Source organism: Sphingomonas sp. TREG-RG-20F-R18-01 (genome assembly GCF_022662475.1).
Classification (GTDB): Bacteria; Pseudomonadota; Alphaproteobacteria; order Sphingomonadales; family Sphingomonadaceae; genus Sphingomonas.
The window spans coordinates 727,870-839,420 of sequence record NZ_JAKNQQ010000002.1; the positions used below are offsets into that span (position 1 = coordinate 727,870).

The 111,551-nt window shown below is 67.9% G+C and carries 112 protein-coding genes (2 of these 112 only partly in view); 45 read left to right on the plus strand and 67 right to left on the minus strand.

Going from position 1 to position 111,551, the window contains the following annotated elements; translation table 11 throughout:
* The 8 genes from L8K25_RS09010 to L8K25_RS09045 all read right to left on the minus strand — a co-directional run.
* Positions 1-21, minus strand: partial view of a hypothetical protein gene (locus tag L8K25_RS09010; RefSeq protein ID WP_242138528.1) — the start only. It extends 357 nt beyond the left edge of the window; 21 of the gene's 378 nt are visible here — the first part of the coding sequence; the start codon lies at positions 19-21; its stop codon lies beyond the left edge, outside the window.
* Positions 18-425, minus strand: a complete 408-nt coding sequence (locus L8K25_RS09015) for a hypothetical protein (protein WP_242138529.1) — start codon at positions 423-425, stop codon at positions 18-20. Before L8K25_RS09015 ends, L8K25_RS09010 begins: the two co-directional genes overlap by 4 nt.
* 49 nt (positions 426-474) lie before the next feature.
* Positions 475-1,209 (minus strand): hydroxyacylglutathione hydrolase, encoded by a 735-nt coding sequence (gene gloB, locus L8K25_RS09020; protein WP_242138530.1) that lies wholly within the window; start codon positions 1,207-1,209, stop codon positions 475-477.
* The gene (locus L8K25_RS09025) at positions 1,209-1,625 is read right to left on the minus strand and encodes a VOC family protein (protein ID WP_242138531.1); all 417 of its coding nucleotides are present in this window, start codon (positions 1,623-1,625) and stop codon (positions 1,209-1,211) included. Before L8K25_RS09025 ends, gloB begins: the two co-directional genes overlap by 1 nt.
* Positions 1,626-1,851: 226 nt before the next feature.
* Positions 1,852-2,610, minus strand: a complete 759-nt coding sequence (locus tag L8K25_RS09030) for a tetratricopeptide repeat protein (RefSeq protein ID WP_242138532.1) — start codon at positions 2,608-2,610, stop codon at positions 1,852-1,854.
* Entirely contained in the window at positions 2,607-3,335 is a 729-nt protein-coding gene (locus L8K25_RS09035; RefSeq protein ID WP_242138533.1) for an alpha/beta hydrolase, read from the minus strand. The genes L8K25_RS09030 and L8K25_RS09035 overlap by 4 nt, the downstream gene beginning before the upstream one ends.
* Positions 3,336-3,481: 146 nt before the next feature.
* The gene (locus L8K25_RS09040; RefSeq protein WP_242138534.1) at positions 3,482-3,724 is read right to left on the minus strand and encodes a DUF6356 family protein; all 243 of its coding nucleotides are present in this window, start codon (positions 3,722-3,724) and stop codon (positions 3,482-3,484) included.
* A gap of 11 nt (positions 3,725-3,735) precedes the next feature.
* Entirely contained in the window at positions 3,736-5,142 is a 1,407-nt protein-coding gene (locus tag L8K25_RS09045) for a Mur ligase family protein (RefSeq protein WP_242138535.1), read from the minus strand.
* A gap of 46 nt (positions 5,143-5,188) precedes the next feature.
* Between L8K25_RS09045 and L8K25_RS09050 the strand changes: the two genes are divergently transcribed.
* The 4 genes from L8K25_RS09050 (at position 5,189) to infC (ending at position 10,314) form a co-directional block, all read left to right on the plus strand.
* The gene (locus L8K25_RS09050) at positions 5,189-6,004 is read left to right on the plus strand and encodes an LD-carboxypeptidase (protein WP_242138536.1); all 816 of its coding nucleotides are present in this window, start codon (positions 5,189-5,191) and stop codon (positions 6,002-6,004) included.
* 135 nt (positions 6,005-6,139) lie between these two features.
* A complete protein-coding gene (locus L8K25_RS09055; protein ID WP_242138757.1) occupies positions 6,140-7,387 on the plus strand; it encodes a methyl-accepting chemotaxis protein in 1,248 nt (415 codons plus the stop codon).
* A gap of 167 nt (positions 7,388-7,554) precedes the next feature.
* Positions 7,555-9,546 carry a threonine--tRNA ligase gene (gene thrS, locus L8K25_RS09060; protein WP_242138537.1) on the plus strand — a complete coding sequence of 664 codons (1,992 nt, stop codon included), beginning with the start codon at positions 7,555-7,557 and terminating at the stop codon, positions 9,544-9,546.
* Positions 9,547-9,810: 264 nt separating this feature from the next.
* Entirely contained in the window at positions 9,811-10,314 is a 504-nt protein-coding gene (infC, locus tag L8K25_RS09065) for a translation initiation factor IF-3 (protein WP_232283442.1), read from the plus strand.
* 126 nt (positions 10,315-10,440) lie between these two features.
* On the opposite strand, the gene L8K25_RS09070 is transcribed toward infC, so the two are convergent.
* Entirely contained in the window at positions 10,441-13,185 is a 2,745-nt protein-coding gene (locus L8K25_RS09070; protein ID WP_242138758.1) for a [protein-PII] uridylyltransferase, read from the minus strand.
* 76 nt (positions 13,186-13,261) lie between these two features.
* Here L8K25_RS09070 and L8K25_RS09075 point away from each other — a divergent pair, with 76 nt between their 5' ends.
* Positions 13,262-14,149, plus strand: coding sequence for an ion channel (locus tag L8K25_RS09075; RefSeq protein ID WP_242138538.1), 888 nt, complete (start codon positions 13,262-13,264; stop codon positions 14,147-14,149).
* 67 nt (positions 14,150-14,216) lie between these two features.
* Complete coding sequence (locus L8K25_RS09080; RefSeq protein WP_242138539.1) at positions 14,217-14,906, plus strand: GNAT family N-acetyltransferase; 690 nt, start codon at positions 14,217-14,219, stop codon at positions 14,904-14,906.
* A 73-nt stretch (positions 14,907-14,979) separates the two neighbouring features.
* Here L8K25_RS09080 and L8K25_RS09085 read toward each other — a convergent pair whose 3' ends face one another.
* The 3 genes from L8K25_RS09085 to L8K25_RS09095 form a co-directional block, all read right to left on the minus strand.
* Positions 14,980-15,924: an IS110 family transposase gene (locus tag L8K25_RS09085; protein WP_242138540.1), complete on the minus strand. Its 945-nt coding sequence runs from the start codon at positions 15,922-15,924 to the stop codon at positions 14,980-14,982.
* 266 nt (positions 15,925-16,190) lie between these two features.
* Positions 16,191-18,764, minus strand: coding sequence for a DNA mismatch repair protein MutS (gene mutS / locus L8K25_RS09090; protein WP_242138759.1), 2,574 nt, complete (start codon positions 18,762-18,764; stop codon positions 16,191-16,193).
* 257 nt (positions 18,765-19,021) lie between these two features.
* On the minus strand, positions 19,022-19,771 hold the full coding sequence (locus tag L8K25_RS09095; RefSeq protein ID WP_242138541.1) for an SDR family oxidoreductase: 750 nt from the start codon (positions 19,769-19,771) through the stop codon (positions 19,022-19,024).
* A gap of 101 nt (positions 19,772-19,872) precedes the next feature.
* Here L8K25_RS09095 and L8K25_RS09100 point away from each other — a divergent pair, with 101 nt between their 5' ends.
* From L8K25_RS09100 to L8K25_RS09120, 5 genes are all read left to right on the plus strand, one after another.
* Complete coding sequence (locus tag L8K25_RS09100) at positions 19,873-20,259, plus strand: helix-turn-helix domain-containing protein (protein ID WP_242138542.1); 387 nt, start codon at positions 19,873-19,875, stop codon at positions 20,257-20,259.
* A gap of 59 nt (positions 20,260-20,318) precedes the next feature.
* Positions 20,319-22,577: an NADP-dependent malic enzyme gene (locus L8K25_RS09105; protein ID WP_242138543.1), complete on the plus strand. Its 2,259-nt coding sequence runs from the start codon at positions 20,319-20,321 to the stop codon at positions 22,575-22,577.
* 242 nt (positions 22,578-22,819) lie between these two features.
* A complete protein-coding gene (locus tag L8K25_RS09110) occupies positions 22,820-24,010 on the plus strand; it encodes an NF038122 family metalloprotease (RefSeq protein ID WP_242138544.1) in 1,191 nt (396 codons plus the stop codon).
* Positions 24,011-24,228: 218 nt separating this feature from the next.
* Entirely contained in the window at positions 24,229-25,515 is a 1,287-nt protein-coding gene (locus L8K25_RS09115; RefSeq protein ID WP_242138545.1) for a glycoside hydrolase family 130 protein, read from the plus strand.
* A gap of 66 nt (positions 25,516-25,581) precedes the next feature.
* The gene (locus L8K25_RS09120; RefSeq protein WP_242138546.1) at positions 25,582-26,208 is read left to right on the plus strand and encodes a TIGR02281 family clan AA aspartic protease; all 627 of its coding nucleotides are present in this window, start codon (positions 25,582-25,584) and stop codon (positions 26,206-26,208) included.
* Between the two features lie 103 nt (positions 26,209-26,311).
* Here the strand turns inward: L8K25_RS09120 and L8K25_RS09125 are convergent, their stop codons facing one another.
* Positions 26,312-27,100 (minus strand): SDR family oxidoreductase, encoded by a 789-nt coding sequence (locus L8K25_RS09125; protein WP_242138547.1) that lies wholly within the window; start codon positions 27,098-27,100, stop codon positions 26,312-26,314.
* A 142-nt stretch (positions 27,101-27,242) separates the two neighbouring features.
* Positions 27,243-28,388 (minus strand): acyl-CoA dehydrogenase family protein, encoded by a 1,146-nt coding sequence (locus L8K25_RS09130; RefSeq protein WP_242138548.1) that lies wholly within the window; start codon positions 28,386-28,388, stop codon positions 27,243-27,245.
* Positions 28,389-28,544: 156 nt separating this feature from the next.
* Here L8K25_RS09130 and L8K25_RS09135 point away from each other — a divergent pair, with 156 nt between their 5' ends.
* The gene (locus L8K25_RS09135) at positions 28,545-29,378 is read left to right on the plus strand and encodes an SDR family NAD(P)-dependent oxidoreductase (protein ID WP_242138549.1); all 834 of its coding nucleotides are present in this window, start codon (positions 28,545-28,547) and stop codon (positions 29,376-29,378) included.
* The gene (locus L8K25_RS09140; protein WP_242138550.1) at positions 29,375-30,805 is read left to right on the plus strand and encodes an MFS transporter; all 1,431 of its coding nucleotides are present in this window, start codon (positions 29,375-29,377) and stop codon (positions 30,803-30,805) included. Before L8K25_RS09135 ends, L8K25_RS09140 begins: the two co-directional genes overlap by 4 nt.
* A gap of 162 nt (positions 30,806-30,967) precedes the next feature.
* Here the strand turns inward: L8K25_RS09140 and L8K25_RS09145 are convergent, their stop codons facing one another.
* Positions 30,968-31,420 carry a hypothetical protein gene (locus tag L8K25_RS09145; RefSeq protein WP_242138551.1) on the minus strand — a complete coding sequence of 151 codons (453 nt, stop codon included), beginning with the start codon at positions 31,418-31,420 and terminating at the stop codon, positions 30,968-30,970.
* 213 nt (positions 31,421-31,633) lie between these two features.
* On the opposite strand from L8K25_RS09145, the gene L8K25_RS09150 reads away from it, so the two are divergent.
* Positions 31,634-32,185: a CHAP domain-containing protein gene (locus L8K25_RS09150; RefSeq protein WP_242138552.1), complete on the plus strand. Its 552-nt coding sequence runs from the start codon at positions 31,634-31,636 to the stop codon at positions 32,183-32,185.
* A 135-nt stretch (positions 32,186-32,320) separates the two neighbouring features.
* Here L8K25_RS09150 and msrB read toward each other — a convergent pair whose 3' ends face one another.
* From msrB to L8K25_RS09170, 4 genes are all read right to left on the minus strand, one after another.
* Complete coding sequence (gene msrB, locus L8K25_RS09155) at positions 32,321-32,812, minus strand: peptide-methionine (R)-S-oxide reductase MsrB (RefSeq protein ID WP_242138553.1); 492 nt, start codon at positions 32,810-32,812, stop codon at positions 32,321-32,323.
* A gap of 100 nt (positions 32,813-32,912) precedes the next feature.
* Positions 32,913-34,160 carry a cytochrome P450 gene (locus L8K25_RS09160; RefSeq protein WP_242138554.1) on the minus strand — a complete coding sequence of 416 codons (1,248 nt, stop codon included), beginning with the start codon at positions 34,158-34,160 and terminating at the stop codon, positions 32,913-32,915.
* A gap of 29 nt (positions 34,161-34,189) precedes the next feature.
* Positions 34,190-35,449: an ABC transporter permease gene (locus L8K25_RS09165; RefSeq protein ID WP_242138555.1), complete on the minus strand. Its 1,260-nt coding sequence runs from the start codon at positions 35,447-35,449 to the stop codon at positions 34,190-34,192.
* Positions 35,446-36,384, minus strand: coding sequence for an ATP-binding cassette domain-containing protein (locus L8K25_RS09170; protein ID WP_242138760.1), 939 nt, complete (start codon positions 36,382-36,384; stop codon positions 35,446-35,448). The genes L8K25_RS09165 and L8K25_RS09170 overlap by 4 nt, the downstream gene beginning before the upstream one ends.
* A 36-nt stretch (positions 36,385-36,420) precedes the next feature.
* On the opposite strand from L8K25_RS09170, the gene queG reads away from it, so the two are divergent.
* The gene (queG, locus tag L8K25_RS09175) at positions 36,421-37,671 is read left to right on the plus strand and encodes a tRNA epoxyqueuosine(34) reductase QueG (RefSeq protein WP_242138556.1); all 1,251 of its coding nucleotides are present in this window, start codon (positions 36,421-36,423) and stop codon (positions 37,669-37,671) included.
* Positions 37,672-37,847: 176 nt separating this feature from the next.
* Here the strand turns inward: queG and L8K25_RS09180 are convergent, their stop codons facing one another.
* Both L8K25_RS09180 and L8K25_RS09185 read right to left on the minus strand, forming a co-directional pair.
* Positions 37,848-38,213, minus strand: a complete 366-nt coding sequence (locus tag L8K25_RS09180; RefSeq protein ID WP_242138557.1) for a hypothetical protein — start codon at positions 38,211-38,213, stop codon at positions 37,848-37,850.
* Positions 38,210-38,890 (minus strand): EI24 domain-containing protein, encoded by a 681-nt coding sequence (locus tag L8K25_RS09185; protein WP_242138558.1) that lies wholly within the window; start codon positions 38,888-38,890, stop codon positions 38,210-38,212. The genes L8K25_RS09180 and L8K25_RS09185 overlap by 4 nt, the downstream gene beginning before the upstream one ends.
* A 191-nt stretch (positions 38,891-39,081) precedes the next feature.
* Here L8K25_RS09185 and L8K25_RS09190 point away from each other — a divergent pair, with 191 nt between their 5' ends.
* Positions 39,082-40,080 (plus strand): adenosine kinase, encoded by a 999-nt coding sequence (locus L8K25_RS09190; RefSeq protein ID WP_242138559.1) that lies wholly within the window; start codon positions 39,082-39,084, stop codon positions 40,078-40,080.
* 118 nt (positions 40,081-40,198) lie between these two features.
* Here L8K25_RS09190 and L8K25_RS09195 read toward each other — a convergent pair whose 3' ends face one another.
* From L8K25_RS09195 to hisB, 10 genes are all read right to left on the minus strand, one after another.
* Positions 40,199-41,239, minus strand: coding sequence for a glycosyltransferase (locus tag L8K25_RS09195; RefSeq protein ID WP_242138560.1), 1,041 nt, complete (start codon positions 41,237-41,239; stop codon positions 40,199-40,201).
* A gap of 278 nt (positions 41,240-41,517) precedes the next feature.
* Complete coding sequence (locus L8K25_RS09200) at positions 41,518-43,071, minus strand: amino acid permease (protein ID WP_242138561.1); 1,554 nt, start codon at positions 43,069-43,071, stop codon at positions 41,518-41,520.
* A gap of 89 nt (positions 43,072-43,160) precedes the next feature.
* Positions 43,161-43,538, minus strand: coding sequence for an HIT domain-containing protein (locus L8K25_RS09205; protein ID WP_242138562.1), 378 nt, complete (start codon positions 43,536-43,538; stop codon positions 43,161-43,163).
* 10 nt (positions 43,539-43,548) lie between these two features.
* Positions 43,549-43,872, minus strand: a complete 324-nt coding sequence (locus tag L8K25_RS09210; RefSeq protein WP_242138563.1) for a phosphoribosyl-ATP diphosphatase — start codon at positions 43,870-43,872, stop codon at positions 43,549-43,551.
* 32 nt (positions 43,873-43,904) lie between these two features.
* Entirely contained in the window at positions 43,905-44,072 is a 168-nt protein-coding gene (locus tag L8K25_RS09215; RefSeq protein ID WP_242138564.1) for a hypothetical protein, read from the minus strand.
* Positions 44,073-44,230: 158 nt separating this feature from the next.
* Complete coding sequence (gene hisF, locus L8K25_RS09220) at positions 44,231-44,998, minus strand: imidazole glycerol phosphate synthase subunit HisF (RefSeq protein ID WP_242138565.1); 768 nt, start codon at positions 44,996-44,998, stop codon at positions 44,231-44,233.
* 127 nt (positions 44,999-45,125) lie between these two features.
* On the minus strand, positions 45,126-45,860 hold the full coding sequence (gene hisA, locus L8K25_RS09225; RefSeq protein ID WP_242138566.1) for a 1-(5-phosphoribosyl)-5-[(5-phosphoribosylamino)methylideneamino]imidazole-4-carboxamide isomerase: 735 nt from the start codon (positions 45,858-45,860) through the stop codon (positions 45,126-45,128).
* Positions 45,861-45,978: 118 nt separating this feature from the next.
* Positions 45,979-46,584 carry an imidazole glycerol phosphate synthase subunit HisH gene (gene hisH, locus L8K25_RS09230; protein WP_242138567.1) on the minus strand — a complete coding sequence of 202 codons (606 nt, stop codon included), beginning with the start codon at positions 46,582-46,584 and terminating at the stop codon, positions 45,979-45,981.
* On the minus strand, positions 46,581-46,895 hold the full coding sequence (locus L8K25_RS09235) for a YciI family protein (RefSeq protein ID WP_242138568.1): 315 nt from the start codon (positions 46,893-46,895) through the stop codon (positions 46,581-46,583). The genes hisH and L8K25_RS09235 overlap by 4 nt, the downstream gene beginning before the upstream one ends.
* A 1-nt stretch (position 46,896) precedes the next feature.
* Positions 46,897-47,484: an imidazoleglycerol-phosphate dehydratase HisB gene (hisB, locus tag L8K25_RS09240; RefSeq protein WP_242138569.1), complete on the minus strand. Its 588-nt coding sequence runs from the start codon at positions 47,482-47,484 to the stop codon at positions 46,897-46,899.
* A 71-nt stretch (positions 47,485-47,555) separates the two neighbouring features.
* Here hisB and L8K25_RS09245 point away from each other — a divergent pair, with 71 nt between their 5' ends.
* The 4 genes from L8K25_RS09245 (at position 47,556) to gmk (ending at position 50,619) form a co-directional block, all read left to right on the plus strand.
* Positions 47,556-48,038 (plus strand): ClpXP protease specificity-enhancing factor SspB, encoded by a 483-nt coding sequence (locus L8K25_RS09245; protein WP_242138570.1) that lies wholly within the window; start codon positions 47,556-47,558, stop codon positions 48,036-48,038.
* 46 nt (positions 48,039-48,084) lie between these two features.
* Positions 48,085-49,470 carry a class II fumarate hydratase gene (fumC, locus tag L8K25_RS09250; RefSeq protein ID WP_242138571.1) on the plus strand — a complete coding sequence of 462 codons (1,386 nt, stop codon included), beginning with the start codon at positions 48,085-48,087 and terminating at the stop codon, positions 49,468-49,470.
* 222 nt (positions 49,471-49,692) lie between these two features.
* Positions 49,693-49,914: a hypothetical protein gene (locus tag L8K25_RS09255; RefSeq protein WP_242138572.1), complete on the plus strand. Its 222-nt coding sequence runs from the start codon at positions 49,693-49,695 to the stop codon at positions 49,912-49,914.
* Between the two features lie 48 nt (positions 49,915-49,962).
* Positions 49,963-50,619, plus strand: coding sequence for a guanylate kinase (gene gmk / locus L8K25_RS09260; protein WP_242138573.1), 657 nt, complete (start codon positions 49,963-49,965; stop codon positions 50,617-50,619).
* A gap of 249 nt (positions 50,620-50,868) precedes the next feature.
* On the opposite strand, the gene L8K25_RS09265 is transcribed toward gmk, so the two are convergent.
* The 6 genes from L8K25_RS09265 to crcB all read right to left on the minus strand — a co-directional run bounded on the left by L8K25_RS09265 (position 50,869) and on the right by crcB (position 54,809).
* Positions 50,869-51,561 (minus strand): ATP12 family protein, encoded by a 693-nt coding sequence (locus L8K25_RS09265; RefSeq protein ID WP_242138574.1) that lies wholly within the window; start codon positions 51,559-51,561, stop codon positions 50,869-50,871.
* Positions 51,558-51,779, minus strand: a complete 222-nt coding sequence (locus tag L8K25_RS09270; protein ID WP_242138575.1) for a hypothetical protein — start codon at positions 51,777-51,779, stop codon at positions 51,558-51,560. The genes L8K25_RS09265 and L8K25_RS09270 overlap by 4 nt, the downstream gene beginning before the upstream one ends.
* Positions 51,776-52,453: an HAD-IA family hydrolase gene (locus L8K25_RS09275; protein WP_242138576.1), complete on the minus strand. Its 678-nt coding sequence runs from the start codon at positions 52,451-52,453 to the stop codon at positions 51,776-51,778. Before L8K25_RS09275 ends, L8K25_RS09270 begins: the two co-directional genes overlap by 4 nt.
* Before the next feature lie 142 nt (positions 52,454-52,595).
* Positions 52,596-53,195: an FMN-binding negative transcriptional regulator gene (locus L8K25_RS09280; RefSeq protein ID WP_242138577.1), complete on the minus strand. Its 600-nt coding sequence runs from the start codon at positions 53,193-53,195 to the stop codon at positions 52,596-52,598.
* Positions 53,196-53,316: 121 nt separating this feature from the next.
* On the minus strand, positions 53,317-54,438 hold the full coding sequence (locus L8K25_RS09285; RefSeq protein ID WP_242138578.1) for an RluA family pseudouridine synthase: 1,122 nt from the start codon (positions 54,436-54,438) through the stop codon (positions 53,317-53,319).
* On the minus strand, positions 54,435-54,809 hold the full coding sequence (gene crcB / locus L8K25_RS09290; protein ID WP_242138579.1) for a fluoride efflux transporter CrcB: 375 nt from the start codon (positions 54,807-54,809) through the stop codon (positions 54,435-54,437). Before crcB ends, L8K25_RS09285 begins: the two co-directional genes overlap by 4 nt.
* A 138-nt stretch (positions 54,810-54,947) precedes the next feature.
* On the opposite strand from crcB, the gene L8K25_RS09295 reads away from it, so the two are divergent.
* Positions 54,948-55,178: a hypothetical protein gene (locus L8K25_RS09295; protein ID WP_242138580.1), complete on the plus strand. Its 231-nt coding sequence runs from the start codon at positions 54,948-54,950 to the stop codon at positions 55,176-55,178.
* Positions 55,179-55,242: 64 nt separating this feature from the next.
* Here the strand turns inward: L8K25_RS09295 and L8K25_RS09300 are convergent, their stop codons facing one another.
* The 8 genes from L8K25_RS09300 to L8K25_RS09335 form a co-directional block, all read right to left on the minus strand.
* Positions 55,243-55,791, minus strand: coding sequence for a glycine zipper 2TM domain-containing protein (locus L8K25_RS09300; protein WP_242138581.1), 549 nt, complete (start codon positions 55,789-55,791; stop codon positions 55,243-55,245).
* Between the two features lie 116 nt (positions 55,792-55,907).
* Positions 55,908-56,336, minus strand: coding sequence for an OsmC family protein (locus L8K25_RS09305; protein ID WP_277923280.1), 429 nt, complete (start codon positions 56,334-56,336; stop codon positions 55,908-55,910).
* Between the two features lie 81 nt (positions 56,337-56,417).
* Entirely contained in the window at positions 56,418-56,741 is a 324-nt protein-coding gene (locus L8K25_RS09310; RefSeq protein WP_242138583.1) for a glycine zipper 2TM domain-containing protein, read from the minus strand.
* Positions 56,742-57,145: 404 nt separating this feature from the next.
* Positions 57,146-58,072 carry a bifunctional riboflavin kinase/FAD synthetase gene (locus L8K25_RS09315; RefSeq protein ID WP_242138584.1) on the minus strand — a complete coding sequence of 309 codons (927 nt, stop codon included), beginning with the start codon at positions 58,070-58,072 and terminating at the stop codon, positions 57,146-57,148.
* A 34-nt stretch (positions 58,073-58,106) separates the two neighbouring features.
* Positions 58,107-59,282 (minus strand): dipeptidase, encoded by a 1,176-nt coding sequence (locus L8K25_RS09320; protein ID WP_242138585.1) that lies wholly within the window; start codon positions 59,280-59,282, stop codon positions 58,107-58,109.
* A 102-nt stretch (positions 59,283-59,384) separates the two neighbouring features.
* Positions 59,385-59,855 carry a dihydrofolate reductase gene (locus tag L8K25_RS09325; RefSeq protein ID WP_242138586.1) on the minus strand — a complete coding sequence of 157 codons (471 nt, stop codon included), beginning with the start codon at positions 59,853-59,855 and terminating at the stop codon, positions 59,385-59,387.
* A gap of 79 nt (positions 59,856-59,934) precedes the next feature.
* Positions 59,935-60,738, minus strand: coding sequence for a DUF2189 domain-containing protein (locus tag L8K25_RS09330; RefSeq protein WP_242138587.1), 804 nt, complete (start codon positions 60,736-60,738; stop codon positions 59,935-59,937).
* Between the two features lie 93 nt (positions 60,739-60,831).
* The gene (locus L8K25_RS09335) at positions 60,832-61,299 is read right to left on the minus strand and encodes a TspO/MBR family protein (protein ID WP_242138588.1); all 468 of its coding nucleotides are present in this window, start codon (positions 61,297-61,299) and stop codon (positions 60,832-60,834) included.
* Positions 61,300-61,376: 77 nt separating this feature from the next.
* On the opposite strand from L8K25_RS09335, the gene L8K25_RS09340 reads away from it, so the two are divergent.
* Genes L8K25_RS09340 through L8K25_RS09355 form a run of 4 tightly spaced genes read left to right on the plus strand, consistent with a single transcriptional unit; the run spans position 61,377 to position 65,093 of the window.
* Positions 61,377-62,357 (plus strand): ATP-binding protein, encoded by a 981-nt coding sequence (locus L8K25_RS09340; protein ID WP_242138589.1) that lies wholly within the window; start codon positions 61,377-61,379, stop codon positions 62,355-62,357.
* Complete coding sequence (locus L8K25_RS09345) at positions 62,354-64,024, plus strand: magnesium chelatase subunit D (RefSeq protein ID WP_242138590.1); 1,671 nt, start codon at positions 62,354-62,356, stop codon at positions 64,022-64,024. Before L8K25_RS09340 ends, L8K25_RS09345 begins: the two co-directional genes overlap by 4 nt.
* A complete protein-coding gene (gene bchO / locus L8K25_RS09350) occupies positions 64,021-64,908 on the plus strand; it encodes an alpha/beta fold hydrolase BchO (RefSeq protein WP_242138591.1) in 888 nt (295 codons plus the stop codon). The genes L8K25_RS09345 and bchO overlap by 4 nt, the downstream gene beginning before the upstream one ends.
* Complete coding sequence (locus tag L8K25_RS09355; protein WP_242138592.1) at positions 64,905-65,093, plus strand: hypothetical protein; 189 nt, start codon at positions 64,905-64,907, stop codon at positions 65,091-65,093. Before bchO ends, L8K25_RS09355 begins: the two co-directional genes overlap by 4 nt.
* Here the strand turns inward: L8K25_RS09355 and L8K25_RS09360 are convergent.
* Positions 65,040-65,972 carry a hydratase gene (locus L8K25_RS09360; protein ID WP_347341143.1) on the minus strand — a complete coding sequence of 311 codons (933 nt, stop codon included), beginning with the start codon at positions 65,970-65,972 and terminating at the stop codon, positions 65,040-65,042. The two genes, L8K25_RS09355 and L8K25_RS09360, sit on opposite strands and share 54 nt — an antisense overlap.
* Positions 65,873-67,432, minus strand: a complete 1,560-nt coding sequence (crtD, locus tag L8K25_RS09365; RefSeq protein WP_242138762.1) for a 1-hydroxycarotenoid 3,4-desaturase CrtD — start codon at positions 67,430-67,432, stop codon at positions 65,873-65,875. Before crtD ends, L8K25_RS09360 begins: the two co-directional genes overlap by 100 nt.
* Before the next feature lie 56 nt (positions 67,433-67,488).
* On the opposite strand from crtD, the gene L8K25_RS09370 reads away from it, so the two are divergent.
* The 11 genes from L8K25_RS09370 (at position 67,489) to L8K25_RS09420 (ending at position 78,718) form a co-directional block, all read left to right on the plus strand.
* Complete coding sequence (locus tag L8K25_RS09370) at positions 67,489-68,652, plus strand: acetylserotonin O-methyltransferase (RefSeq protein ID WP_242138593.1); 1,164 nt, start codon at positions 67,489-67,491, stop codon at positions 68,650-68,652.
* Positions 68,653-68,723: 71 nt separating this feature from the next.
* Complete coding sequence (bchC, locus tag L8K25_RS09375; protein WP_242138594.1) at positions 68,724-69,650, plus strand: chlorophyll synthesis pathway protein BchC; 927 nt, start codon at positions 68,724-68,726, stop codon at positions 69,648-69,650.
* Positions 69,647-70,630 carry a chlorophyllide a reductase iron protein subunit X gene (locus L8K25_RS09380; protein ID WP_242138595.1) on the plus strand — a complete coding sequence of 328 codons (984 nt, stop codon included), beginning with the start codon at positions 69,647-69,649 and terminating at the stop codon, positions 70,628-70,630. The genes bchC and L8K25_RS09380 overlap by 4 nt, the downstream gene beginning before the upstream one ends.
* A gap of 250 nt (positions 70,631-70,880) precedes the next feature.
* Positions 70,881-72,281 carry a chlorophyllide a reductase subunit Y gene (bchY, locus tag L8K25_RS09385; protein WP_347341149.1) on the plus strand — a complete coding sequence of 467 codons (1,401 nt, stop codon included), beginning with the start codon at positions 70,881-70,883 and terminating at the stop codon, positions 72,279-72,281.
* A 133-nt stretch (positions 72,282-72,414) separates the two neighbouring features.
* Positions 72,415-73,860 carry a chlorophyllide a reductase subunit Z gene (gene bchZ / locus L8K25_RS09390; RefSeq protein WP_242138597.1) on the plus strand — a complete coding sequence of 482 codons (1,446 nt, stop codon included), beginning with the start codon at positions 72,415-72,417 and terminating at the stop codon, positions 73,858-73,860.
* Between the two features lie 124 nt (positions 73,861-73,984).
* Positions 73,985-74,146, plus strand: a complete 162-nt coding sequence (pufB, locus tag L8K25_RS09395; RefSeq protein WP_242138598.1) for a light-harvesting antenna LH1, beta subunit — start codon at positions 73,985-73,987, stop codon at positions 74,144-74,146.
* A 30-nt stretch (positions 74,147-74,176) separates the two neighbouring features.
* The gene (pufA, locus tag L8K25_RS09400; protein ID WP_242138599.1) at positions 74,177-74,359 is read left to right on the plus strand and encodes a light-harvesting antenna LH1, alpha subunit; all 183 of its coding nucleotides are present in this window, start codon (positions 74,177-74,179) and stop codon (positions 74,357-74,359) included.
* Positions 74,360-74,476: 117 nt separating this feature from the next.
* Positions 74,477-75,316 carry a photosynthetic reaction center subunit L gene (gene pufL, locus L8K25_RS09405; RefSeq protein WP_242138600.1) on the plus strand — a complete coding sequence of 280 codons (840 nt, stop codon included), beginning with the start codon at positions 74,477-74,479 and terminating at the stop codon, positions 75,314-75,316.
* A 13-nt stretch (positions 75,317-75,329) separates the two neighbouring features.
* Positions 75,330-76,304 carry a photosynthetic reaction center subunit M gene (gene pufM, locus L8K25_RS09410; RefSeq protein ID WP_242138601.1) on the plus strand — a complete coding sequence of 325 codons (975 nt, stop codon included), beginning with the start codon at positions 75,330-75,332 and terminating at the stop codon, positions 76,302-76,304.
* Positions 76,301-77,398: a photosynthetic reaction center cytochrome PufC gene (gene pufC, locus L8K25_RS09415; RefSeq protein WP_242138602.1), complete on the plus strand. Its 1,098-nt coding sequence runs from the start codon at positions 76,301-76,303 to the stop codon at positions 77,396-77,398. The genes pufM and pufC overlap by 4 nt, the downstream gene beginning before the upstream one ends.
* 60 nt (positions 77,399-77,458) lie before the next feature.
* Positions 77,459-78,718: a DUF3422 domain-containing protein gene (locus tag L8K25_RS09420; protein WP_242138603.1), complete on the plus strand. Its 1,260-nt coding sequence runs from the start codon at positions 77,459-77,461 to the stop codon at positions 78,716-78,718.
* A 192-nt stretch (positions 78,719-78,910) separates the two neighbouring features.
* Here the strand turns inward: L8K25_RS09420 and hemA are convergent, their stop codons facing one another.
* The 14 genes from hemA to bchF all read right to left on the minus strand — a co-directional run bounded on the left by hemA (position 78,911) and on the right by bchF (position 94,875).
* Positions 78,911-80,131, minus strand: coding sequence for a 5-aminolevulinate synthase (gene hemA, locus L8K25_RS09425; RefSeq protein WP_242138604.1), 1,221 nt, complete (start codon positions 80,129-80,131; stop codon positions 78,911-78,913).
* Complete coding sequence (gene puhE / locus L8K25_RS09430) at positions 80,128-80,928, minus strand: putative photosynthetic complex assembly protein PuhE (RefSeq protein ID WP_242138605.1); 801 nt, start codon at positions 80,926-80,928, stop codon at positions 80,128-80,130. Before puhE ends, hemA begins: the two co-directional genes overlap by 4 nt.
* The gene (acsF, locus tag L8K25_RS09435; RefSeq protein WP_242138606.1) at positions 80,925-81,986 is read right to left on the minus strand and encodes a magnesium-protoporphyrin IX monomethyl ester (oxidative) cyclase; all 1,062 of its coding nucleotides are present in this window, start codon (positions 81,984-81,986) and stop codon (positions 80,925-80,927) included. The genes puhE and acsF overlap by 4 nt, the downstream gene beginning before the upstream one ends.
* Complete coding sequence (locus tag L8K25_RS09440) at positions 81,983-82,279, minus strand: hypothetical protein (protein WP_242138607.1); 297 nt, start codon at positions 82,277-82,279, stop codon at positions 81,983-81,985. The genes acsF and L8K25_RS09440 overlap by 4 nt, the downstream gene beginning before the upstream one ends.
* Positions 82,276-82,770 (minus strand): photosynthetic complex assembly protein PuhC, encoded by a 495-nt coding sequence (puhC, locus tag L8K25_RS09445; protein WP_242138608.1) that lies wholly within the window; start codon positions 82,768-82,770, stop codon positions 82,276-82,278. The genes L8K25_RS09440 and puhC overlap by 4 nt, the downstream gene beginning before the upstream one ends.
* Positions 82,767-83,417, minus strand: a complete 651-nt coding sequence (gene puhB / locus L8K25_RS09450; RefSeq protein WP_242138609.1) for a photosynthetic complex putative assembly protein PuhB — start codon at positions 83,415-83,417, stop codon at positions 82,767-82,769. The genes puhC and puhB overlap by 4 nt, the downstream gene beginning before the upstream one ends.
* Entirely contained in the window at positions 83,414-84,199 is a 786-nt protein-coding gene (gene puhA / locus L8K25_RS09455; RefSeq protein ID WP_242138610.1) for a photosynthetic reaction center subunit H, read from the minus strand. Before puhA ends, puhB begins: the two co-directional genes overlap by 4 nt.
* 17 nt (positions 84,200-84,216) lie before the next feature.
* Entirely contained in the window at positions 84,217-85,716 is a 1,500-nt protein-coding gene (locus L8K25_RS09460) for a BCD family MFS transporter (protein WP_242138611.1), read from the minus strand.
* Positions 85,713-86,396: a magnesium protoporphyrin IX methyltransferase gene (gene bchM, locus L8K25_RS09465; RefSeq protein WP_242138612.1), complete on the minus strand. Its 684-nt coding sequence runs from the start codon at positions 86,394-86,396 to the stop codon at positions 85,713-85,715. The genes L8K25_RS09460 and bchM overlap by 4 nt, the downstream gene beginning before the upstream one ends.
* Positions 86,397-86,565: 169 nt before the next feature.
* The gene (gene bchL / locus L8K25_RS09470) at positions 86,566-87,456 is read right to left on the minus strand and encodes a ferredoxin:protochlorophyllide reductase (ATP-dependent) iron-sulfur ATP-binding protein (RefSeq protein ID WP_242138613.1); all 891 of its coding nucleotides are present in this window, start codon (positions 87,454-87,456) and stop codon (positions 86,566-86,568) included.
* 11 nt (positions 87,457-87,467) lie between these two features.
* Positions 87,468-91,172, minus strand: a complete 3,705-nt coding sequence (locus tag L8K25_RS09475; protein ID WP_242138614.1) for a magnesium chelatase subunit H — start codon at positions 91,170-91,172, stop codon at positions 87,468-87,470.
* Positions 91,162-92,916, minus strand: coding sequence for a ferredoxin:protochlorophyllide reductase (ATP-dependent) subunit B (gene bchB, locus L8K25_RS09480; protein ID WP_242138615.1), 1,755 nt, complete (start codon positions 92,914-92,916; stop codon positions 91,162-91,164). The genes L8K25_RS09475 and bchB overlap by 11 nt, the downstream gene beginning before the upstream one ends.
* Positions 92,917-93,031: 115 nt before the next feature.
* A complete protein-coding gene (locus tag L8K25_RS09485; RefSeq protein ID WP_242138616.1) occupies positions 93,032-94,330 on the minus strand; it encodes a ferredoxin:protochlorophyllide reductase (ATP-dependent) subunit N in 1,299 nt (432 codons plus the stop codon).
* Positions 94,327-94,875 carry a 2-vinyl bacteriochlorophyllide hydratase gene (bchF, locus tag L8K25_RS09490; protein WP_242138617.1) on the minus strand — a complete coding sequence of 183 codons (549 nt, stop codon included), beginning with the start codon at positions 94,873-94,875 and terminating at the stop codon, positions 94,327-94,329. Before bchF ends, L8K25_RS09485 begins: the two co-directional genes overlap by 4 nt.
* Before the next feature lie 329 nt (positions 94,876-95,204).
* Here bchF and L8K25_RS09495 point away from each other — a divergent pair, with 329 nt between their 5' ends.
* The 7 genes from L8K25_RS09495 to L8K25_RS09525 all read left to right on the plus strand — a co-directional run bounded on the left by L8K25_RS09495 (position 95,205) and on the right by L8K25_RS09525 (position 101,775).
* Positions 95,205-96,026, plus strand: coding sequence for a cobalamin-dependent protein (locus L8K25_RS09495; RefSeq protein ID WP_242138618.1), 822 nt, complete (start codon positions 95,205-95,207; stop codon positions 96,024-96,026).
* Between the two features lie 69 nt (positions 96,027-96,095).
* Positions 96,096-97,523 (plus strand): transcriptional regulator PpsR, encoded by a 1,428-nt coding sequence (gene ppsR, locus L8K25_RS09500; RefSeq protein WP_242138619.1) that lies wholly within the window; start codon positions 96,096-96,098, stop codon positions 97,521-97,523.
* Between the two features lie 89 nt (positions 97,524-97,612).
* On the plus strand, positions 97,613-98,524 hold the full coding sequence (gene chlG / locus L8K25_RS09505) for a chlorophyll synthase ChlG (protein WP_242138620.1): 912 nt from the start codon (positions 97,613-97,615) through the stop codon (positions 98,522-98,524).
* On the plus strand, positions 98,521-99,837 hold the full coding sequence (locus L8K25_RS09510) for a BCD family MFS transporter (protein ID WP_242138621.1): 1,317 nt from the start codon (positions 98,521-98,523) through the stop codon (positions 99,835-99,837). Before chlG ends, L8K25_RS09510 begins: the two co-directional genes overlap by 4 nt.
* Positions 99,834-101,018: a geranylgeranyl diphosphate reductase gene (locus L8K25_RS09515; protein WP_242138622.1), complete on the plus strand. Its 1,185-nt coding sequence runs from the start codon at positions 99,834-99,836 to the stop codon at positions 101,016-101,018. The genes L8K25_RS09510 and L8K25_RS09515 overlap by 4 nt, the downstream gene beginning before the upstream one ends.
* Entirely contained in the window at positions 101,015-101,518 is a 504-nt protein-coding gene (locus L8K25_RS09520) for a TspO/MBR family protein (protein ID WP_242138623.1), read from the plus strand. Before L8K25_RS09515 ends, L8K25_RS09520 begins: the two co-directional genes overlap by 4 nt.
* 59 nt (positions 101,519-101,577) lie before the next feature.
* The gene (locus tag L8K25_RS09525; RefSeq protein WP_242138624.1) at positions 101,578-101,775 is read left to right on the plus strand and encodes a hypothetical protein; all 198 of its coding nucleotides are present in this window, start codon (positions 101,578-101,580) and stop codon (positions 101,773-101,775) included.
* 54 nt (positions 101,776-101,829) lie between these two features.
* Here the strand turns inward: L8K25_RS09525 and L8K25_RS09530 are convergent, their stop codons facing one another.
* Together L8K25_RS09530 and L8K25_RS09535 are read right to left on the minus strand one after the other, a co-directional pair.
* The gene (locus L8K25_RS09530) at positions 101,830-102,378 is read right to left on the minus strand and encodes a cytochrome c family protein (RefSeq protein WP_242138625.1); all 549 of its coding nucleotides are present in this window, start codon (positions 102,376-102,378) and stop codon (positions 101,830-101,832) included.
* 116 nt (positions 102,379-102,494) lie between these two features.
* Positions 102,495-103,391: a thymidylate synthase gene (locus L8K25_RS09535; protein WP_242138626.1), complete on the minus strand. Its 897-nt coding sequence runs from the start codon at positions 103,389-103,391 to the stop codon at positions 102,495-102,497.
* Positions 103,392-103,574: 183 nt separating this feature from the next.
* Between L8K25_RS09535 and L8K25_RS09540 the strand changes: the two genes are divergently transcribed.
* Positions 103,575-104,030 carry a JAB domain-containing protein gene (locus L8K25_RS09540; RefSeq protein WP_242138627.1) on the plus strand — a complete coding sequence of 152 codons (456 nt, stop codon included), beginning with the start codon at positions 103,575-103,577 and terminating at the stop codon, positions 104,028-104,030.
* A 12-nt stretch (positions 104,031-104,042) separates the two neighbouring features.
* Here the strand turns inward: L8K25_RS09540 and L8K25_RS09545 are convergent, their stop codons facing one another.
* From L8K25_RS09545 to L8K25_RS09560, 4 genes are all read right to left on the minus strand, one after another.
* Positions 104,043-104,762 (minus strand): class I SAM-dependent methyltransferase, encoded by a 720-nt coding sequence (locus L8K25_RS09545; RefSeq protein WP_242138628.1) that lies wholly within the window; start codon positions 104,760-104,762, stop codon positions 104,043-104,045.
* 145 nt (positions 104,763-104,907) lie between these two features.
* The gene (gene prfB / locus L8K25_RS09550) at positions 104,908-106,035 is read right to left on the minus strand and encodes a peptide chain release factor 2 (protein WP_242138629.1); all 1,128 of its coding nucleotides are present in this window, start codon (positions 106,033-106,035) and stop codon (positions 104,908-104,910) included.
* Positions 106,036-106,158: 123 nt separating this feature from the next.
* Positions 106,159-108,690 carry a transglycosylase domain-containing protein gene (locus L8K25_RS09555; RefSeq protein WP_242138630.1) on the minus strand — a complete coding sequence of 844 codons (2,532 nt, stop codon included), beginning with the start codon at positions 108,688-108,690 and terminating at the stop codon, positions 106,159-106,161.
* Between the two features lie 96 nt (positions 108,691-108,786).
* On the minus strand, positions 108,787-109,695 hold the full coding sequence (locus L8K25_RS09560; RefSeq protein WP_242138631.1) for an N-acetylmuramoyl-L-alanine amidase: 909 nt from the start codon (positions 109,693-109,695) through the stop codon (positions 108,787-108,789).
* 593 nt (positions 109,696-110,288) lie between these two features.
* On the opposite strand from L8K25_RS09560, the gene L8K25_RS09565 reads away from it, so the two are divergent.
* Positions 110,289-111,551: the start of a ribonuclease E/G gene (locus tag L8K25_RS09565; protein ID WP_242138632.1), read on the plus strand. It continues 1,632 nt past the right edge of the window; only the first 1,263 of its 2,895 coding nucleotides appear in the window; its start codon is at positions 110,289-110,291; its stop codon lies beyond the right edge, outside the window.

Here is a 111,551-nt window from a genome sequence, read left to right on the forward strand (position 1 = left end):
CGCCAGCGCTAGGCGGATCACGGCTTGCGGTACCGGACGAACGGCCCGAACGTACAGCTGCCGCTCGGCACCCGCGAGACGAGGTCGACCGTCTGAATGATGTCGCCGCGACACAATTGCCCGGTGTAGCTCTTGGTGATGATCGCATCCCCCCGGCGCAACCCGAAGCATCCACCGTTGGTATCGGTACGATAAATGTCGTTGCGATTGAACTTGTACAGGATCGTGTCGCCGACTCGGGACGTGTCATTGTAGTTGCGCTGCTGGATACATTCCTGCGGCCTGCCGGGAACAAGTCCAGCCAGCTGCTTGGCGAGGTCGGCCTGGTCCTTTGCTGCCTGACGTTCCTGGAAACCCCGGCTGTCTGCCGACACGGCGGTTCCGCCGGCGACCAGCAGCGCGGCGGGCAAAAGCAAGCGTAGCATCGCGATCATCCTCTTCCTGATGTCGCCCCCGGCGGTGATCCTACTCCCATCAGCCGCGGAAAGCATCCTTCTCTGCGCGCCGTTCGGCGAGCTGTTGTGCAGATGACGCGCGAAGGAACGGGTTGGTTGCGCGCTCCAGCGCGATCGTCGTCGGAACGGTCGGCCTGCCAAGCGCGCGCTGTGCGTCGACGTCGCGCATCCGCGCGGTGATGCCGGCGTTGTCAGGCTCGGCGACGGCGGCGTAGCGGCCGTTCGACGCGGTATATTCGTGCGCGCAATAAACGACGGTCTCGTCGGGAAGCGCGGCGAGGCGCTGCATATTGCCGAACATCTGCGGCGCATTGCCTTCGAACAGGCGGCCGCAGCCCATGGCGAACAGCGTGTCGCCGCTGAACAGCAGCGCATCGTCCACCATGTGGAAGACGATGTGCCCGGCGGTATGACCCGGCGTCTCGATTACGCGCGCGACATGGTTGCCGATTCGCACGCTGTCGCCCTCGCGCAAACCGTAGTCGAGCGTCGGGATCCGTTCGGCTTCGGCAGATGGGCCGCTGACCTTGGCGCCGAGCGCCTTGATCGCGGCGTTGCCGCCGGTGTGATCGGGATGCCAGTGGGTGTTCCAGATCTGCGAGATCGTCCAGCCCCGCTCGCCGACCGCCGCTATGACGGGGTCGGCTTCGCTCGGGTCGACCACGACCGTCTCGTTCGAGACGGGATCGTGGATCAGCCAGACGTAATTATCGCTGAGCGCGGGGACGCAGACGATCTCGAGATCGGTCGCCATCACCAGACGCCGGTATTCGGCATCGAGGCCCACGGCTCGGCGGGTTCGAGCGCGCCGCCATCCTGGAGCAGCTCGATCGAAATGTCGTCGGGCGTGCGGACGAATGCCATGTAGCCGTCGCGCGGCGGGCGGTTGATCGTCACACCGGCGTCCATCAGCCGCTGGCAGGTCTCGTAGACATTGTCGACGCGGTACGCGAGATGCCCGAAATTGCGGCCGCCGTCATATTCTTCCGGATCCCAATTGTGGGTCAACTCGACCTGCGCGTCATGATCGCCGGGGGCCGCGAGGAAGATCAGCGAGAAGCGGCCCTTGTCGTTGTCGATCCGACGGACCTCCTCGAGCCCGAGCAGTTTGAAGAAATCCATCGTCGCGGTCGGATCGGTGACACGGATCATGGTGTGCAGATATTTCATCGTGCTGGGGCTCCCTTGGTTGCCTGGTCAGATAGGGGTGCCCTTTGCACTTCGCTAGGCTGGGGCGTGATCTGGCTGCAGAGAATGCGCCCCCGACGAAGGCGGGTGCCCAAGCGCGACACGTCGATTTGAGAAGGCGGCGCATTGTTCCATTGGCCACCTCCCTTTGCCCCGGCCTTCGCCAGGGAGGGCTCTTGTACGTTGACGGCAGGGACTTGCTGGCGGGCTATGGTGCCCCGCTGAACTGCCGCAGCGCAGCCGCCGCGGCCTTGCCCGAGGGACTATCGGGCCGCAGGTCGACCGCCTGTTGCCACGCGGCCTTGGCGTTGGTCGCATCGCCCGCCTTCGCTGCGATGTTTCCCGCCTCGAGCTGGACGTCGCTGTCGTCGCCGCCGAGCCGCAGCGCCTCGGCGATATCCTTCCTGGCCCGCGGCATGTCGCCGTCGCGCCGCGCGAGGGTCGCCGACAACAGCCAGGCCAGCGGATCCGCCGGCACTTCGCCGAGCGCCCGGTCGAGATCGTCGCGCGCGCCTTCGGTATCGTTCGCCGCAACCAGCGCGCGGGCGCGGTCGAGATGCGCTTCGCCGAGTGGGAGCCCGGTCAGCGTCCCGCTCGCGATGGCGGCATCCAGCGCCGTGCGGGCCTTGGAAGGATCGCCCGCGGCGAGCCAGGCATTGCCGGCCTGTGCCCAGTAGTTTGCACTGCGCGCATCCTTCGCCTTTTCGGCAGCGGTCGCCGCGGCTTCGAACGCGGCGGAGGCGGCGGGCCAGCGTTGCTCGCGGCTGTACGCCATGCCGAGGCACTGGCTCGCAAGGAACGCGCCGCCGCCGAGCTTCCATTGCCCGGCTTCCGCCTCGGCCCCGGCCGGATCGCTGTTCGCACGGTCGAGGCAATGCTCGTAGCGCGTCCGTTCGGTCGAGGCGGGGCCGACGGGCGCGGGCCCCATCGGTGTGGCGGCGGCTTGGGCGAGGAGCAGCAGGATCATAAGGCGGGCGTTACATCCTCGATCGCCTGGATCAGCTGCGCGATATCGGACTCGCGCGACAGGCGGTAGTCGCCGTCCTTGATCAACGACACCTGCACGTCGGCTGAACGGATCAGCTCGGCAAGCCGGACGGTGCGGTTGTAGGGCACTTCGGCATCCGCCATTCCCTGCAGCAGGCGCACCGGGCAATCGACCGCTATGACCCCCGCCATCAACCGGTTGGCTTCGCCCGACTGCCAGAAGGCGCGGGTGTAGACGGTCGGCGCGGGACCGTAGGGCGACGGGCGTTCGAGCCGGCCTTCGGACAGCAAGGCAAGCTTGTCCTCGGTCGTGAAGCCCCAGTCGGTAAAGTCGGGCGCGGGCGCGACGCCGACCAGCGCCGCGACCTTCGCGGGATGGTCACGCGCGACAAGCAGCATTAGCCACCCGCCCAGCGACGACCCGACCAGGATCGCGGGGCCCGTAACGAGCTGGTCGAGCGCGTTCAGTACGTCGTCGCGCCAGTCGGCGAGTGTCTGGTCCTCGAACGCGCCTTCGCTCCTGCCGCAGCCGCCATAATCGAACCGCACGAACCCGCGCCCGTTCGCGGCCGCCCAGGCTTCGAGCGCAAGCGCCTTGCTGCCGGTCATGTCCGACCCGTAGCCAGGCAGGAAGACGACCGTCGGGCCGGTGCCCTTGGTGCGGTGGAACGCGAGCCGGGGGCGTTCGACTTTGGTGATGGTCATTGCATTACTCGCGGATGGGGGAAGGCGTGGTCTCACTGACCGTCGTTCTCCCGCGCAGGCGGGAGTCCAGGGTTACGGGCGTAGGGTCTGGCAACCCTGGGCCCCGGCCTTCGCCGGGGAACTAAGACGTTGAATAGTAAGGCGCGTCAGATCACGTAATCGACGCTGCGCACCTGCGCGACCTCGCCACGCTTGACGACCATCTGGCGATGCAACTTGGCGACCGTGCTGCTGCCGCTGGTCTTGCACCAGGCCGGCACGAACGCATGGACCACGGCGCCCAGCCCGCCGACGATCATCGTCATCCCGAAGCGCGACGCGACGCCGAAATGCTCGGTGTAGCTTTCGCCGACGGTGGCGGGATGGTCGAGGAACAGGCGTCGGAACATGAGCTTCTCCTTCAGGCGGCAGGCGCGCCGGACTTGGTGGCGATCCGGGCCAGCAGGTCGGCGGCGAGCTGGCTGAGCGTATCGTCGCGGGCCCCCATTACCACGATCCGGTCGCCGGGGCACGCCTGCTCGACCAGCCAGGTCGCGGCATCGGCGCGGTCGGGGATGTGGCGTGCCTGGTCGCCGATCCCGGCGACGATATCGGCGCTCGTCACTTCGCGCGAAACGGTGCCTCCCTGATAGACCGGATCGGGCAGCACCAGTCGGTCGTCGTCGCGAAGATGATCGCGAAACATCGCGATCAGTTCATGGCGCATGACCTTGAGCGGGCCATAGCCATGCGGCTGGAACAGCACCAGCAACCGGCCGGGGAAGGCGTGAAGCGTCGCCAGCGTCGCGGCGATCTTGTCGGGATTGTGCCCGAAATCGTCGATCACGGTGACGCCGCCCGCAACGCCGACCAGTTCGAACCGTCGTTTGAGCCCGGTGAACCCCTCGATCGCCTTGACCGCCTCCTTGAGCGGCACCCCCGCTGCGCGGGCCGCACCGAGCGCTGCCAGCGCGTTGGAGACGTTGTGCGCACCGGGCACCGACAGGCGGACGCGCTGCGTCTCGCCCTTGGCCACCAAGTCGAAGGTGATCGCGGACGGGGCAGGGGCGAGGGCGGTCGCGCGCAGGTCCGCGCTCCGGTCGATCGCGAACGTCACCAGCCGCGCCGGATCGAACCCGCGCGCCAGTGCCGCCGCCTCGGGATCGCCGACGTTGAGGATCGTCGTCTCGGCCTTCGCCGCGAAAGCAGAGAATAGCGTACGCAATTCCTCGAGCGACTTGTGGTCGAGGCTCACGTTGTTGAGCACCGCGATCTTCGGCGCATAGAGCGCGATCGACCCGTCGCTCTCGTCGACTTCGCTGACGAACGCTTCGCCATCGCCCACCAGCGCGCTGGCGAAGGGGGCATCGTCGGCCACGAAATTCTTCATCACCGCGCCGTTCATCACGGTCGGGTCGCGCCCACAGGCGTGGAGAATCCAGCCGATCATCCCCGTCACGGTCGACTTGCCGCTCGTGCCGGCAACGCCGATCGGCAGCGTGCTCGCGTTGAAGAGCGAGGCGAGCAGCTCGGGACGGCTCAACCGCGCCGCGCCGACGCGCTCCGCCGCCACGATGTCCGCGACGCTCGGCTCGACCGCGGCCGAGGCGACGACGATCTGTTCGGCCGAGGTGACGCCCGAGCCATCCTGCGCGAACAGCGTGACGCCCTTGGCGGCAAGATCGTCGAACTTCGCGGGCAGGCGTCCGGCGTCGAGCGTCCGGTCCGAGCCCGCCACGGTGGCACCGCGCCCGGCCAGGATCATCGCGAGCGGCATCATCCCGCTGCCGCCAATGCCGACGAAGAAGTAGGGTTTGCCGTTGGTCATCCTGCGGCGCTATCGCGGGTCAACGGAAATCGCCACGGGAAATGTGATGAAGATCGGAGTGGTGGCCCCCGCGCGGGGCATCGACGCGGCGCTCGCGGCGCGCGCGCAGGGGCTTGCGGCGGTGGTCGCGCCCGAGGTCGATCTGGTCGTCCACCCGCAATGTTTCGTGTCGGACGGGCATTTCGCCGGGTCGGACGCGGTGCGGACGGCGGCCTTCGTCGAGCTAGCGAACGATCCGACGATCGATGCGATCTGGTTCGCGCGCGGCGGCTATGGCTCTAACCGGATCCTGCAGGCCGCGATCCCCGCGCTTGGCGCGGCGGCGCGGCGCAAGACCTATCTCGGTTTCTCGGACATGGGGTTCCTGCTCGGGGCGCTCTATGCCGCGCGGATCGGGCAGCCCGTCCATGGGCCGATGGTCTCCACGGCCGGCAGCGGAGACGGCGGGATCGGGTTCAGCCGCGCGCTGTTGTGGCTGACCAGGAAGGACCGATCGGTCCTGGAACCCGGGCTGGACGGGCGCCCCGCAGCGGCGTTCAACCTCGCGATCCTGACCGGGTTGATCGGGTCGCCGTGGCTGCCAGACCTGACGGACCACGTCCTGATCGTGGAAGAAGTATCCGAGCCGCTGTACCGGATCGACCGCATGTTGTTCACCATGGCGCATGCGACGCAGCTGAAGGGGATCGCCGGGGTACGGCTCGGGCAGATCACCGAGGTGCAGGCGAACGAACCGGTGTGGGGCGAGACGATCGAGACGATGATCACGCGCTGGTGCGGCGAAATGCGCGTGCCGTATTTGGGACGCGCCGAGATCGGTCATTATCGCGGCAATCGTGTGGTGCCGTTCGGCGTCGCCTAACGCAAAAAAGATTCCTCCGCGCCGCGTCCGGCGACCCCGCTTTCTATGATGGAGGCAGCGTGGCGTCGCACGCCATCAACAGCGTGAGGATTTCTTATGAACTGGTTCCGGGCTGATGCGCCTATCCGTATGAAAATGTTGGTGTCTTACGGAATTTTCGTGGCGTTGCTGGGCGTGACGACACTGGCGACCGCGCTTGCGTCGCCGTCGGTTGCATTGTGGGTCGCGCTCGGCGCGACTGGCGTGGGCGCCGTTCTCGCGCATCTGTTCCGGGAAGCGGTCTGCGTCCCCTATGTTTCGACGGTGGTGCGCATGGAGGGTCTTGCTGCGGGTGACCTCGATACCCCGATCGCCTTTACCGACTATAAGGATTGCGTCGGACGGATGACCAAGGCGATGCACACGTTCCGCGCGACCGCGCAGGAGCAGATCTCGCTCAATGCAGAATCGCAGCGCAATTCCGAGATCGTCCAGCGCATGTCCGAAAACTTCGCGCGGATGTCGAATTGCGACCTGACCGCCGATATCGTCGAGGACTATCCCTCAGTGTATCAGCCGCTCAAGACCGCGTTCAACGAGGCGCTTGCGAATTTGCGCACGCTGCTCGGCTCGGTGATGTCGAGCACCGGCAACATCCAAACCGGCTCGAGCGAAATCGCGCAGGCCGCGAGCGACCTTGCGCGCCGGACCGAAAGCAACGCGGCGAGCCTTGAGCAGACCGCCGCTGCGATCCAGCAGGTCGATGCGCGGCTGAAGGCGACAGCGCGCGCCGCGACGCAGTCGGTCGAGACGTCCGAGCAGGCGAAGACCGCAGTGCTCGAGGGTCGGTCGCGTACCGATGTCGCGGTCCAGGCGATGACTCGTGTGCTCGACAGCGCCAAGGGGATCGACGACGTGATCGAGGGGCTCGACAAGATCGCGTTCCAGACCCGCGTCCTCGCAATGAACGCAGCGGTGGAAGCGGGTCGGGCCGGTGATGCCGGACGCGGCTTCGCGGTGGTCGCGGATCTCGTCAGCGCGCTGGCGATGCGCGCGGAGGAAGAGGCCAAGCGCGCGCGGGACCAGTTGAGTGTGACCCGCCTCGACATCGGTGCGGCGGTGGATGCGGTGCAGGAAGTCGACAGCGCGTTCGGCGTCATCCTGACCTCGGGCGAGCAGGCGGCACGCCTTGCCGAGCAGATCGCCAACGACAATGCGGCGCAAGCGAGCGCGATCAGCGAAGTCAGCAGCGCCGTGCATGAAATGGATACTTCGACCCAGCAGAATGCGGCGATGGTCGAGCAGACCTCGGCGGCGGCGCGCAACCTGACCGATGAGGTCGTCCAGCTCGCGTCGCAGGCGGACCGGTTCCAGGTCGAGCCCGCGCGGCGTGCCTATGCCTGAACGGACAGGGCGTTGCCGATAGCGGGGAGGGGCGCGCCGGGCGTGCCCCTTTTCGCGTGCCGGGGGCACCGATTCCACGACAGGGTGACGGATCGCGCGCGCTTGCCTATATCGGCGCACCCGGCTTAAGCCGCGGCTTCCATCCATCACGGAAAGTCCTTGTCCTCATGTCCGCGCTGTTCCGCATCTCGCTACCCGACGGTTCCGTCCGCGAGGTAGCCCCGGGGACTACGCCTGCGGACATCGCTGCGGCGATCGGTCCGGGTCTCGCCAAGGCGGCGATCGCCGCGCGCGTCGATGGCGAGCTTCGCGACATCATGCGCCCGTTCGATGGCGACAGCGCGCTCGCGCTGGTCACCGCCCGCGACGAAGCGGATGCGCTCGAACTCGCGCGGCACGATCTCGCGCATGTCATGGCGGAAGCGGTGCAGCACCTGTTCCCCGGCACGCAGATCACCTTCGGCCCGGCGACCGACGACGGCTTCTATTACGACTTCGCGCCGAAGGACCGGCCCTTCACCGACGACGACCTGCCCGCGATCGAAGCGGAAATGCGCGCGATCATCGGCCGCAACGAGCCGTTCGTCCGCGAAGTGTGGAGCCGCGAGCAGCTGATCGAGACATGGAAGACGCAGGGCGAGACGTTCAAGGCGGAATGGGCCGCCGAGCTGCCCGATGGCGAGGAACTGACGATCTACCGTCAGGGCAAGTGGCTCGACATGTGCCGCGGCCCGCACATGGTCTCGACCGGCAAGCTCGACCCGAACGCGTTCAAGCTGACGCGCGTGTCGGGTGCCTATTGGCGCGGCGACCAGAAAAACGCGATGCTCAGCCGCATCTACGGCACCGGCTGGCTCAACAAGAAGCAGCTCGACGCGCATCTGACGATGCTCGAGGAAGCGGGCAAGCGTGACCATCGCAAGATCGGGCAGGAAATGGACCTGTTCCATCTCCAGTCCGAGGCGCAGGGCTCGGTCTTCTGGCACCCCAAGGGTTTCATCCTGTGGCGTCAGCTCGAGGCGTACATGCGCCGCCGGCTCGACGCGGCAGGCTATGCCGAGGTCAAGACCCCGCAGCTGATGGACGCGCGCCAGTGGGAGCAGTCGGGCCATTGGGGCAAATATCGCGAGAATATGTTCGTGGTGCCCGACGAGATTCCCAACACCGAGGATGACGCCGCGGTGTTCAGTGGCACCGCCGACCTGATGGCGCTGAAGCCGATGAACTGCCCCGCGCACGTGCTGATTTTCCGCCAGGGGATCAAATCGTATCGCGACCTGCCGATCCGCATGGCCGAATTCGGCTGCTGCCACCGCAACGAGCCGCACGGCGCGCTCCACGGCATCATGCGCGTCCGCCAGTTCACGCAGGACGACGCGCATATCTTCGTCCGCGAGGACCAGCTGGTTGAAGAGGTCCAGCAGTTCTGCGAGCTGCTCGACAGCGTGTACCGCGACCTCGGGTTCGAGGATTATGCGGTCAAGTTGGCGCTGCGCCCCGAGAAGCGGTTCGGCACCGAGGAAATGTGGGACCAGTCCGAGGACGAGCTACGCAAGGCGGTGCTCGGCTCCAACCTCAGCGACTCGATCAAGGCGAAGTTCGAGGAATTGCCGGGCGAGGGGGCCTTCTATGCGCCCAAGCTCGAATTCCACCTGACCGACGCGATCGGGCGGACGTGGCAGGTCGGCACGATCCAGTCAGACCGCGTGCTACCCGAGCGACTCGACGCTTCGTATGTCGGCGCCGACGGCGAACGCCATCGCCCGATCATGCTCCACCGCGCGATTCTGGGGACGTTCGAACGTTTCATCGGCATCCTGATCGAGCATCACGCCGGACGCTTCCCGCTGTGGCTGTCGCCGGTGCAGGCGGTGGTCGCGACGATCGTGTCGGATGCAGACGATTATGCGCGCCAGGTTGCCGAGAAGCTCAAGGCGGCGGGAATCCGGGTCGAGACCGACCTGCGCAACGAGAAGATCAACTACAAGGTGCGCGAGCATTCGCTGGCGAAGGTCCCGAACCTGCTCGTCGTCGGCAAGCGCGAAGCCGAGGAAGGCAAGGTCGCGCTGCGCCAGCTGGGCAGCGAGCGGCAGCAATTCCTGACGCTCGACGACGCGATCGCGATGCTGACCGAGGCCGCCAAGGCCCCGGACCTGTAACCGGCTCCTTCTTAGCCCCTCCCCTTTAGGGGAGGGGTTGGGGTGGGGCAGTATCAGGCGCCACGCTCGGTGAGACACTTCCCCACCCCCAGCCCCTCCCCTGAAGGGGAGGGGAGTCTTGCAGCGCGAAAACACCCCCTGCCCGGATCGTCACATCCTACACGACCGCATCTTTCGTTTTCCCCCGAAAACCCCTATATACACCTGTCAACAACCAGAGGAGCTACACCTATCCGACCCCCGATGAACCGCCAGGCGCCGCCGATGAATGGCCCTCGCTTCAATGAATTCATCCAGTCCGCCAAGGTCCGCGTGATCGACCAGGACGGCGAGAACCTTGGCGTGATGTACACGCGCGAGGCGATGGAGCAGGCGCGCGAGGTCGGTCTCGACCTGGTCGAGGTGTCGCCCAACGCCGATCCGCCCGTCGCCAAGTTCCTCGATGTCGGCAAGTTCAAGTACGAGGCGCAGAAAAAGGCGAACCTCGCGCGCAAGTCGCAGAAGACGCAGGAGATCAAGGAGATCAAGATGCGTCCGAACATCGATGACCACGATTACGACACCAAGATGAAGAAGGTGCTCGAGTTCATCGACGAAGGCGACAAGGTCAAGATCACGCTCCGCTTCCGCGGCCGCGAGCTCAGCCACGGCCAGCTCGGCATGGCGCTGCTCCAGCGCGTCCAGGCCGACGTGACCGAGACCGCCAAGGTCGAGGCCTATCCGCGCATGGAAGGCCGTCAGATGCTGATGGTCCTCGCGCCGAAGTAACGCCCGATGTGCTTCCCCGGCGACGGCCGGGGCCCAGCAGGACCGGTGGGTGTTGAAGGCGCAACGCCTTTTACCACGACCTGCGCAACTGGGCCCCGGCCGTCGCTGGGGAGGCCGCATCGTAAGCTACGCTGCCTCCACCAGCCGCTCCCCCGCCGCAGCACCTAGCAGGCGGCGCTCGATCGTGCGCAACCGACTTCCGGCACCGATCTTCTCGCCCGTTAGGTCGGTAAGATAGAACGTATCGACCGCGCGCTCGCCGTACGTTGCGACATGCGCCGAATGGATCGTCACCTTCGACTGGAACAGTGCGTGCGCGAGTTGGTGCAACAGCGCGGGCCGGTCGCGCGCGTTGACCTCAATGACGGTAAACCGGTTCGACGCCTTGTTGTCGATCAATACGTTGGGAGCGATCGGAAAGGCTTCCGCACGCGTCCGCACCAGCGGTTTCGCCAGCAGGCGCTCGACCAGCTTGACCCGGTTGGCGAGCGCGTCCTCGATCGCCTTCTTGAGCCGCACCAGCTGCCCCGCCTCGTCGAACGGACGGCCCATCGGATCCTGCACCAGGAAATTGTCGAGCGCCATGCCGTCGCGCGTCGTATGGATCCGCGCGTCGATGATGTTCCCCCCGGCAATGCTGATCGCACCTGCGATCCGATAGAACAACCCGGGATGATCCGCGGCATAGACCGTCACCAGCGTCGCGCCGCGCTCGGGATAGACCCGCGCCGCAATCGCCAGGGCGGTCTCACCGGCCTGCGCGATCAGCGCGGCATTGTCGGCGATCACGTCCTCGGGCTCGGCGACCCAATAGGGTTCGGGCAGTTTCGCGACGAGCGATCCGAACCTCGCATCGTCCCACCCCAACGTCTCGCGCAGCGCGCTCTGCTTCGCGGCGATCCGTTCGGTCCGGCCCTTCTGCTTGTGGCCAAGCCGCAGCACTTCCTCGCCCGATTCGTACAAATCGGCGAGCAACTGGCGTTTCCAGCCGTTCCACACCCCGGGTCCGACCGCGCGGATGTCGACCACGGTCAGCACCAGCAATAGCCGCAACCGCTCGGGACTTTGAACGACGGCAGTGAAATCGAGGATCGTCTTGAAATCGGACAGGTCGCGCTTGAAGGCGGTCGCGGACATCAGCAAATGCCAGCGGACGAGCCACGCGACCGTCTCGGTCTCCGCCGGGCTCAACCCCAGCCGCGGTGCAAGCCGTTCGGCGACCTCCGCGCCAAGGATCGAATGGTCGCCGCCGCGCCCCTTGGCGATATCGTGGCACAGCACCGCGACATACAGCGCGCGGCGCGAGACGATCTGCTTGAGCAGCGCGGCACACAGCGGGTGATCGGCATCGAGCTCACCGCGCTCGATCCGCGCGAGCAGCCCGATCGCGCGGATCGTATGCTCGTCGACGGTGTAGTGATGATACATGTCGAACTGCATCTGCGCGACGACGCGGCCGAAATCGGGAACGAAGCGCCCGAACACGCCTGTCTCGTTCATCCAGCGCAGCACCGTCTCAGGGTCGCGGCGGCTGGTCAGCACGTCGAGGAACAACGCGTTCGCGGTCGGGTCCTGCCGGATCTCGTCGGCAAGCTTCGCGTCGCGCGACGCCGCGCGCATCGCCAGCGGATGGATCTCGAGCCCATGCTTGTCCGCAAGCGCGAACAGCTCGATCAGCCGGACCGGCTTCTCTGCCAGGAAATCGTCCGAGGGCAGCGCGAGCCGCCCGCGCACCAGCGTGAACCCGTTGAGCTTACGCGGCGAGCGCCGCAGCACCGGGAAACCGAAACGCCGCCCGCGCGCCGCGAACTTTTCGTCAAGATGCGCGAGGAACACCCCCGTCAGGTCGCCCGCGGTGCGCGCCTGGAGGAAGTAATAATGCATGAACCGCTCGACCTTGGACTTGCCCGGGCGGTCGGCGAAGCGCATCCGCTCGGCAATCTCGCGCTGGAGGTCGAAAGTCAGGCGGTCCTCGGCGCGACCCGAAATCGCGTGGAGGTGGCAGCGCACCGCCCACAGGAAATTCTCGGCGCGGTGGAACTGGCGATATTCGTCGCGACTGAGCAGACCCGCCTCGACCAGTTCGCCCGGCTCGGTGACGTTATACGCGTATTTGCCGATCCAGAAGAGCGTGTGCAGGTCGCGCAGCCCGCCCTTGGCCTCCTTGACGTTGGGCTCGACGACATAGCGTGTGTCGCCCATCTTGTGGTGCCGCACGTCCCGCTCGGCGAGCTTGTCCGCGATGAACTGGCGCGCGGTATCGGCCTGGACCTCCGCCTTGAAGCGATGCGCGGCCTCGTCGTACAGCGGCTGGTCGCCCCACACGTAGCGCGCCTCCAGCAAGGCGGTGCGGATCGTCACGTCGCTCTTCGCCTGCCGCACCATTTCGTCGAGCGACCGGCTGCTGTGCCCGATTTTCAGCCCCAGGTCCCACAGTGCATAGAGCATCGTCTCGATCACCTGCTCGGCCCAGGGCGGCTGCTTGCCCGGGGTGAGAAACCCGACGTCGATGTCCGAATAGGGCGCCATCTCGCCGCGGCCATAGCCGCCGACCGCGATGATCGTGATCCGCTCAGCGGCGGTGGGGTTGCTGACCGGGTAGACTCGCTGGACCGTGAAATCATAGAGCAACCGGAGCAATTGATCGGTCAGGAACGCCTGGCCAGCCGCGGCCTCGAGCCCACGCGAGGGATGCTCGACCAGTCGCCGCCCGATCTCCGCGCGGCCAGCGTCGAGCGCCTGTTTGAGCAGCAGCGTCGCGGCGGCGCGGAGCGCGGTACGGTCGCCGTCCAGCGCGGCGAGGGCATCGGCGACGGTGCGGCGGTCGATGATCGAACGCCGTTGCGGCAGAGATTCGAAACGGGGGGGCATTCCCGCTAGATAGGATGTGCGCCGGGGAACGTCACGCGGCTTGACGGACTTGCGCGCTTCGCCAAGGCTGATCGACATGACCAGACATCCGCGTCGCCAGATCGTCCAGTTGGGCGGGTTTCCCGCGGTGAAGACCGGCGCGCCGTCGCCCTATGACGATCTCTATTACTGGGTGATGGAGATGAGCTGGCCGTGGTTCATCGCGCTCGTCTCGGCGAGCTTCGTCGCGATCAACCTGGTGTTCGGGACGATCTACGCGCTGCTCCCCGGTGCGATCGGGACGATGGCGCCGGGGTCGGTGGTCGACGGCTTCTTCTTCTCGGTCGATACGCTGGGGACGGTCGGCTATGGCGTGATGGCACCGGTGACCCGCCTGGGCCATGCGATCGCCGCGGTCGAGATCCTGATCGGGCTGTTCTTTTCCGCGACGATCACCGGGCTGATCTTCGCGCGCTTCGCCCGACCGCGCGAGAGCCTGATCTTCAGCGACGTCGCGGTGATCGGGCGCTATCAGGGCAAGCGTGCGTTGATGGCGCGGATCGCGTCGAAACGCTCGCGCCCGCTGGCGGATGCGACCGCGCAGATGAGCTGGCTCGAGCTGGTTCATGTCGGGGACGGCCGTACCTTCCGGCGGATGACGGAACTGCCCCTGGTACGGAACCAGAACCCGATGCTCGGGCTGGCGTGGACGCTGGTGCATATCCTGGACGACGACAGCCCGGTGCTGGACGCGCTCGCCAACGGTACCGAGCGATTCATCCTGACGCTGTCGGTGAGCGGGATCGACACGCTGCTGGCAAGCCAGTCGCTGGGGGGCAAACGCTATGGGCGCGAGACGATCCTGGTCGACCATGAGTTCGTCGACGTCATCAGCGACGACAATGGCACGACGCATCTCGACCTGCGGTTGCTGCACGATACCGTGCCGATCGGGGATGCGGTGCTGACGATCGGGTCGGCGTGACCGCGCGCGCATGTTTGGGAGCAAGGCGTGGGATGCGGCCGTGGACCCTGGGTGGTCAGGGAGTGGCATGACCGATACGCGCTCCGACGCCCCGCTCGACCGACCAATCTGGCATAGTCTGACCGGACGCCATGCCGCGCTCGCGCTTGGGGATTCGCGCGCGGTGCGGTTCAGGCCCGACGTCAACCTGTTCGGCGCCGCGGCGGATGAGTCGCCCGAGGCGTTGGACGCGCTTGCCGGGTTGATAGCGGAGGGCGGGACGCTCGGACTGCTTGGCGTCGGCGCGGCGGCGCCGCTTCCCGGGACAGTCGTGGTGTCGGAGCGGCGGCTGAACCAGATGGTTGCGACCCGGCTGAACCGCGCCGCCCGCGCGGTGGAGATCGTGCCGCTGGGGGATGCCGATGCGGGCGAAATGCTCGACCTTGCGACGCTCACCGCGCCGGGGCCGTTCTTCGCGAAGACGCATCTGCAGGGGGGCTATATCGGCGTGCGGCGCGGCGGGCGGCTGGTCGCGATGGCGGGCGAGCGGATGAAGGTGCCGGGGTTCAGCGAGATCAGCGCGGTGTGCACGCATCCGGATTATCGCGGGCAGGGCTTCGCGCGGGCGTTGATGGAAGCTGTGCTCGTACCGCTGCTGGAGCGCGGGGAGGGGGTGTTCCTGCACAGTTACGCCGACAACCCTGCGGTGGCGCTGTATCGCGCGCTGGGGTTCGAGGTGCGGCGCGAGATGACCTATACCGTGGTGGCGCGGGGGTGAATTGCCCCGGTGGGTAAGGCGGGCGGCTTCCATAAGGGCGCTTCCCCGGCGAAGGCCGGCAACTGTGTGACAGTCATGCTTTCGCGAAGGGGCTTTGTGCTCTGACGATGGCGTTGAGGGTGGTCAGCAGCTTTCGAGCGAGCGCGATCAGGGCAAGCTTAGGCGGCTTGCCGGCGTCTCGCAGGCGTTGGTGGAAATCGCCGAGGATGGTTTTGGAGCGCGCCGCGGTCAGCGCGGCCATGTAGAGCGCCTGCCGTACGCGGGTCCGTCCGCCGCGGACAGAACGCTTGCCGCGGAAGGCGCCGCTGTCGTTGTTGAACGGAGCGAGACCGGCGAGACCGGCGAGCGCGGCGATCGGCTTGGCAGAGATGCTACCCAGTTCAGGCAGTTGGGCAAGCAGGACGGTAGCGGCGACGGGCCCGATGCCGGGGACCGAGCGGAGCAGTGCTGCATCGTGTGCGAGTGGCGGCGTGGTGCGCACGAGCTCGGCGATCGCGTGGTCCAGCTGAGTGACCGCTTGATCGAGCCAGGCGAGATGCGCGTCGAGCGATTCGACGAGAAGCGGATCGTCCAGTTCGCCGCGCCGGGTGCGCTCTTGCTTGCGCATCGCGACGAGCTGGTCGCGCCGCCGGCTGAGCCCGGCAAGCGCGCTGCGGGCGGGATCATCGGGTGGGCAGGGGCGCGGCGCGAGGCGCTGACCGAGCTCGGCGAGCATGCGCGCGTCGATCGCATCGGTCTTGGCCCGCTTGCCCGTGGCGCGCGCAAAGTGGCGCGCCTGCTCGGGATTAACGCGGGCATGCACGACGTCCGCCTCGGCCAGCGCGCGGCGTAGCGTGCCGTCATAGTGGCCGGTCGCCTCGAGCACGACCAGACAGTCGCGCCCCGTCAGCGCCTGCGCCAGCGTGGTCACTTCCGGCGCGGTATTGGCGATCCGTCGCGTCGTCGCGTCGCGCGAATCATAAACGTCGAGATGATGCTTGGAGATATCGATTCCGAGCGTATACGGGTGTAGTGTCATGATGCCTGTCCCCGTGATGCGAGGTCTGGTGGTGCAGCCTCGTGCAACTGTTCAGGTACACGTCCAACGCGGGCGGGGAACCGAGCCAGACTACGGTATCGTGTGTACCAGGGGCCCAACGGTCTCCCGCCCGCACCCTTCATGCCACAGTTTCCACATACGGGGGCCCAGGAGCAGAACGCCGATTGTTCGCGCGTTGCGCCCCGTTGGCAAAACGCCCGCAACTGGGCCCCGGCCTTCGCCGAAGAAGTAACCGGGGAACCATGCTACCCCCGCGCCAACCCCTTCAACCGGTATAGTGTCTCCAGCGCCTCGCGCGGCGTCAGCGCATCCACATCCAGCGCCTCCACCTCGGCGCGGATCGCGTCGCATTCCTCTTCCTCCGCCTCGATCGCGGCGGCGAACAGCGGCAGGTCGTCGAGCCCCGCCGCCAGCCCGCCGGTTTTGGCACGCCCCGCCTCGAGCTTCGCCAGCACCGCCTTGGCGCGCGCGATCGTCACCGGCGGCAACCCCGCGAGCCGCGCCACCGCCAGCCCGTAGGAGCGGTCCGCCGGCCCCTCGGACACTTCGTGCAACAGCACCAGCTCGCCCTTCCATTCGCGCGCGCGGACGTGGTGGAGCGTCAGCGCCTCGCACCGCTCCGCCAGCCGGGTCAGCTCGTGATAATGCGTCGCGAACAGGCAGCGGCAGCGATTGTCGTCATGGATCGCCTCGACCACCGCCCAGGCGATCGCGAGACCGTCATAGGTGGACGTCCCGCGCCCCACCTCGTCGAGGATGACGAAGCTGCGCGGGGTCGCCTGCGCGAGGATCGCGGCGGTCTCGACCATCTCGACCATGAAGGTCGAGCGCCCGCGCGCGAGATTGTCCGATGCGCCGACCCGGCTGAACAGGCGATCGACCAGCCCCAAGGTCGCCGCTGTCGCGGGGACGAAGCTCCCCGCCTGCGCGAGCACCGCGATCGCGGCGTTCTGGCGCAGGAAGGTCGATTTGCCGCCCATGTTGGGCCCGGTGACGAGCCATAGCCGCGAATCCTCCGACAGGCGGCAGTCATTGGCGACGAACCGCTCGCCGCGTTTCGCCAGCGCATCCTCGACCACCGGGTGACGCCCGCCGGTGATGTCGAAACAGGCGTGGTCGACCAGCTCGGGCCGCGCCCAGCCGCCTTCGCAACCGCGCTCGGCGAGCGCCGCCGCGACATCGAGCCGCGCGAGCGCGTCGGCGGTCGCCGCGATCGCCTCGCGCCGGTCGAGCGCGGCGGCGACGAGATCCTCGAGATGCGCCGCCTCCGCCGCGAGCGCATGGGCACCCGCCTGCGTCACCTTGGCCGCGACCTCGTGGAGCTCGGGCGCGTTGAAGCGCACCGCGCCCGCCATCGTCTGGCGGTGGATGAACCCGCTGTCGGGCTTCATCAGGCCGTCTGCCGAGCGTGCGGGAACTTCGATATGATAGCCGAGCACGCCGTTGTGGCGGATCTTGAGCTGCGCCACCCCGGTCCGCGCGCGGAAATCCGCCTCGAGCGCGGCAATCGCGCGCCGCCCGCCCGCGCCCGCATCGCGCAGATCGTCAAGCGCGGCGTCATAGCCCGCCGCGATATAACCGCCGTCCGACGCATCGATCGGCGGCGCGGGGACCAGCGCGCGCGTCAGCAGGTCGATCAGCGCGCCATGCCCGCGCAGCCGCGGGGCAAGGTCGGTGAGCAATGCCGGGGGCGCAGCGATCCCGCCCAGCCGCTCGCCGAGCCGCCATGCGCCGTCGAGCCCGTCGCGCAACTGTCCGAGATCGCGCGGCGAACCGCGCCCCGCAGCGAGCCGCCCGAGCGCGCGGCCGATATCCGCCATGCTGCGGAGCGTCCCCCGAAGCGACTCGCGCAATCCCCCGTCATGGGTCAGCAACGCGACCAGATCGAGCCGCGCCTCGATCGGTCCGCGCGCCATCAGCGGTGCGCCGATGTCCGCGCCGAGCAGCCGCGCGCCCGCCGCAGTGACGGTCCGGTCGATCGAGTCGAGCAGGCTGCCCTTGCGTGTGCCGGTGGTGGTCTGGGTCAGTTCGAGGCTCTCGCGCGTCGCGGCGTCGATCGCCATGTGCTGCGCGCTCGCACCAAGCCGGGGCGGGCGGAGGAACGGCATCGCGCCCTTGGCGGTATGGTCGAGATAGGCGACGAGGCCCCCCGCCGCCGATAGCGCGGCGCGGTCGAACTGCCCGAACCCGTCGAGCGTCGCGACCGCGTAGAGCGCCTTGAGCCGCGCCTCGCCACGCGCGCTGTCGAACTCGGCGCGCGGGCGGAGCATCGTGGCGAGATCGGCAAAGTGGCTATCGTCGCACACGATCGTCTCGGCGGGGGCGAGGCGGGCGATCTCGGCGCCCAGCCCGGCGGCGTCGCAGGCGATCAGCTCGAACCGGCCGGTCGAGATATCGGCGGCGGCGATCGCGACTCCGCCGCCCGCCTCGCCGATCGCGACGCACCAATTGGCGGTGCGCGCGTCGAGCAAAGCTTCCTCGGTCAGCGTGCCCGCTGTCACCAGCCGGACAATTGCACGTGAAACCAATGTCTTACCGCTACGCTTCTTGGCCTCGGCGGGGCTTTCGGTCTGCTCGGCGATCGCGACGCGGTGCCCCGCCTTGATCAGTCGCGCGAGATAGCCGTCGGCGGCATGGACCGGCACGCCGCACATCGGGATCGGCACGCCGAGATGCTCGCCGCGCGCGGTCAGCGCGATGTCGAGGCAGGCGGCGGCGATCTTGGCGTCCTCGAAGAACAGTTCGAAGAAATCGCCCATCCGGTAGAACAACAGGCAATCCGCCGCCTCCGCCTTGAGCGCGAGATATTGCGCCATCATCGGCGTGGGGGCGGGGGAGGTCGGGGCAGGGGCGGGAGAAGCGGCGGGCATTGCCGCTGGGTAGCGAAGAAACCGCCGCGCGTCATGGTGTGGATGCACGAGGGATCCCAGAGCGGGGTCTTTCTCCTTCCGTCATGCTGAACTTGTTTCAGCATCCACCGCGCAACGGGCTCGGACCGCCTTTGCGGAACGGTGGACCCTGAAACGAGTTCAGGGTGACGCCGGTTGGGTGTGACCATCCGGCGCCCCTTCCACGCTCACCCGCCGTTGAGCATCCCGAACACCGCATCGTACCGCCCCTCGCGTTCGGCATCGCGCAGGAACTTGACGCGCTCTACGGTATTCTCCGGCCCCGCCGGGTTCGCCTCGAGCAGCGCCATCGTCTCGGCGATATACGCATCGAGCGGCATCGAATTGGGGTTGGTCGCCTGTCCCGGCATCAGGTCGGTCGCGACCGCTGGCGGCGCGATCTCGATCACGTCGATCCCGAGCCCCGCCACCTGCGACCGCAGCGACTGCGACCAGCTGTGGATCGCCGCCTTGGTCGCGGAATAGGTCGGCGTGACGACCAGCGGCACGAACGCCAGCCCCGACGACACCGTCAGGATCGCCGCATCCGCCTGTTTGCGCAGCTGTGGGAGCAGCGCGGCGGTCAGCCGGATCGGGCCGAGCAGGTTGGTCGCGATCATCGCCTCGGCGTCGGCGAGGTCATAGCGCTCGGCCGCCATGTTCTCGGGCCGCATGATCCCGGCATTGTGGACCACGACGTTGAGCGCCGGATGATCGGCGACGATCCGCGCCGCAAAGCGGGTGATGTCGGCTGCGTCCGCGACGTCGAGCAAGGCGGTCGCGATCCCCGGCAGGTCGCGCGCCAGCGCCTCCAGCGGTTCCGCCCTGCGCCCGGCGACGATGACGTGGTTGCCGCGTGCGTGAAACTGTTCGGCGAGCGCCCGGCCGATGCCCGACCCGCCGCCGGTGATGAGAATGGTGTTGTCGGTCATCTTCATGCTGCTTCTCCTGCCCCCGAGTGGCCAGCCGCAAATATGACGTGTACTCTCCAACGGAAAGTAGGCACCGCAATGTATGGTACTTACCGAGAGGAAACCGAGTGGCCGTCTCGCATGACTATCCGCAAGATCTCGACCCCCGGATCGAGGCGCTCGTCACCGAGGTGATCGGGCGCGTCGCGGACAAATGGACGATGATCACGCTGGAAGTGCTGACCGAGCACGGCGAACTGCGTTTCTCGCGGATCGCGCAGCTGGTCGAAGGGATCAGCCAGAAGATGCTCACCCAGACGCTCCGCCAGATGGAGCGGGACGGGCTGGTGATCCGGACGATTCATCCGGTGATCCCGCCCAAGGTCGAATACCGCCTGACCGATCTCGGACTCACGCTGGCCGAGGCCTTCTGCGGGGTGTGGGCGTGGGCGGCGCAGAATGTCGACCGGATCACCGCGGCGCGCGCCGCCTTCGACAGCCGTAGCGTCGACTAGAGGCGTTCCCATCCAGCCAAAGTCTGCTTAAGGCTGCCCCAATCAGGAGTGCGTCCCCCATGTCCGAAGAATCGAACGTCCAGTTTTCCGAGCGCGAAGCGCTGTTGTTCCACTCGGAGGGACGCCCCGGCAAGATCGAGATCATCGCCTCCAAGCCGATGGCGACGCAGCGCGACCTCGCGCTCGCCTATTCGCCCGGCGTCGCGGTTCCCGTTCTGGCGATCGCCGCCGATCCGAGCCTTGCGTACGACTATACCGCCAAGGGCAACCTCGTCGCGGTCATCTCCAATGGCACCGCGATCCTCGGGCTGGGCAATCTCGGCGCGCTCGCGTCCAAGCCGGTGATGGAGGGCAAGGCGGTCCTGTTCAAACGCTTCGCCGACGTCGACGCGATCGACATCGAACTCAAGACCGAGGACCCCGACCGGCTGATCGACGCGATCGAGCTGATGGAGCCGAGCTTCGGCGGCATCAACCTCGAGGACATCAAGTCGCCCGAATGCTTCATCATCGAGCAGACGCTGCGCGCCAGGATGAACATCCCGGTGTTCCATGACGACCAGCACGGCACCGCAATCATCTGCGCGGCGGGCCTGATCAACGCGCTGTTCCTTACCGGCCGCGACATCAAGACCACCAAGGTCGTGATGAACGGCGCGGGCGCGGCGGCGATCGCCTGCGCCGAGCTGATCAAGACGATGGGCCTGCCCAGCGACCATCTCACAATGATCGACCTGGGCGGGGTGATCTACCAGGGTCGCGCGGACATCAACCAGTGGCAGTCGGCGCACGCCGTCAACACGACCAAGCGGACCCGCGCCGAGGCGCTCGACGGCGCCGACGTGTTCATCGGCGTTTCGGCGGCGGGCGCGCTGCCCGCGCACGAGCTGATGAAGATGGCGCCCAAACCGATCATCTTCGCTATGGCCAATCCCGATCCCGAGATCACCCCGCCCGAAGCCAAGGCGGCGCGACCCGATGCCATCATCGCGACCGGGCGTTCGGACTTCCCCAATCAGGTCAACAACGTCCTGTGCTTCCCGTTCATCTTCCGCGGCGCGCTCGACGTGCGCGCGACGACGATCAACGACGAGATGAAGCTCGCCGCCGCCCGCGCGCTGGCGGCACTCGCGCGCCAGCAGGTGCCCGAGGAAGTCGCGGTCGCGTACGGCGTGCACCACACCTTCGGCCCCGAATATATCATCCCGACGCCGTTCGATCCGCGGCTGATGGAGATCATCCCCGTCGCGGTCGCCAAGGCGGCGATGGATTCGGGCGTGGCGACCAAGCCGATCCTCGACCTCGAAGCGTATCGCGACAAACTGCGGGCGCGGCTCAACCCGACCACCTCGGTGCTGACGCTTGCCTATGAGGGCGCCAAGGCGCACCCCAAGCGCGTGCTGTTCGCTGAAGGCGAAGAGGAAGTCGTGCTGCGCGCGGCGATCGCGTTCAAGGATGGCGGCTACGGCACGCCGGTGCTGGTCGGGCGCGACGACGTGCCGGACCGGCTGCGTTCGCTCGGCGTCGCCGATCCCGACAGCTACGAGCTTCACAACAGCCGCAATTCGCCGCTCGTGCCGCGGATGGTCGATTTCCTGTACAACCGGCTCCAGCGGCGCGGCTACCTGCGGCGCGATTGCGAGCGGATGATCAACCAGGATCGCAACATCTTCGGCGCGGTCCTGCTCCAGCTCGGCGAGGCGGATGCGATGATCACCGGCATCACCCGCACCTATGCGCACACGATGCGCGAAGTCCGCCGCGTGATCGATCCGGCCGAGGGGCAGATTCCGTTCGGCATCCATCTGATGGTCGGGCAGAGCCACACCGTCTTCATGGCGGACACGACGATCAACGAGCGTCCGTCGGCCGAGGAACTCGCGGACATTGCCGAGCAGACTGCGCTGGTCGCACGCCGCATGGGCCATGAGCCGCGCGTCGCGTTCCTCAGCTATTCGACCTTCGGCAATCCGGAGGGCAATTGGCTCGAGAATATCCGCGCCGCGGTCGGCGTGCTCGACTCGCGTCAGGTCGGGTTCGAATATGAGGGCGAAATGGCCCCCGACGTGGCGCTCAACCCCAAGCAGCTCGCGAACTACCCGTTCGCGCGGCTGTCGGGGCCAGCCAACGTGCTGATCATGCCGGGGCTGCAGTCGGCCAATATCTCGGCCAAGCTGCTGCGCGAGCTCGGCGGCGATGCGGTGATCGGTCCGATGCTGGTGGGCATGGAGAAATCGGTCCAGATCGCGCCGATGACCTCGACCGCGAGCGAGCTCGTGACGCTCGCGGTGCTGGCGGCCGGCGGGATCGCGCGCTGAGCGAGCAGGCCGGGTTTCCCGGCGTGGCTCGAAACGCGCCGCGACGACAGGCTGCCGGGCGCGTCCCGGCAGCGGTTGCGCCGGGCCGGGCAGGACTTGGCCATCCCGCGTGACAGCCTGGTCCGTCGCACACCCTGTTTGATGTATAGAACATACATCCTTTGCTTGACGAATTGTTAAGACATGCCACTCTCCCCAATACGGTAAGAATTTTCTACAAACATGGCCGGGGGGCGAAGTGTATGAAGAAGAAAATCGCGCTGTTCTGCGGAGTTGCGTTCTTTGCGACGGCGAACGGGAATGCATCCACGATCAAGCTCGTCGATCAGGGTGGGGTGACCGGGTCTCCGGCGGCGCTGGGATTTGCCGTTGCCGCGGACTATTGGTCGAAGATGTTCACCAATACTGCGGTGATCAATCTCGACGTACAGTTTGGCCCGCTGGGACCGGGGATCATCGGATCGACTAGCAGTCGGGCGGTGGACTATACGGTGCAGAACTGGGAAAACGGGGTGCTCGCGACCAAGAGCAATTCCGCGATCGACGGCAATATCGTCCTGCCGACGTTGAAGGGGGGCGCTGCGACCTTCATTACCAACGGGGTCGATGCCACCGGCACGCAGAATGTCGGGGATGCCTATCAATACGTCACCGCCGGCCAGGTCTCGAGCACGGATTTGTCCCTGAACTCGTCGGTGGTCAAGGCGATCGGCGGCACCGTGGACACGCCGGGCGAAGCCGACGGCAGCGTGACCTTCAGCAGCAGCTTCGGGTTCGATTTCGATCCACGCGATGGCATCTCCGCCAACACCATCGACTTCATCGGCGTTGCGATCCACGAGATCGGCCATGCGCTCGGCTTTGTCTCGGGTGTGGACTATCCTGACGTTTATGGCTCCCCCAAAGGTCCTGGAGCGGGGGTGGTACCGTTCGATATCAATGACACGGCGTTGTTCAGCGCGCTCGACATGTTCCGATACAGCCGCGACCCGAACGGGCTGGTGCCCGGCAACGATCCCGTGCTCGACCTGACCGTCGGGGGCACGCCCTATTTCTCGGTCGACGGCGGGGCAACCGCGTTGTTCGGCAACAGCTTTGCGACCGGCCTCTACAATGGAGACGGCGACCAGGCGTCGCACTGGAAGGACACCGCGGGCTGTGCGGTCGGCAACGGCATCATGGATCCGACCTTCTGCTATTCGCAGACCGGTGCGGTGACCGGCCTCGACCTGGCCGCGTTCGACGCCATCGGCTGGAACCTCAGCGTCGATGCGCTGACCTATTCGACCGAGACGACGGGGCAAATCTATCAGAGCTATCTCGACACATTGGCGGTGCCCGAGCCGGCGACGTGGACCATGATGGTGGTGGGCTTTGGCATGCTCGGCGGTGCCGCGCGCCGCAGAAGCGGCCAACGCGTCGCGAGCGTCTGACGCGCAAGGCGAAACGGATTGCGACCCGTGCTGCCGCTGGTGCGTGGTGTTTCTTCGGCCAAGCCTGTAGCACGCGCTACCGGGGGATCGGGCGGCGGGGCCGTTCGATCCGCCGGAAACGGTTTGACACGGGCAAGGTCGGATCGCGCACCGCGGCGGCGCGTTGAGCGGCGCGAGCGCGCGGCACTTCTTGCTCCGTGCTATCAGAGGGTTAGTCGATGCCAGCGCAAACACCCGTTCTTGACCATCACGATCTGATCCTCCGTCCCGACCCCGCGCGGACCGTGGTGCGGCCATTCGAACTGGAATATCCCGAGGCCTTTCGCGCGCCGGGCCATTCGCGCGTGCAGGTCATCGTCGATCGGGTGATGACGCTCGACGCTGCGGCGCTGGCGGAGGAGTTGCCGCGCATCACCGACTCGCTCGACGAGCGGCACCGCGATGTCGACACCATGCTGCTGCGTCGCTTCGACGCGATCGCGGCGAGCCTGCCGTCGATGCCCGAAACCAACGATTCGCAGCGTCGCCTGATCGGGGCCTATTTCAGCGAGGAATATTCCTACGAGGCCGCCGCGCTGTTCAACCCCAGCGCAGTGCTCGTCGAGGCGGCGTCGCCGGCACCCGAGCAAGGCCTGCGCTTCGTCATGTCGCTGCGCGGGATCGGCGAGGGGCACGTGTCGTCGGTGGCGTTCCGCGCCGGGCACTGGGTCCCCGGCAGCGCGCCGACGATCGAGACGCCCAGCCCGATCGCCGTTCCGCCGATCATCGAGAGCGAGAAGTCCGGCGTGGTGCACCTGCAGTGCGACGGCAGCCGTGAGGTGTCGGAGACGGTCCTGTTTCCGATCCTGCCGAGCCAGAAGCAGGGGATCGAGGACCTTCGGCTGGTGCGCTTCGTCGAGGATGACGGGACGGTGATGTACCATGGCACCTATACCGCCTTCAGCGGCGCGACGGCACGGCCCGAACTGCTGACCGGGATCGACTTCCGTAATTTCGAGATGCGCGTGCTGACCGGCGATGCGGCAGGGGCGAAGGGGATGGCGCTGTTCCCGCGGCGGATCGGCGGGAAGTTCGCGATGCTCGGGCGACAGGACAGCGAGAGCATCTGGCTCCACACGTCCGACGACATCCTGCATTGGGAGGGGGGCGGCAAGATCGTCTCGCCGCGCTATCCGTGGGAATTCGTGCAGATGGGCAATTGCGGATCACCGATCGAGGTGGACGAGGGGTGGCTGGTCTTCACCCACGGTGTCGGGACGGTGCGCAACTATTGCATGGGCGCGTGCCTGCTCGACAAGGACGACCCGTCGAAGCTGCTCGCCCGCACGCCCGAGCCGATCCTCAAGCCGAGCCCGACCGAGCGGGACGGCTATGTTCCCAATGTCGTCTACAGTTGCGGCGCGATCGCCTCCGGTCGCGACGTGATGATCCCCTACGGGGTCGCCGACAATTTCACCGCCTTTGCGACGACCACGGTCGACCGCCTGCTCGCGGTGATGGAATAGCGCTCGTCGGCCTGGCGCGCGCCGCCCGTCAGCCTTTCTAAAGGCGGGGCGGCGCATTATCTCGGGATGGTGAACGCAATCCCCAATCCTGGCGGCCATCTGCCACTGTACCTCCTGATCGCGGGCGTGGTCGCGGTCATGCTGCTGGCGCGGCGCGTACCGTTCATCGGGCGGTTGCTGTCGTTCGCGATGACCGCCGGATCGATCGTGCTGGTGCTGGTGATCCTGTCCGAGCGCGCGCAGTTCGACCCGATGTTCGCGCGCATGGCACAGCGCTTCCAACTGGGGCAGCAACAGGCGGTCGGGCGGGAAACGCATGTCCGGATGTCGCCCGACGGCCACTTCTGGGTGCGCGTCAAGATCGGCGACATGGAGAAGCGGATGCTGGTCGACAGCGGGGCGACCGTCACCGCGCTCAGCGCGGACACGGCCGCCGCCGCGGGGATCGAGGCCGGCGATGCGGTGATGCCCGTATTGATGCAGACTGCCAACGGCACGGTCAAGGCGAAGACCGCCACGGTGGCGGAGATGCGGATCGGCAACGTCGTCGCGCGCAACGTGCCGGTGGTCGTGTCACCCGCGTTCGGCGACATGAACGTGGTGGGGATGAACTTCCTGTCGCGCCTGAAATCCTGGCGGGTCGAGGATGGCGTGCTGATCCTCCAGCCGCATCATCCGCAAGGGGTGAGCTGACGAACGACCGTGCCGGTGCCCTCGTGAAAGCAAGGGCCCAGGGTTCCGCGGGGTCCGCCTGTAACCCTGGGTCCCGGCTTCCGCCCGGGATCGACAGGCCGACCTACGCGTCGATGCTCGTTCCGAGCGCGGCGTGGACCAGCCCGCCGTCGACCGTGATCGTGTCGCCGATCACATAATCCCCCGCGCGGCTCGCGAGGTAGATCGCGGCGCCCGCCATGTCCTCGTCGACGCCGATGCGCTTGGCGGGGATGCTCCTGGCGATCGCCTCGCCGTGGTCGCGCGCGGCCTTGTTCATCTCGCTCGCAAACGCGCCGGGCGCGATCGACGTTACGTTGATGTGATCGGTCACCAGCCGCGCCGCCATCCGCTTGGTGAGATAGATCAGCGCCGCCTTCGACGCCTGATAACTGTAGGTCTCCCACGGGTTGAGCCGCTGCCCGTCGATCGAGGTGATGTTGATCACCTTGGCCGGGCGGCCTGCGCTCGCGGCGGCCTTGAGCGGTTCGTGGAGCGCCTGCGTGAGGAAGAAGGGCGACTTGACGTTGAGGTCCATCACCTTGTCCCAGCCCTTCTCCGGGAACGCCTCGAACGGCTCGCCCCAGGCGGCCCCGGCATTGTTGACGAGGATGTCGAGCCGGTCGGTGTGCTCAGCGAGTTGCGCGGCGAGCGCCTTGCAGCCCGCCACGGTCGACACGTCCTGCGGCAGCGCGATGCAGTTCTCGCCCAGTTCGGCGGCGGTTTCGAAACAGACCTCGGCCTTGCGCGCCGAGATATAGACGGTTGCGCCCTGCGCGATGAAGCCCGCCGCGATCATCTTGCCGATCCCGCGCGAGCCGCCGGTGACGAGCGCGATGCGGCCGTCGAGCCGGAACAGGTTGGTCGTGTCCATTCTTCTTCCTTCTTCTCCCTCTCCCGCTTGCGGGAGAGGGGCGGGGAGAGGGGCCGTCCTGTGAACACGCCGCACTGCCCCTCTCCCGCGCGTCGCTTCCCTTGCTTGCCCTCTCCCCGCCAGCGGGGAGAGGGAGAAAAGATTATCCTCCGCGCTTGATCGTCTCGCGTGCGATGATGATCTGCTGGATCTGGCTGGTGCCCTCGTAGATGCGGAACAGCCGGACGTCGCGGTACAGCCGCTCGATCCCGTAATCCGCGATATAGCCAGCACCCCCGAAGATCTGCACCGCGCGGTCGGCGACGCGGCCGACCATCTCGCTCGCATAATATTTGGCGGCGGCGGATTCCATGACGACGTCCTTGCCCGCATCCTTGGCGGCGGCGGTTTCCAGCACCAGCGCGCGCGCGGCGAGCGCCTCGGTCTTCGAATCCGCGAGCATCCCCTGGATCAGCTGGTGGTCCGCGATCGCCTTGCCGAACTGCTTGCGGTCGGTTGCATAGGCGACGCAATCCGCGATCAGCCGCTCGGCCACGCCGACGCAAACCGCCGCAATGTGCAACCGCCCGCGATCGAGCACGCGCATCGCGATCTTGAAGCCTTCGCCCTCCGCGCCGAGCCGGTTCTCGGCGGGGACGACGACGTCGTCGAAATGGACGTCGGCGACCTTGGCGCCCTTCTGCCCCATCTTCTTCTCGGGCTCGCCGATGCTGACCCCGGCCAGATCGCGCGGCACGAGGAAGGCGGACACCCCGCGCGCGCCCGGATCCTCGCCGGTCCGCGCCATCACGGTGAACAGGTCGGCCTTGTCGGCATTGGTGATGTAGCGCTTGGTCCCCGACAGGCGATACGCCTGCCCGTCGAAGGTCGCGCGCGTCTTGACCGCGCCCGAATCGCTCCCGACCTCGGGCTCAGTCAGCGCGAAGCTGGTGATAATCTCGCCGCTCGCGATCCGCGGGAGCCATGCCGCCTTCTGCTCGGACGTTCCCGCCATCACGAGGCCCTGGCTGCCGATCCCGACGTTGGTGCCGAAGGTCGAGCGGAATGCGGGCGTGGTGCGCCCCAGTTCGATCGCGACGCGCGCTTCCTCAGCCATCGTCAGCGCGAGGCCGCCATATTCCTCGGCGATCGAAAGGCCGAACAGCCCCAGCGCGCGCATTTCCTGCACGACGTCGGCAGGGATCGCGTCATCCGCCTCGACTTGCGCCTCGAGCGGGCGAAGGCGTTCGGCGACGAACCGGCGGACGGTGTCGATCAGCGCATCGAAGGTTTCGGGGTCGAGTGCCATGGATCCTCTTGCATCGTCTGAGGGCGAAGCCGTGTCCCCGCCGCGATGCCCCAAACCGTCGCGCGCTGCAAACCCGAAATTCCAAAACCATTCGTCGACAGGCGCATTGACCGGCTTAACGCCCGTACTACTATGCCCAAAAGTGTGGAGAGTAAGATGCGTTTTGCAGGCAAGCGAGCTGTCGTCACCGGCGGAGCCTCCGGCATCGGGCGCGCCACCGCGCTCCGGCTGGTGCGTGAGGGGGCCGAAGTCTGGATCGGCGATATCGACGAGGCCGGCGGCGCCGAGGTCGCGCAAACGTCGAACGGCCGGATCCATTTCCAGCGGACCGACGTGCTTCAGGCAGCCGAGATCGAGGCGCTGATGCATGCCGCCGACGCGGCCGGCGGGCTCGACGTCGTGTTCAACAATGCCGGCGCGGGCGGATCGCGCGATTCGATCGACGCGATCTCGCCCGAGGATTGGGACCGGACGCAGGCGCTGCTGCTGCGCTCGGTCGCGCTCGGCATCCGCTACGCCGCGCCGCTGATGATCGCGCGGGGGCAGGGCGGGGCGATCGTCAACACGTCGTCGGTCGCAGCACTCCAGACGGGGGCGGCGCCGACGGCTTACTCGGTCGCCAAGGCCGGGGTGCTGCATCTCACGACGCTGGCCGCGGCGGACCTCGCGCAGTACAGGATCCGCGTGAACGCAGTGTGCCCGGGCTTCATCACGACCAACATCTTCACCTCCGCGCTCGGCATTTCAGGGGAGAAGCGCGATATGGCGAACGGTATGATCGGCCAGGCGGCGGCGCAGGCGCAGCCGTTGCAACGCGCCGGCACGTCCGACGATATCGCCGCGGCGGTCGCCTATCTCGCGAGCGAGGATGCGTCGTTCGTCACCGGCACGCGGATTGTCGTGGACGGCGGACTGACGATCGGCCCGCGGCACAGCTGGGACCCGAAGGCGCCGTCGATGTTCGCCGCGCTGGAGGCATTCGCCTCGTGACCGCGCCGCTCGTCGTGCCCGCGGCACGACGGCTTTCGCTGCGCAGCCGCCTGTCATTCGGCATCGGGTCGATCGCGTACGGCGTGAAGGACAATGGCTTCGCCACCTTCCTGCTGCTGTTCTACAACCAGGTGATCGGGTTGCCGGCAGGTCTGGTCGGGCTCGCGATCATGGGCGCGCTGGTGGTCGAGGCGTTCGTCGATCCGCTGGTCGGCTATCTGTCGGACCATACGCGCGGGCGCTGGGGTCGGCGGCATCCGTGGATGTATGCCTCCGCGCTGCCGGTCGCGATCGGCTGGTGGCTGTTGTGGAATCCGCCCGCGTGGTCGCAGGGCGCAATCCTGCTGTACGTGTTCGGCAGTGCGCTGCTGGTGCGGATCGCGCTGTCGATGTTCGAAATCCCGGGCGCGGCGCTGGGGCCGGAGCTGAGCTCGGACTATGACGAGCGGACGCGGCTCTTCTCCTACCGTTACCTGTTCGGCTGGGGCGGCGGGCTGGCGATGCTCGCGCTGGCCTATGCGGTCTTCCTCGTGCCCGATGCGACGCATCCGGTCGGGACGCTCAACCGCGACGGGTACGCACATATGGCGATCCTTGGGGCGCTGGTGATGGCGACGTCGATCCTCGTGTCGGCAGTCGGGTTGCATCCGGAGATCCCGCGCCTGCCGCAGGTGCCCCCGGGCGACGAGACACTCGGCGAGCATTTCCGCGATTTCGGGCAGACCGTGTGGAACCGCGGGTTCCTGTGGCTGATGGCGGCGGGGGTGTTCGCCTATACCGCCCAGGGCATTTCGTTCGCGCTCTCGCTCTACATGTACCAGTTCGTCTGGCTGTTCGCGCAGGGCGACTACAACTGGCTTTCGGTTGCGCTGATGGCGGGTGCATTGGGCGCGTTCTTCCTGGCGCCCGGGCTGACGCGCGGTGGCGACAAGGCGCGCAGCGCAATGGCGTTGTCGCTCGGGGCAGGGCTGCTGGTGAGTGCGCCCTATCTGTTGCGCATCCTCGGGCTTTTCCCGGCGCCGGGCTCGCCGCTGCTGTTGCCGGTGCTGCTGGTGATCTTCGCGGCCAATACCGCCTGCGGGGTCTCGGCGTTCATCCTGGGCGCGGCGATGCTGTCGGACGTGGTCGAGGATTCAGAGGTACGGACCGGCAAGCGCTCCGAAGGCGTGTTCTTTGCAGGCGGCTTCTTCGTGCAGAAGCTGGTCGGCGGTCTGGGGATCTTCGTCGCAGGCCGGATCCTGGCGTTTGCGGAATTCCCCGCCGGGGCGAAGCCCGGGCTGGTACCGGTGGGGACGATCGACCGGTTGACGGTGGTGTTCCTGGTGCTGGAACTGCTGTTCTATGCCCTCGCCGCCTTCTGCTACTCGCGGTTTCCGTTCGGGCGGGCCGAGCATGACGCGCGGTTGCGGTCGAGCGGGGTGGCCTAGGGCGGTTGCTGCGCACTTCCGTCGCCCCGGCGATACGGCACTTAGTCGCCGGCCGCGCCAGGGTAATGACGCGGCCCGGCCTTCGCCGGGGTGACGCAGACTAAGCGACCGTCGCAGGAAAACGGGACGGTCGACCCGTGCAGGGCAGCCGCACGCGCGGGATCAGCCCGCGATCGGCCGGATGAACCCGGTGAGTGCCCAGCCGGATTTGCACGGGCCGGTATAGGGGCGCGGCGCGGCGATCGGCGACCCCACGCCGCAGTCGGTTGCCGGCGCGTCGACTGGCGGCACGACGACCCCCTGCCACCGCTGGTCGAGCGAGCGCGTACAGCGGAACACCCGCGTTCCCGGGCCAAGCCTGGCGACTTCGTCCGCTTCGGCGAAGGGCGCGGCGCGGAGCGGGAGATAGGCTTCGCCGGCGGGGGACAGGTTGACGACTTCGCCGATACCCGCGCACGCCTGGAACGCCGAACCGCCTTCGCCGATTTGCACGGCCTGAATTCCCGGGGCGGGCGCGGTGGTGTTGGTGTCGTACAGCCCCGCATCGTTGCCAAAACCGCCGCCGCCCGAACAGGCGGCAAGGAGCAGGCATAACGCCGTCGCGGTTCGCTTCATGCGGCGATTCTTAGACCGGATGTCAGCGCTTGGCGAGCGCGAAGGTGCGCCTGGGCGCACGGGATACGCCCGAAACGGGCAGTCATCGCAAGCCCAACTCACTTCATCGGAAAAGGTTCCGTTCATCGGGGCGCAAGGGTTTTCAGGCGGGATCGGACCTGCTTTGAGAGGATCAACGACGATCCAGACCTGTTTCCGACCTTGGGGGGTCCCATGAATTTCAAGGCTTTGACAGCGCGCTTTGCGCTGATGGTCGCGTGCGGCCTGATGACGGCGACCCCTGCGATGGCGCAGTTCTGGCAGTGCGCCCCCTATGCGCGCCAGATTTCGGGGATCGACATTCGCGGCAATGCCAACACCTGGTGGTCGCAGGCGGCCGGTCATTATGCGCGCGGTCATGCTCCCAAGGTTGGCGCGGTCCTCGCTTTCTCGGCGACGAGCCGGATGCGCATGGGCCATGTCGCGATGGTCAGCGAAGTCGTCAGCGACCGCGAAGTCCTGCTGACGCACGCCAACTGGTCGCGTCGTGGCGGTGTCGAGCGCGACGTCCGCGCGATCGACGTCTCGCCGAACGGCGACTGGAGCATGGTCAAGGTCTGGTACGGCCCGCAGGGCGACCTCGGCACCTCGGCCTATCCCACCAAGGGCTTCATCTATTCCGACCATGCCCCGGCCAATGACGCCGCTGACGATGCCGTCGAGCAGGGCAGCAAGGCCCCGATGATCCTGGCATCGCTCGATACGGGCACGACGGTCAGCTTCTGAAGCGCGGTCGTCGGAGCGTCACCCCGGCGAAGGCCGGGGCCGCCATGCGGGGATCCGTGACCGATGTCATGCTCGGCAACTGTACGGCCCCGGCCTTCGCCGGGGGGACGCGGGGTTAGCCTTGCACCGCAGGCTTTACACCTTGCCCGGCGCGAACGTCATCCCGGCGCCGTTCATGCAGTAGCGCTTGCCGGTCGGCTTGGGGCCATCGTCGAACACATGGCCGAGATGCCCACCGCAGCGTCGGCAATGGACTTCGGTCCGCGCCATGCCGAGCGATCCGTCCGAACGGGTCCGTACCGCATTGGGCAAGGCTGCCCAGAAGCTCGGCCAGCCGGTGCCGCTGTCGAACTTGGTCTTCGATGAAAAAGCGGGCAGCGCACAGCCACCACAGGCAAACGTGCCCGCACGATGCTCGTTGTTGAGCGGGCTGGTGAACGGCGTCTCCGTGCCTTCGCGCCGCAGGATCTGATAGGCCGCGGGCGACAGCTTCTTCGTCCACGCCGCGTCGCTGATGTTGATCTCGAACGTTTCGGGCGGGCTGGCGGTCGCCCCCTTGCAGCCGAACAGCGCGAAGGCGGCAACGCCCGATCCGGCGAGCGTCAGGAAGTGGCGGCGATCATGCATGGGGGGTATCCTCAACGGGCAAAGGCTTACGCAGCCTCCATGTGGTAGCTACGCGGTGCTTCGCCAAGCGGATGCAGGCCGCTTTCCCCCAGGGGGCGCATCAATAACGGCTGATTTCGACCGGCAGCTTGCGATAGCCGTGGACGAAGCATGCCGCGACGCGCTCCGGCTCGCCCAGTACGTTGACGCGCATCCGGCGCTTGGCCATTTCCTCGAGCAGGATCGCCACCTGCAACTCGGCGAGCCGCGCGCCGACACAGCGATGGATGCCGTGCCCGAAGGCGAGATGCCGCCGCGCATTGGGGCGGTCGACCAGGATCCGGTCGGCATCCTCGAACACGCTCTCGTCGCGGTTGGCAGAGATGTACCACAGGATCAGCTTGTCGCCGGCAGCGATGTGCTGTCCCTCGAGCTCGCTGTCGACGGTCGCCGTCCGGCGCATGTGGGCGAGCGGGGTCTGCCACCGGATCACTTCCTGCACCGTATTGTGGATCAGCCCGGGGTCGGCCTCCAGCTTGGCGCGCGAGTCCGGGAAGCGGTCGAGGCCGTACGCCACCGCGCTCATCGTGTTGCGCGTCGTGTCGTTGCCACCGACGATCAGCAGGATCAGGTTGCCGAGGAATTCCATCTGGTCCATTTCCGCCATCGCGTCGGAATGGATCATCATCGAGATGAGGTCGGGAGTTGGTGCCTTGCCGACCTTCTGGTTCCACAGGTTCTGGAAATAGCCGCCGCATTCGTACATGTGCTGCAGCCGCTGCGCGCGGAGTTCGGCGGTTTTCACCAGCTCGATATCGCCTGCCCAGTCCGACCAGAAGGTCAGCTTGCGGCGGTCTTCCCATGGAAAGTCGAACAGGATCGCGAGCATCTGCGTGGTCAGTTCAACGGACACCCGGTCGACCCAGTCGAACGGCCGGTTCCAGTCGAGCCCGTCGAGGATCTCGGCGGTGCGCATCCGGATATTGTCGGTCATCCGCGCCATTTCGGAGGGGGTGAAGGCCGGTGCCACGGTACGGCGCTGGCCGGTGTGCTTGGGCCGGTCCATCGCGATGAACATCGGCATTTTCACGTCACCGCGATCCTCGATGAAGTCGGCGATGGTGATGCCGCCGGCCTGGCTGGAATACAGGTCGGGCAGCGATTCGACCGCAACGATCGGCTTGTACGTCGAGATCGACCAATAAGGCCCGAAGTCCGACTGCTCGACCCGGTGGACCGGGCTGGTCGCGCGGAGCGTGCGGAACGGTTCTTGCCACAGGTCGTCGCGGTAGAGTTCCGCCCTGCTGACATCGAGCGGGTCCACCGGCTCCACGAGGACGGGGTCCGACTCGATCGCTGCGGTCGCCATTGGCTCTCTCCTTCGGGGGGAGAGAACCTTTAACTGACACCCATGTCAACAGCGTTGTCGAGCGGGCGCGCGCGGCGTTTCCAGCGGAAACTGCCGCTCCCCGATTGCAGGACCCCCCGCCGGAACGCGCGCACGCCGACCGCGATGAAGATCGCGACCCACACGGCCTGCCACAGCAACGCCAGCGCATGCAGCCCGAGCCCGCCCGACTGCGCCGCGCGGCCCGCCATGTAATAGGGCGAGCTCAGCGGGAAGATCGCGGCGAAGGTGCTGATCCAGCTGTCGGGTTTGGATACCGCGACCGCGCCCAGCCCGAACATCGCGACCTGGATCAGCGTGATCGGCAGCGACAGCAACTGGATCTCGCGGACGCTTGCCGCCTGCGCGCCGACCCCGAGGAACACCGCGCCGAGCAGCATGTACGCCATGGTGAAATAGGCGAAGAACAACAGGGTGAAGAGCGGCAGGCCGATCGCCGGGGTCAGGGTGGCGATGCCCGCCGCGAAATTGGCGGGCATCAGCATGCTCGCCTGGCTGATCAGCGTCCCCCAGAAGACGAGGAACAGCACCGCGACCCCGAACGTGCCGAGCAGCTTGCCGAAAAAAACCGATTCGAGCGGGACCGCGGCGGCGAGCACTTCGATCACCTTGTTGCCGCGTTCCTCCGCGACACCGCTGACGACCTGTCCGGCGAGCAGCAGCGTCAGGAAGAACAAGGCGAACACTGCGAAGAAGCCGGACGCACTCGCGCCGCGCAGTGAGGGCGCATGGCGCGAGACCACCGTCTGGGTCGCGAGGCTGAGCGGGGCGACCCCGCTGCGGTCCGCCCGGAGCGCTTGTTCCGCAAGCGCGGCGAGATAGTCGCCCGCGCGCGCGCTGCGGTCGGTGTGGAGAATCTGCGGCGTGGCGAGCGGGCCGTAGAGTACCGCGACGACGTCCATGCGGGGGTCGTCGAACCGCGCGCGCGCCTGCCTCGCCGGGTCGGCGGCGGGTGTCTCGGTCTGGAGCACCGGCGGGGCTTCGTCCGAAACGCGATACAGCCGCCGCAGCCGCTGATCGAGCGCGGCCATGTCGGTCCCGCGCGCCGGGTCGACGATCGCGACGATTCGCGTCTTGGCGTCCGCGCCCTTGGACGCGGCGTTCGCGCCCAGCCCGCCGATTGCGCCGAACGACCCCATCACCACCGGGGCGAGCAGAAAGATCAGGAAGGTCGGCGTAAACACCGTGGCGACGAAATCGCGCCGCGCGATCGTCCAGATCTGGCGGAGCAGGATACGAAAGCGGGTCATGCCTGTTTCTCCTGCGCGGCGTCGTCCAACGCGGCCTTGCCGACGACCTTGACGAACACGTCGTGCAGCGACGGGCGTTCGATCGACAGGCCGGAAATACCGTGTCCCGCCGCGATCAGCGTGCCCAGCACCTGTTCGACGCCTCCGTCGGGAACGGTGAAGCGCCAACCGTCCCCGACATGCTCGGCATCGGCGGGGAGGTGCGCCGCCACCGCCAAGGCATCGCGTGTCGGCGTGTAGAGCGCGCGCATCGGCAGCATCGCGCGCGCATCCGCAACCGTGCCCTCGAACCGGCGCTTGCCGCCCGCGATGATCGCGAGCCGGTCGCACAGGCGTTCGGCGTGCGCCATGACATGGGTCGAGAACAGCACCGTCGCGCCGCGGTCGCGCTCGGCGAGGATCAGCGCCTCGAGCCGTTCCTGGTTGACCGGGTCGAGCCCCGAGAAGGGTTCGTCGAGCACGAGCAGGTCGGGCTGGTGGACGACCGAGCCGAGCAGCTGGACGAGTTGCGCCATCCCTTTCGACAATTTGCGGATCCGCGTGTCGGTGGCGTGGCCAAGCCCGGCCGCCTCGAGCAGCGTCACCGCGCGCTTGCGCCCGGTCTTGAGGTCGAGCCCGCGCAACGCGCCCATGAACGCGATCGCATCCTTGGCGCGCATCGCCGGGTACAGCCCGCGCTCCTCGGGGAGGTAGCCGACCCGGTCGCTGACGTCGCGGGGGCGGTCATGGCCGAGCAGGGTGCGATGGCCGGCGTCGGGTTCGATGATCCCGAGCAGCATGCGCAGGGTCGTGGTCTTGCCCGCGCCGTTGGGCCCGAGCACGCCGTAGATCGCGCCCTTGGGCACGCTGATGTCGACTCCGTCGACGACGCGTCGCCCGCCGAACAGCTTGACCAGCCCCGATGCGTCGACCGCGAGTTCCTGCCGCAACGCCAATTCCCCCGATAGCCGTGCCCGTGGTAGCGGGGTGCGATGCAGGAAGACAAGACACTGTTGCACCGGCTGCGCGCAAAGGCGGCGGAGCTCGGCTTCGTCGCCTGTGGCGTCGCGCGCGCCGATGCCGCGCCGCGGACCGCTGCGCGACTGCGCGAATGGCTCGATGCCGGGATGCACGGCGGCATGATCTGGATGGAGGAGCGCGCGCACCAGCGCCAGACGCCTTCTGCGCTGTGGCCGGAGGTGCGCAGCGTGATCGCGCTGGGCATGAGCTACGCGCCGGCGACCGACCCGCTTGCGCTCGCGGGGGAAAGCGGGGTCGGGCGGATCTCGGTCTATGCGCAGGGCGGCGATTATCACGATGTGGTCAAGCGCGCGCTGAAGGCGCTGGCGCGCTGGCTGGTCGCCGAAGTGCCGGGAACCGACCTGAAGGTGTTCGTCGATACCGCGCCGGTGATGGAGAAGCCGCTCTCGGCGGCGGCGGGGCTCGGGTGGCAGGGGAAACATACCAATCTGGTCAGCCGGGAACATGGCTCGTGGCTGTTCCTGGGGGCGATCTACACGACGCTGGAGGCGGGGGTGTTCGAGGATGTCGCGGCTGATGGTTCTGCCTCTGATCCTTCTTCTTCTAATTTTTCTCCCTTTAAGTCTTCCCCGGCGAAGGCCGGGGCCCAGTCGAGGGCCGCTGATGGCAAAGCACAGCGCCCGATTTCCACCGACGGCGCGACTGGGCCCCGGCCTTCGCCGGGGAAGCAGGAAAGGGGGGAAGATCAGCAAGAAACACGCAAGGAAGCCCGCGTCGTCGACCGCTGCGGCTCGTGCGACGCCTGCCAGCGCGCCTGCCCGACCGATGCCTTCCCGTCGCCCTATCGGCTCGATGCGCGGCGCTGCATCTCTTATCTGACGATCGAACACGCCGGGCCGATCCCGCATGAATTCCGCGCGCGCATCGGCAACCGCATCTACGGCTGCGACGACTGCCTCGCGGTCTGCCCGTGGAACAAGTTCGCCGAAAGCGCGGCGGCCAACCGTGCGTTCCTGCCCCGCGCGGAAATGGTCGCGCCGCGGTTGGCGGATTTGCTGGCGCTGGACGACGCAAGTTTCCGGCAGGTTTTCGCAGGCTCGCCGATCAAGCGGATCGGGCGCAACAAGATGATGCGCAACTGCCTGATCGCGGCGGGGAACAGCGGCGATGCGGGGTTGATCGACCGGGTGCAGGCGTTGCGCGAGGATCCCGACCCGGTCGTAGCGGAAGCCGCCGACTGGGCGCTGACCAGACTAACTTAAAGCCCCTCCCCTTCAGGGGAGGGGTTGGGGGTGGGGCAGTTCAGCAAAACAAACTTCTCTGCGAGGCACAGCCCCACCCCAACCCAGCGTCGGGTCGGTCATGCCCCCGGCATGACCTGAACAGCGCGGGGCGCTGTTCACCCGACGCTCCTGAAGGGGAGGGGCTTTTAGAAGACCTACTTCCGCCGCCCGATCTGCAACGCGCCCACGCAACTGGCCCGGTCGATCGGCGAGCCATCGGTCTGGCGCGTGTCGAGATAGGTCACGACCGGCTCGCCATTTCCCTTGGGGTACAGATACGTATCGAGCACGCAGGTCGCGTTGCTGAACTGGAGTTTGCGTGCGGTGCCTTCGCGCACGTCGGCGATCGGCGCGCCGAACATGTGCGTCAGGCTCGCCGCGCTCGCACCCACGACCTGGCCGAGCCCCGTGCCCGCCGGGATCGGGATCATCGGCGCACGGGCCATCGGCGTGGTCGCGGCGGTCGAGACGCACCCCCCGAGCAGCGCGAGCAGCAGCGCGGATCCGGCCAGCTTTTTCATACAGAACGCCCTTCATGGAACAGATGCGTCGCCATCGCCGCGCCGAGGATCGGTGCGAAGAGGTTGAGCACCGGAACCATGAACAACGCGGTCCCCGCAACCCCCAGCGCGAAGCGATCGACCGCCCCGGTCTTGCGCCAGTCTCGCATCATCGCAGACGGCACGTGGCGCGCCGCCACCATCGTGCCCAAGTCGAGCCCGAGCAGCCAGCCGTTGACGAGAAAGAACAACAGCCACGTCCCGACGCCGGTCACGAGCAAGGCGACATAGACCGGCGCCAGCACGAGGTTGACGAGGATCGCGCGCCCCGCCGACCGCAGCCCGAGCCCGATGCCGCGCCCCAGCGACACGTTGCGCGCGGTGGCGAGCGCCTGCGGGTAATGCCGCGCCTCGACCGCGATCACGACGTCGTCGGCGAAGACGCCCATCACCCCGATCGCGATCACGCGGAACAGCAGCCAGCTGACCCCGAACGCGGCGAGCAACGCGATCGCGCCGAGCAGCCCGCCGGCGGTCGAATCCCATCCCCAGGTGGCGGCCAGCCGGGTCGCGCCATACCATAGCGCTGCCCCGAGGCCGGCGACCAGCAGGACCGTCACCGCCAGCGATTTGAGGAACACCGCGACGATCTTGGGATCGCCCAGCTGGCGAAGCGAGAGAAGGAAGGCACGCACCATATGCGGCGTGCCTACAGGCTGGCTGCTTCCCCGTCACCCCGGCGAGGGCCAGTGCCGCCGGGGTGCCGCGCGGAACCTTCCGTCCTGCGCGCCGGCGCAAGCCCGCATCACCCGACCGGCGGACGGATGGTTGCGCCCGCCGCACCCCCCCGGTACGGCGCGGCAACGCTATTTGAAACCGGAGATCCCTTGTGACCGAGCCCACGTACGACGTCGTCGCGATCGGCAATGCCATCGTCGACGTGCTGTCGCAGTCCGACGACGCCTTCCTCGCCGAAGCCGCGATGACCAAGGGCTCGATGCAGCTGATGTTCTCGCCGGAGGAAGCCGACGCACTCTACGCCAAGATGGGCCCGGGGATCGAGGCGAGCGGCGGCTCGGCGGCGAACACCGTCGCCGGGATCGCGGCGATGGGCGGCAAGTGCGGCTTCATCGGCCAGGTCGCGAACGACGAACTCGGCGACATCTTCGCGCACGACATCCGTGCGGTCGGGATCGATTTCACCACCGCCGCCCGCGAAGGCGACCCAACGACCGCGCGGTGCCTGATCTTCGTGACGCCGGACGGCCAGCGCACGATGAACACCTTCCTCGGCGCATCGCAGTTCCTCCCCGAGGCGGCGCTCGACCGCGAGCTGATCGCGAGCGCGGCGATCCTGTATCTCGAGGGCTATCTGTGGGATCCCGAGGAACCGCGCCAGGCGATGCGCGCCGCGATCGACGTCGCGCGCGCGGCGGGGCGCAAGGTCGCGTTCACTTTGAGCGACGTGTTCTGCATCTCGCGCCACGGCGGTGATTTCCGCCAGCTGATGGCGGACGGCCTGATCGACATCATGTTCGCCAACGAAGCCGAGATCACCGCGCTGATGGAGACGGAGGATTTCGATGCGGCGGTGGCGGCCGCGGCGGCGGACGTGCCGATGCTGGTCGTCACGCGCAGCGAGCACGGGGCGATCGCGGTTTCCGGCGGTGAGACCGTCAGCGTCCCCGCCGAGCCGATCGACCGCGTCGTCGACACGACCGGCGCGGGCGACCTGTTCGCGGCGGGCTTCCTGCGTGGCCAGGCGCAGGGCAAGGACGTCGCGGCGTCGCTCAAGATGGGCGCGATCTGCGCGGCGGAGATCATCTCGCATTACGGCGCCCGCGCGCATGTCGATCTCAAGGCGCTGGTGGCGTCGAAGCTGGCGTAATCTCCACAGTGGCGCGGGTATGGCCGCCGGACGGGTTGCGAGACAGCCGTGGTCCGGCGGCCAGCCGGCGGCCAATCGCACCCTCGCCGCCGTCGACCGGGGAGTGCTCGCCGGGCGATCACGCGGTCCGGGGCATCATTGCGATCAGCAGGTCCCGCGCGATCGAACCGAAGCGCATCCGGTTGTCGTTTGCGCCGAGATAGGCCCCGCAACAGGTTGCAAAGGCGATCTGGGCCATCGCCACGACCGGGTGCATGCCGTAGGAGCGGCTGCGCGCTTCCTGTTGGCGCAGCGCGCGGCGGACGAAACGCCGCGCCGCTGCGCGATCGAACGCCGGGAAACGCGCCTCGCAGGCCGGATCCAGTTCGTCGATCACCTCGACCATGCGCCGTGTCGCTTCCAGATACGTCCTTCCCTTCGCGACGTACGTCGCGCGATCCTCGGCTTTCTCCCGCGGCTTTCCGGTGCCGTAAAGATTGTTCTGGTGTTGCCGATAATCGACCAGCGGCGCGTCGAGTTCGACGGTCTGGCCGAGGATCTGCGCCAGGAAGGTGACCCAGCGGTCGTGGGCGGTTGGCTGCGCTGGATCGAGATAGTTGCAAAACCGCGCGATATCGCGAGACACGGTCAGGATGTCACGGCGGTACACCATCGTGAACCCAGCGAAGGTGCCCCACACATCGTAGCTCAGCGGCCGCCTGGTGGCATTTTGCGTGATCCCCTGGTCGAACACGCCGATGGGGACCCCGGCGGGATCGATCAGGTTGGCGCGGTGGGTGACCAGGCTGACCGCGGGATCGGCGAACGCCGCCGCGCACATGTCGAGCTTGTCGGACCGCCAGACGTCGTCCTGGTCGCAAAAGGCGATGACGTCGCCCGTCGCGGTATGCGCGGCGGCAAGGAAGTTATCGGCAAACCCCAGACCCGGCACGTTGCGGATGATGGTGACCGCAACCCGGGACTGCTGCGCAAATGCCGCGACGATGGCCATCGTCTCGTCGCTGGAATTGTCGTCGGTGATGATGATCTCGTCGGGGAGACGGGTCTGCGCGAGCAGGCTGTCCAGTTGCTCCGGCAAGAAGCGTGCGCCGTTATGGGTGGCGAGGACCACCGATATCGTCAGCGAAGCAGCGGGTGTCGGTGCAGAAGACAGGGGCATCGCTTTTCCTCGACCGTGATGCGGGTAAATGACCTGGGCGGATCAACCTTTGAAATTACAGTCAAACCTGCGACTTCTCACGCAAACGGGGCCGGTCAGGGCCGTCTATTGCTGGAGGATACACGGCATCGCTCGCACGCGGCGCCGTTCGTCTTCTACCGGTGACGGAACGCCGGGACAATATGCCCGTGCCTGCCCGACGACAGGACGCCCGCACGGGCACAAAAAAAGGCCGGGGACTGGGCCCCGGCCTCTTCGATCGTTTCAATCGAGCTTGATCACCGCGGCGGCGGCATCCCCGCCAGCTCCGCTTCTTCCGGATCGTCGATCCCACGCCCCACATGGCTGCGCTGGCGGCTGTAGAGGAAGTAGATCAGCAACCCGATCACGCCCCAGCCCGGCAACACCAGCATCGCCACCAGCGGCAGGTTGAAGAACAGGAACAGGCAGCCGACGATCGTCAGCGGCGCGACCACCCAGGCGAACGGCGTGCGGAACGCGCGCTTGCGGTTTGGCTGGACCTTGCGCAGCACGAGCAGCGCGATCGCCACCATCATGAACGCATAGAGCGTCCCGGCATTGGCATAATCCGCAAGCTGGCCGACCGGCAGGAACGCCGCCGCCAGCGCGACCGCGCACCCCGTGATCATCGTCACGATATGCGGGGTCTTCCACTTCGGATGGACCTTGCTCCAGGCGGCCGGCAGCAGCCCGTCACGGCTCATCACGAAGAAGATGCGCGTCTGGCCGAACAGCAGCACGAGGATCACCGAGGGCAGGGCGATGAACGCGGCATAGCCGAGCATGTTGCCGATCGGGCCGAAGCCGATCTGGCGCAGGACGTGGGCGAGCGCCTCGTTCGAGCAGACCAGCTTGCCGGCATGCTCCGCCATCGCGCACTGCCGCGCGAGTTCTTCCGACCCGGTGGGGAAGGGGATGCCGTTCGGGCCCATGATCGGCTGGCCGCCGATCGTCCCGATCGCGCCCGCCGCGACGACGATGTAGAAGATCGTGCAGAACACGAGGCTGCCGATCAGCCCGATCGGCACGTTGCGCTGCGGGTTCTTGGTTTCCTCCGCCGCGGTCGAGACCGAGTCGAAACCGACATAGGCGAAGAAGATCGTCGCCGCCGCGCCGACCGCGCCGACTCCGGTGCCGAAGCCGCCAAACAGGCCGGCGGGAAGGAACGGATTGAACTGCGCGGGGTCGATCCGCGGCACCGTCAGGAACATGAAGACAAGCAGCGCGGCGATCTTGATCATCACCAGCACCGCGTTGACCTTGGCGCTCTCGCTCGTGCCGATCACCAGCAGCCAGGTGACCAGGAAGGAAATCACCACCGCGGGCAGGTTGATCAGCCCGCCGGGCGCGCCGCCGAGCGCGAGCGGCCCCGCCGAAAGATACGCCGGCAAATGGATGCCGAACGTATGTTGCAGGATCGTGCCGGAAAAATAGCCCGACCACCCGACCGCGACCGCGCTGGCGGCGACCGCATATTCGAGGATCAGCGCCCAACCGACCGTCCAGGCGAGGAATTCGCCCATGGAGGCATAGGTATAGGTGTAGGCGGACCCGGCCACCGGGATCATCGCGGCAATCTCGGCGTAGCAGAGCGCGGCAACGATGCAGATCGCGCCTGCGATCGCGAAGGCCAGCATCAGGCCAGGACCGGCCTTCTGCGCCCCGGCCGCGGTCAGCACGAAGATCCCCGTGCCGATGACGCACCCGATCCCGAACAAGGTCAGCTGAAACCAGCCGAGCGAACGGTGGAGCGATTTCTTCTCAGCAGTCGCAAGAATGGCGTCGAGAGACTTGATACGCCCAAATAACATGCGGTGAATTCTCCCGGGAGTTCAGCGGGCTTGTTGCCGCGCAATGATTGTGCGCGAGCCTAGCTGCAAATGGCCCCCGCGCAAGAGCCTTAGCGCGCGAGCATCGGCCCGAGCGCGTGCCCGGCGAAGATGTGGACGTGCAGATGCGGGACTTCCTGCAGCGAATCGGGTCCGGCGTTCGCCAGCAGGCGGTAGCCGCTCGTCACCAGCCCCGCCTCGCGCGCCACTGTGCCGACGGCGCGGACGAAGCCCGCGATCTCTGCGTCGGTGCCGCGCGCGCTGAAATCGTCCCACGAGACATAGGCGCCCTTGGGGATGACCAGGATGTGCGTCGGGGCCTGCGGGTTGATGTCGGGGAAGGCGATCGCGAACGCGTCTTCGTACAGGCGCTGCGCCGGGATCTCGCCGCGCAGGATCTTGGCGAACACGTTCTGGTCGTCATAGGGCAGGGTGGCGTCGACGGGCATGTTGCTCTCCTCAGGGATTGGCGCGCGCGGCCTTTTCGGCGATTCCCGAGACACCCTCGCGCTGCGCGATCTCGGCGCGGACGTCGTCGAGCGTCACGTCGCAGTCCGCCAGCAGCACGAGCAGGTGAAACAGCAGGTCGCTCGCCTCTCCGACCAGCGCAGCCTTGTCCTCGGTCAGCGCGGCGATGACGGTCTCGACCGCTTCCTCGCCGACCTTCTGCGCGATCTTCCTGCGGCCTTTGCCGAACAGGCTGGCGGTATAGGAAGTCGCGGGGTCGGCACCCTTGCGGGCAAGGATCGTCGCGGCGAGCGTATCGATGGGGTCTTCGGCCATGCGGTTCGGGCTGGCGCAGTTGCGCCTGCGCGTCAATCCTTGGGCGGGCGCTTGAGGAAGCGCTTGCGCAGCGCGCGACGCACGATGAACACGCCGGACGCCGCGAGCACGAACAGCGCGATGTCGGACAGCGCTGGGCCAGTGCGCGGGGTGGCGACACCGCTGTGCGGGAGGGCGGTGGCGTGCAGGCGCGATGGCATGGTCACGACCGCAGCTGAAAACGTTGCAAGTGCCGCACTACCGCGGCGGAGGCCGGGGCGGAATAGCGCAGGGTTCCGAAGGGCGGATCGCCACCTCCTTATCAGGCGCTTTGCCGTTGAGCCCCGGCCTGCGCCGGGGTGGTTCCGCGACGATGGCCTCACGCCACCGGCCGCCGCACCGCAATCCCCGCCGCCGCGAGCGCGGCATGCGCGTCCGCGATGCTCGCCTCGCCGAAGTGGAAAATCGACGCCGCGAGCACGGCGCTCGCATGCCCCTCGGTGATCCCGGCAACGAGATCGGCGAGCCCGCCGACGCCGCCGCTTGCCACCACCGGCACGCGAACCTTGTCGGCGATGGTGCGGATCAGCGCGAGATCATAGCCACCCCGCGTCCCGTCCCGGTCCATCGACGTGACGAGCAGCTCGCCCGCGCCCAGTTCCGCCAGCCGCAGCGCGTGCGCGACCGCGTCGATCCCGGTGGCGCGGCGACCGCCGTGGGTGAACACCTCCCACCCGTCGCCCACGCGCCGCGCATCGACCGAGGCGACGACGCACTGGCTGCCGAAGCGGTCCGCCATCTCGCCGACCAGCTCGGGCCGTGCGACCGCCGCGCTGTTGACCGCGACCTTGTCCGCGCCCGCGAGCAGCAACGCGCGCGCATCCTCGACCGAGCGGACGCCACCGCCGACGGTGAGCGGCATGAAGCACACCTCCGCGGTGCGGCGCACGACATCGAGGATCGTGCCGCGCGCCTCATGGCTCGCGGTGATGTCGAGGAAGCAGAGCTCGTCCGCGCCCGCTGCATCATAGGCGCGCGCTTGCTCGACCGGGTCGCCCGCATCGCGCAGTTCGACGAAGTTGACGCCCTTGACGACGCGGCCGTTCGCCACGTCGAGGCAGGGAATGACGCGTGCGCGGACAGTCATGCGAAAAAGCCCCTCCCCTTTAGGGGAGGGGTTGGGGTGGGGGAGTCCAGCAAAGCTACTCCTCGGTGAGACACAGCCCCACCCCTAGCCCCTCCCCTGAAGGGGAGGGGAAAGCGTAGTACCCCCCTCACGCCGCCTTCGCCACGGCCAGCGCCGCCGCCAGGTCGAGCCGGCCGTCATACAACGCCCGCCCCGTGATCACGCCCTCGACCCCATCCCGGTTGTGGAGCGCCAGCACATGGATCTCGGCAATCCCCTTGACGCCCCCGCTCGCAATAACCGGGATCCGCACGTTCCGCGCCAGATCGACCGTCGCCTCGACGTTGCAGCCCTTGAGCATCCCGTCCCGCCCGACGTCGGTGAACAGCAGCGCCGCGACGCCCGCATCCTCGAACCGCCGCGCCATGTCGATCACCTCGACGCTCGAGACATCCGCCCAGCCCTTGGTCGCGACGAACCCGTCGCGCGCATCGACCGCGACGACGATCCCGCCCGGGAAATCGCGCGCGGCCGCGCGCACGAGCTCAGGATTATCCAGCGCCGCCGTACCGATCACGACGCGCGACACGCCCAGGTCGAACCACCGTTCGATCCCCGCACGATCGCGAATCCCGCCGCCAAGCTGGACGTGCCCGGGGAAGCGCTCGACGATCGCGCGGACCGCATCGCCATTGACCGATTCGCCCGCGAACGCGCCGTCGAGGTCGACGACGTGGAGATGCTCCGCGCCCGCATCCGCGAACAGCATCGCCTGCGCGGCGGGGTCATCGCCGTAAACGGTCGCGCGATCCATATCGCCCTCGGCAAGGCGGACGACCTGGCCACGCTTGAGATCAATGGCGGGGAATACGATCAGGCTCATGCAATCCTCGTAACAATCTGCTTCGTCACCCCGGCGAAGGCCGGGGCCGCCAGGCTATCGGTCACCCCGGCTGCGCCGAACGCAACGGCCCCGGCCTTCGCCGGGGTGACGGGTGGCGTCACGGTTGCCACGCGAGGAACCGTTCGAGCAGCGCCAGCCCGTAGCGCTGGCTCTTTTCGGGATGGAACTGGACGCCCAGCATATTGTCCCGGCCGATCGCCGCGGTCACTGGCCCGGCATGGTCGGTGCCTGCGATCACGTTCGCGCCCTCGAACGCGTAGGAATGCAGGAAATACGCTTCCCCCGGCACGATCAGCGGATGCGCGACGCTCGGCACGACGTCGTTCCATCCCATGTGCGGCACCTTCGCGGTCGAATCGGCAGGCGCGAGATGGCGCACCGTACCCTGAATCCAGCCAAGCCCGGCGTGGGTGCCGTGCTCTTCGCCGGTCTCCGCCATCAGCTGCATGCCGACGCAGATCCCGAGGAACGGGACGCCATCGCGCCGCACGCGCTGTTCCAGCGCCTCGACCATTCCCGGCACCGCCCGCAGCGCCGCGGCGCAGGCACCGAACGCGCCGACGCCGGGAAGCACGATCCGGTCGGCGCGCGTCACCGCGTCGGCATCGGCGGTGATCAGAATGTCGGCGCACCCCGCCGCCTTCAGCGCATTGGCGACCGAATGGAGGTTGCCCGCGCCATAATCGATCAGCGCGAGCGTCATGCCAGCAACGCCGCGATCTCGGGCGCGGCAAAGCTCGCGTTGAACTGGATCACGCGCGCGGTCGCGACTCCGCTGGTGACGAACGGATCGGTCGCGGCGAGCGCTTCCGCCTCGGCCTTGCGCCCGCGCGCGACGATCACCCCGCCGGTGCGCGGGTCCTGCCGCCCGGCAACGAGGAACACGCCCTCCGCAAAGCCTTTCTCAAGCCACGCGACATGCGCCTTCAACTGCGCATCCACCGCCTCCAGCGACTCGCCATACTCAAGCAGGATCAGGCACAACGGACCGTCGGCGCGAAACCCGCCCGCCATGTCAGAGCGTTCCCTTGGTGCTCGGGATCGCATCCGCCTTGCGCGGGTCGATCTCGACCGCCTCGCGCAGCGCGCGCGCGACGCCCTTGAACGCGGCCTCGGCGATATGGTGGTTGTTGCTGCCGTACAGCGTCTCGATGTGCAGCGTGACGCCCGCGGTCTGCGCGAACGAATGGAAGAAATGTTCGAACATCTCGGTGTCCATCTCGCCGAGGCGCTTCTGCGAGAATTCGGTCTTCCACACGAGATACGGCCGCCCCGAGATATCGATCGCGACGCGGGTCAGCGTCTCGTCCATCGGCGACAGCGCGTCGGCGTAGCGGCGGATCCCGCGCTTCTCGCCCAAGGCTTTCAGCACCGCCTCGCCGATCGCGAGCCCGGTATCCTCGACCGTATGATGCTGGTCGATATGGAGATCGCCGACCGTCTTGACGTCCATGTCGATCAGCGAATGGCGCGCGAGTTGTTCGAGCATGTGATCGAAAAAACCGACTCCGGTGGAAACGGTGTAACGGCCGGTGCCGTCGAGGTTGACAGTGACGTCAATCGAGGTTTCGCTGGTCCGGCGGGAGATGGTGGCGGTGCGCATGCCCTTCCCATAACGCTTCTTTGCACCCGTGCAATCTTGACCCGAAAGCAAAGGGCGCTACCCAAGGGCGCATGAGCGATGGTCTTCCCGATAGCCTGATTCCCTATGACGATATCGTCCAGGAGGCGCTGCGTGCCGTGGTGGGCCGCGTGCTCGGTTCGGTCGCCGAAAGCGGCGGTCTGCCGGGCGAGCACCATTTCTACATCACCTTCAAGACCCAGGCCCCCGGCGTCGACATTCCGACCCGGCTGATGGAGCGCTTCCCCGACGAGATGACGATCGTCATGCAGAACCGCTATTGGGATCTGCTGGTCGACGAGACCAAGTTCTCGGTCGGCCTGAGCTTCAACCAGGTGCCGTCGAAGCTGGTGATCCCCTATTCGGCGATCACCGGGTTCAGCGACCCCGCGGTCAATTTCGAGCTGCGCTTCCAGGCGGCGGAAGGCCCCGAGGGCCCCGACCCGCATGACGAAGCCGAGAATGACGGCCCGACCGCAACCCCAATCGAGGACGGATCGAACGTCGTCGCGGTGGATTTCAAGCGCAAGAAATAAGCCCTCCGGTCCCCGCTGATGGGAGCGGGGGCATTGGAGACTGGCGATGACCGACACCCGTACCGAAACCGATTCGCTCGGCCCCGTCGAGGTTCCGGCGAGCGCCTATTGGGGCGCGCAGACGCAGCGCTCGATCGAGAATTTCCCCTTCCCCGCGACTGAGCGGATGCCGCTCGCGATCGTTCACGCGCTTGCGATCGTCAAACAGGCCGCGGCGCGGGTGAACCGCGCGCACGGGCTTCCCGAGGACATCGCCGGACAGATCGAGTCGGCCGCCGCCGAAGTCGCGGCGGGTGCGCTCGACGACCAGTTCCCGCTGGTCATCTGGCAGACCGGGTCGGGCACGCAGACCAACATGAACGTCAACGAGGTGATCGCCGGGCGCGCCAACGAGCAGTTGACGGGCACGCGCGGCGGCAAGACGCCGGTCCACCCGAACGACCACGTCAACAAGAGCCAGTCGTCGAACGACAGTTTCCCGACCGCGCTCCACATCGCCGCATCGATCGGCGTGACGCAGCGGCTGTTTCCCGCGCTCGACCGGCTGCATGCAGCACTCGACGCCAAGGCGCGTGCGTGGAGCGGGATCGTCAAGATCGGGCGGACGCATCTGCAGGATGCCACGCCGGTCACGCTCGGGCAGGAATTCTCGGGCTACGCCAACCAATTGTACCGCTGCCGGCGGCGGATCGACCCGGCGGTCACGCATGGCACCAACCGGCTCGCGCAGGGCGGGACCGCGGTCGGCACCGGGCTCAACGCGCCGGAAGGGTTCGCGCGCGATATCTGTCTGGTCATCTCCGAGATCACCGGACTGCCGTTCCACCCGGCGCAGAACCCGTTCGAGGCGCTCGCGTCGAACGATCCGATCGTCCAGCTGTCGGGGACGCTCAATACCCTCGCAGTCGCGCTGACCAAGATTGCCAACGATATCCGCCTTTTAGGCTCGGGCCCACGTTCGGGGCTGGGCGAACTGCATTTACCCGAGACCGAGCCGGGCAGCTCGATCATGCCGGGCAAGGTCAACCCGACTCAGTGCGAGATGCTGACGATGGTCGCAGCCCAGGTGATCGGCAATCATCAGGCGATCACGATCGGCGGCTTGCAGGGGCATCTCGAGCTCAACGTGTTCAAGCCGATGCTCGGCGCGGCATTGCTCCGCTCGATCGATCTGCTCGCGGTCGCGATGGAGAGCTTTGCGGAGCGCTGCGTCGAGGGGATCGAACCCGACGAGACGCGAATCGCCGAGCTTGTCGATCGCTCGCTGATGCTCGTCACCGCGCTCGCGCCCGAGATCGGCTATGACAATGCCGCGAAGATCGCCAAGCATGCGCATCACGAGGGGCTGACGCTGCGCGCGGCGGGGATCGCGCTCGGACTGGTGGACGAGGCGACGTTCGACCGGCTGGTGCGGCCCGAAACGATGGTCTGATCTCCGGTTTCCCTCCCGTCACCCCGGCGAAGGCCGGGGCCGTCTGGTTGTCCGGGCGCAGCGGGACGTCCGGGCGCGCGACATCGCCGGTTTTGCCCCCGAACATGGCGGCCCCGGCCTTCGCTGGGGTGACGGGCGTGGGGCCGGCTGCCGCCGGCGCAGGAGCCCGCGTGGAACCAACTTCCCGCCCGAACGCTACCTGCCGCACCACAGGAGACAATCATGAGCGTAACGACCCTTATCGGCGCAGCCATCGGCGCCGCCATCGATGGTTCCAGCGGCGACGACAGCAGCGTCGACGGCGCGATCGAGGGCGCGATCGCGGCCAAGGTCATCACCGCCGTCATTCCGCTCGCGCTGACGTTTGCGACCGGCTGGCTCGTCCTGCGCGGCATCGGCAAGCTCAAGGCCGAGGTGTTCGGCGCGGAACCCGCGCAGCGCTAAAACGCCGGACGGGTTGACGCACACCCTATGGCCGCGCCACTAGCGGCCATGCCCGACCATCGTTCTTCGCAGCCCAAGAGCTTCAAACGCCGCGGACTGATGTTCGTCCTGTCCTCGCCTTCGGGCGCGGGCAAGTCGACGATCGCCAATCGCCTGCTCAGGGAAGAGCATAACAAGCTTAAGATGTCGGTGTCCTACACGACCCGTCCGATGCGAAAGGGCGAGGTCGAAGGGCGCGATTATCATTTCGTCGACAAGGAAACCTTCCGTCACATGGCGGAAGACGACCAGTTCCTCGAATGGGCGCGCGTGTTCGACGAACGCTACGGCACCCCGCGCGACACCGTGTTCAAGGATCTCGAGCACGGGCAGGATATCCTGTTCGACATCGACTGGCAGGGCGCGCAGCAATTGTTCCAGCTTGCGGGCGGCGATGTGGTGCGCGTGTTCATCCTGCCACCGGGGCTGAAGACGCTGCGCGACCGGCTCGAGAAGCGCGCGACCGATTCGCAGGAGGTGATCGACCGCCGGATGGACCGTGCGCTCGCCGAGGTGAGCCACTGGGACGGGTACGATTACGTTCTGGTCAACGACGATCTCGATGACTGTTACGAGTGCGTCCAGACGATCCTGACCGCGGAACGCCTGAAGCGCTCGCGGCAGCGCGGGATGATCGGGTTTATTCGGCGCTTGCCGGAGAAGTAAGGATTGTTTGGGGGTTTGGCGTCTCCTTTCCCCCTGCCGTCATTCCCGCGAAGGCGAGACCTCGGCTAAAGTTGGGTTACGGACCGTCATTTTCTGTTTTCCCGCGAAGGCGGGAACCCAGAGCCAGCCAGAACAACGGCTTGCAGTTCTCGCGACTCCTGGACTCCCGCTTTCGCGGGAGAACACCGAAGGTTTCGCAGAGGTCATGCTTCCGCGGGGATGACGGATACGGGGCGGGATTCCCGGTAATCAGCCCGCCAGCAACTCCAGCATCCGAACGCCGCCACCGAAGTCGCGCCGCCGTGCTGCGATTCCCGCCGCGGCGAGCGGGTCGCGGCCCCAGCGTTCCGCCTGATACTCCTCGTCGAGCGTCACTGCGTCCCACACCTGTTCCGCGCTCGCCGCGCGCTCGGACAAGGCGAGCGCCGCGATCAGCGAGCCGCCGATCGTCACGACCGGCGACAGCGCCGCCAGCGTGAACGCATCGCGCGCTGCGATCGCGTCCGCCAGCCGCGTCAGCGTCAGCGGAGGCGGCGCGCGGTGCAATATCCCGGTCGCTACCTCGATATGCACGTCGTACCGCGCGCGCGCCCAGTCGAGTAGCGGGTCCCACGCCGCCGCCTGCCGCGCGACCAGATCCTCGGGTGAATCCGCCCGATAACAGAGCAGGTCGCTCTCGCCATAATGGGCGAGGCCTTGTGCGAACAGGATCGGGTCAGGCCCGACCCGATCGATTGAGGCATTGCCCAGCCCGGTCAGCGGCATCGCGCGCGGGTCGATCTCCGCCCCCTCTTCGACCGAACGCCATTCTTCGGCAACCGCCTCCGCCAGCGCCTCGGTCGGCAGCACGAGCGGCACGCGCCCGGGCGTCCGCAGCGGGCGGTCGTCGAGCCGGATCCCGCGCTCGGCATCGACCGCGACCTCTTTCCAGAACCGCTTCATGGTTGCTCCGGACTCCGCCAGCGTCGCGCGAGCGCGCGCGGGACGATCGCGATCAGCAACAGCGCGGAGATCACCAGCGCCGTGCCGATCACCTTGGGTACAGGCGATTGCGCGCGGACGATCAGAACCAGCCCGAGCAACGCGCCGGCCACGCCCAGCAGGCGCGTGCCGAGCATCGCGAAATAGCGGTTGCGCGCAAGCGTATCGGGGTCGGTCATCGCTGTTCCATCAATCCGGGGAGCGCGGCGACCGTCTCCGCGACCGCATGCGCGCCCGCTTCGGTCAGTTCCTCGGCGGGGTGATAGCCCCACGCCACCCCCAAAGCACGTGTCCCCGCCGCGCGTGCCATCAGCATGTCGTAGCTGGTGTCGCCGATCATCACCGTCGTCTCCGGCACCGCGCCCGCATCCGCCATCGCGGTCTCGATCATCGAGGGATGCGGCTTGGAGGGGTGGCGGTCGGCAGTCTGCAGCGTGATGAAATGCGCGGCGATTCCGTGATGCGCGAGGATATGCGCAAGGCCCCGGTCGGACTTGCCGGTCGCGACGCCGAGCTTCCAGCCTTCGCCCGCGAGCTGGTCGAGCACGTCGAGAATGCCGTCGTACAGCGGCTCGGCGCTCATCGCGCCCGAGGTGCGCATCTTGAAGAACGCCGCCTTGTAATCGTCCGCCAGGCTGCGGTGCAGCGCGGGGTCGCCGTCGGGCAGCAGCATCTGCATTGCTTCGACCAGGCTCAGGCCAACGATCCGGCGGATCGCGCTGCGGTCGGGTGCCACGAGGTTCGCCTGCGTGAACGCGGCTTCGACCGAGCGGCAGATATTGTCCTGGCTGTCGACCAGCGTGCCATCGCAATCGAACAGCGCAAGGCGGGCGGGGGAGGGGAGGGCTGTCATCAGTTTCTTCCTTCCCCGGCGAAGGCCGGGGCCCAGTCGTGCTGGCGGATGGGGCGCATGCTGCGTTCGATGCCGATGGACGGCGCGACTGGGCCCCGGCCTTCGCCGGGGAAGGGCGCGAGGGGGAAGGATCGGCTGCCCATCATACGTTCCGCATCCAGTGCGCGATCCCGCGCCGACCCGCCGCTTCGACGGCATCCGCCGCCGCAAGCCGCGCGGCGTCCGGCTTGTTCTGCCCGAGCTTCAACGTTCCGCGCCACGCCTGCACGGTCAGCGTGAACCCGAGGATCCCGCGCGTCATCCGCTCGAACAGCGCCGCGTCCATCTTGTCGCGAGTCCACGGCGTCTTGGGCGCGAGTCGCTCTTCCTGCACCGCCGAGACGCGATCGACTTGCTCGACCAGCCCGTCGTGATCGAGCCGCGCGATCCGGCCTTCCAGCTCGACCGCGACGTAATTCCACGTCGGCACCTGATCGGGGCCAAGCCCGTACCAGTCCGGGCTGACATAACCGTCCGGCCCCTGCACCACGAACACACCCGTAGCACCGTCCAGATGCCGCGCGATCCCGTTGCCGCGCGAGACATGGAAAGCGAGCGTCGCGTCGTCGTTCCATACCACCGGGACATGCGCCACGCGCGGGCCATCGGGCGTCGCGACGAACAAAGCGCCGAAGCCGAGTTCGCGCACCAGCGCGCGCATCGCATCGCGGTCTTCCCAGCGAAAGGCCGGATCGGGATGCATCAGGTCCGCAGCGCTTCCATACCTTCGTGCTCCCGCGCAGGCAGGAGCCCAGCGTCACGGACGCGGCGCCTGCAACTCTGGGCTCCTGCCTGCGCAGGAGCACAAGCGCTTCCCCCCCGAATCACGTCGCCGAACCGCGCCGCCGCCGTTCGCCCTTGCGATCCTTGCGGTAGGTCTTGGCGTGCTGGCGCGCTTGCTGCTTTTTCACTTCGCGGCTCGGCGGCGGGGGCGATTCGAGCGGCATCATGTTGCCGAGCATCTCGTCGAACCCGAGCTGCTTGAGGCTCTCGGAGAAATGCGTCGGCAGTTCGGCCTGGACGTCGATCGCGCCGCCATCGGGGTGGTCGATCCGGATCCGGCGCGAGTGGAGATGCATCTTGCGCGAGATGTTGCCGGTCAGGAACGCGGCCTGCCCGCCGTACTTGCCGTCGCCGACGATCGGATGCCCGATCGCCGCGAGATGGACGCGCAGCTGGTGCGTACGCCCGGTGTGCGGGATCAGCTCGAGCCACGCGGTCGTCGTCCCCGCCATCTCGATCACGCGGTAGCGCGTGCGCGCGGGGCTGCCTTCCTTCTCGTCGACGTGCATCTTCTCGCCGCCGGTGCCGGGTTGCTTGGCGATCGGCAGCTCGATCATCCCGTCCTCGATCGACGGCACGCCGACGACCAGCGCCCAATAGGTCTTCCGCGCGGTGCGCGAGGAGAAGGACTTGGAGAAATACGCCGCCGCCCGTGCAGTCCGCGCGATAAGCAGCGCGCCGCTCGTATCCTTGTCGAGCCGGTGGACCAGCTTGGGGCGGCCCTCCATGTCGTCCTGCAACGCATCGAGCAGGCCGTCGACATGCTCGATTGTCTTGGTCCCGCCCTGCGTCGCGAGACCGGGCGGCTTGTTGAGGACGATCGCCTGCGCATCGCGGTGGATCACCATTTCCTGCGCGAAGGTGATCTCGTCTTCGCTGAGCGGCGGACGCTCGCGCTTTTGCGGCGCGTCGATGCGGACCGGCTCGGCCGGGGGAACGCGTATCGCCTGGCCGGCGACGACATGGTCGCCCGGCTTGGTGCGCGCGCCATCGACGCGGAGCTGCCCGGTGCGCGCCCATTTGGCGACCGTGGTATAGCTCGTGTCGGGCAGATGCCGCTTGAACCAGCGGTCGAGCCGGATCCCGTCATCGTCGGGACCCACGCTGAACTGGCGTACGTCGCTGGTCGCCTTGCTGGGCTTGTCGGGAGTCTTGGTGGTCATGCTGCGATCCGGGTAAGCCAGAGGCCGGCGAACAGCGCCAGCACCGCGCCGAGGACCGACGCAAGGACATAGCCGAGCGCGGTCATCCACGCATCGCGCTCGACCATCGTCACGACCTCGAGCGAGAAGGAAGAAAAGGTTGTAAAGCCGCCGAGAACCCCGACGCCGAGTAACAGCCGCGTATTCTCATTGCCGCCGACACGCGCGAGCATGCCCATCAGCACGCCCATCGCGAACCCGCCGATCAGGTTGACCGCAAGCGTGCCGTAGGGAAAGATCGGGCCGAACGCGGCGACCGCGCCACGCCCGACGAGATAGCGCGCCGCGGTGCCCAGGGCACCACCCGCCATGACGAGAAAAAGCTGAACCATTGCGGCTGCGTTAGCGCGGAATGACGCATTCGTCACCCCGGCCCCGTGGAAACGTCGTTCGGCGCTGTATGTCGGCCGTCGCGCAGCGGCTTGCCAGCAAACCTTGCATAACCCCAACCTCGCCGTCATGGTCACGGCATGGGTATGATCGTCAACATCATTTCGGTTCTGGTCGGTCTCGCCGCCTTGCCGGTGGCGCTCGTCGGGCTGGTGCCGTTCTTCGGACTCGCCAATTATCTCGCGATCCCGATCGCCGTGGTGGGCGCGGCGCTTGGCATGCTTTCCGGGCACAAGACCGGGCGGAATTTCAACATCTTCGTGCTGATCGTCGCGGTGATCCGGCTGATGCTGGGCGGCGGTTTGCTTTGACGCCAGACGGCAGAAGGGCCCGGCGTTCGCACGCCGGGCCCTTCCGTCTAACCGTCGACCGGCGTTAGCGGCAGACGACGTTGCCGCGATCGACCGACTGGCCGAGCAGCGCACCCGCGCCGCCGCCGATCAGCGTCCCGAGCAGACGCGAACCGCCGCCCGCGATCGTATTGCCGAGCGCGCCACCGGCGAGACCGCCGACGATCAGCCCGGTCGTGCCGTCGCCACGCCGGCAGTAATAGCGGTTGTCGCGACCGCGATAGATCCGGTCGTTGCGCGTCAGGCGGCGCGGCTGGTAATATTGGCCGTCGCGATAGTAATTCTCGGCGTAATAGGCGCGCTGGCCGTTCTCGTACCGGTTGTAGTCGTAGTTGCGATACTGGCGCCAGTCGCGGTTGCGGTCGCGCTGGGCATCGCGCACGTCCCGGCGATAATCCTGGCGCGCATCGCGGACATCGTCGCGCGAGTCGGCGTTGCGGATGTCATGGCGATAGTCCTGGCGTGCATCGCGGACGTCCTGGCGATATTCGCGATTGGGGTTGTCCTGGGCGACTGCCGGAATCGCGGTCAGCGCGGACGCTGCGATGGCCGCCGCCAGAATGAACGTACGCATTGGGATGAGCTCCTTAAACCAAATCCATATCGTGGATCAGGATAGAGAACTCATCCCCGGCACCGAAAGTTGCGTGAACGGAAAACTACCTAGCGTTCACGCAAGAGTCAGCAAAATCAGGCGTTAAGCGAATGGGTTAATGTAATTTCAGCATTAAGCACCTTCGAGATCGGGCAGTTCGCCTTGGCGCCTGCCGCGATCTCTTCGAACTTTGCCGGATCGATCCCGTCGATCGTCGCCTTGAGGTCGAGGGCCGACTTGGTGATGGTGAAGCCGTCGCCATCCTTGTCGAGCGTGACCTTGGCGGTCGTCTCGAGCTTGCCCTCGGTAAAACCGGCGCCTGCGAGCGCGAAGCTGAGCGCCATCGTGAAGCAGCTCGCATGCGCGGCGGCGATCAGTTCCTCGGGGTTGGTGCCGGCACCATCCTCGAAGCGGCTGTTGAAGCCATATTGCGTATCCGAAAGAACGCCCGACTGGGTCGAGACATGGCCCTTGCCGGCTTTGCCGAGGCCGTCATAGGTGGCCGATCCGCTGCGTGTGGTCATCGTCATTCTCCTCGAGGGCACAAAAAAAAGCGCGGGCCCGTCAAGGCCCGCGCTGGATATAGGGTGCTGAACGGACAGCTGTTAGTTGCAGCGACGATCCGCCGTGCTGGCGCGATCGATCGCGCGGCCACCGAACGCGCCGGCGACACCACCGAGTACCGTGCCGAGCGTCTTGTCACCATGGCCGGCGATCGAGTTGCCCAGCAGCGCGCCCCCGACGCCACCGACCAGCAGACCGGTCGTCCCGTCCGAGTGGCGGCAATACCGGCGGCCATCGCGGCCCTGATAGACGCGCGGCGAATAGTGACGGTAATGCTCGCGCGCGCCGGCTTCGGCGGTCGGGAAGGCCATGGTGGCGGGAATGACGAGCGAAGCGGCGCTGAGCGCCATCAGGAAAGTGCGCATTGAATTACTCCCAGTTACAGTCTTGCCTTGGATTACTTCCGAAGCAGTAACAGTCCGTAATTACGCGCAGTTGCATGAACGTGAAACAACATCGCGTTCAGCTTGGTGCAGGGTTGCGCAGGGCTAGGCGAGACCTTGCGCTGGCCTTGCGACGCTGGTCTCGAAACCCCCCGTCGCCCCGGCGCAGGCATGGCATCCGCGAACCCACAGCTGTTCTCCCGCGAAAGCGGGAGCCCAGGAGACGCGAGAATTGTAAGCCGTTGTCGTGCTCGGCCCTGGATTCCCGCCTTCGCGGGAAAACAGCAAACGAAGGGTCGTAAACCGCCGTTCGCAGAGGGTTCGCGCAGGCCGGGGCCGGCACGGTTACCGCGCGCATCGCTCTCGGGTTGACAGCTTGGGGTACCCTAGCGCGCGAGCAAGTCCCGCGCGCGCGCGCAGTCCGCGTCCATTTGCGCGGTCAGCGCCTCGAGCGAGTCGAACTTCGCCTCGGGTCGCAGATAGTCGATCAACGCCACCTCCAGCGGCTGCCCGTACAGGTCGCCCGAAAAATCGAAGAAGAACGGTTCGAGCAGTTCCTTCGGCGGATCGAAGCTCGGGCGGATCCCGAGGTTCGCCGCGCCGTCGAGCACGCGCCCGTCGGCCAGCGTCCCGCGCACCGCGTAGATCCCGTAGGCCGGGCGCACATACCCGCCCATGTCGAGATTGGCGGTCGGATAGCCGATCGTGCGCCCCAGCTTGTCGCCATGCTGGACCAGCCCCGCGATCGCGAACGGGCGCGTCAGCAGCCGCGCCGCGCCGCGCGGGTCGCCCTCCTGCAGCAGTTCGCGCACCCGGCTCGACGACACGGTCGCGCCGTCGAGCGCCACCGGGGCTACGGTATCGACCGAGAAACCGCGCGCCGCGCCGAACGCCGCGAGCATCGCGACCGACCCGCTGCGCGCCTTGCCGAAGGTGAAGTCCTCGCCGGTCACCACACCGGCGATGCTGAGCGCCGCGATCAGCCGCTGTTCGACGAACGCCTCCGCCCCGAGCGCGGCGAGCGCGGTATCGAAGCGGAACACGACCATCGCATCCGCACCCGCCTCGGCAAACAGCCGCTGGCGCTGGTCGAGCGTGGTCAGGCGGAACGGCGCGCTGTCGGGGACGAAATGGCGGATCGGGTGCGGATCGAACGTGCCCACGAGCGCCGGGCGGCCCTCCGCGCGCGCGCGCGCCACGGCACGGCCGACCACGGCCTGATGCCCCAGGTGAAATCCATCGAAATTGCCGAGCGCGATGATCCCGCCGCGCAAGCGCTCCGGAACCGCCGAGCTGCCGTCGAGCCGCTCCATGCGACCGGCCTATACGGGCGCGGACGCGGCTGCGCTAGGCGGCTTTGTCGGGGATGATCCCGGCACGAAGGACGCGCAGGACATTCCCGCCCATCACCTTGGCGATGTCGGCGTCGCTGAAGCCGCGATCGATCAACGCCTGGGTGATCGCGACGACCTGGCCGGAATCGAACCCGGTCGTCACCGCGCCATCGAAATCGGAGCCGAGCCCGACATGGTCCACCCCGACCAGGTCGCGGACATGGGCAATCGCCGCTGCGGCTGCGTCCGGGCGGGTCGAGCAGATCGCGGCATCCCAATAGCCGATCCCCACCAGGCCGCCGGTCCGGGCGACCCCCCTGATTTCGGCGTCGGTCAGGTTGCGGTTGACCTTGCACGTCGCCTGCACGCCACCGTGGCTCGCCACCACCGGGCGGCGTGCCATGGCCAGCACCTCGGCGATCGTGGCATGGCTCGCATGCGCGATGTCGACGACCATGCCGAGGTGCTCCATCCGCCGCACCACCTGCCGGCCGAGCAGCGTCAGCCCGCCCTTCGCTTCCCCATGCATCGAGCCCGCCACGTCATTGTCGAAGAAATGGGCGAGCCCCGCCATGCGGAACCCCGCGCGGTACAACAGGTCGAGACTCGCCAGCTTGCCCTCGAGATCCTGCAGCCCTTCGATCGAGAGCATCGCGCCCACGACCTTCGCGCCTTCCGCGCGATCCGCGAGCAGGCGGTCGAGTTGCGCCGCCGACTGGATCACCCGCAACCGGCCGTCGGAAGCGGCCGCGTAGCGGTCGAGCTTCTGCGCATGCCATAGCGAGCGTTGCAGCAGCGACCCCCAGGTGCGGGGCGGTTGCAGATCGGCGATGGCCAGCGCGGTGATGTTGTCGGTGTCGGATCGATTGGAATCGTAATTCTGGTTCGCCGGAGTCTTGGTCACCGACGAAAACACCTGCAGCGCGTAATTTCCCTTGAGCAACCGCGGTAGGTCCACCTGTCCCCGAGACGCCGGCGCGAGCAGGCTGCGCTGCCACAGCAGCGTGTCGGCATGCATGTCAGCGACCTGCAGGCGCGCATGCAAGGCCTGGGCGCGGGGCGTGATCCGCAGCGCGACCGGCTCGACCACGTTCATGCCGCGCTCGACCATGCCGGGTGCCAGGACGAAGAACAGCAACGCGCCAAGCATGGCGACGGCCAGCACCGCCCACAGGATCTTGCGCATCATCGCCACTCTCCGCCCTGCCGGACGTGCTCTGGCATCGACGTGCCGGTCCGGTCAGGCCGCCGGTATGCGGGGCGGGGCGTGGCGCGGCAAGCCCGGGGGCGATCAGTCCCTGGTCAGCGTGACGAAGCTGTGGGCGGGGCGGGGCTTGGCTGCGGCATGGTCTTCCCGGGCGATCTCGCGCCAGCCGGTAAAGGGCGGGACGACTGCATCGCCCGCCGGTACCGCATGTACCTCGGTCAGCTCGATCCGGCGGGCATGCGGCGCGAACAGCGCGAACACCTCCGCCCCGCCGATCACCATGATTTCGCCGTCACCCGCCTGGGCCAATGCGGCATCCACCCCGTGCACCGCCTCCGCGCCGGTGGCGCTCCACGCCGGGTCGCGGGTCAGCACGATGTGGCGACGACCGGGCAAGGGAGCCGGGAAACTGTCGAAGGTCTTGCGGCCCATGATCATCGGCTTGCCCATGGTCAGCGCCTTGAATCGCTTGAGGTCGGCGGGAAGATGCCAGGGCAGCGCGCCCGCGTTGCCGATGACGCCGTTGTCGGCCCGCGCGAGGATGAGCGTGATCATCGCTCCGCCATAGCCGCTGACGCGGCGTGCGGTCGATCCCTTCTCGCGGAGGTGCGTCCTGCCGTCCGGTAACGAACGCTCAGCGCACCACCAGTCGCGTGTACAGGTGCCAGGTGGCATAGCCCAACCAGGGCAGCACGACCGCCAGCCCGATCGCCGCCGGGATCATCCCCAGCAGCATCAGGCCCGCGACTCGCATGCCCCAGCCAAGCATCTCCCGCGGATTCTCGCGTGCCGCCCGGATCGACGTGCGCAGCGCGGTCGCGGCGTCGACCGGCTGGTCGACCACCATCGGGAAAGACACCGCCGCGAGCACCAGCGTGGCCACCGCGAACCCCGCCCCGGCGAGGTTGCCGAGCACGATCAGTTCCCATCCCTCGGTCGTGGTGAAGAGCCGTCCGAAGACGTCGCCGACCTGCATCGGCTGCGTCGCGCCGAGGGTCGCCTGATACAGCGCATAAGCGACCACCAGCCAACCGATGAACAGGATCGCGATCCCGGCCGTCAGCATCGCCAGCGGGGTCCGGCTGCGTCCGTTGAGCGGATCGAGGAAATGCCACCAGCTCGAGTCGCGCCCTTCCTCGCGGCGGCGGGCGAGCTCGTAGAAGCCCGACGCCACGGCCGGCCCGGCGATCGACAGTCCGGCAACGAGCGGGAACAGCAGCGGCAGCAGCGGCGCATTGGACGCCAGCAGCACGGCCAGGAAACACACGATCGGATACAACAGGCCGAGAAAGATCAGATCGCCGCGCTTTTCGGTGAAATCGCGCCAGCCTTCGGCCAGGGCCCAGTTGAGGTCATGCGTGCTGATCCGCCGGATCTCCGGCAGGTCGGGGGCTGCGGCGGACGGATGTGCGGGGGTGGCGTTCCACGTCGTGGGCATGGCAGGATCCTCTCGTGTGTAGCGGCTTTCCTTCTTTTATGTTGGAGCATTGTACGCCTGTTCAGGCGCGCAAACAAATCGGAGAATGGGTGGTCAGGCGAAGGGGCCGTTCAGTCGCACGATCGCCCGGTTGAGCAGGGCGGCGAAGCTGACCCACAGGAAGTAGGGGACGATCAGCAGGGCGGCGAAAGGGGAGATCGGCGCCAGGCCGACCAGCAGGGCAAGGAGCGAACCCCACAGGAAAACCACCTCGACCAGCGCCCAGTCGGGACGCCTGAGCGCGAAGAACAACGGGCTCCACAGGAAATGGAACAGCGCGTTGACCGCAAACAGGATAACGACGTGCGTCCGCGCGGTGGCGTCCGGCGCCGCGGTCCAGGCAATCGCGGCGGACCAGGCGGCCAGGCCCAGCAGGATCGTCCAGGCCGGCCCGAACAGCCAGTTCGGTGGCTGCCACGACGGCTTGCGGAGCGCGCGATACCAGGAGCCGATCGGCGTTGCCAGACCGCCACCGATCAACAAGACGACGGCGCCGGCGCCAGAGACGTAAAGCGGGTTCATGCGGTACATCTGGTGCCATCGCGCGAGAATTGCCAGTGTCCACTTGTTCGGTGTCAAGCGCGTGGTACACTGACACCATGCGAAGGCCGTTCCCTTTTTCGGCGATCGTCGGCCAGGACGATATGAAGCTGGCGTTGCTGCTCGCGGCGGTTGATCCGCGAATCGGCGGGGTGATGGTGTTCGGCGATCGCGGCACGGGCAAATCGACCGCGGTGCGGGCGCTGGCGGCGTTGCTGCCGCCGATGCCGGCCGCGCTGGCGGGCTTCCATGCCGAGGGCGCACCGGCACCGGAACCCAGGGCGCGCGTGCCGGTGCCCTTCATCGACCTGCCGCTCGGCGCCACCGAAGACCGCGTGGTCGGCGCGCTCGACCTGGAGCGGGCGCTGGGGGCCGGGGTCAAGGCGTTCGAGCCGGGGCTGCTCGCGCGGGCGAATGGCGGCTTCCTGTATATCGACGAAGTCAATCTGCTCGAGGATCATATCGTCGATCTGTTGCTCGACGTCGCGGCGTCGGGAGAGAATGTCGTCGAACGCGAAGGCCTGTCGGTGCGGCATCCGGCGCGGTTCGTGCTGGTCGGCAGCGGAAACCCCGAGGAAGGCGAGCTTCGCCCGCAATTGCTCGATCGCTTCGGCCTGTCCGTCGACGTTCGCACGCCGCAGGACCTCGCCAGCCGGGTCGAGATCCTCAAGCGCTGCGATGCGTTCGAGCGGAACCCCGAGGCCTTTGCCGAGGCGTGGCAGGCGGCCGAGAAAAAGACGCTCAAGCGCATCGCGCGGGGCCGGGCGGGCGTGGCCGCGGTGGCGGTGCCCGAGCCGATGCTGGCGCGCGCGGCGACGCTGTGCATGGCGGTCGGCGCGGACGGATTGCGGGGCGAACTGACGCTGATGCGCGCGGCGCGCGCGCTCGCGGCGCTGGACGGCGTTGCGATGGTGACGGCGGACCATATCGCGCGGATCGCCCCGCTCGCGCTGCGGCACCGGTTGCGCCGCGGGGTGCTCGACGAAACCGGCTCGACCGTGCGGATCGAACGCGCGCTGGACGCCTTGGCGGCGGCGTGATCGGCATCCCGACGCCGCCGGAGGACGCGCTGCTGGCGGCACGCTTATGCGCCTGGGATCCGGTCGGACTGGGCGGCATGGTGCTGCACGGCGGCGGAGGCGAGGTGCGCGACGCCGTCGTTGCGACCCTGCACGCTGCGCTGGCGGAAGGGGCGCCGCTGCGACGGCTGCCGGTGCACGGGGACGACGCGGCGTTGCTCGGCGGGCTCGATCTCACCGCGACGCTCGCCCTCGGGCGGCCGGTGCGACAGCACGGCGTGCTGGTCGGGGCGAGCGGGGGATTGGTCGTCGTGCCGATGGCCGAGCGGATGGCGGAGGCGACTGCGGCGCGGATCGCGTCGGTGCTGGACGCCCGCGCGGTGGACGGCATGCCGGTGCGCCTGGCGGTGGTCGCGTTGGACGACGGCGTCGACGAGGAGGCGACGCCCCGCGCACTGGCGGAGCGACTGGCCTTCTGGACCGATCTTTCGGCGAACGACGCGACCCCTGCGGTTTCCGCGGCGGGGGAGGGGGAGGGAAAGGCTCAAGGGGCGGAGGAACCCGCCGACCCGCTGACGATCCTTGTCGAGATCGCCATGGCGCTGGGTGTCGATTCCGCGCGCGCGACCTTGTTTGCGTTGCGTGCGGCGCGAGCCTCGGCGGCGCTGGCCGGGCGCGCGGCCATCCACGATAGCGACCTGGTCTTGGCGGTGCGCCTGGTCCTGCTTCCGCGCGCGACACGCCTTCCGGCATCGCCTGCACCCGAAACGACAGGCGACGCACCGCCACCCGACGCGGGCGACGAAGACAAGGGCAGGGCGGATCCGCCCGAAGACGTGGTGCTGGCCGCGGCGCTCGCCACGCTTCCGCGCGACGTGCTCGACGGGCTCGCGACCCACGGGGGGCGGCGGAGCCCGAGTCGCACCCGTGGCGCAGGCGAGCGGCGGATGTCGGCGCAGCGCGGGCGCCCGCTCGGGTCGCGCGCCGGGGTGCCGCGCGGTGGCCTGCGCCTGAGCTTGATCGATACGATCCGCGCCGCCGCGCCGTGGCAGGCCCTGCGCGCGCGCGGGGACGGGCCGATCCGGATCCGGCGTGCCGATCTGCGCATCCGGCGGTTCGAAACGCGCGCGGAGACGCTGACGATCTTCGCGGTCGACGCCTCCGGCTCCGCCGCTGCGGCACGGCTGGCGGAGGCGAAGGGCGCGGTCGAGCTCTTGCTGGCGCAGGCCTATGTAAAGCGCGCGCAGGTCGCGCTCGTCGCGTTTCGCGGGACGGGGGCAACAGTCCTGCTGCCGCCCACGCGATCGCTGACGCGCGCGCGGCGTGCGTTGGCGGACCTGCCGGGGGGCGGGGGAACGCCGCTTGCCGCCGGGCTCGACGCCGCGCGCGACCTCGCCGAGGCGGCGCGGGCGCGGGGTCGGACGCCGTTCCTCGTCGTCCTGACCGACGGTCGCGGCAATATCGCCGTCGACGGCACCGCCGTCCGTGAGCGGGCGGCGCGCGATGCCGAACAGGCGGCGCGGGCGATCGGCCAGGCGGGCATCGCCGCCGTGCTGGTCGACACCGCCCCGCGCCCGCGCCCCGAGGGGGCGCGGCTCGCCTTGGCGATGGGCGCGCGCTATCTGCCGCTGCCGCGCGCGGATGCCGCGGCGATGCACCGCGCGGTCGCCGCCGCACAGGCCGCATGAGCCGTGCGCGCTGGAGCGAGGAAGGCCGGGACTGGCCCAATCGCGCGTCCAGCCGCTTCGTCGACGCCGGGCGGGTCCGCTGGCACGTGCAGGTCATGGGGGCGGGGCCGGTCGTGCTGCTGGTCCACGGCACCGGCGCGGCGACGCATAGCTGGCGGGATCTCGCACCCGTGCTGGCACAGCGTTTCACGGTCGTCGCGCCCGATCTGCCGGGCCATGGCTTTACCACGGGGCGGCCGGCGGGGGGGCTGGCGATGCCCGCGCTGGCGCGCGCGCTGGGTGATCTGCTCGACACGCTCGACGTCGCGCCGGATCTGGTCGTCGGCCATTCCGCGGGCGCGGCGATCGCGCTGCGGATGGTGCTCGACCGGCGGATCCGTCCGGCCGGGGTGGTGGGCCTGAGCCCGGCGCTGATGCCGTTCCCGGGCCTTGCCGCGAAAGTCTTTCCGACTTTGGCCCGGATGCTGTTCGTCAATCCGTTCGCGCCGCATCTGGTGGCGGCGATGGCGCGGGGACCGGGCGATGCCGAACGGTTCCTCCGCCAGGCGACGGGATCGCGGATCGCAACCGACGGGGTCGCGCTGTACCGGGCGCTGTTTGCGACCTCGGATCAGGTCGCGGGCGCGATCACGATGATGGCGTCATGGGATCTCGAGGCATTCGCCCGGGACCTCCCGAAGGTCGGCGTTCCGACCCTGCTGATCCACGGGGCAGCCGATACGGCGATCCCGTCCGCATCGGTCCGGCAGGCGGCGGCACTGCTGCCGGACAGCCGGGTCGAGCTGCTGCCCGGGCTCGGGCATCTCGCGCATGAGGAGCGGCCGGCGGACATCGCCGGGCTGATCGGCCGGTTTGCGGAACATCTGGTGACGGGGTCGGAATGACCGCGCACCCCGGCCTGTTCGCGCTGCTCGACATGGCGAGTGTCGGCGTCCCCACGATCGGCCTGGTCGTCTGGCAGCTCGTCTCGATCAACCGCGAGATCGCGCGGGACAAGACCGACCGACCGGAGCCGTCACCAGAACGCCCGGGGCATGCGATAGGGGAGCATCGTCTGGACGACCGGTGAGCGGAATCGTCCGAGCGACAGGCTCTCGTGCACCGCGCGCACCGGTTCCCCGAACAGCTGCATGTCGAGCGCCGAGCGCGCATAGAAAGGCGCATCGATCCAGGTGCGCGCGACCCTTGGCGTGCTGCCCGCATCCGCGCGGGTCGCGCGCGGGACGAGCCACCGCGTCCGGGGCAGCGCGACGCGCGGCGGCGGCGCGACGTCATGCCAGCGCCCCTGCCGATCGACCCGCAGCGCCAGGTCGAACGGCGCACCGTTGCGCCGGCGGCCCTCGTACAGCACCGCGACGTCGTGCTTGAGATGCGCACGCGCCCAATGCCAGTCGTCGAACCCCGTTTCGAGCGGCTCGTCCCCGAAGTTCGAATCGAAATAGCCATCGCCGGTCCAGCGCATGTCGGGATGCACCATCTCCACCTCGACCCGCGCGCGCGGCGCGACCGGGTGCCAGCGATGACGCTGGTCGGGGTCGAGCGCAAAGGCGGTGGTGCCGATCATCTCGGGCCGCACCCGCACCGTCCCGCGCACCGGATAGGGCAAGGGCGCGGAGATTTCGGCGATGTCGATCACCAGCGTATCGCCGTCCCAGCTCAGGGCGCTGGGGCCCACCGCAAAATGGTCGGCATCCCGACGCACCCGTCCGGCGCCGCGTTCGGTCATCGCCCACGCACTGCCGCGCGGACCGCAGAGCGATACGTTGATCGCGCAGTGATTGTCCGGCCGCGCCCGCCCCGACAGCTTGTAATAGGGGGAGAAGACGCTGCCAATGAAGGTGATGATGGTCAGGCCGAAGCGGCCGTCCGCGCTGAAGGCGTCGACATACCACCAGGCATAGCCACCGGGTGCGACCGCGCCATCGAAGCGCGGTCCCTGAGCAGGCAATCGACGGCTAGCCGGGCGGACAAGGCCGCCATCGGCACGCCCGCGCCCGGATGGGTACTCCCGCCCGCGCAATAGAGCCCAGGGATCCGCGTCCGGCTGCCGGGGCGCCGGAAGGAGGCCGCCCACCCGTGCGAGGCCGGTCCATAAAGGGCTCCACCCGTCCGTGGGAACAGCGTGGCGAAGTCCGATGGCGTCGTCAGAACCGTGGCCTGCTCCGGCAGATCGAGCATCAGGCCGGCGCGGCGCAGCGTTGCGTGCATCGACTGGGTACATGGGTCCGTCTCCGCTTGGGTGAAGGGGGTATCGCCGGTCGGCGGCGCGTTCACGATGATCTGCAGGCGCTCGGGCGCGGTGCAGCCGGCGCCGTCGGCGGCGTCGCGATCCAGCGCGCAGACGTAGACACTGGGATCGCTCGCGAGTCGGCCGGCGGCGAGCGCGGCGAATTCCGCCGCGGGATCGCGCGAAAAGACCACATTGTGGCGGACGAGCGGAAAGCCCTGCGCGGTCCCGCGTGCACACCACACCATCGCCGAAAGCGACCGTCGTCCGGGCGGGACCGGCGGAACGGCGCGGCGCGCACGGTCGCCAAAGGCCCCGGCCGCGAGGGCTGCGGGATCGGCGTTGCACACCACGGCGGTCGCGGCGATCCGTTCGCCCGTCGCCAGCGCGACCCCGGCGGCGCGTCCGCGCTCGACCAGGATCTCGGACACGGGGGTACCATAGCGGAACGTCGCCCCGTGGCGCGTGGCCAAGGCGGCGATGGCGCGTGCCAGCTGGTGCATGCCGCCGTCGACCAGCCACACGCCCGATGCCTCGACATGCGCGATCAGCATCAGCGTCGCCGGGCAGCGGAACGGCGACGACCCGCAATAGGTCGCATAGCGTCCGAACAGCTGCCGCAGCCGCGGGTCCTGAAAATGCTCGCCAAGCGCGTGCCACAGCGTTTCATAGGGCCGGATCCGGCTGAGATCGGCGAAGCCGCGCCAGCCGAGCCGCCACGTCAGCCCGAGCGGGCTGGTCTGCGGTGCACGCAGGAAGGGACGATCGAGCGTCGTGAAGATGCGCTGCGCCTCGGTCCGGAACGCGCGATAGCCGGCCGCCGCACCGGCCCCGGCAAAGTCGCCGATCGCGGCTTCGCTCGCCGCCGGGTCGGCGAATAGATCGAGCCGGTCGTCCCCCCAGGCATGCCGCGCGAGGATCGTTGCGGGGGTCAGCGCGACATGCGCGTCGAGCGACGCGCCACACGCTTCGAACAGGGCGTCGAACACCGCGCGCATCGTGAACACGCTCGGGCCGGCGTCGATCGGAGTGCCATCCGCCATGACCTCGCGCATCTTTCCGCCCGGGGTCTGCGCCGCCTCGACCACCGTGACGTGCATTCCGCGCGCGGCGAGCAACGCGGCCGTGGCCAGCCCGCCGATGCCGGCGCCGATCACCACGACTTGCTCCTGCGTTGCCATCGCGCGCCTTTCGGGGACGTTGACCTTTACGGCCATATGTCCACATAAATGGACATATGGTTTCGTCCACATCGAACGACATGTCAAAGGGCTATATCGAACGGTTGCGTTTGTGCTGGACCGGGTGGCGGAACCGCGTCCTGGCCGCGCCGCGCTTTCAGCAGTTTGCGACGGATTTCTGGCTCACCCGGCCGATTGCGCGCGCGCGGGCGCGCAGGACGTTCGATCTGGTGGCAGGGTTCGTCTATTCCCAGACCCTGACGGCCTGTCTCGAGACCGGACTGTTCGATGTGTTGGCCGACGGGCCGACGTCGATCGACCGCGTCGCGATGGCGTGTCGGCTAAGCCCGGACGGTGCGCTTCGCCTGTTGCGTGCCGGGGCGGCGCTGGGTCTGGTCGAGCGGATCGGGGATGTCTGGATGCTGGGCAGCACCGGCGCCGCGCTCCGGGGCAATCCGGGCATTGCCGAAATGGTTGCGCATCACCGCCTGTTGTATGCCGATCTGGTGGACCCTGTCGCGCTGCTGCGGCGCGACGGCGGGGGCGGCGCACTGGCGCATTATTGGGCCTATGCCGAACATCCCGGGCAGGGCACTCCGGCCGACGTATCGGCCTATTCCCGGCTGATGGCCGAGTCGCAGCCGCTGGTGGCGCGTCAGATCCTGCGATCCTACCGGTTCTCGCGTCATCGCCGGATGCTCGACGTCGGGGGTGGCGAGGGGCGCTTCCTCGAGTTGGTCGGCGCGCGCGTGCCCGGGCTCGATCTCGCGCTGTTCGACCTGCCTGCGGTGGGCGCGCAGGCGCTGACCCGGCTCGCGGCGGCCGGTCTCGCCGGGCGGACGGCGATTCATGGCGGGGACTTTCTGGTCGATCCGCTACCGCGCGGCTATGACCTGATCACGCTGGTCCGCGTGCTGCATGACCATGACGATATCGCCGCGTCGGCGCTGTTGCGCGCGATCCACGCGGCCCTGCCGCCCGGAGGGCGCCTGCTGATCGCGGAACCGATGGCCGGAACGCGCGGGGCGGTACCTGCGGGCGACGCGTACTTCGGCCTCTATCTGCTTGCGATGGGGTCTGGACGTCCCCGTACGGCGCGGGAAATCCACGACATGCTCCACGTCGCCGGGTTCGAGGCGGTCCGCACCCTGGGATCGGCGCTGCCCCTGACGTGCCGAGTCATCGTGGCGCGCCGCTCGACCGCCGACATAAAAGATTGACAACATAAAGTGTCCAACTAGACTTACACTCAGAGCAGACCCGGATCGGGCTGTCGTACGGGAGAAACGCGGTGGAAACACTGGCAGTGGTATTGGAGGCGCCCCAGCGGCTGGTCCTTCGGCCGCTCGCGCTCAACGCCCCGGGGGCTGCCGATGTGCTGGTCGACATCGTGTGGAGCGGGATCAGTTCGGGAACCGAACGGCTGTTATGGTCGGGTACCATGCCGGTGTTCCCGGGCATGGGGTATCCGCTGGTGCCGGGCTACGAATCGGTCGGTCGGATCGTCGATGCGGGAGTCGAGGCGCGGGGGCGGATCGGCGAGTGGGTCTTCGTACCGGGAGCCAATTGTTACCGGGATGCGCGCGGCCTGTTTGGCGGCACGGCGCAGCGGGTGGTGCTGCCTTCGGCACGCGCGCTGCCGGTCGAAGAATCGCTCGGCGCGGACGGCATCCTGACAGCCTTGGCTGCGACCGCTTTCCATGCCGTGGCGGGGGGCGCGGCACCGGATCTGGTGATCGGTCACGGTGTCCTCGGTCGGCTGATCGCACGGATTGCGATCGCGTCGGGCGCGCCTGCGCCGATGGTATGGGAAACCAACCCGGACCGCCGTGACGGGGACGGCTATACCGTGATCGATCCGGCGGAGGATGACCGTCGCGACTATGCGACGATCTGTGACGCGAGCGGTGCCGCCGATATTCTGGACACCGCGATCGCGCGGCTCGGCAAGCGGGGCGAGATCGTCCTCGCGGGCTTCTACGACCGGCTGAGCTTCGGCTTCCCCCCGGCCTTCCAGCGCGAGGCGCGGGTCCGCATCGCGGCGGAATTTACGCCGGCCGATGTCGCGGCGACGCTCGGCCTGGTGGGCTCGGGCGCGTTGCGGCTCGACCGGCTGATCAGCCATGTGCGGCCCGCCGCAGCGGCGACCGACGCATATCCCGCGGCCTTCGTCGATCCGGCGTGCCGCAAGATGGTGCTCGACTGGAGGGCTGCATGACGATGCTCGATCCTGGCCCGCTGCGCGACGAGGCCGCGTACGAACCCGATCCGGTCCCGACCGGTCCCATCACCAAGGAAACGCAGATCATCGCGATCTACGGCAAGGGCGGCAGCGGCAAGTCGTTCGCTCTGGCGAACCTCAGCTACATGATGGCGCAGCAGGGCAAGCGCGTGCTGCTGATCGGCTGCGACCCAAAGAGCGATACGACCTCGCTGCTGTTCGGCGGCAAATCGACCCCGACGATCATCGAGACCAGCTCGCGCAAGAAGCTCGCGGGTGAGGAGATCGGGATCGAGGACGTCTGCTTCCAGCGCGACGGGGTGTTCGCGATGGAACTCGGCGGGCCCGAGGTCGGGCGCGGGTGTGGCGGGCGCGGGATCATCCACGGGTTCGAGACGCTCGAGAAACTCGGGTTCCATGAGTGGGGCTTCGACTATGTCCTGCTCGATTTCCTGGGTGACGTGGTGTGCGGCGGCTTCGGCCTGCCGATCGCGCGGGACATGTGCCAGAAGGTGATCGTGGTCGCGTCGAACGACCTGCAATCGCTCTATGTCGCCAATAACGTGTGCAAGGCGGTAGACTATTTCCGCAAGATGGGCGGGAATGTCGGCGTCGCGGGGATGATCCTCAACAAGGACGACGGCACCGGCGAGGCGCAGGCGTTCGCCGCGGCAGTCGGCATCCCGGTGCTGACCGCGATCCCCGCGAACGAGGACATTCGCAAGAAAAGCGCGAATTACCAGATCATCGGCAAGCCCGGCGGGCAATGGGCGAGCCTGTTCGAGGAGCTCGCGGTCAACGTCGCGGAAGCCCCGCCGCTCAGGCCGTCGCCGCTCGATCAGGACGGGTTGCTCGGGCTGTTCTCGGCGGATGTGACGGGCGCGGATTACGCGCTGAAACCTGCGAGCCAGGCGGACATGCGGGGCGTTGCGTATGTGACGAAGCCGACGCTCGAGGTGGTGTACGATGCCGTCTGAGGCTGGCCTTTCTTCTTCTTCTTCTAAGCCCCTCCCCTTCAGGGGAGGGGTTGGGGGTGGGGCCGTGCCTGCTTCCAGCGGTGCGTCTGCTGGACTGCCCCACCCCAACCCAGTGGCGGGTCGATCAGGCTCCCAGCCTGATCTGAACCGCGCGGGGCGCGGTTCACCCGCCACTCCTGAAGGGGAGGGGCTTGCGTGTGCAAACGGCACCACGCTCCGAGAAGCCGCAGAACGCGCCGGAAAATCCGAAATCCTAGCCCGCTACGACGCCGACTACCCCAAAGGCCCCCACGACCAGCCCCAATCCATGTGTCCAGCCTTCGGCTCCCTCCGCGTCGGCCTGCGGATGCGCCGCACCGCCACCGTCCTCTCGGGCTCCGCCTGCTGCGTCTACGGCCTCACCTTCACGTCGCATTTCTACGGCGCGAAACGCAGCGTCGGCTACGTCCCCTTCTCGTCCGAGACGCTGGTGACGGGCAAATTGTTCGAGGACATTCGCGACGCGGTTCATCAACTCGCCGACCCCGCGCTGTACGACACGATCATCGTCACCAACCTCTGCGTCCCGACCGCGAGCGGCGTGCCGCTGCAATTGCTCCCCGACCAGATCAACGGGGTGCGGATCATCGGGATCGACGTCCCCGGCTTCGGCGTGCCGACGCATGCCGAGGCGAAGGACGTCCTTGCGGGTGCGATGCTCGCTTATGCGCGCAAGGAGGCCGAACAGGGCCCCGTCGCCGCGCCAAAGCAACGGCCGGACCGGCCGAGCGTGACTCTCCTCGGCGAGATGTTCCCGGCTGACCCGCCAGGAATCGGGCTGTTGCTCGAACCGCTGGGCTTGGCGGCCGGCCCGGTCGTGCCAACACGTGAATGGCGCGAACTGTATGCGGCGCTCGATTGCGCCGTGGTCGCCGCGATCCACCCCTTCTACACCGCGAGCGTCCGCGAATTCGAGGCGGCCGGGCGCACGGTCGTCGGGTCTGCCCCGGTCGGTGCCGAGGGGACGGCGGCGTGGCTCGACGCGATCGGCGCGGCCTGCGGGATCGCGCAGGACAAGGTCGATGCCGCGAAGAACCGCTTCCTCCCCGCGATCCGGGGCGCACTCGCGGCGCGGCCGATCGCCGGGCGGATCACCGTGTCGGGCTATGAAGGCTCCGAACTGCTCGTCGCGCGGCTGCTGATCGAGAGCGGCGCGGACGTACCCTATGTCGGCACCGCCTGCCCGCGCACGCCCTGGTCCGAACCCGACCGCGACTGGCTGGTCAGCCGCGGCGTCCGCGTCCAGTATCGCGCCAGCCTCGAGCAGGACATCGCCGCGGTCGACGCATTCGGCCCCGATCTCGCGATCGGCACCACGCCCGTGGTGCAGCACGCCAAGCAGAAGTCGATCCCGGCGCTCTATTTCACCAACCTCATCTCGGCGCGCCCGCTGATGGGGCCGGCGGGGGCGGGGAGCCTCGCGCTGGTGGTGAATGCGGCCCTCGCCAACCAGGCGCGCTTCGACAGGATGACCGCGTTCTTCGAGGGGGTGGGCACCGGCGCGACCGCTGGCGTGTGGGAAGACACGCCGGTCGAGCGGCCCGAATTCAAGGCGAAATACGCCGCAAAACGCATCGCCGCTGCGAAGGCCGAAGAAAGCGTGGGGTCATGAGCGGCCTTTCCCTCAGCCGTCACCCTGAACTCGTTTCAGGGTCCACCGCGCAACACCGGCAGACTGCCATCGTTGCGCGGTGGATGCTGAAACGAGTTCAGCATGACGGAGCATTTGGGGGGGAGGTCACGCCATGACCCTCATCCTCGATCACGACCGCGCCGGCGGTTACTGGGGCGCGGTCTACGCTTTCACTGCGATCAAGGGCCTGCAGGTCATCATCGACGGCCCGGTCGGCTGCGAGAACCTCCCCGTCACGTCGGTGCTGCACTATACCGACGCGCTCCCGCCGCACGAACTCCCGATCGTCGTGACCGGGCTCGGCGAGCAGGAACTCGGCCGCGACGGGACCGAAGGCGCGATGAAGCGCGCCTGGGCGACGCTCGACCCGGATCTCCCCGCGGTCGTGGTGACGGGCTCGATCGCCGAGATGATAGGCGGCGGCGTCACGCCCGAGGGCACCGATATCCAGCGCTTCCTGCCGCGCACGATCGACGAGGACCAGTGGCAGTCGGGCGACCGCGCGCTGACGTGGCTGTGGACTCAGTTCGGCCCGAAGAAAGTTTCCGCGATCAAGCCGCCAAAACCCGGCGAGCGCCCGCGCGTCAACATCATCGGCCCGATGTACGGCAGCTTCAACATGCCCTCCGATCTCGCCGAGATCCGCCGCCTGATCGAGGGGATCGGGGCCGAGGTCGGGATGGTTTTCCCGCTCGGCAGCCACCTCGCTGACGTCCGCAAGCTCGCCGACGCACAGGCCAATGTCTGCCTCTACCGCGAATTCGGGCGCGGGCTGTGCGAGATGCTCGAGCGTCCGTATCTCCAGGCGCCGATCGGGCTGGAAAGCACCACGCTCTTCCTCCGCAAGCTTGGCGAGCTGCTCGGGCTCGACCCCGAGCCGTTCATCGAACGCGAGAAGCACACGACGATCAAGCCTTTGTGGGACCTGTGGCGCTCGGTCACGCAGGATTTCTTCGGCACCGCGAGCTTCGGCATCGTCGCGACCGAAACCTATGCGCGCGGCATCCGCAATTTCCTCGAGACCGACATGGGGCTCCCCTGCCACTTCGCGTTCGCACGCACGGCCGGGGTCAAGCCCGACAATCAGGCGGTGCTCGATGCGATCCGCGGCAATCCGCCGCTGATCGTGTTCGGCAGTTTTAACGAGCGCATGTACATGGCCGAGACCGGCGCGCGCGGCGTCTATATCCCCGCGAGCTTCCCCGGCGCGGTGATCCGGCGGCATACCGGCACGCCGTTCATGGGCTATGCCGGCGCGACCTACCTGATCCAGGAAGTGTGCAACGCGCTGTTCGACGCGCTTTTCCACATCCTCCCGCTGGCAGGACAGCTCGACCAGGTCGAGGCGACCCCCGCGCGGATCGAGCGCGACGTCGCGTGGGACGACGACGCCAAGTCCGCGCTCGACGCGGTGGTCGAGCGGGAGCCCGTGCTGGTCCGCATCTCGGCCGCCAAGCGGATCCGCGACGCGGCCGAACGCGGCGCGCGCCGCGCGGGCGAGGCCTCTGTCAGCGCACGTCGGCTCGCCGATGCAATCAGCGAAAGCCGCGGCGGGTGACCCCGCGCGCGCCCGATCTTTCCGCACCCGCGCGGACACCCGATCCTCACGGCGCGACGCCGCGCGGATGTAGCCGGGGAGCGCATCCCACGCTCCTGTTGGTCGTCACGATGGAGACCGAGCAATGAGCGACAAGAGAGACGAAAGATTTGGGCCAGGAACCTATCTGACCCCCGAGGAGGCCAAGGAGTTCCACAAGATCTTCATGACCAGCTTCGCCCTGTTCACCGCGATCGCGATCGTCGCGCACATCCTGGTGTGGATGTGGAAGCCGTGGATTCATTGATCGCCCGACCTTGAAGAGGAGACCCACGTCATGTGGAGAATTTGGCTGATATTCGATCCGCGACGCACGCTCGTCGCGCTGTTCGCGTTCCTGTTCGTGCTGGCCTTGTTGATTCACTTCATCCTGCTCAGCACGGATCGGTACAATTGGCTCGACGGCCCGCGCCATGCGCCCGTCGCGGCCAGCGCGGCGGCGGCACCGCCCGCCCAGTGACAGGCGTATCCTTGGTGCGACGGGGACGCGACAGCCGTTCCCCGTCGCCCTCAAGGCAGGAGATCGTGCACCCGCGATAAGGCCGCATGCGACCTTCGTCGGGAGGAGGGAGTCGTCATGGCGTTGCTGAGTTTCGAACGGAAATACCGCGTGCGCGGTGGCACGCTGCTTGGCGGGGATCTTTTCGATTTCTGGGTCGGTCCGTTTTACGTCGGCTTTTTCGGAGTCACGACCGCCCTGTTCTCGGCGCTCGGCACCGGCCTGATCGTCTATGCCGCGTCGCTCGGACCGACCTGGAACATCTGGCTGATCAGCATCGCGCCGCCCGACCTGTCCTATGGCCTGTCGCTTGCGCCGCTGCGCGAAGGTGGGTTCTGGCAGATCATCACCATCTGCGCGGTCGGGGCGTTCGTGTCCTGGGCGCTGCGCGAGGTCGAGATCTGCCGCAAGCTCGGGATCGGCTATCACGTGCCCGTAGCATTCGGGGTGGCGATCTTCGCCTATGTCTCGCTGGTGGTGATCCGCCCGTGGCTGCTCGGCGCGTGGGGCTTCGGCTTTCCGTACGGGATTTTCAGCCATCTCGATTGGGTGTCGAACACCGGCTACCAATATCTCCATTTCCATTACAATCCCGCGCACATGCTCGCGGTGAGCTTCTTCTTCACCACGACGCTCGCGCTTGCCTTGCACGGCGGGCTGGTGCTCTCGGCGGTCAATCCCGCGAAGAACCCGGACGGGACGCAGGGCGAGGTCAAGTCGCCCGAATATGAGGACGCCTTCTTCCGCGACACGATCGGCTATTCGATCGGAACGCTCGGCATCCACCGGCTCGGGCTGTTCCTCGCGCTGAGTGCGGGGTTCTGGAGCGCGATCTGCATCATCATTTCAGGCCCGCTGTGGACACGCGGCTGGCCCGAATGGTGGAGCTGGTGGCTCAACCTGCCGATCTGGTCGTGAAGGGGGAAAGACGATGGCACGCTATCAGAACATCTTCACCCAGGTGCAGCTGCGCGCCGCACCCGAGATGGGGCCGCTGCTCGGGCCGTATGAATTCCCGCGGCTCGGCCAGCCCGGCTTCTCCTACTGGATGGGCAAGATCGGCAATGCGCAGATCGGGCCGATCTACCTTGGCGGGCTCGGCATCCTGTCGCTGATGTTCGGTTTTCTCGCGTTCGAGGTGGTCGGGCTCAACATGTGGGCGTCGGTCGGCTGGGATCCGATCCAGTTTGCGCGGCAATTGCCGTGGCTCGCGCTCGAACCGCCGGGGCCGGAATATGGCTTCCAGCTGTTCGTGCCGCTGGCGCATGGCGGCTGGTGGCAGATCGCGGGGTTCAGCATGACGACGTCGGTGCTGCTGTGGTGGGCGCGGACCTATCGGCGCGCGCGCGCGCTGGGGATGGGGACGCATGTCTCCTGGGCGTTTCTCAGCGCGATCTGGCTGATGGTGGTGCTGGGCTTCCTTCGCCCGATGCTGATGGGCAGCTGGGCCGAGGCGGTGCCGTTCGGGATCTTCCCGCACCTCGACTGGACCGCGGCGTTCTCGATCCGCTACGGCAATTTGTTCTACAATCCGTTCCACTGCCTTTCGATCGTGTTCCTCTACGGATCGACCCTGCTGTTCGCGATGCACGGCGCGACGATCCTCGCGGTCGGGCGCTACGGCGGCGAACGCGAGATCGAGCATATCACCGATCGCGGCACGGCGGCCGAGCGCGCCGCCTTGTTCTGGCGCTGGACCATGGGGTTCAACGCGACGTACGAATCGATCCATCGCTGGGCCTGGTGGTTCGCGGTGCTGACCACGCTGACTGGCGGGATCGGGATCCTGCTGACCGGGACCGTCGTCGACAACTGGTATCTCTGGGCGATCCAGCACGGCTATGCGCCGGCCTATCCCGGCTCGGGCGTCGTCGATCCCGCCACGCTACGGGGAGCAGCACAATGAGCGGCTTCGACAGGATCATCGGCACGGCCGGGCTGATCGCGGCGGTCGTCGTGCTCGGCGGGTGCGAACTGGGGCATAAGGACACGCAACAAACCGGGTTTCGCGGCGCGGGGATGGCGCAGATCGTCGATCCCGATCACGTCGCCAAACTCTCGGCGATCCCGCCGCCACCCTATCCGCTTCCCGACGACAGCGGGCCGCGCGCGCGGGAAACCTATCAGAATGTGCGCGTGCTGGGCAATGTCTCGACCGAGCGGTTCAACCATCTGATGGCGGCGATGAGCCAATGGGTCGCGCCGCCCGCGCAGGGGTGCAATTACTGCCACAACCCCAACAACATGGCCTCGGACGAGAAATACACCAAGGTCGTTGCGCGGCGGATGTTGCAGATGACGCGGACGATCAACGGCACATGGTCCAGCCACGTCAAGGCGACCGGCGTCACCTGCTACACCTGCCATCGCGGCAATGCGGTGCCGACGTACAAATGGGCGATCGCCGAGGGCGTCGCCGATCCCGATACGATCGTGCGCAACAAGCATGGGCAGAACAGCCCCAACGCCGCGGTCGGCTATGCCTCGCTGCCCTATGACCCGTTCCAGACCTATCTCAACGGCACCGCGCAGATCCGGGTCGCGGCGAGCAGCGAATATCCGTCGCCCGACCACGTGGTTTCGGTCAAGCAGGCGGAACAGACCTATGGCCTGATGATGCACATGAGCACCGCGCTCGGCGTGAATTGCACCTATTGCCACAACAGCCAGTCGTTCCGCTCGTGGAGCCTCAGCCGGCCGCAGCGTGCGACCGCCTATTACGGCATTCGCATGGTGCGCGACGCCAATGCACACTACATCACGTCGCTGACCGCGGTGTTCCCCGCCTATCGCAAGGGGCCGCACGGCGATCCGTACAAGATCAACTGCCAGACGTGTCATCAGGGCCAGTCGAAGCCGCTCGGCGGCTATTCGATGCTGGCGCTCAACCCGACGCTGAAGGGGCCACCGGTGCCGACCGCGCCGCCCGAGGGCGGCGCGGCGGGGGCGGCGGTCCCGGCGGTCCTTGCCAACCCGCAGGCGATGACGCGGCGGCAATGACCGATTGAGGCTATCTGATGCGCTTTGGCGCGCGCATAGGCGCCAGGAAGGAGGCAGCGCATGGATCGTCTGAGTCTGCGCAGCCATCCGCTGCGTGCGTCATTGTCGGAAGAGATGCACGTTCGGCGGCTGCCACGCTTTGCCGCGCCGTGCCGGTTGATGCAGATCGTGACGGTGCTGGGCGAAGAGGGTGCCGCCAGCGCAGGGGTGCATTTCGATGCGATCGGCGCGCGCGTGGGCGTCGGTCTGGCGCCGTCCGCCAAATATGCCGTGGTCGACCTCGACGGCATGAAACTGGTGCTTGAGCGGCACACCGAATTCGCGAGTTACACCTTCATCCGCGAAGGGGCGTTCGACCAGCCCTTCTCCCCCGACGTGTTCGATCCCGTCGCGGCGGACATTCTCGAGGGGATGCCGGGGGACGTGATCCGCGCGACGCAGATCGCGGTCTATCCGCCCGGCACCGATCCGCCGGCGGAAGATACGCTCGACACGCTGTTCGTGCCCGAGGCGCTGATCCTGTGCGACGTCAGCGACGGCAAGGCGCGGGTGATGTCCGATTTCCGGCTCAACCCCGATGGCTTCGGACGCCTTCTGCTGTTCGACCAGGGGCTGCTCCGCGACGAACCCGCGCAACTCGTCCTGCGGCTGCAGGAACTCGGCAATTATCGCAACATGGCGTTGCTCGGCCTGCCGCTCGCGCAACGGCTGACCCCGGACGTGTCGCGGCTCGAGGCGCGGCTGGCGACACTCACCGCGGCGGTGTCCGAACGCGTCTCGCAGGACGACAGCCTGCTCGACGAGCTGACCTATCTCTCGGCCGAACTCGCGCGGTTGCTCGCCGAAACGCGCTACCGGATGAGCGCGACGCGCGCTTATGCACAGCTCAGTCTCGACCGGCTCGAGACGCTCGGGATCGGGCGGATCCCGGGGTATCAGACGCTCGCCGATTTCACCGAACGGCGGCTGACCCCGGCGGTACGGACCTGCGACAGTTTCTCCGCGCGGCTCGCCGATCTGTCGCAGCGGGCAGCCTGGACCAGCGAGCTGCTCCGCACGCGGATCGACATTGCGCTCGCGAAGCAGAATCGCGACCTGCTGGCGTCGATGAACACGCGCACGCACCTGCAATTGCGGTTGCAGCAGACGGTCGAGGGGCTGTCCGTCGTGGCGATCAGTTATTATGCGGTCGCGCTGATCGGATACCTCGCCGCGCCGGCCCATGCGTGGAAGGAATGGGTGATGGTCGCCGCGGTGCCGCTGGTGTTCGGGGGCGCATGGCTGTTCGCACGGCGGTTGCGGCGCGGCCTGGAGGAATAGGAGGCATCCCCGTCACCCCGGCGAAGGCCGGGGCCGCCATGTTTCCGCGCGAGACCGGCGATACAGCACTCCCTCGAGCCGCCGCCCCCGATCGTTTCGAGCACAGTCGAGAAACCCGGCACACGTCCGGTGACAGGGTTCTCGACTAGGCTCGAACCGAAGGGGGGTGGCAACCCTAACCGGCAGCCAGCATCACGCGGCCAGCGCGCGCCGCGCGAGCGCGCATTGCGACCAGATTTCCGACAGCGCGCTGACCAGCCGGTCGACGTCGCCATCCGAATGGACCGGCGAGGGCGTCAGCCGCAACCGCTCGGTCCCGACCGGGACCGTTGGATAGTTGATCGGCTGGACATAGATGCCGTGATGCTCGAGCAGCCAGTCGCTGATCATCTTGCACTTGTGCGCATCGCCGACCATCACCGGGATGATGTGGCTCGGGTTGTCGATCGTCGGGATGCCGATCGCATCGAGCCGCCGCCGCACCTGCGCCACCCGTGCCTGGTGCTGCGCCCGCTCCATACCGCTGTGCTTGAGATGCCGGATGCTCGCGGTGGCGCCGGCGGCGAGTGCCGGCGGCAAGGCGGTGGTGAAGATGAACCCGCTGGCAAAGCTGCGGATGAAATCGCACAGGGCGGCGGAGGCGGCGATATAGCCCCCCATCACCCCGAACGCCTTGCCCAGCGTCCCCTCGATCACGGTGATGCGGTCCATCAGCCCGCGTTCCTCAGCGACCCCGCCGCCACGCGGGCCATACAGCCCGACGCCGTGGACCTCGTCGAGATAGGACATGGCGCCGTGCCGTTCGCACACGTCGAGGATCTCGGCGATCGGCGCGATGTCGCCGTCCATCGAATAGACGCTTTCGAACGCGACCAGCTTGGGACGATCCGCCGGGATCTCGGATAGCCGCCGGTCCAGGTCGGCCGGGTCGTTATGCGCGAAGCGGATGCACTGGGCGCGGCTGTGGCGGATCCCCTCGATCATCGAGGCATGGTTGAGCTCGTCGGACAGCACCACGCAGTTCGGCAAGCGCGCGGCGAGCGTGCCCAGCGCCGCCCAGTTCGAGACATAGCCCGAGGTGAACAGCAGCGCCGCCGCCTTTCCGTGGAGATCGGCGAGTTCGGCCTCGAGCAGCACATGCGCATGCGTCGTCCCCGAGATGTTGCGCGTCCCGCCGGCGCCCGCCCCGCAGGCGTCGAGCGTCGCATGCATCGCGGCGAGCACCTTCGGGTGCTGCCCCATGCCGAGATAATCGTTCGAGCACCAGACGGTGACCTCGTCGACCTTGCCCTCGGTATGATGCCTGGCGCGCGGGAACTGGCCGGCCTTGCGTTCGAGTTCGGCAAAGGTGCGATAGCGCCCGTCTTCCTTCAGTGTATCGAGCTGAACCTGAAAGAATGCCTCGTAATTCATCGCATACCCTCCCGCGCCTGGTCGTTGCCTGCGGCTTCTGCCGCTTTGGTGTTGGCTGACGCCCAATGCCACATCTTGGCATCGCGCAGCGGCAGCACAAGAAAAAGATGCTCGACCATGCCAAGGGCGGAGAGACCGGCCAGCAAGGTCGCGGTGACCGCGCGCCCGCTTTGCGCGGGCACGGCTTCCGCGATGCTCCACGCCCAGCACGCAAGCGCCGCCGACCCCAGGATCGACGCGGGGAGCAGCGGGTTGCCCGCGCGCACGCGGAAGTAGCTCTTGAGATAGGCCAGATGCGCCGGAAACACTTCGTCGCTGAGGTTGGGCACGCCGAGATACAGGTTGAACTTGGCGCTCAGCCGCAGCGCGAACAGCAGCAGGAAGGTCAGCGGCGCGGCCTGGTTGGGTTGCCCCCAGGTCAGCGCGACCAGCAACAGCGCGGTCGCCGCGATCGCCAGTTCGTGGTGGATCACCGTCGCGGTCGCGAGGCGGAGCCGCGTCCAGCCGGTCGCGCCGGGCGGGCAGGGCAGGCGGTTCGGCCCCGCGACGAACCCCATCAGGAACCCCATTTCGTGCCAGCCCCAGATCACGATCGCCGCCGCAAAGCCGATATAGGCGCCGCTCCACCCGCGCTCGCCCGAACTCCACCAGACCGCGCCCGTCGCAAGGATCGCGCTGACCCCCGCCAGGGTGAAGCTCGTGCGGAACGTCGCGCGCGGGCGGCTGTCGAGCCACACCACCGCCGCCGTCCCGATGAACCACATGACCAGCGCGAACAGGAGCGGCGGGACGGTCACCAGGCCGGGACCAGCCGGGCCGAGGCGGGGAGCGCGTTGCGCTCGACCGGCGTTAGGTACAGCCGCGCGAACGCCACCCCCGCCGCGCCGATCAGGGCGATCCGCTTGATCCCGCCGATCACGCCGCCCCGCGCCTTGGCCGCATCGATCCCGGCCGCGATCCGGCGCATCCGCTCGAGCCCGGCGCGGAACCGCGGAGAATCGGTGTCCAGCACGATCGGGAAAACCTGCCGCGTGATCTGCGAACAGACGCGGAAGACGCGCTGGTCATAATCGTCGGGCTCGATCCCGAGCGCGGCGTGGAACGCGGGGCGGTTATGGTCGCGCACGTACATCGTCGCATAGACCGCGACGAGGAAGAAGCGGATCCACCAGACGTTGTGGCCGCGCAGGAGCTTCGGATCGGTCCGCATCAGCATGGCGAACGCCTCGCCGTGGCGGAACTCGTCGCTGCACCATTCCTCGAACCAGTTGAAGATCGGGTGGAAGCGCCACTGCGGATGCTGCGCCAGATGGCGGAAGATCGTGATGTAGCGGGCATAGCCGATCTTCTCCGACAGATAGGTCGCGTAGAAGATGAACTTCGGCCGGAAATAGGTGTAGCGCTTGGTCCGCGTGAGGAAGGCGAGGTTCACGCCGATCCCGGCGTCCTTGAGCGTATCGTTGATGAAGCCCGCATGCCGGCTCTCGTCGCGACTCATCAGCTTGAACAGCGCCTTGATGTCGGGGTTCTGCGCGCGCTTCTGGATCTCGGCGTAGAGGATGCAGCCGGAGAATTCGGCGGTGAGCGAACTCACCAGAAAATCGATGAATTCCTCGCGCAACCCTTCCGGCAGGCTTTCGATCACCCCGTCGAACGCATCGGTGCGGCGGAAGTGGCGGCGGTTGGGGTCGGCGGTCATCTCCGCGATCAGCTGGTCCCATTCGGCGCGCACCGGCGAGACGTCGATCCGGTCCAGCGCCGCAAAGTCGGTGGTGTAGAAGCGCGGCGACAACACGGTGTCCTGTCGTGCGATCCGCAGCGTGTCGGCGGGCACGATCGGGGTGACGGCATTCATGACAGTCTCCGATCCGAAAAGCTGACTTCGTAGAGTTCGGTCATCTCGAAATGACCGCAGAGCCTGGTCCACAGCCGCTCGATCGGGCCGGCGCGCTCGACCGTGGCGGTGCGCTCGAACACGCGCGAGTCGCCGAACGCGACCTCGATCGGATCGCCATGGACGCGCACCCGGTCGCCGGGGTTGATCGCGATGCCGCCGGCCAGTTCGACATGCGCGCGCAGGAAGGCGTCGCTATGCTCGATGTCGATCCGGCACGGCGTGTCGAAGCGGGTGCGGCGGAACAGCGTCATCGTGCGGCCTCCGGGTTGTCGAGCAGCGCTGCGAAGGCTGCGCGGTTGGTGGTGCCGAAGGCGTTGAGCTCGATCGACCGCCCGGTCGCGGTGTCGGTCAGCGTCAGATCGCCGTCGCGCCATTCGGTCAGCGTGAAGGGTGGTCCCCCACCGATCCCGTGCAACCGCCGTTCGCGCGCCAGCCCGCGCATCACCCCGCGAATGAAACCGGTCTTCTGCCCCGGCACGATCTCCGACGCGGTGCGGCCCGTGCCGATATCCTCGATCCGCACCCCGCGGTCGGCTTCGTCGACGAAACGCAAGGTGCGCGACCGGATCGGCGCGATGTGGTCGGCGCTGCGCAGCAACACGGGCGATGCGGCGGGCGGGACATGCGCGATCCGCATTCCTGCGGTGAGCGTGAAGGCGAAGCCTACCAGAACGCCGGCGAGGATCAGCGCGCCGCGCGGCAGCTGTTCGGCCTGCGGCTGTAGGGCGTGGTTCGGAATCATGCTGCCACCGCCTGCCCGAACGCGGGTTCGGGCGTTGCGACGACCGCGGGTTGCGTCACCGTGCCCTGCGGATGCACCGCCAGGCAGGCGCGCCCGATCAGCGTTGCGACGCGCTCGGCGTCGGGTACCGCGCGGAGCATCGGCTCGGGGGTCGCGAGCCGCCAGGGGCGGGCGTGCGGCCAGAGTGCGATATACCCGAGCTTGCGCACACTGGTGAGCGCCAGCGGCAGGTCGCCCGATCCGTCGGGATGCAGCGCCAGCCCGACGCTGCCGATCAGCGGCAGCGGCAGGTTGATGCATTTCGAGAAAGCGATGCCGACGCGAAACACGATCCGCCGGTTGGTCAGCGTATAGAGCGTCGTCCGCGCCGCCCCCCAGGCGAGCGCATGCAGCAGCCCGACCGCGAGCAGCCCGAACGCCGCGGTCAGCGCGACGCCCGCAAGATCGCCGATCGCACGGATCCCGTGCGCAAGCGCCGCGCCGAGCGCCCAGCCGGCGAGCAGCACGAAATAGCCCGTCACGATCCGCGTGTGGAACGCGGTCCGCGCCAGCACCCGCCAGCCGGGCGCGCCCTGCCACAGGATCCGCTCGCCCTCGGGCAGCAGCCCGGGCAAACCCGGGATCGGTTCATGATCATGCTCGGTCACAGATAGGGCTCCTGCCGATCGGGCGTGGCGTAGAGGTAGCCGCCGCCGAAATAGCCGAGCACGCGATCTTCCTCGTACAGCGTGATCCGGTCGGTCGCCCCGATCCGCGGCGCATCGGCGAATTGCGCGGCGGTGATCGCGTCGCACACCACGACGCCGCGCCGGCGATCGATACGCGTCATCATCATCGGCACGAGCACCGCGCCGCCCCCCGCTGCGCCACCCGTTTCCAGATCGACCGCGAGGTAGCGGATCAGCCGGTCCGCACGGTCGATCCACAGCTCGGATACCACCCCGGAGACACCACCGTCGCAGCCCAGCATCGGCATCCCGCGCGGATCGGGGTCGCGCCGCTCGATCTGGAAATCGAGCGCCACACCCATCGGGACGATCCGCGGATGCCCCTCCATGTCGATATCGGGGTGGTGCGCACGCTGCGCGTAAGCCGCCGGGCCGATCCCGTCGACGAGCGGGTTGCCGGTCGGCGCATAGGGCGCGCCGGCGAAGCGGTCGGTGAAGCGCGCCGCGATCTCGACCGGCTCGCGGCCCTTCGTCGGGGTCGTCACGGTGCCGCGATCGAACGACAGCCGGAAGGTCTTGGGGAGGGCGGTCAGGAAGAAGCCGCCTTCGGATTCGAGCCGTCCGGTGACCTCATGCTCGAGCGGATAGCCCTCGCGCCGGTCTTCGCGGCGCAGGTAGATCACCAGGCAGAGGAAGAACAAGACGAAGGCGTAGAATACCACCATCGCCACATCGATGCCGGGGGTGAGGGTCGGATGCATGGTCGGTCTCCTCCTGATCAGGCCGGAAAGTCTGCAAGGCCGAAGCGATCCTGGCCGAAGCGAATGCGGGTCGGGTCGGTAGCGGGGCGCACGAGCGGGCCGAGCACGACCAGCACGGCAAACAGCAGCACGATCTCCAGCGCGTAGACGAAGCCGTAGCCCGTCGCCGGATCAGCGAGCGTCGGGCCCAGCGCTTGCGCGCGCGCCGCCGCCGAAACCCCGTCGCGGAGGATCGCGCCGATCGCGATCGCCAGCCCCGCCGACGTCGCCTGCACCGCGCCCCATGCGCCGAGCGCGAGGCCGGTACGCCCGTCGAGATCCTCGCCGTCCGAAATCGCCATCGCCGCGGTCAGCGTGCCGACCGAGAACAGCCCGCCGCCAAACCCGATGACCGTCGCGCCGATCGCGAGCAGCGCGGTCGCGTGCAAGGGGGCCGCGAAGATCACGCACAGGAACGCGGCGATCCCCGCCACCCCGCCGAACCCGGCAAGCCGGTGCGGCTCCGCCCCGGTACCGAGCGCGCGCGCGGCCAGCGCGAATCCCGACAGCATCCCGATCGCCCAGAGCGCGGTCAGCGACGTCGTCGCGCCGACCGACAGCCCCAGGATCTGCCCGCCATAGGGTTCGAGCAGCACGTCCTGCATCGAGAAGGCGGCAGCACCGAGTCCCGTCGCGACCAGCAGCCGCAGCGTTCGTGGCCGTGCGATGAAGATCGCCCAGATCTCACGGAAGGCCGCGGGTGTTTGCGTGCCCTGCGTCCCCGCGCGCCGGCGCGGCTCCTGTTTCCACATGGCCGTGACGTTGAGCACCACCGTCAACACTGCCGCGCCCTGCACGATCTGGACGAGATGCGTCGGTGTGAAGTGATCGAGCAGCCGCCCGATCACGATCGCGCTGACCATCATGCCGAGCAGCAACATGACGTAGAGCAGCGCGACCACCCGCGGGCGGCTGTCGGGCGGCGCGAGGTCGGTCGCGAGCGCGAGGCCGGCGGTCTGCGTCGTGTGCATGCCCGCACCGACCATCAGGAAGGCGAGCCCCGCGCCGATCTCGCCAACGATCGCCGGTCCATGGCCGAGCCCGGTCATCACCAGCAGCGCGAACGGCAGCAGCGCGAATCCGCCGAACTGCAGGAGCGTTCCGAACCAGATGTACGGCACTCTCTTCCACCCGAGCAGCGACTGGTGATGATCCGACTTGAACCCGATCAGCGCGCGCAGCGGCGCGAAGACCAGCGGCAGGGACACCATCGCCGCGACCGCCCAGCTCGCCATGCCGAGCTCGACGATCATCACGCGGTTGAGCGTTCCCGTCAGCAGCACTGCCGCCATCCCGACCGAGACCTGGAACAGCGACAGCCGCAATAACCGTCCGAGCGGAAGCTCGGCGGTCGCCGCATCCGCGAACGGCAGGAAGCGCGTGCCGAGCCGGTTCCAGAATGCCCCGCTGCTGAGCGTGCCGACCCGTACCGGGCGCCGCCGCAGCGTGGCCTTGAGCGCGGTCAGGTCGCGCCTCATGGCAGCACCTCGAGCGCGTGGCTGGTATAGAAGCTCGCCGAGACGCGCCGGTCGCGTCCGATCCGTGCGTCGGGAAGCGCGGTCCTTATCAGCGTGCGGAGCCGCGCGTCGCGCACCGGCAGGATCGCGGGCGAGCGATCGCTGCGTGGGAACAGCCGCCCCATGCCGAGCATCGCCAGCAACAGCGGCGTCTGCGGCGCGAAGGTGAGGAGGATCGATCCGTGTGTGCGCGCCGCCAGGCGTTGCACCACGGTGACGATGTCGCGGGCGGGATAATGGATCAGCGAGTCCATCGCGACGACATGATCGAACGGTCCCAGCGCAGGGTCGAGCAGGTCGCCGACGCGCCAGTCGATCGCGAGCGTGGAGGGTGCGCGGTCGCGCGCGATCTGCACGAGGCTCCCCGCGACGTCGATCGCGACGACCTCCGCGCCGCGTTCCGCCGCCGCGACCGCGAGTGCGCCGGTGCCGCAGCCCGCGTCGAGCAGTCGGAGACCGGTCATGTCGTGCGGGAGCCAGGACAGCAACGTGTCGCGCATTTCGGTCCGCCCCGCGCGGACGGTCGCGCGAATGCCGCTGACGGGCGCGTCCGAGGTGAGCTGCTCCCACGCCTTCGCCGCGGTGCGGTCGAAATAGGTCTCTAGCGTGCCGCGGAAGCGATCGTAGGTCGCGGTTGTCATCGCGCGCGCCTCCTCAGACCGTCATTCCCAGCTCCGTACATTCCAAGTCCGTCATTCCCGCGAAGGCGGGAATCCATGAGGCGGGCGGCCCGCGGCGGTTTCCGCGGTTCGCGACTATGGATCCCCGCCTGCGCGGGGATGACGAAGGAGGGGTGGGCGCACCGCAGCATCATTCGAACCCCAGGAATTCGAAGATCTCGCGATCCTTCATCGGCTGCGCGTCGAGCGGTTCGCACCCCGCCCACATTTGCGCGGCGAGCCGTTTGTATTCGAGGCAGGCGGCATCGACCTCGGGCGTCGAGTCCATCTCGAACAGCGTGCACTTCTTGAGCCGCGAGCGCCGGATCGCGTCGAGATCGGGGAAATGCGCGAGTCGCTTGAGCCCCGTGGCCGCGTTGAACCGGTCGATCTCATCGGTCGCCGCCGAGCGGTTGGCGATCACGCCCGCCATCCGCACGTCGTAATTCTTCGCCTTCGCCTTGATGGCCGCGACGATCCGATTCATCGCGAAAATGCTGTCGAAGTCGTTCGCCGCGACCACCACCGCGCGCTCGGCATGTTGCAGCGGAGCCGCAAACCCGCCGCACACCACGTCGCCCAGCACGTCGAACAGTACGACATCGGTTTCCTCGAGCAGATGGTGCTGCTTGAGCAATTTGACCGTCTGCCCGACGACATAGCCGCCGCAGCCCGTGCCCGCGGGCGGCCCCCCCGCCTCGACGCACATGACGCCGTTGAAGCCCTCGAACATATAATCCTCGGGCCGCAGTTCCTCGGCATGGAATTCGACCGTCTCGAGCACGTCGATCACGGTCGGCATCAGTTTCTTGGTCAGCGTGAAGGTGCTGTCGTGCTTGGGGTCGCAGCCGATCTGCAACACGCGCTTGCCGAGCAGCGAGAAGGCGGCGGAGAGGTTGGAAGAGGTGGTCGACTTGCCGATTCCGCCCTTGCCGTAGACCGCGAACACCTTCGCGCTCCCGATCCGGTCGTTCGGGTCGAGCCCGACCTGCAGCGAGCCTTCGCCGTCGAGGCCGCGGATTGGTGGGTCGAGCAGGGCCATGCAAAATTCCTTCAAGCCGCCACCGCGACGATGCCCTCGAGGCGATCCTCGAGTTCATCGCTGGCGGCATGGAGTGCGGCGAGCGTCGCCGCGTCGGGGGACCAGTAATGCCGCTCGCTCGCCTCGATCAGGCGGTTGGCGACTCGCGCGGACGCCTTTGGATTGAGCGCGGCGATCCGTTCGCGCATCGCGGCGTCGAGCACATAGGTTTCGCTGATCCGCTGATAGACCCACGGATCGACTTCGCCGGTCGTCGCCGACCAGCCCATCGTCGTGGTGACGCTGCCCTCGATCTGGCGGACGCCCTCATAACCGTGGCGCAGCAGCCCCTCGGTCCACACCGGGTTGAGCACCCGCGTCCGCGTCTCGAGCGCGACCTGTTCCTGCAAGCTGCGGACCTTGCCGGTGCCTTGCGTCTGGTCGCCGATATAGACCGGGGCGGTTTGCCCGCCCTTGGCGCGCGTCACCGCGCGGCTGATCCCGCCGAGCGTATCGACATATTGGTCGATGCTGGTGATGCCGAGCTCGACGCTCTCGAGGTTCTGATAGGCGCAATCGACGGTCTGGAGCGCGGCCTTCAGGACCTCCGCCTGCCGCACCGGCGCACCCTTCACGCCGTACGCAAACCCCTTCTGCCGCTCGAAACTGTCCGCGAGTTCGTCGGGGTCGGTCCATGCGCCGGTGTCGATCATCAAATTGACGTTCGCGCCGTACGCGCCCTCGGCGTTCGAGAAGACGCGGAGCGCCGCGGTCTCGAGGTCGCAGCCGTGCGCGGCGGCGTGCGCACGCGCGTGCTTGCGGACGAAATTCCGCGCATCCGGCTCGTCCGCTTCCGCCGCAAGCAAGGCTGCCTGCGCCAGCATCCGCGTCTGGAGCGGCAACAGATCGCGGAATACCCCCGACAGCGTGACGACGACGTCGATCCGCGGCCGACCCAGGTCTTCGAGCGGGACAAGCTCCGCCCCCGCAAGCCGGTTATAGCTGTCGAACCGCGGCCGCGCGCCAAGCAGCGCGAGCGCCTGCGCGATCTGCGCGCCCTCGCTCTTGAGATTGTCGGTCCCCCACAAGACCATCGCGACCGTCTCGGGGAGGTGCCCCGAATCCGCGAGGCTGCGGTCGATCAGCCGCTGCGCCTGCGCCGCGCCGTCGCGCACCGCATAGGCCGAGGGGATGCGGAACGGGTCGAACCCGTGGATATTGCGCCCCGTCGGCAGAATCTCGGGGCTGCGCAGCAGATCCCCGCCGGTGACCGGGTGGATATACCGCCCGCCAAGCGCGGCGACGATCCCGTCGATCTCGCCATTGCTCGACAAGGCGCGGTCGAGCGCGGCCATGTCCTTCAACAGCGGCGTGTCGGGCGTGAGCGCGCCGTCGACCAGCGCAACGATCACGTCCTGCGCCAGCGTCTCCCCGCGCGCCTCGGAGGACGCCGCGATCATCGCGATCCGCTCCTCACGAGTCGCCGCCTCGCCTGCGACGTGGAGCCCCTGCGGAATGAGCTCGCGCTCGATTTCGTAAAGTCTGGCGGCGAGGTCCGCGATCCACGCATCCCCCTGCGCGGGAGCACCGCCAAGATCGAGCGCGTCCGCCTGATCGCGGATCAGCTCCGCCAGATCGCGCGCCTCGTCGCTCCCCGGTGCCGCCACGCGCCACCGCTCGACCGATGCCTTGAGCGCCGCAAGCCCCTTGTACACCCCCGCATTGGTCAGCGCGGGCGTCAGATACGACACCAGGGTCGCCCCCGACCGCCGCTTCGCGAGCACGCCTTCCGAGGGATTGTTCGCCGCATAGAGATAGATGTTGGGGAGATCGCCAATCAGCCGGTCGGGCCAGCACGAGGCGCTCAGCCCGCTCTGCTTGCCCGGCATGAACTCGAGGCTCCCGTGCGTCCCGAAATGCAGCACCGCATGCGCGCGGAAATCCTCGCGCAGCCAGCGGTAGAAGGCGGCGAACGCGTGAGTCGGCGCGAAGCGTCCCGCGAACAGCAGCCGCATCGGATCGCCCTCATACCCCAGCGCAGGTTGCAGCCCGACGAAGACATTGCCGAACTGCCGCCCGAGGATCTGCACCGACGTGCCGTCCGATTGCAGCTTGCCCGGCGCCGGACCCCAGCTCGCCTCGATCTCCGCGAGCCACGTCTCGCGCGCGACGATCGTATCCGCGCTCACCCGCGCATGGACGTTCGCCTCGGTCCCGAACCGCGCGGCATTGCCGCCGAGAATCGCCTCGCGCAGCGAATCGACATCGGCGGGGACGTCGACGCGATAGCCTTCGCGCGCCAGCCGCTGGAGCGTCGCGTGGAGCGAAGCGAACACGCTGAGGAATTGCGCGGTCCCGGCAGCACCCGCGTTGGGCGGGAAGTTGAACAGCACGATCCCGACGCGCTTCTCGGCATTCTCCGCGCGGCGCAGCGCGATCAGGCCCGCGATTCGCGCCGCGAGCATTTCCGCACGCTCGCTGCACGTCTGCATCGCGCGGACCTCGCTCGCGGGCGGGAAGACGCACCCCCGCGCGCAGCCCGTGCACGGCATGTCGGACCCGTCCGACCGCCCGCCGAACACCATCGGCACGGTCCCCCCGTCCAGCTCGGGGATCGCAATCATCATCGTCGATTCGAGCGGGAGCAGCCCCTGCCGGTTCGCGCCCCACGCCTGCAACGTCTGGAATTCGACCGGATGCGCGGCGATATACGGCCGGTCGAGCGTCGCGAGGATCGTCTCGGCGGCAGCCGCATCGTTATACGCCGGCCCGCCGACCAGGCTGAACCCGGTGAGGTTGACCACGGCATCCACCGTCGCGACCCCGTCGCGCATAAACAGCGCCTCGATCGCGGGGCGCCCGTCGAGCCCGCCCGCAAACGCCGGGATCACGTCGAACCCGCGCGCCTCGATCGCCGCGATCACCCCGTCATAATGGCCCGCGTCGTTCGCGAGCACATAGGAGCGCAGCATCAGCAGCCCGACCGTCCCCTTCGCTCCGCGACGGCGCGGAAGCTCGGTTGCGGTGGTGGCGATCCGGTCGCGCAGCGCGGGGTGATAGATCCCGACCTCGGGGTAGGCGCGCGGCGCATGCGGCTTCATCGTGCCGCGCAGGCCGAGGCGCGGCCCGGCGGCATAGCGATCGATCAACGCGCGGACCATGTCGACGACATTGTCGTCCGACGCGGCGAGCCAATATTGCATGGTGAGGAAATAGGCGCGGACGTCCTGCGCGGTGCCCGGCACGAACCGGAGCAATTTGGGCAGCCGTCGCAGCATCGCCATCTGCTTGGCGCCGCCGCTCGCGCCGGGCTTGGGCGATCCGCGCAGTTTCTTGAGCAGCGCGAGCATCCCGCCGCTCGGCTTGTCCATGCGATAGTCGCCCATCCGCGTGAGCCTGACCACCTCGCCCGCGGACATCAGCCCGACGATCGCGTCGCAGTCGTCGCGCCGCGCCTGGAGCTGCGGGAGGACCGCGCGGATATGATCCTCTAGGAACAGCATCGTCACGAGGATGACGTCGCCGCGCGCGATGTCTTCGCGCGCTGCGGCGAGGCTGGCGGGGTTCTCCTCCCAGTCGGCGGCGGCGTGGAAGCCGATCGTGACGCCCGGGTTTTCGCGCGCGAGTCGTACCTGCGCGCGCTGCACCGCGCCCGACAGATGGTTGTCGAGCGTGACGATCACGACGCGGACGGCAGAGGTGCCGCGCGGGGCGGGCAGGGGTGCGCTAGCGGGCATAATGCGCCTTTGCGTCATAGAGCGTGTCGAGCGTGATCGCGGCGATGCCGTGCTCCGTGGCATAGCGTTCGGTGTTGCGCCGCGCCTTGCCGCGCACGAAAAACGGGATCTTCAGCAGCTCGCGCTCGGCTTCGGGCGACCATCCCTCCTGTTCCTCCCCCGCGTCAGCGGGGGAGGGGGACCGCTCGGCTTCTTCAGCCGAGTGGTGGAGGGGGCGGGCGCTCGGCGAAACAACCGCGGTTGCTCCCCCTCCACCGTTCGCTGAATGCTCACGGTCCCCCTCCCCCGGTTCCCGGGGGAGGATCGGGGAGGCGCCATGCCCCAGGTGGCTCGCCCCGGCATGGTCCGAAAACTCGAAATCGTCGCGGAACATCGTCAGCAGATGTTCCTCCAGCCCCATCACCAGTGGATGCACCCAGGTGTCGAACAGCACGTTCGCGCCCTCGAACCCCATTTGCGGGCTGTAGCGCGCGGGGAAATCCTGGACATGGACCGGCGCCGAGATCACCGCGCACGGGATCCGCAGCCGCTTGGCGATGTGCCGCTCCATCTGCGTGCCGAGCACCAGCTCGGGCTGGAGCCGCGCGATCGCATCCTCGACCGCGAGATAATCGTCGGTAATCAGCGGCTCGAGCCCGTACACCAAAGCGGCAGTGCGGATCTCGCGGGCGAATTCGCGATTGTAGCAGCCGAGCCCGACCACCTCGAACCCGAACTCGTCGCGCGCCACCCGCGCAGCGGCGACCGCGTGCGTGGCATCACCGAAGATGAAGACGCGCTTGCCGGTCAAATAGGTCGAGTCGACCGACTGGCTCCACCACGGCAGCCGCGACGTATCGAGCGCGGCGGCGGGGTCGACCCCGGCGAGTGCCGCGACCTCGGCGATGAAGTCGCGCGTCGCGCCGTGCCCGATCGGGACGGTGCGGACGGTCTTCTGCCCATAGGTCCGCTCGAGCCAGCGGCACGCGGTGTCGGCGATCTCGGGATAGAGGCTGATGTTGAAATCGGCGTCGGGCAGCCGCGCCAGATCAGCGGGGGTCGCGCCCAAGGGGGCGACGACGTTGATCCCGATCCCGAGCGTTTCGAGCAGTCGGGTGATCTCGACGACATCGTCGCGGTGGCGGAAGCCCAGCGCGGTCGGGCCGAGGATGTTGGCCTTTTTGCGCACGGGACGGCTCCCCCCCGGCGAAGGCCGGGGCCCATTGGCGAAGGTCGATGTTGGCGCGGACAGGACTTCGTTACCACCGTCCCGCGATTGGGCCCCGGCCTTCGCCGGGGGGGTGGCAACGGTACCGGCGGGAGCGCCCGAACACATCGCCCGCACCAATTGATAGAAGGTCTCCGCCGCGCCCCAATTCTCCTTGCGCTGATAGCTCGGCAGCTCGAGCGCGATCACCGGGATCGGCAGCCGCAACGCCGACGCCAGCCCCGCCGGATCGTCCTGGATCAGTTCCGCGGTGCACGACGCCCCCACCAGCAGCGCCTGCGGTGCGAACCGGTCGACCGCGTCGCGCACCGCGGTCTGGAACAAGGCGGCGGTATCCTTGCCGAGATCGCGCGCCTGGAAGGTCGTGTAGGTCACCGGCGGGCGCTTGCCGCGGCGTTCGATCATCGTGAACAACAGGTCGGCGTAGGTATCGCCCTGCGGCGCATGGAGCACGTAATGCACCCCCTCCATCGCGGTCGCGATCCGCATCGCGCCGACATGCGGCGGCCCTTCATAGGTCCAGACGGTCAGCTGCATGACGCCCCCGCTCCTGTCACCCCGGCGAAGGCCGGGAGCGCCACGCCGCCGCGCGCAACGCGGGTCGTCCGAAGCAACAGGGCGGCCGCGGCCTCCGCCGGGGTGACGGGGGCGCTCATACCCGCAGCACGTCGCGCCGTCGCAGCGGTCGCGCGAACAGGTCGGCAAGGTCGCCTGCCTGGTCGAAGCCATGGATCGGCGAGAACACCAGCTCGATCGCCCATTTGGTCGTCAGCCCCTCGGCTTCGAGCGGGTTGGCGAGCCCCAGTCCGCAAACGGTGAGATCGGGCCGCGCCGCGCGGACGCGGTCGAGCTGGCGGTCGACGTCCTGACCCTCGCTGATCACGGTGTCTGCTGGGAGCAGCGCGAGCTCCTGCGCCAGATGCGCCCGGTGGAGATAGGGCGTCCCGACTTCGAGCGGCACCATCCCCAGTTCCTGCGCGAGGAAGCGCGCGAGTGGCACCTCTAGCTGCGAATCGGGCAGGAAGAAGATGCGTTTTCCAGTCAGCCTGTCGCGCGCATGCGCGATTGCCCGCTTGGCGCGCTCGCGGCCGGGCGCGATCACCGATCGGAAATGCATTTCGTCGATGCCGAACGCGACCGCAGCGGCGTGCAGCCAGTTGCTGGTGCCTTCCGCCCCGAATGGAAACAATGCGTCGAGGCGGATCGCGCCGCGATCTTCGAGCGCCCGCGCGGTGTCGCCCAGGAACGGCTGTGCCAGCAAGAAGCGCGTGTTGGGACCAACGGGCGGCATCGCGGCCGCACGCCGGGCCGGAAAGCTGCGGACCTGGGCGATGCCGAGCTGCGCGAACAGCCGGAGGAACTGGTCCTCGACCACGTCCGGCAGCGCACCCACGATCAGCAATTCGGGGGCGGCATCCGGCGACGTCGCGGCAAGCTCGGGCACCAGCGTGGCCAGGCAGGCATCCTCGCCCTCGGTGAACGTCGTCTCGATCCCGCTGCCGGAATAGTTGAGCACCCGAGTCGACGCGCCGTGTTTCGCCGACAACCGCTGCGCCGCGCGCGACAGGTCGAGCTTGATCACCTCGGACGGGCAGGAGCCGACCAGGAACAGCAGCTTGATGTCGGGGCGGCGTGCGAGCAGCCGGTCGACCACGCGGTCCAGCTCCGCCGTGCAATCCGCCATGCCGGCCAGATCGCGTTCCTCGATGATCGCCGTCGCGAACCGGGGTTCGGCGAACACCATGACCCCCGCCGCGGATTGCAGCAGATGCGCGCAGGTCCGCGAGCCCACCACGAGAAAGAACGCGTCCTGCACCTTGCGGTGCAGCCAGATGATTCCGGTGAGCCCGCAGAACACCTCGCGCTGGCCGCGCTCGCGCAGGATCAGCGCGCGCGCCGGCGGGGCGCAGTCCGATGCGACCTCGCGCGGCAGGGGGATTGCGGGGCTCATGCCGTGGCCGCCCGGTATCCGGCCGCACCGGCGGCGTCCTGCAGTCGGGCCGCGCGCAGCTTGAGCAGGAACTGCGTGGCGTTGACCGCATAGGTCGCATAGGCGGCGAGCGCGAGGAGCATGCGGCCACGCTCCGTCCCCAGCCCGCCGATCAGCAGGGCGAGATACAAGGTGTGGAGCGCGAGCACGAGGAAGCTGAAGACGTCCTCCCAGAAGAACGCGTCCGCGAACAGCCAGCGATCGAACACGACCTTTTCCCAGATCGAGCCCGTGACCATGATCGTATAGAGCGCGATCGTCTTGACGACGATGGAAACGGTCGCCGCGAACGCGCCCTCGCCCGTGACGAGGTACCGCAGCACGAGCGCCACGCTGACCAGGAAGATGGCGAACTGCAGCGGTGCGAGCACACCCTGGATCAGGGTCCAGACGCTCGCGTCACGGCGCCGTTTCTGGTCCGGCGTGTACAAGGGTGTGTACGGCGGGGTGTGCGACCGCGTGTAGGGCGCGGCTGCGGTCGATCGCAGCGCTTTGCGCGTATGCATCGGATGGCTTGACCGCATGGCTTCGCTCCGCCCCTCTCCCCGCAATTAGAAAACGCAACGCTCCGGGTGTCAATACAAATTGACGTCAAGACAAGATTACACCTGTTGCAGTGCAGCGACGTTTGTCCGTTGCAAGGGCGTTACGACAGGCATACGATGCGAGTCGCAGGGCAAACCAAATCGGTGTCCGGCACGTCGCGTGTTCAACCAGGCCGGAGGGGGTCAGGATGACTTCGCTTACCCGGATTGAACATTTTTTTCGACGACAGGGAGCGAGACCGGATCCGGGGGGCAGGCCGGACCTGCGCGATCTCCACCGGGTAACCCCATTGGTCCGATCCGACTCCGATCGCGACCAGGCCCGGTCGCTGACCCGTCTGATCGAAAGCGAAATCATCCCGCGCCTGCTGGTCGCGCATGCCGTCGCGCCGTCCCCGCGGATGGGGGGCGGACCCGCCGGTTCCATATCGGCCGCGGAAGTCGCCGCCTTCGCCCCGCTCGCGCTGCAGGTGGAGGCCGACGAGTTGCTCCAGCATGTCGAGGGGCTGATCGCGCGCGGCGTGTCGTTCGATACGCTGCTGGTCGATCTACTCGCCCCGGCGGCGCGCCATCTCGGCGCCTTGTGGGACGACGATCGATGCGACTTCATCGACGTGACGATGGGGCTGTGGCGGCTTCAGGAGGTCGTTCACGAACTCTCCGGGCGCGCGCCGATGAAGGAGGTGCCCGGCGACGGTCACGTCCGTCGCGCGCTGTTCGTATCGCTGGCGGGCGATCATCACAGTTTCGGTACCGTCGTGGTCGACGAGATGTTCTGCGCCAACGGATGGCTGACCGATCGGCTGAACGAGGCGAGCGCCGATGTCCTGCTGACCCGCGTCCGCGACGAACTGTTCGACCTGGTCGGATTGACGATCACCTGTGACTGCCATATCGCGCCCTTGCCCTCGATCGTCCGCGCAGTGCGGGCGGCCTCCAGAAATCCCAGGATTTGTGTGATGGTCGGTGGGCGGGTGTTCGCGGAAAACGCGGAACTCGCCGCTGCGGTCGGCGCGGACGGGACGGCTCCCGACGCAAGGGTCGCCGTTCGTGTTGCCGGGGCACTGGTCGACGCGGTTGCGCGGGAGGCGGTTTCGGCCATGACCGGTTGATCCCGACAGGGTCTCGCGGCCACGGTGCGGGTCGCGCGACACCTAGATTCAGGAGCAAATTGTTCGTCGATGAACGATCGTCCCACCTTGTTCGCACCCCATGCCTTTACCAACCCCGATGCGTTGGCGGAGACGCTTGCGCCCCGCGTCGCGGCGGCGGTGGTGGCGGCGGCCGGTGACATTGCGCTGGTCGTCGATCCGGCCGGGGTGATCCGCGATGTCGCGATCGCCAACGCGGATCTGGCGGCACTAGGGTTCGGCGACTGGCGCGGCCACGCCTGGATCGACACCGTCACCAGCGAGAGCAGGGCCAAGATCACCGACATGCTGTCCGATGGTGCCGCACGGGAGCCATCGCGCTGGCGCCAGATCAACCACCCCACCGCGGGCGGGGACGTGCCGGTACGCTACCTCGTGACGCAGCTGGAGCAGGGCGGCGGCGTGCTCGCGATCGGACGCGACATGCGCGCGGCGGCGGTCATGCAGCAGCGGTTGCTCCAGACCCAGCAATCGCTCGAGCGCGACTATATCAAGCTGCGCCAGGCCGAAGCGCGCTATCGCCTGTTGTTCGACCTCGGCACCGAGCCCGTGCTGATCATCGATGTCGCGACGCGCCGCATTCGCGAGATCAACCCGGCGGCGGCGCGCCTGATCGGCGCCGTGGACGACACGTTGACCGATCAGCCGGTCACGACGATCGTCGATCCGGCCGATCGCGAGGACCTGATCGCGCAACTCGGCGCGGCAGGTGCCAGCGACGATCTTCCGGCGATTTCGGTACGGCTGGCGAGCGGGCAGCCCGTCGCCATGTCGGCGCGCCTGTTCCGGCAAGGGCGGGTCGCGTTGCTGCTGGTCCGGCTTGTCCCGGACGCGCCATCGCCGGGAACCCAGGGCCATGCCGCACCGATCGGCGCGGTGATCGAACACATGCCCGATGCCTTCGTGCTGGTGGATGCGCGACTCGACATCCTGTTCGCCAACGCCGCGTTCACGGAGCTGGCGGGCGTCGCCTCGGTCGCGCGGGTCACGAACGCCCCGCTGGCGACCTGGCTCGGTCGACCCGGAATCGATCTCGAGCTGATCGTCGGCCAGTTGCGCGAGCACGGCACGGTGCGCAACGTCGCGACGATCCTGCGCAGCACCGGCGGCCGGCAGGAAGAGATCGAGATATCGGGCGTCGTCGCGCCTTATGGGGACAGCCAGTGCTACGGCTTCACGATCCGCAACGTCGCGCGCCGGCTGCGCAGCGTGCCGCCGGCCGAGCGCGACCTGCCGCGCTCGGTCGAGCAACTGACCGAACTGGTCGGGCGGATGTCGCTAAAGGACATCGTGCGCGAATCGACCGACCTGATCGAACGCCTCTGCATCGAGGCGGCGCTGGCCTATACCTCCGACAATCGCGCGTCGGCGGCGGAGATCCTCGGGATCAGCCGGCAAAGCCTGTATTCCAAGCTCCATCGCCATGGTCTGGGGAATCTGGTCTCGGGCGAAGGCTAAGCCCTTCCCGCACTGGGACAAGCACCGGACGCCCGGTTGGAGTGTCAAATATATTTGACGATCGGCATTGTCCATATTAGCTTGCTGCCATGGCTCGCGCGACATTCCCTCCGCTGGCAGGAGTGCCCGTACCGCGGGTGCGCGACGTTGCCGAGTTGCTCAAGCCGATCACCTGGTTCCCGCCGATCTGGGCTTTCCTGTGCGGGGTCGTGTCGTCGGGCGTATCGGTGTCGAGTCGCTGGCCGTTCCTGATCGCCGGGGTATTGCTGGTCGGGCCGCTGGTGTGCGGCACGAGCCAGGCAGTGAACGACTGGTTCGACCGCCACGTCGATGCGATCAACGAGCCGCTGCGTCCGATCCCGTCGGGCCGGATCGGGGGGCATTGGGGGTTGTGGATCGCGCTGTGCGGCAGCGCGCTGGCGCTCGCCGTCGCCACGATCACCGGCGGCTGGGTGGTGGCGGCGACGGCGGTCGGCCTGGTGTTCGCTTGGATCTACAGCGCGCCGCCGTTCCGCCTGAAGAGGAGCGGACTCTGGGGGCCGAGCGCGGTCGCGCTGACGTATGAAGGCCTTACCTGGTTCACCGGCGCGAGCGTGATGGCGGGGGCATTGCCCGATGCGTCAATCCTCGTGATCCTGATCCTGTACAGTGCGGGCGCGTTCGGCATCATGACGCTCAACGACTTCAAGGCCGTTGCCGGGGATCGCGCGATGGGGATCCGGTCGCTCCCGGTGACGCTCGGGGTCGGGCCGGCGGCGCGGGTCGCTTGCGTGGTGATGGCGGTGCCGCAGGTCGCGGTCGTCGCGTTGCTCGGGCTGTGGGGCCATGGGCTGGTCGCCGGGGTCGTCGCGGCGCTGCTGCTGGGGCAGCTGGCGCTGATGCCACGGTTGCTGCGCGATCCGCTCAAACAGACGCCGTGGTACAACGCCACGGGAACCAGCCTGTATGTGCTCGGGATGCTGGCGACCGCGTTCGGGCTCGGCGGAGTGCTGGGGTTGTGACCGCGGCCGCACCGCTGCGCTGGGTCGGGATCGTCCGGCTCGGGCTGGTGCAAAGCGCGATCGGCGCGATCGTGATGCTGGCGACCTCGTTGCTCAACCGCGTGATGGTGGTGGAATATGCCTTGCCGGCGGCATTCCCGGCAGGGCTGGTCGCGTGGCATTATGCGGTGCAGCTGTCGCGCCCGATCTGGGGTCATGGCTCGGACCGCGGACGTCGCCGGACGCCGTGGATCCTCGGGGGGATGGCCCTGCTCGCGGGCGGCGCGATGGTCGCGGTCTGGGCGCTTGGCGTCATCGCCGGCGGGGGGCGGTGGGGCTATGCGCTGGCGGTCCTGGCATTTGCGATGATCGGCGCGGGCGTCGGTGCGGCGGGAACGTCGCTGCTGGCGTTGCTGGCCACGCGCGTCGCGCCCGAACGACGCGCGGCGGCGGCTTCGGTCACGTGGATCATGATGGTCGCGGGCATTGCGGTGTCGGCGGCGGTGGCGGGCACGCTGGTCGACCCGTTCTCCTACCTTCGCCTCTGCGCGGTCGTGTCGGGTGTCGCGGGGGCCGCGTTCCTGGTCGCGACCGCCGCGGTGTGGGGGCTGGAGCGGCCGGTTCCCATGCCGGACGAGGCACTACCGCCGCCGCCCGCGTTCAGGGCGGCGCTCCGCGCCATGTGGGCGGACAGCGATGCGCGCCGGTTCACGATCTTCGTGTTCCTGTCGATGCTGGCCTATGCGATGCAGGATCTCATCCTCGAACCGTTCACCGGGTTGCGCTTCGGCCTGACGCCCGGACAGTCGACCCAGGTCTCGAGCATCCAGCATGGCGGCGTCCTGCTCGGGATGATCCTGGCGGGCGTCGGCGGCAGCGTGTTCGCCGGGCATGGCGCGAGCGGATTGCGCCGCTGGATCGTCGCGGGATGCATCGGCTCGGCACTCGCCTTGTGCGGGCTCGCGCTGGCGGCACGGGTCGGGCCGGGCTGGCCGATCCTCGCGAACGTCTTCGCGCTCGGTTTCGCCAACGGCATCTTCGCGGTCGCCGCGATCGGGGCGATGATGGCGCTGGCCGGGGCGGGCGCGGCGGACGGATCGCCCAGCGAAGGGATTCGCATGGGGGTGTGGGGTGCGGCGCAGGCCATCGCCTTCGGGCTGGGCGGGCTGACCGGCGCCGTGGCGGTCGATGCCGGGCGGGCCCTGATCGGATCGATGCCGGAGGCGTTCACGCTGGTCTTCGGGACGGAAGCGATGCTGTTCCTCGTCGCCGCCGCCATGTCGTTGCGCGGGGCGCCGCGCGTCGTGGGTCTTGGTCGGGAGGTGATGCTGTGACCGCTGCTTTCGATTGTGTCGTCGTCGGGGGCGGGCCGTCCGGCGCGACCGCCGCAACCGACCTTGCGCGGGCCGGGCATCGCGTCTTGCTGCTCGATCGCGCGGGACGGATCAAGCCGTGCGGGGGCGCGATTCCGCCGCGCGCGATCCAGGATTTCGCGATTCCCGACCACATACTGGTCGGCAAGGCCAGCATGGCGCGGATGGTCGCGCCCTCCGGAAAACGGGTCGACATGCCGGTCGGGGACGGGTTCGTCGGTCTGGTCGACCGCGAGACGTTCGACGAATGGCTCCGCGCCCGCGCGGCGCTGGCGGGAGCGGAACGGCGGACCGGCACGTTCGAGCGGATCGAGCGCGACGCCGTGGGGACCGCGGTGGTCGTGTATCGCGCCGACCGTAACGGGCCAGAACGCCGGATCACCGCGCGCGCGGTGATCGGCGCGGACGGCGCGCGATCCGGCGTGGCGCGCGGCGAAATCAAGGGCGCGGCCCGGATGCCCTATGTCTTCGCCTATCACGAGATCGTCGCCGCCCCGCCCGACGGCGGCGCCGATTACGACCGGGCGCGGTGCGATGTCTTCTACCAGGGCAAGCATTCGCCCGATTTCTATGCCTGGGTCTTCCCCCATGGCGATACCGCCAGCATCGGCGTGGGCAGCGCCCGCAAGGGGCTGGCGCTGCGCGATTCGGTGGCGGCGCTGCGGGCGCAGACCGGGCTCGAGGGGTGCGCGACGCTGCGGTGCGAGGGCGCGCCGATCCCCTGCAAGCCGTTGCGGCGGTGGGACAATGGCCGTGACGTGGTGGTGGCGGGGGATGCCGCGGGCGTGGTCGCGCCGGCATCGGGCGAGGGGATCTATTATGCGATGGCGGGGGGGCGCCACGCGGCCGAGGCGGTCGCGCTGTTCCTGGCGACGGGCAAGGCCTCGGCGCTGCGGATCGCGCGCAGGCGCTTCATGCGCGCGCACGGCCGGGTGTTCTGGATCCTCGGGATCATGCAATATTTCTGGTATTCCAGCGACGCGCGGCGCGAACGCTTCGTCAAGATCTGCGAGGATCCGGACGTGCAGCGGCTGACCTGGGACGCGTATATGAACAAGCGGCTGGTGCGGGCGAAACCGATCGCGCACGTTCGCATCTTCTTGAAGGATCTACGGCATCTGTTCGGGCTGGCCCCGGCATGAAGGTCCGCGCGCCCGTGCTGCATCGTGCCTGGGGGCTGCCGATCGGGCTGGCAGCGATCGCCGCGCTGGGCGTGGCGGTCATGGGGGCGACGATCACCGAGGTCGATCCCTGGTATCGCGGCCTCACCCAGCCGCGCTGGGCCTTGCCGGAAGCGACCGATGGACTGGCCTGGACCGCGGTCTATCTGGTCACCGCATGGGCCGCCGTCCACGGCTGGCGGGCGGTGCCCGATCAATCCGGCGCGGAGTGGATGATCGGGCTGTTCGCGCTCAGCGGCTTCTTCAATGTGACATGGAGCCTGCTGTTCTTTCACGTCCATCGGCCCGACTGGGCGGTGATCGATGCGGTGGCGTGGTGGGTGTCGGTTGCCGCGTGGATCTATGTCGTGTGGCCGCGCTCGGTCGTCGCCGGGCTGCTCTTGCTGCCCTATCTCGGCTGGGTCACCTATGCCGGCTATCTGACGATGACGATCGTCCGGCTCAACGGCCCGTTCGGCTGAGCGCGATCGGGACCTGGCTCTTCGGGCAGGCGCATGCGGTCGACCTGATCCTTTGCCTCATGCTGGCGGAAGGAATCGCGCTGGTGCGCTGGCGCGGCTGGTCGGCGGGGGATGCCGCGCTGCGATTGCTGCCGGGGGCGATCATGCTGCTGGCGTTGCGGGCGGCGCTGCTCGGGCTGGCATGGCCCTGGATCGCGCTGGCGCTGGCCGCGTCATTCCCGGTGCATCTTGCGGATCTGGGGCGGCGTCGCCGGTAGCGGAGGACGCCCGCGAGCGGGGTCGGGCGCGACCGCCCGACCCCGTCGCACGAATCAGGAATTCGCCTTGAGATAGGCGATCACGTCGGCGCGCTTCTGCGGGTCGGTCGGCCAGCCGGCGAAGCTCATCTTGGTGCCGGGCACGACACGCTGCGGATTTTCGAGATATTGGAACAGCTTTTCCGGGGTCCAGGTGATCCCGCTGGTCTTGTTCGCGGTGGAATAGCTGAACCCCGCGATCGTCCCGGCGGCGCGGCCAACCACGCCGTGCAGGGACGGACCGATCTTGTTCACCCCCGCCTCGATCGCGTGACAGGTCTTGCACGTGACGAAATCGGCCTCGCCCTTCTTGGCGTCGCCGGTAAAGGCGGCCAGCTTCACCCCCGCGAGCGTGTCGGTATTGTCGGCTGCCGGGGCCTTGGCCGCCGTGGTTGTCGGCGCGGCGGCGGGAGCGGTCGTATCGGCGGAGGTGGAAGCAGTGGTCGTGGTCGTGCTGGTGGTGTCGGTGGTCTCGGCCTTCTTGCCGCACGCCGTCAAAACCAGGGCGGTAAACGCCAGGCCAAAGCCCAACCGCCCAAACGACGTCATCGATCCTGCTTTCATGATCCTGCTCCTGTTGGTCCGTTATCACGTCTCCAGGCCGGCATCTCACACGATCGCGGCAGAACTGTCCACAAAATTTGACAGTTGCTTGATTTACAAAGTCTTTTCCGGCCAGATCAGACGGCGACGTCCGCTTTGATCGCGGCGTGCGGGGTGTAGCCGTCGACCGCGAAGTCCGTGATCCGGTAGCCGTCGATGCTGTCCGGCCGGCGGGTGAGTCGCATCGTGGGAAAAGGACGCGGTTCGCGCGTAATCTGTTCGCGCGCCTGCTCGAGGTGGTTGAGATAGAGATGCGCGTCGCCCGCCACCCAGACCAATTCGCCCGGCGTCAGATCAGCCTGTTGCGCGAGCATCAGTTGCAGCGCGGTCGCCCCGACGAAGTTGAACGCCGCGCCGAGCAGCAGATCCACCGAGCGTTGGAACAGCAGGCAGTTGAGGCGTCCGTCGGAGGTGACGTGATACTGATAGACCATATGGCAGGGCGGCAGCGCCATTGCGTCCAGTTCGCCGACGTTCCAGCCGTGGAACAGCATCCGCCGGCTCGACGGGTTGGTCCTGAGCGTCTGTACGAGGGTCGCGATCTGATCGTGCGTGCGTCCGTCCGCGCCCTGCCAGCGACGCCATTGCTTGCCATAGACCGGACCCAGCTCACCCCATCGTGCGGCAAAGCCGACGTCGTCGAGGATCCGGCGCTCGAACGCCTCCTGCTCGATCTGTTCGCCCGTCTCACGACGATAGGTGGCGAGCGGCCAGTCCGTCCAGATCCGCACGTTCTCGCGCAGCAGCGGGGCGATGTTGGTACCGCCGGTAAGGAACCACAGCATCTCCTTCACCGCGGTCTTCCAGTAGACCCGCTTGGTCGTCAGGATCGGGACCTGACCCGCCGAGAGATCGAAGCGGACCGTCGCCCCGAAGATCGAGCGGGTTCCGACGCCCGTGCGGTCGATACGCTCGTCGCCGCGCTCGAGCACGTGTTCGATCAGGTCGAGATACTGATATTCCGGGTGTCGCATCGTCCTGCCTCATTGCCGGTCGGAGCGGCATGGGACGCGTGCACTGCGCCCCGCACGCGACCAACCGATCGATCCTTGCGCGATGCCGTAGCAGCTTTTGCCCGCCCGGCCATCGACGCTTTCGCGCGCTTCCCCCGGCCGTGGCGATGCATCGGCGCCGCTTCGGCAAGGCCAGGGTCCATTGTGGATGCGGCTCGGCTGGGCGGCCGCGACGGACTGCGCTGTTGTGCGGGGATGATCATCCATCCGTCCGATATGCGCGACGCGCTCACCGCCGGCGTTCTCGAAACGCTCCACGACCGTCTCGCGCCGATCGCGACGGCGGCGCGGGAGATGGCGGTGTTCGTGTATCTTGATCCGAAATGGAGGGTTCTCGGGACGCGCGAGGTAAGCGGGGGTGGGGTGGATTCGCTGATCATTCCCCTGCGCGCGGTCGTTGCGGACGCGCTCGAATTCGATGCGGCGGCCATCGCCATGGCGCATAACCATCCGGGCGGCGACCCGACGCCGAGCCCCGCCGATTATGCCGTCACGCGGCGGCTCGCGCGCACGCTCGATTCGATCGGGATCGCGCTGGTCGAGCACCTCGTGCTCGCGCGCGGCAGGCGGATCAGCTTTCGCGCGGAAGGCCTGTTGTGACGCGGGATTGCGTCAGGAGAGTCGACAGGGCTTGATCGCGCTCGGCTCCGGGCGCGGACCCTGTGGGCGGAAGGTCGCGAGATAGCCACCCGCCGACGGCATGTCATAGGTCGCAACCTGCACGTAACCGACCGCGGCGAACTCGCATTTCAGCAGCGCCGGCGGGGTGCCGTGGTTCTGGGTCTGGCGATCGGCATCGACCACCACGACCAGCCCGTCGGGGCGCAGCGACGGCCGCATTCGCCACAGGAACTCATAGGGCTGCTCGATTTCGTGGTACATGTGCACCATCACCACGCGATCGAAGCTCGCGTCCGGGAGCTTGGGATCGTTGGGCGCGCCGAGCCGGACGCTGACCGCCTCAAGCCGCTCGCGCGCGACGCGGAGCGCGAGCGTGTCGCGCACCTGCGGGATGATGTCCTCGGCCAGCACGCGCCCGTCCTTGCCGACGCGCGCGGCGAGGCGGATGGTGTAATAACCCTCGCCCGCGCCGATGTCGGCGACGGTCATGCCGCGCTTGATCCCGGCCTTGGCCATGACCTCGCTCGCCTCGTTGAGGCGGTCGCGTTCCTCCTCGGTCGACCAGCGCGACGAGACGACGGGCGCGACGGGGCGGTCGGGGGCGGGGAAGGGGCCGGCCTTTTCCGTATGGTCGGGGACGCGCGCGGGGCCACCGTCGCACGCGGCGACGAGCAGGAATGCGGCAAGGGCTGCGCGGCGGAAGATCGTCATTGTCCTGCTTCCCCGACGAAGGCCGGGGCCCAGCCGCGGGCCGCTGTTTGACTGAACGCAGCTTCCGCTTGCCGCGGCCAGCGCAACGGGGCCCCGGCCTTCGCCGGGGAAGCGGTACCACCGAATGCCGGACGCCTGTCCCCCACTATTCGACGTCCTCGACCTCGACCGTCTCGCCCGTCACGCGCTGCGACAGCGCCGCCGCCATGAACGCATCGAGATCGCCATCGAGCACGTCCGACGGGCTCGACGAGGTGACGCCGGTGCGCAGGTCCTTCACCATCTGATACGGCTGGAGGACGTAGGAGCGGATCTGGTGGCCCCAGCCGATGTCGGTCTTGCCCGCATTCTCGGCATTGGCGGCGGCTTCGCGGATCGCCAGCTCGCGCTCGTACAGCCGCGCACGGAGCTGGTTGTACGCCTCGGCCTTGTTCTTGTGCTGCGACCGCTGGTTCTGGCACTGGACGACGATCCCGGTCGGGATGTGCGTGATGCGCACCGCCGAATCGGTCGTGTTGATGTGCTGCCCGCCCGCGCCGGAGGCGCGATAGGTGTCGATCCGCAGGTCGCTTTCGTTATACTCGACCTCGATATTGTCATCGACGACCGGATAGACCCACACGCTCGCGAACGAGGTGTGGCGGCGCGCGGCGCTGTCATACGGGCTGATGCGCACCAAGCGGTGGACGCCGCTTTCGGTCTTGGCATAGCCATAGGCGTTCTCGCCCTTGAGCAGCAGCGTCGCGGACTTGATCCCCGCCTGTTCGCCCGAATGCTGGTCGATCAGTTCGACCTTGAGGCCATGCCGCTCGCCCCAGCGCGAATACATGCGGCTGAGCATCCCCGCCCAGTCCTGGCTCTCGGTCCCGCCGGCGCCGGCGTTGACCTCGATATAGGTGTCGTTGCCGTCGGCTTCGCCCGCGAGCAGCGCCTTGACCTTGTCGGTATCCGCCCGGCGCGCGAGATCGGCGAGCGCGGTGACGCCCTCTGCCTCCAGCTCGGTATCGCCCTCGGCCTCGGCCATCTCGATCAGCTCTGCGGTATCGTTGAGTTCGCTCTCGATCGCCCGCGTCGCGGTGATCGCCTCATCGAGACGACGCCGTTCGCGCATAACCGCCTGCGCGGCCTTGGGATCGTTCCACAAGGCCTGGTCCTCGACACGCGCGTTGAGCTCGTCGAGCCGACGCAACGCGCGGTCCCAGTCGAGGAAGCGGCGGAGCAGCGCGAGCGCGTCCTTGATCGAATCGATATGAGCCTGCGCTTCAGCGCGCATGGGGAAACCTTCCAGAAAACATCGTTTCGTCATTCCCGCGGAGGCGGGAACCCATAATCTCGAGCGGTCGGGGGTATGGATCCCCGCCTGCGCGGGGATGACGTATATGGGGTGGGGGTGGTGCTAGTAAATACCACCCTGTCTTTGCAAGAAATCGCTGTCCTTGCGTGTGTCCTTCTGCGCCTCGCTCGCCGCCCTTGCCTTCGCCGCGGATGCGGCGGCGGCGGTGGGATCGGGCAGGATCGCATCGCGGTGGATCACGCGGCGCGGTTCGCTTTCGGGCTTGAACGCTTCCCAGATCACCGGCGCCTTGGGGTCGTCGGTCGGCCATGCGCCGAACACCGGACGTCCGCTGCCGCGATCGATCCGCACCATGCGGATCCCGGCGGGCGCGCGGAACGGGATCTTCGGGAGCCCCTCATAGGCCTTGGTCGCGAACGCCTTGAAGATCGGCGCGGCGACGGTGCCGCCCTGCGCCGCGCCACCGAGCGAATGCGGCTGGTCGTAGCCGATGTACAGCCCGCCGATCATCTGCGGGGTTCCGCCGATGAACCACACGTCGGTCGGGCCCGAATTGGTCCCCGTTTTGCCGAACATCGGCCGGTCGAGATCGCGCAGCACGGTCGCGGTGCCGCGCTGGATCACGCCCTCGGCGATGTGAATCATCTGATATGCGCTCATCGCGCTGACGATCTGCTTGCCGCGCACGACCGGGCGCGGCATCGCCTTGCCGTTCCACGCGGGCGCGTTGCAGCGGTCGCACGGACGCCAGTTCTCGGGCCAGATCACCTTGCCGTGCCGGTCCTGCACGAAGTCGATCAGCGAGGCGGGGTGCGACTGCCCCTGGTTGGCGAGGATCGCATAGGCGTTGACCATCCGCGACACCGTCGTCTCGCCCGCGCCGAGCGCATAGGAGAGATAGGGCGGGTATTTGCCGACGCCGATCCGGTCCATCAGCGATACGATCCGCGGCATTCCAGTGGTCGCGGCGGCGCGCACCGTCATCAGGTTGCGCGACTGCTCGACGCCCCAGCGCATCGTATGCGGCCCCGCGCCGCGCATGTTGCCGAAGTTGCGGAAGCACTTCTGCCCCAGCCGCGCGCCCTGATAGACGCAGAACGGCCCGTCGACGATGATCGAGGCAGGCGTCATCCCGCCCTCGAGCGCGGCGGCATAGACGATCGGCTTGATCGTCGACCCCGGCTGGCGCTGCGCCTGGGTCGCGCGATTGAACGCCTGGACGCGGGAGTCGAACCCGCCCTGCATCGCGAGCACGCGGCCGGTCTGCGGTTCCTCGACCACGAACGCGCCGGAGATCTTCGGTACCGAGCGCAGCGCGAAGCCGCCGCCCTCGGGCGCCACCGCGATGATGTCGCCGACCTTGAGCGCGGCATAGGCCGTGCCGCCCCCGCCGCGGACCGGCATCTGCGCCGCGCTGCGCGGCATCTCCCCGGTCGAGCCGTCGCTGAACCCGAGCGACGCGCTGGCGGTGCTCAGATCGGTGACGATCGCCGCGCGCCAGTCGTCATAATCGAGCCCGATGTTGGTGTTGAGGAACGCGGCCTGCCAGGCGTCGCCGTCGATATCGACATGCCCCATCGGCCCCGACCAACCGCGCCCGCGATCGAACCGCAGCAGTCCCTCGCGCAGCGCGGTCTGCGCATAATCCTGCATCCTGGGGTCGAGCGACGAGCGCACCCACAGGCCGCCCGCATACACGCTGTACGGCCCGGTCATCGCGTCTTCGCCGAACTTGCCCATCAACTGGCGCCGGACTTCCTCGACGAAATAGCCGGCCCCGGCGGTCTCGGTCTTGGGGGTCTGGCGCGGCACCGTGCCGAGCGGCTCTGCCATCGCTGCATCGTGCTGGGCCTGGGTGATGAACCCGTTCGACAGCATTTCGCGCAGCACATAGGCGCGCCGGTCGAGCGCGCGCTGGGTATGGCGCAGCGGGTCGTAATTGGACGGACCCTTGGGCAGGATCGCCAGATACGCCATCTGCGCGAGGTCGAGCTTGTTCAGGTCCTTGCCGAAATAGGCATAGCTCGCCGCCGCGACGCCGAACGCGTTGCGGCCGAGCGCGATCTGGTTGAGGTACAGTTCCAGGATCTGCTTCTTGGTCAGCGTGTCCTCGATCCGGTAGGCGAGGATCGCCTCCTTGATCTTGCGGCTGTAATTGGGCGCATTGCCGATCAGCAGGTTCTTGGCGACCTGCTGCGTGATGGTCGAGGCACCGGCGGGGCGGCGGCCCGTGCTGATGTTGCGGAACGCGGCACTGGCGATGCCGAGATAATCGACGCCGTGGTGCTCGAAGAACGACTTGTCTTCCGCCGCCAGGAACGCGTGCACCAGCATCTGCGGATATTCGTCGTAGCTCAGCTCGACCCGGCGTTCGCGCGCATAGGTATAGACGGGCGCGCCATCGACCCCGCGGACGTTGGTCGGCAGCGGCGGCTCATAGGTGCGCAGCTTGTCGACCGAGGGCAGGTCGGAGGCAAAGACGTACCAGCCGATGCCCATCGCGACCGCGCCGAACAGCGCGAGCACGGCCAGCGTCTTGACCCACCAGCGGCCCCAGCTACGACGCAGGAAGCCGGGCGAGCCACCCTCTTCCCGACGAATACGGAATGTCACGGTGGAGTCGGGCTCGGCCATAAGCGACGAGGCTCTAGCAACTTTCGCGCGCCTTGCCAGCCGCCTTCTCTCGGCGGCGCCATCACCGGTCGCAACGCCCCGGGGGCAGGACGCGCCTCAGCGGGTCGCCATCCGCCGCGCGAAATGGACCTCGACGGCGCGCTCCACGCTTTGCGCGATGCGGCGGCGCCCGTCGTCGCTATCGATGAAATCGGCGTCGACGGGGTTGGAGATGTAGCCCGTCTCGAACAGCACCGAGGGCATGTCGGGCGCCTTCAACACCATCAGCGACGCCATCCGGTGGAAGTTGGGCTTGAGCGGGATCCGGTCGCGCGCCTCGCGCCCGAGCAGTCGCGCAAAGCCGGCGGAGGCGTTCATCGTCTCGCGCTGCGTCAGGTCGATCAGGATCGACGAGATGTCGGCATTGGTCGAGGCCAGGTTGACCCCGGCGATGATGTCCGCCTTGTTCTCGCGCGCCGCCAGTCGCGCGGATTCCCGGTCGGAGGCGACCTCGGACAGCGTGTAGACCGACGCGCCGCTGGCCGAGCCGGCGCCGACGCTGTCGCAATGGATCGAGAGGAACAGGTCGCCCCCCAGCCGGCGGGCGATGCCATAGCGGTCGCGCAGGACCAGGAAGCGATCGTCGTCTCGCGTCAGCGCGACGCGGACACGCCCGGCGCGGACCAGTTCGTCACGGATCGCGCGCGCGATCCTGAGCGTCACGTCCTTCTCGCGCCGCCCGTCGATCGGCGAGATCGCGCCCGGGTCGACCCCGCCGTGCCCGGCGTCGATCACGACCAGCGGGCGGCGGGGGTCGTCGCCATAGATGCGCGGCAAGCCCGCGCGACGGGCGTTCGGCTGGAGGGGGGCGGCCGTTTGGGGCCGGCGCGGGTGCGTGGGCTGCGGCCATTGTGGTGGCGGGGGCGTGCGAAGCAGGAGCGACCGCTCGGCGCCATCGCGCGGCGTCGCCGTTGCGGGAAAGGCGAGCGCCAGGCACCCGGTTGCCAGCAGCAGCGACCATCCCATGCGGTTGCGTTGTGCAGCGATCCCGACGCCCCCCTCCCGCTTTTCCAGCGAAAGCAGGAGTCTAGGGTTCCGCGCGAAGCCTTCCGTATCCGGAAACGCCCTACCAACCGACTGCACGCGCACCTTTCCACCGCCAGGATCGACCATGGTGCCAGCTTTAGCGCAAGACGGTTAACATGTCCTCCAGCCATAGAATTGCCCGATATCCCCCGCGCACGTGCCAGTTGCTGCGCGCGCGGGTCGGTGCTAGGCAACAACCAGTACCTGATCGTTCACCCAAGTAACGGAAGCGACAGGTCCACTCGGCCGCCCCGGTGTTTCCTGGGCGCGGCTTATCCAGGTTGACGTTCGCATGAAGCATGACTCCCGTTTCTCGTTTCCCCCGGTTCCGACCGGCGGGAACGCGACTGCGCGGGATGCCCAGGGCCGGAAGGCCGGGCGTGCAGAGCGAGCAGAGGCATTTTTTGCAACCCACCGTGCGAGCGAACCCGGCGGCGTGACCGCCCCTCGCTCCGCGTACCTTTATTTCGCGCGGCCAGTGCCACGGCGCCCAGCGCCTTCGGGCCCTGCGCCGCGCGTCCGGAGACATTTACATGACCACGCGTATGCTGATCGACGCACGGCACCGGGAAGAGACCCGTGTTGCCGTCGTCAAGGGAAACCGGATCGAGGAATTTGATTTCGAATCCGCTGAGCGCAAGCAGCTCAAGGGGAACATTTATCTCGCCAAGGTGACGCGCGTCGAGCCGTCGCTCCAGGCCGCGTTCATCGATTACGGTGGCAACCGCCACGGCTTCCTCGCTTTCAGCGAAATCCACCCCGATTACTACCAGATCCCCAAGGAGGATCGCGACGCGCTCCTGCGCGAAGAGGCCGAGCATGCCGCTGAAGAAGCTGCACTGCGCGCCCAGCAGGATGCCGAGGACGATCTGGAAGTGGACGACGAAGGCTTCGAGCCCGATGAGGAATCGATCGAGCGCTACGACGACGACGGCGGGCATGAGGCGGACGAGATCGTCCCCGACCGCGAAGTCGCGTCCGAAGGCGAAAACCCCGGCGAAGGCCGCGGCCGTCGCCGTCGCAAGCGCTCGGCCTCGGACGATGCCGCCGACGATCTGCGCGAGCGTCGCACCAATTTGCGCCATCGCTACAAGATCCAGGACGTCATCCGGCGCCGCCAGGTGCTGCTCGTCCAGGTCGTCAAGGAAGAACGCGGCAACAAGGGTGCTGCGCTGACGACGTATCTGTCGCTGGCCGGTCGCTATTGCGTGCTCATGCCCAATACGTCGCATGGCGGCGGGATCAGCCGCAAGATTTCGAACGCGGGCGATCGCAAGCGTCTCAAGTCGATCATGGCGGACATGAAGCTGCCCCCGTCGATGGGCTGCATCGTGCGGACCGCGGGGCTCCAGCGCACGCGCCAGGAGATCAAGCGCGACTTCGATTATCTCGCCCGGCTGTGGGACGGGATCCGCGAGGCGACGCTCTCCTCGTCCGCGCCGGCGCTGGTGTATGGCGACAGCGACCTGATGAAGCGCGCGATCCGCGACATCTACAATCGCGAGATCGACGAAGTCATCGTCGAGGGCACCGAAGGCTATCAGCACGCGAAGGATTTCATGCGGCTGCTGATGCCCAGCCATGCGCGCAAGGTGAAGCATTACAGCGACCCCGTGCCGCTGTTCCAGCGTGCGGGCGTCGAGGAGCAGCTGTCCGCGATGTATCACCCGGTGGTCCAGCTCAAGTCGGGCGGTTATCTGGTGATCAACCCGACCGAGGCTTTGGTGTCGATCGACATCAACTCGGGTCGCTCGACCCGCGAGCATTCGATCGAGCAGACCGCGACCGCGACCAAC

What these genes read in the sequence shown, in the direction of transcription:
- L8K25_RS09015 (WP_242138529.1), bottom strand. Translation starts at nt 425, where the DNA reads ATGCTACGCTTGCTTTTGCCCGCCGCGCTGCTGGTCGCCGGCGGAACC.
- gloB (WP_242138530.1), bottom strand. Translation starts at nt 1,209, where the DNA reads ATGGCGACCGATCTCGAGATCGTCTGCGTCCCCGCGCTCAGCGATAAT.
- L8K25_RS09025 (WP_242138531.1), bottom strand. Translation starts at nt 1,625, where the DNA reads ATGAAATATCTGCACACCATGATCCGTGTCACCGATCCGACCGCGACG.
- L8K25_RS09030 (WP_242138532.1), bottom strand. Translation starts at nt 2,610, where the DNA reads ATGATCCTGCTGCTCCTCGCCCAAGCCGCCGCCACACCGATGGGGCCC.
- L8K25_RS09035 (WP_242138533.1), bottom strand. Translation starts at nt 3,335, where the DNA reads ATGACCATCACCAAAGTCGAACGCCCCCGGCTCGCGTTCCACCGCACC.
- L8K25_RS09040 (WP_242138534.1), bottom strand. Translation starts at nt 3,724, where the DNA reads ATGTTCCGACGCCTGTTCCTCGACCATCCCGCCACCGTCGGCGAAAGC.
- L8K25_RS09045 (WP_242138535.1), bottom strand. Translation starts at nt 5,142, where the DNA reads ATGACCAACGGCAAACCCTACTTCTTCGTCGGCATTGGCGGCAGCGGG.
- L8K25_RS09050 (WP_242138536.1), top strand. Translation starts at nt 5,189, where the DNA reads ATGAAGATCGGAGTGGTGGCCCCCGCGCGGGGCATCGACGCGGCGCTC.
- L8K25_RS09055 (WP_242138757.1), top strand. Translation starts at nt 6,140, where the DNA reads ATGTTGGTGTCTTACGGAATTTTCGTGGCGTTGCTGGGCGTGACGACA.
- thrS (WP_242138537.1), top strand. Translation starts at nt 7,555, where the DNA reads ATGTCCGCGCTGTTCCGCATCTCGCTACCCGACGGTTCCGTCCGCGAG.
- infC (WP_232283442.1), top strand. Translation starts at nt 9,811, where the DNA reads ATGAATGGCCCTCGCTTCAATGAATTCATCCAGTCCGCCAAGGTCCGC.
- L8K25_RS09070 (WP_242138758.1), bottom strand. Translation starts at nt 13,185, where the DNA reads ATGCCCCCCCGTTTCGAATCTCTGCCGCAACGGCGTTCGATCATCGAC.
- L8K25_RS09075 (WP_242138538.1), top strand. Translation starts at nt 13,262, where the DNA reads ATGACCAGACATCCGCGTCGCCAGATCGTCCAGTTGGGCGGGTTTCCC.
- L8K25_RS09080 (WP_242138539.1), top strand. Translation starts at nt 14,217, where the DNA reads ATGACCGATACGCGCTCCGACGCCCCGCTCGACCGACCAATCTGGCAT.
- L8K25_RS09085 (WP_242138540.1), bottom strand. Translation starts at nt 15,924, where the DNA reads ATGACACTACACCCGTATACGCTCGGAATCGATATCTCCAAGCATCAT.
- mutS (WP_242138759.1), bottom strand. Translation starts at nt 18,764, where the DNA reads ATGATGGCGCAATATCTCGCGCTCAAGGCGGAGGCGGCGGATTGCCTG.
- L8K25_RS09095 (WP_242138541.1), bottom strand. Translation starts at nt 19,771, where the DNA reads ATGAAGATGACCGACAACACCATTCTCATCACCGGCGGCGGGTCGGGC.
- L8K25_RS09105 (WP_242138543.1), top strand. Translation starts at nt 20,319, where the DNA reads ATGTCCGAAGAATCGAACGTCCAGTTTTCCGAGCGCGAAGCGCTGTTG.
- L8K25_RS09110 (WP_242138544.1), top strand. Translation starts at nt 22,820, where the DNA reads ATGAAGAAGAAAATCGCGCTGTTCTGCGGAGTTGCGTTCTTTGCGACG.
- L8K25_RS09115 (WP_242138545.1), top strand. Translation starts at nt 24,229, where the DNA reads ATGCCAGCGCAAACACCCGTTCTTGACCATCACGATCTGATCCTCCGT.
- L8K25_RS09120 (WP_242138546.1), top strand. Translation starts at nt 25,582, where the DNA reads ATGGTGAACGCAATCCCCAATCCTGGCGGCCATCTGCCACTGTACCTC.
- L8K25_RS09125 (WP_242138547.1), bottom strand. Translation starts at nt 27,100, where the DNA reads ATGGACACGACCAACCTGTTCCGGCTCGACGGCCGCATCGCGCTCGTC.
- L8K25_RS09130 (WP_242138548.1), bottom strand. Translation starts at nt 28,388, where the DNA reads ATGGCACTCGACCCCGAAACCTTCGATGCGCTGATCGACACCGTCCGC.
- L8K25_RS09135 (WP_242138549.1), top strand. Translation starts at nt 28,545, where the DNA reads ATGCGTTTTGCAGGCAAGCGAGCTGTCGTCACCGGCGGAGCCTCCGGC.
- L8K25_RS09145 (WP_242138551.1), bottom strand. Translation starts at nt 31,420, where the DNA reads ATGAAGCGAACCGCGACGGCGTTATGCCTGCTCCTTGCCGCCTGTTCG.
- L8K25_RS09150 (WP_242138552.1), top strand. Translation starts at nt 31,634, where the DNA reads ATGAATTTCAAGGCTTTGACAGCGCGCTTTGCGCTGATGGTCGCGTGC.
- msrB (WP_242138553.1), bottom strand. Translation starts at nt 32,812, where the DNA reads ATGCATGATCGCCGCCACTTCCTGACGCTCGCCGGATCGGGCGTTGCC.
- L8K25_RS09160 (WP_242138554.1), bottom strand. Translation starts at nt 34,160, where the DNA reads ATGGCGACCGCAGCGATCGAGTCGGACCCCGTCCTCGTGGAGCCGGTG.
- L8K25_RS09165 (WP_242138555.1), bottom strand. Translation starts at nt 35,449, where the DNA reads ATGACCCGCTTTCGTATCCTGCTCCGCCAGATCTGGACGATCGCGCGG.
- queG (WP_242138556.1), top strand. Translation starts at nt 36,421, where the DNA reads ATGCAGGAAGACAAGACACTGTTGCACCGGCTGCGCGCAAAGGCGGCG.
- L8K25_RS09180 (WP_242138557.1), bottom strand. Translation starts at nt 38,213, where the DNA reads ATGAAAAAGCTGGCCGGATCCGCGCTGCTGCTCGCGCTGCTCGGGGGG.
- L8K25_RS09185 (WP_242138558.1), bottom strand. Translation starts at nt 38,890, where the DNA reads ATGGTGCGTGCCTTCCTTCTCTCGCTTCGCCAGCTGGGCGATCCCAAG.
- L8K25_RS09195 (WP_242138560.1), bottom strand. Translation starts at nt 41,239, where the DNA reads ATGCCCCTGTCTTCTGCACCGACACCCGCTGCTTCGCTGACGATATCG.
- L8K25_RS09200 (WP_242138561.1), bottom strand. Translation starts at nt 43,071, where the DNA reads ATGTTATTTGGGCGTATCAAGTCTCTCGACGCCATTCTTGCGACTGCT.
- L8K25_RS09205 (WP_242138562.1), bottom strand. Translation starts at nt 43,538, where the DNA reads ATGCCCGTCGACGCCACCCTGCCCTATGACGACCAGAACGTGTTCGCC.
- L8K25_RS09210 (WP_242138563.1), bottom strand. Translation starts at nt 43,872, where the DNA reads ATGGCCGAAGACCCCATCGATACGCTCGCCGCGACGATCCTTGCCCGC.
- L8K25_RS09215 (WP_242138564.1), bottom strand. Translation starts at nt 44,072, where the DNA reads ATGCCATCGCGCCTGCACGCCACCGCCCTCCCGCACAGCGGTGTCGCC.
- hisF (WP_242138565.1), bottom strand. Translation starts at nt 44,998, where the DNA reads ATGACTGTCCGCGCACGCGTCATTCCCTGCCTCGACGTGGCGAACGGC.
- hisA (WP_242138566.1), bottom strand. Translation starts at nt 45,860, where the DNA reads ATGAGCCTGATCGTATTCCCCGCCATTGATCTCAAGCGTGGCCAGGTC.
- hisH (WP_242138567.1), bottom strand. Translation starts at nt 46,584, where the DNA reads ATGACGCTCGCGCTGATCGATTATGGCGCGGGCAACCTCCATTCGGTC.
- L8K25_RS09235 (WP_242138568.1), bottom strand. Translation starts at nt 46,895, where the DNA reads ATGGCGGGCGGGTTTCGCGCCGACGGTCCGTTGTGCCTGATCCTGCTT.
- hisB (WP_242138569.1), bottom strand. Translation starts at nt 47,484, where the DNA reads ATGCGCACCGCCACCATCTCCCGCCGGACCAGCGAAACCTCGATTGAC.
- L8K25_RS09245 (WP_242138570.1), top strand. Translation starts at nt 47,556, where the DNA reads ATGAGCGATGGTCTTCCCGATAGCCTGATTCCCTATGACGATATCGTC.
- fumC (WP_242138571.1), top strand. Translation starts at nt 48,085, where the DNA reads ATGACCGACACCCGTACCGAAACCGATTCGCTCGGCCCCGTCGAGGTT.
- L8K25_RS09255 (WP_242138572.1), top strand. Translation starts at nt 49,693, where the DNA reads ATGAGCGTAACGACCCTTATCGGCGCAGCCATCGGCGCCGCCATCGAT.
- gmk (WP_242138573.1), top strand. Translation starts at nt 49,963, where the DNA reads ATGCCCGACCATCGTTCTTCGCAGCCCAAGAGCTTCAAACGCCGCGGA.
- L8K25_RS09265 (WP_242138574.1), bottom strand. Translation starts at nt 51,561, where the DNA reads ATGAAGCGGTTCTGGAAAGAGGTCGCGGTCGATGCCGAGCGCGGGATC.
- L8K25_RS09270 (WP_242138575.1), bottom strand. Translation starts at nt 51,779, where the DNA reads ATGACCGACCCCGATACGCTTGCGCGCAACCGCTATTTCGCGATGCTC.
- L8K25_RS09275 (WP_242138576.1), bottom strand. Translation starts at nt 52,453, where the DNA reads ATGACAGCCCTCCCCTCCCCCGCCCGCCTTGCGCTGTTCGATTGCGAT.
- L8K25_RS09280 (WP_242138577.1), bottom strand. Translation starts at nt 53,195, where the DNA reads ATGCATCCCGATCCGGCCTTTCGCTGGGAAGACCGCGATGCGATGCGC.
- L8K25_RS09285 (WP_242138578.1), bottom strand. Translation starts at nt 54,438, where the DNA reads ATGACCACCAAGACTCCCGACAAGCCCAGCAAGGCGACCAGCGACGTA.
- crcB (WP_242138579.1), bottom strand. Translation starts at nt 54,809, where the DNA reads ATGGTTCAGCTTTTTCTCGTCATGGCGGGTGGTGCCCTGGGCACCGCG.
- L8K25_RS09295 (WP_242138580.1), top strand. Translation starts at nt 54,948, where the DNA reads ATGGGTATGATCGTCAACATCATTTCGGTTCTGGTCGGTCTCGCCGCC.
- L8K25_RS09300 (WP_242138581.1), bottom strand. Translation starts at nt 55,791, where the DNA reads ATGCGTACGTTCATTCTGGCGGCGGCCATCGCAGCGTCCGCGCTGACC.
- L8K25_RS09305 (WP_277923280.1), bottom strand. Translation starts at nt 56,336, where the DNA reads ATGACCACACGCAGCGGATCGGCCACCTATGACGGCCTCGGCAAAGCC.
- L8K25_RS09310 (WP_242138583.1), bottom strand. Translation starts at nt 56,741, where the DNA reads ATGCGCACTTTCCTGATGGCGCTCAGCGCCGCTTCGCTCGTCATTCCC.
- L8K25_RS09315 (WP_242138584.1), bottom strand. Translation starts at nt 58,072, where the DNA reads ATGGAGCGGCTCGACGGCAGCTCGGCGGTTCCGGAGCGCTTGCGCGGC.
- L8K25_RS09320 (WP_242138585.1), bottom strand. Translation starts at nt 59,282, where the DNA reads ATGATGCGCAAGATCCTGTGGGCGGTGCTGGCCGTCGCCATGCTTGGC.
- L8K25_RS09325 (WP_242138586.1), bottom strand. Translation starts at nt 59,855, where the DNA reads ATGATCACGCTCATCCTCGCGCGGGCCGACAACGGCGTCATCGGCAAC.
- L8K25_RS09330 (WP_242138587.1), bottom strand. Translation starts at nt 60,738, where the DNA reads ATGCCCACGACGTGGAACGCCACCCCCGCACATCCGTCCGCCGCAGCC.
- L8K25_RS09335 (WP_242138588.1), bottom strand. Translation starts at nt 61,299, where the DNA reads ATGAACCCGCTTTACGTCTCTGGCGCCGGCGCCGTCGTCTTGTTGATC.
- L8K25_RS09340 (WP_242138589.1), top strand. Translation starts at nt 61,377, where the DNA reads ATGCGAAGGCCGTTCCCTTTTTCGGCGATCGTCGGCCAGGACGATATG.
- bchO (WP_242138591.1), top strand. Translation starts at nt 64,021, where the DNA reads ATGAGCCGTGCGCGCTGGAGCGAGGAAGGCCGGGACTGGCCCAATCGC.
- L8K25_RS09355 (WP_242138592.1), top strand. Translation starts at nt 64,905, where the DNA reads ATGACCGCGCACCCCGGCCTGTTCGCGCTGCTCGACATGGCGAGTGTC.
- crtD (WP_242138762.1), bottom strand. Translation starts at nt 67,432, where the DNA reads ATGGCAACGCAGGAGCAAGTCGTGGTGATCGGCGCCGGCATCGGCGGG.
- L8K25_RS09370 (WP_242138593.1), top strand. Translation starts at nt 67,489, where the DNA reads ATGGTTTCGTCCACATCGAACGACATGTCAAAGGGCTATATCGAACGG.
- L8K25_RS09380 (WP_242138595.1), top strand. Translation starts at nt 69,647, where the DNA reads ATGACGATGCTCGATCCTGGCCCGCTGCGCGACGAGGCCGCGTACGAA.
- bchZ (WP_242138597.1), top strand. Translation starts at nt 72,415, where the DNA reads ATGACCCTCATCCTCGATCACGACCGCGCCGGCGGTTACTGGGGCGCG.
- pufB (WP_242138598.1), top strand. Translation starts at nt 73,985, where the DNA reads ATGAGCGACAAGAGAGACGAAAGATTTGGGCCAGGAACCTATCTGACC.
- pufA (WP_242138599.1), top strand. Translation starts at nt 74,177, where the DNA reads ATGTGGAGAATTTGGCTGATATTCGATCCGCGACGCACGCTCGTCGCG.
- pufL (WP_242138600.1), top strand. Translation starts at nt 74,477, where the DNA reads ATGGCGTTGCTGAGTTTCGAACGGAAATACCGCGTGCGCGGTGGCACG.
- pufM (WP_242138601.1), top strand. Translation starts at nt 75,330, where the DNA reads ATGGCACGCTATCAGAACATCTTCACCCAGGTGCAGCTGCGCGCCGCA.
- pufC (WP_242138602.1), top strand. Translation starts at nt 76,301, where the DNA reads ATGAGCGGCTTCGACAGGATCATCGGCACGGCCGGGCTGATCGCGGCG.
- L8K25_RS09420 (WP_242138603.1), top strand. Translation starts at nt 77,459, where the DNA reads ATGGATCGTCTGAGTCTGCGCAGCCATCCGCTGCGTGCGTCATTGTCG.
- hemA (WP_242138604.1), bottom strand. Translation starts at nt 80,131, where the DNA reads ATGAATTACGAGGCATTCTTTCAGGTTCAGCTCGATACACTGAAGGAA.
- acsF (WP_242138606.1), bottom strand. Translation starts at nt 81,986, where the DNA reads ATGAATGCCGTCACCCCGATCGTGCCCGCCGACACGCTGCGGATCGCA.
- L8K25_RS09440 (WP_242138607.1), bottom strand. Translation starts at nt 82,279, where the DNA reads ATGACGCTGTTCCGCCGCACCCGCTTCGACACGCCGTGCCGGATCGAC.
- puhC (WP_242138608.1), bottom strand. Translation starts at nt 82,770, where the DNA reads ATGATTCCGAACCACGCCCTACAGCCGCAGGCCGAACAGCTGCCGCGC.
- puhA (WP_242138610.1), bottom strand. Translation starts at nt 84,199, where the DNA reads ATGCATCCGACCCTCACCCCCGGCATCGATGTGGCGATGGTGGTATTC.
- L8K25_RS09460 (WP_242138611.1), bottom strand. Translation starts at nt 85,716, where the DNA reads ATGAGGCGCGACCTGACCGCGCTCAAGGCCACGCTGCGGCGGCGCCCG.
- bchM (WP_242138612.1), bottom strand. Translation starts at nt 86,396, where the DNA reads ATGACAACCGCGACCTACGATCGCTTCCGCGGCACGCTAGAGACCTAT.
- bchL (WP_242138613.1), bottom strand. Translation starts at nt 87,456, where the DNA reads ATGGCCCTGCTCGACCCACCAATCCGCGGCCTCGACGGCGAAGGCTCG.
- L8K25_RS09475 (WP_242138614.1), bottom strand. Translation starts at nt 91,172, where the DNA reads ATGCCCGCTAGCGCACCCCTGCCCGCCCCGCGCGGCACCTCTGCCGTC.
- bchB (WP_242138615.1), bottom strand. Translation starts at nt 92,916, where the DNA reads ATGCAGCTGACCGTCTGGACCTATGAAGGGCCGCCGCATGTCGGCGCG.
- L8K25_RS09485 (WP_242138616.1), bottom strand. Translation starts at nt 94,330, where the DNA reads ATGAGCCCCGCAATCCCCCTGCCGCGCGAGGTCGCATCGGACTGCGCC.
- bchF (WP_242138617.1), bottom strand. Translation starts at nt 94,875, where the DNA reads ATGCATACGCGCAAAGCGCTGCGATCGACCGCAGCCGCGCCCTACACG.
- ppsR (WP_242138619.1), top strand. Translation starts at nt 96,096, where the DNA reads ATGAACGATCGTCCCACCTTGTTCGCACCCCATGCCTTTACCAACCCC.
- chlG (WP_242138620.1), top strand. Translation starts at nt 97,613, where the DNA reads ATGGCTCGCGCGACATTCCCTCCGCTGGCAGGAGTGCCCGTACCGCGG.
- L8K25_RS09520 (WP_242138623.1), top strand. Translation starts at nt 101,015, where the DNA reads ATGAAGGTCCGCGCGCCCGTGCTGCATCGTGCCTGGGGGCTGCCGATC.
- L8K25_RS09525 (WP_242138624.1), top strand. Translation starts at nt 101,578, where the DNA reads ATGCTGGCGGAAGGAATCGCGCTGGTGCGCTGGCGCGGCTGGTCGGCG.
- L8K25_RS09530 (WP_242138625.1), bottom strand. Translation starts at nt 102,378, where the DNA reads ATGAAAGCAGGATCGATGACGTCGTTTGGGCGGTTGGGCTTTGGCCTG.
- L8K25_RS09535 (WP_242138626.1), bottom strand. Translation starts at nt 103,391, where the DNA reads ATGCGACACCCGGAATATCAGTATCTCGACCTGATCGAACACGTGCTC.
- L8K25_RS09545 (WP_242138628.1), bottom strand. Translation starts at nt 104,762, where the DNA reads ATGACGATCTTCCGCCGCGCAGCCCTTGCCGCATTCCTGCTCGTCGCC.
- prfB (WP_242138629.1), bottom strand. Translation starts at nt 106,035, where the DNA reads ATGCGCGCTGAAGCGCAGGCTCATATCGATTCGATCAAGGACGCGCTC.
- L8K25_RS09555 (WP_242138630.1), bottom strand. Translation starts at nt 108,690, where the DNA reads ATGGCCGAGCCCGACTCCACCGTGACATTCCGTATTCGTCGGGAAGAG.
- L8K25_RS09560 (WP_242138631.1), bottom strand. Translation starts at nt 109,695, where the DNA reads ATGGGATGGTCGCTGCTGCTGGCAACCGGGTGCCTGGCGCTCGCCTTT.